This is a genomic window from Streptomyces sp. NPDC001220 (assembly GCF_053597895.1).
The window spans coordinates 1-115343 of the sequence record NZ_JBSFJE010000023.1; the positions used below are offsets into that span (position 1 = coordinate 1).

The 115343-nt window shown below is 68.1% G+C and carries 89 protein-coding genes and 9 pseudogenes (1 of these 98 running past the window's edge); 43 read left to right on the forward strand and 55 right to left on the reverse strand.

The features are described 5' to 3' along the window. Positions 1-228: 228 nt before the first annotated feature. Positions 229-396, reverse strand: coding sequence for a hypothetical protein (locus ACWDGI_RS38855; RefSeq protein WP_165939570.1), 168 nt, complete (start codon positions 394-396; stop codon positions 229-231). A 111-nt stretch (positions 397-507) separates the two neighbouring features. Beyond that, positions 508-801 carry a hypothetical protein gene (locus ACWDGI_RS38860; protein ID WP_450767426.1) on the reverse strand — a complete coding sequence of 98 codons (294 nt, stop codon included), beginning with the start codon at positions 799-801 and terminating at the stop codon, positions 508-510. Positions 802-951: 150 nt separating this feature from the next. On the opposite strand from ACWDGI_RS38860, the gene ACWDGI_RS38865 reads away from it, so the two are divergent. After that, positions 952-1518, forward strand: coding sequence for a hypothetical protein (locus ACWDGI_RS38865; protein ID WP_450767428.1), 567 nt, complete (start codon positions 952-954; stop codon positions 1516-1518). After that, a complete protein-coding gene (locus ACWDGI_RS38870; protein WP_450767430.1) occupies positions 1515-4175 on the forward strand; it encodes a Helicase associated domain protein in 2661 nt (886 codons plus the stop codon). The genes ACWDGI_RS38865 and ACWDGI_RS38870 overlap by 4 nt, the downstream gene beginning before the upstream one ends. Positions 4176-4193: 18 nt before the next feature. Here the strand turns inward: ACWDGI_RS38870 and ACWDGI_RS38875 are convergent, their stop codons facing one another. Genes ACWDGI_RS38875 through ACWDGI_RS38885 form a run of 3 tightly spaced genes read right to left on the reverse strand, consistent with a single transcriptional unit; the run spans position 4194 to position 8394 of the window. After that, entirely contained in the window at positions 4194-4757 is a 564-nt protein-coding gene (locus ACWDGI_RS38875; RefSeq protein ID WP_450767432.1) for a hypothetical protein, read from the reverse strand. Continuing rightward, positions 4754-7237 carry a tyrosine-type recombinase/integrase gene (locus ACWDGI_RS38880; protein ID WP_450767434.1) on the reverse strand — a complete coding sequence of 828 codons (2484 nt, stop codon included), beginning with the start codon at positions 7235-7237 and terminating at the stop codon, positions 4754-4756. The genes ACWDGI_RS38875 and ACWDGI_RS38880 overlap by 4 nt, the downstream gene beginning before the upstream one ends. Then, a complete protein-coding gene (locus ACWDGI_RS38885; RefSeq protein ID WP_450767436.1) occupies positions 7234-8394 on the reverse strand; it encodes a tyrosine-type recombinase/integrase in 1161 nt (386 codons plus the stop codon). Before ACWDGI_RS38885 ends, ACWDGI_RS38880 begins: the two co-directional genes overlap by 4 nt. A gap of 168 nt (positions 8395-8562) precedes the next feature. Between ACWDGI_RS38885 and ACWDGI_RS38890 the strand changes: the two genes are divergently transcribed. From ACWDGI_RS38890 to ACWDGI_RS38900, 3 genes are all read left to right on the forward strand, one after another. After that, complete coding sequence (locus ACWDGI_RS38890; protein ID WP_450767438.1) at positions 8563-13251, forward strand: hypothetical protein; 4689 nt, start codon at positions 8563-8565, stop codon at positions 13249-13251. Positions 13252-13402: 151 nt separating this feature from the next. Beyond that, positions 13403-14728: a helicase associated domain-containing protein gene (locus ACWDGI_RS38895; protein WP_450767609.1), complete on the forward strand. Its 1326-nt coding sequence runs from the start codon at positions 13403-13405 to the stop codon at positions 14726-14728. A gap of 43 nt (positions 14729-14771) precedes the next feature. Further along, entirely contained in the window at positions 14772-14954 is a 183-nt protein-coding gene (locus tag ACWDGI_RS38900) for a hypothetical protein (protein ID WP_450767440.1), read from the forward strand. 228 nt (positions 14955-15182) lie between these two features. Here the strand turns inward: ACWDGI_RS38900 and ACWDGI_RS38905 are convergent, their stop codons facing one another. From ACWDGI_RS38905 to ACWDGI_RS38915, 3 genes are all read right to left on the reverse strand, one after another. Continuing rightward, complete coding sequence (locus tag ACWDGI_RS38905) at positions 15183-15689, reverse strand: hypothetical protein (RefSeq protein ID WP_450767442.1); 507 nt, start codon at positions 15687-15689, stop codon at positions 15183-15185. 75 nt (positions 15690-15764) lie between these two features. Further along, a complete protein-coding gene (locus ACWDGI_RS38910; protein ID WP_450767444.1) occupies positions 15765-22280 on the reverse strand; it encodes an RHS repeat-associated core domain-containing protein in 6516 nt (2171 codons plus the stop codon). A 162-nt stretch (positions 22281-22442) separates the two neighbouring features. Beyond that, positions 22443-26081 (reverse strand): LamG-like jellyroll fold domain-containing protein, encoded by a 3639-nt coding sequence (locus ACWDGI_RS38915; RefSeq protein ID WP_450767611.1) that lies wholly within the window; start codon positions 26079-26081, stop codon positions 22443-22445. A 369-nt stretch (positions 26082-26450) separates the two neighbouring features. Here ACWDGI_RS38915 and ACWDGI_RS38920 point away from each other — a divergent pair, with 369 nt between their 5' ends. Beyond that, positions 26451-27272, forward strand: coding sequence for a NucA/NucB deoxyribonuclease domain-containing protein (locus ACWDGI_RS38920; RefSeq protein WP_450767446.1), 822 nt, complete (start codon positions 26451-26453; stop codon positions 27270-27272). 85 nt (positions 27273-27357) lie between these two features. Further along, on the forward strand, positions 27358-27939 hold the full coding sequence (locus ACWDGI_RS38925) for a hypothetical protein (protein ID WP_450767448.1): 582 nt from the start codon (positions 27358-27360) through the stop codon (positions 27937-27939). A gap of 497 nt (positions 27940-28436) precedes the next feature. Here ACWDGI_RS38925 and ACWDGI_RS38930 read toward each other — a convergent pair whose 3' ends face one another. The 9 genes from ACWDGI_RS38930 to ACWDGI_RS38970 all read right to left on the reverse strand — a co-directional run bounded on the left by ACWDGI_RS38930 (position 28437) and on the right by ACWDGI_RS38970 (position 38928). Then, positions 28437-28589 carry a hypothetical protein gene (locus tag ACWDGI_RS38930; protein ID WP_450767450.1) on the reverse strand — a complete coding sequence of 51 codons (153 nt, stop codon included), beginning with the start codon at positions 28587-28589 and terminating at the stop codon, positions 28437-28439. 305 nt (positions 28590-28894) lie between these two features. Further along, a complete protein-coding gene (locus tag ACWDGI_RS38935; protein ID WP_450767452.1) occupies positions 28895-30124 on the reverse strand; it encodes an IS256 family transposase in 1230 nt (409 codons plus the stop codon). A 715-nt stretch (positions 30125-30839) separates the two neighbouring features. After that, positions 30840-32273, reverse strand: coding sequence for an aminobutyraldehyde dehydrogenase (locus tag ACWDGI_RS38940; RefSeq protein WP_450767454.1), 1434 nt, complete (start codon positions 32271-32273; stop codon positions 30840-30842). Continuing rightward, positions 32266-33585: a flavin monoamine oxidase family protein gene (locus ACWDGI_RS38945; protein ID WP_450767456.1), complete on the reverse strand. Its 1320-nt coding sequence runs from the start codon at positions 33583-33585 to the stop codon at positions 32266-32268. The genes ACWDGI_RS38940 and ACWDGI_RS38945 overlap by 8 nt, the downstream gene beginning before the upstream one ends. Before the next feature lie 30 nt (positions 33586-33615). Then, a complete protein-coding gene (locus ACWDGI_RS38950; RefSeq protein ID WP_450767458.1) occupies positions 33616-34686 on the reverse strand; it encodes an ABC transporter ATP-binding protein in 1071 nt (356 codons plus the stop codon). Between the two features lie 2 nt (positions 34687-34688). Then, entirely contained in the window at positions 34689-35579 is an 891-nt protein-coding gene (locus tag ACWDGI_RS38955; protein WP_450767460.1) for an ABC transporter permease, read from the reverse strand. Continuing rightward, positions 35576-36472, reverse strand: a complete 897-nt coding sequence (locus tag ACWDGI_RS38960) for an ABC transporter permease (protein WP_450767462.1) — start codon at positions 36470-36472, stop codon at positions 35576-35578. Before ACWDGI_RS38960 ends, ACWDGI_RS38955 begins: the two co-directional genes overlap by 4 nt. A gap of 3 nt (positions 36473-36475) precedes the next feature. Further along, positions 36476-37600 (reverse strand): polyamine ABC transporter substrate-binding protein, encoded by a 1125-nt coding sequence (locus ACWDGI_RS38965; RefSeq protein ID WP_450767464.1) that lies wholly within the window; start codon positions 37598-37600, stop codon positions 36476-36478. Between the two features lie 152 nt (positions 37601-37752). Next, positions 37753-38928 (reverse strand): aromatic ring-hydroxylating oxygenase subunit alpha, encoded by a 1176-nt coding sequence (locus tag ACWDGI_RS38970; protein WP_450767466.1) that lies wholly within the window; start codon positions 38926-38928, stop codon positions 37753-37755. A 414-nt stretch (positions 38929-39342) separates the two neighbouring features. On the opposite strand from ACWDGI_RS38970, the gene ACWDGI_RS38975 reads away from it, so the two are divergent. The 8 genes from ACWDGI_RS38975 to ACWDGI_RS39010 all read left to right on the forward strand — a co-directional run bounded on the left by ACWDGI_RS38975 (position 39343) and on the right by ACWDGI_RS39010 (position 47442). Continuing rightward, complete coding sequence (locus ACWDGI_RS38975) at positions 39343-39750, forward strand: hypothetical protein (RefSeq protein WP_450767468.1); 408 nt, start codon at positions 39343-39345, stop codon at positions 39748-39750. Beyond that, on the forward strand, positions 39747-40997 hold the full coding sequence (locus ACWDGI_RS38980; protein ID WP_450767470.1) for an NADH-ubiquinone oxidoreductase-F iron-sulfur binding region domain-containing protein: 1251 nt from the start codon (positions 39747-39749) through the stop codon (positions 40995-40997). The genes ACWDGI_RS38975 and ACWDGI_RS38980 overlap by 4 nt, the downstream gene beginning before the upstream one ends. A gap of 51 nt (positions 40998-41048) precedes the next feature. After that, positions 41049-41240: a ferredoxin gene (locus tag ACWDGI_RS38985; protein ID WP_450767472.1), complete on the forward strand. Its 192-nt coding sequence runs from the start codon at positions 41049-41051 to the stop codon at positions 41238-41240. Between the two features lies 1 nt (position 41241). Then, the gene (locus tag ACWDGI_RS38990; protein ID WP_450767474.1) at positions 41242-43296 is read left to right on the forward strand and encodes an acetate--CoA ligase family protein; all 2055 of its coding nucleotides are present in this window, start codon (positions 41242-41244) and stop codon (positions 43294-43296) included. Positions 43297-43387: 91 nt separating this feature from the next. Further along, positions 43388-44560 (forward strand): acyl-CoA dehydrogenase family protein, encoded by a 1173-nt coding sequence (locus tag ACWDGI_RS38995; protein ID WP_450767476.1) that lies wholly within the window; start codon positions 43388-43390, stop codon positions 44558-44560. Between the two features lie 38 nt (positions 44561-44598). Beyond that, the gene (locus ACWDGI_RS39000) at positions 44599-45774 is read left to right on the forward strand and encodes an acyl-CoA dehydrogenase family protein (RefSeq protein WP_450767478.1); all 1176 of its coding nucleotides are present in this window, start codon (positions 44599-44601) and stop codon (positions 45772-45774) included. Between the two features lie 106 nt (positions 45775-45880). Continuing rightward, positions 45881-46783, forward strand: a complete 903-nt coding sequence (locus tag ACWDGI_RS39005; protein ID WP_450767480.1) for a 3-hydroxybutyryl-CoA dehydrogenase — start codon at positions 45881-45883, stop codon at positions 46781-46783. 47 nt (positions 46784-46830) lie between these two features. Further along, positions 46831-47442: a TetR/AcrR family transcriptional regulator gene (locus ACWDGI_RS39010; protein WP_450767482.1), complete on the forward strand. Its 612-nt coding sequence runs from the start codon at positions 46831-46833 to the stop codon at positions 47440-47442. Between the two features lie 915 nt (positions 47443-48357). On the opposite strand, the gene ACWDGI_RS39015 is transcribed toward ACWDGI_RS39010, so the two are convergent. Continuing rightward, on the reverse strand, positions 48358-48696 hold the full coding sequence (locus ACWDGI_RS39015; protein ID WP_450767484.1) for a hypothetical protein: 339 nt from the start codon (positions 48694-48696) through the stop codon (positions 48358-48360). Continuing rightward, complete coding sequence (locus ACWDGI_RS39020) at positions 48693-49301, reverse strand: DUF6232 family protein (RefSeq protein WP_450767486.1); 609 nt, start codon at positions 49299-49301, stop codon at positions 48693-48695. The genes ACWDGI_RS39015 and ACWDGI_RS39020 overlap by 4 nt, the downstream gene beginning before the upstream one ends. A 270-nt stretch (positions 49302-49571) precedes the next feature. Here ACWDGI_RS39020 and ACWDGI_RS39025 point away from each other — a divergent pair, with 270 nt between their 5' ends. Beyond that, positions 49572-50741: a hypothetical protein gene (locus ACWDGI_RS39025; protein ID WP_450767488.1), complete on the forward strand. Its 1170-nt coding sequence runs from the start codon at positions 49572-49574 to the stop codon at positions 50739-50741. A 217-nt stretch (positions 50742-50958) separates the two neighbouring features. Here the strand turns inward: ACWDGI_RS39025 and ACWDGI_RS39030 are convergent, their stop codons facing one another. From ACWDGI_RS39030 to tap, 3 genes are all read right to left on the reverse strand, one after another. Further along, positions 50959-52209, reverse strand: coding sequence for a hypothetical protein (locus ACWDGI_RS39030; RefSeq protein WP_450767490.1), 1251 nt, complete (start codon positions 52207-52209; stop codon positions 50959-50961). Between the two features lie 345 nt (positions 52210-52554). Beyond that, entirely contained in the window at positions 52555-53112 is a 558-nt protein-coding gene (gene tpg / locus ACWDGI_RS39035; RefSeq protein ID WP_450767492.1) for a telomere-protecting terminal protein Tpg, read from the reverse strand. 15 nt (positions 53113-53127) lie between these two features. Next, complete coding sequence (gene tap, locus ACWDGI_RS39040; protein WP_450767494.1) at positions 53128-55377, reverse strand: telomere-associated protein Tap; 2250 nt, start codon at positions 55375-55377, stop codon at positions 53128-53130. A gap of 1753 nt (positions 55378-57130) precedes the next feature. Between tap and ACWDGI_RS39045 the strand changes: the two genes are divergently transcribed. Together ACWDGI_RS39045 and ACWDGI_RS39050 are read left to right on the forward strand one after the other, a co-directional pair. Further along, positions 57131-57991: an alpha/beta fold hydrolase gene (locus ACWDGI_RS39045; protein ID WP_450767496.1), complete on the forward strand. Its 861-nt coding sequence runs from the start codon at positions 57131-57133 to the stop codon at positions 57989-57991. A 509-nt stretch (positions 57992-58500) separates the two neighbouring features. After that, the gene (locus tag ACWDGI_RS39050) at positions 58501-59964 is read left to right on the forward strand and encodes a CoA transferase (RefSeq protein ID WP_450767498.1); all 1464 of its coding nucleotides are present in this window, start codon (positions 58501-58503) and stop codon (positions 59962-59964) included. 1130 nt (positions 59965-61094) lie between these two features. On the opposite strand, the gene ACWDGI_RS39055 is transcribed toward ACWDGI_RS39050, so the two are convergent. From ACWDGI_RS39055 to ACWDGI_RS39080, 6 genes and pseudogenes are all read right to left on the reverse strand, one after another. Beyond that, positions 61095-61583, reverse strand: a complete 489-nt coding sequence (locus tag ACWDGI_RS39055; protein WP_450767500.1) for a hypothetical protein — start codon at positions 61581-61583, stop codon at positions 61095-61097. A 146-nt stretch (positions 61584-61729) separates the two neighbouring features. Next, positions 61730-64966 carry a choice-of-anchor D domain-containing protein gene (locus ACWDGI_RS39060; protein WP_450767502.1) on the reverse strand — a complete coding sequence of 1079 codons (3237 nt, stop codon included), beginning with the start codon at positions 64964-64966 and terminating at the stop codon, positions 61730-61732. Positions 64967-65226: 260 nt separating this feature from the next. Next, positions 65227-65874, reverse strand: a complete 648-nt coding sequence (locus ACWDGI_RS39065) for a DinB family protein (protein ID WP_450767613.1) — start codon at positions 65872-65874, stop codon at positions 65227-65229. Next, positions 65814-66149 (reverse strand): hypothetical protein, encoded by a 336-nt coding sequence (locus ACWDGI_RS39070; protein WP_450767504.1) that lies wholly within the window; start codon positions 66147-66149, stop codon positions 65814-65816. The genes ACWDGI_RS39065 and ACWDGI_RS39070 overlap by 61 nt, the downstream gene beginning before the upstream one ends. 364 nt (positions 66150-66513) lie before the next feature. Continuing rightward, positions 66514-66804, reverse strand: coding sequence for a hypothetical protein (locus ACWDGI_RS39075; RefSeq protein ID WP_450767623.1), 291 nt, complete (start codon positions 66802-66804; stop codon positions 66514-66516). Positions 66805-67190: 386 nt separating this feature from the next. Next, positions 67191-67607, reverse strand: a pseudogene (locus ACWDGI_RS39080) (winged helix-turn-helix domain-containing protein); the annotation flags it as partial. A 205-nt stretch (positions 67608-67812) separates the two neighbouring features. Between ACWDGI_RS39080 and ACWDGI_RS39085 the strand changes: the two are divergent. After that, positions 67813-68376, forward strand: a complete 564-nt coding sequence (locus ACWDGI_RS39085; protein WP_450767506.1) for a hypothetical protein — start codon at positions 67813-67815, stop codon at positions 68374-68376. A 45-nt stretch (positions 68377-68421) separates the two neighbouring features. Beyond that, positions 68422-69192, forward strand: a complete 771-nt coding sequence (locus ACWDGI_RS39090; RefSeq protein ID WP_450767508.1) for a transposase — start codon at positions 68422-68424, stop codon at positions 69190-69192. Positions 69193-69470: 278 nt separating this feature from the next. Here the strand turns inward: ACWDGI_RS39090 and ACWDGI_RS39095 are convergent, their stop codons facing one another. Both ACWDGI_RS39095 and ACWDGI_RS39100 read right to left on the reverse strand, forming a co-directional pair. Then, on the reverse strand, positions 69471-69743 hold the full coding sequence (locus tag ACWDGI_RS39095) for a hypothetical protein (RefSeq protein WP_450767510.1): 273 nt from the start codon (positions 69741-69743) through the stop codon (positions 69471-69473). Then, positions 69743-69979 (reverse strand): hypothetical protein, encoded by a 237-nt coding sequence (locus tag ACWDGI_RS39100; protein ID WP_450767512.1) that lies wholly within the window; start codon positions 69977-69979, stop codon positions 69743-69745. The genes ACWDGI_RS39095 and ACWDGI_RS39100 overlap by 1 nt, the downstream gene beginning before the upstream one ends. 331 nt (positions 69980-70310) lie before the next feature. On the opposite strand from ACWDGI_RS39100, the gene ACWDGI_RS39105 reads away from it, so the two are divergent. Further along, complete coding sequence (locus ACWDGI_RS39105; protein ID WP_450767514.1) at positions 70311-71204, forward strand: hypothetical protein; 894 nt, start codon at positions 70311-70313, stop codon at positions 71202-71204. Here the strand turns inward: ACWDGI_RS39105 and otsB are convergent. Continuing rightward, positions 71186-72007, reverse strand: coding sequence for a trehalose-phosphatase (gene otsB / locus ACWDGI_RS39110; RefSeq protein WP_450767516.1), 822 nt, complete (start codon positions 72005-72007; stop codon positions 71186-71188). The genes ACWDGI_RS39105 and otsB overlap by 19 nt on opposite strands. Positions 72008-72203: 196 nt before the next feature. After that, positions 72204-72704 carry a transcriptional regulator gene (locus tag ACWDGI_RS39115; protein ID WP_450767518.1) on the reverse strand — a complete coding sequence of 167 codons (501 nt, stop codon included), beginning with the start codon at positions 72702-72704 and terminating at the stop codon, positions 72204-72206. Positions 72705-72732: 28 nt separating this feature from the next. Between ACWDGI_RS39115 and ACWDGI_RS39120 the strand changes: the two are divergent. Continuing rightward, positions 72733-73934, forward strand: a pseudogene (locus tag ACWDGI_RS39120) (IS256 family transposase). Positions 73935-73955: 21 nt separating this feature from the next. Continuing rightward, positions 73956-74462: a hypothetical protein gene (locus ACWDGI_RS39125; RefSeq protein WP_450767520.1), complete on the forward strand. Its 507-nt coding sequence runs from the start codon at positions 73956-73958 to the stop codon at positions 74460-74462. A 213-nt stretch (positions 74463-74675) separates the two neighbouring features. Here ACWDGI_RS39125 and ACWDGI_RS39130 read toward each other — a convergent pair whose 3' ends face one another. Beyond that, entirely contained in the window at positions 74676-75740 is a 1065-nt protein-coding gene (locus ACWDGI_RS39130) for an LLM class flavin-dependent oxidoreductase (RefSeq protein WP_450767522.1), read from the reverse strand. 114 nt (positions 75741-75854) lie between these two features. Beyond that, the gene (locus ACWDGI_RS39135) at positions 75855-76415 is read right to left on the reverse strand and encodes an NADPH-dependent FMN reductase (protein WP_450767524.1); all 561 of its coding nucleotides are present in this window, start codon (positions 76413-76415) and stop codon (positions 75855-75857) included. A 117-nt stretch (positions 76416-76532) separates the two neighbouring features. On the opposite strand from ACWDGI_RS39135, the gene ACWDGI_RS39140 reads away from it, so the two are divergent. Beyond that, positions 76533-77000, forward strand: coding sequence for a MarR family winged helix-turn-helix transcriptional regulator (locus ACWDGI_RS39140; protein WP_450767526.1), 468 nt, complete (start codon positions 76533-76535; stop codon positions 76998-77000). A gap of 86 nt (positions 77001-77086) precedes the next feature. Here ACWDGI_RS39140 and ACWDGI_RS39145 read toward each other — a convergent pair whose 3' ends face one another. Then, positions 77087-77569, reverse strand: a complete 483-nt coding sequence (locus tag ACWDGI_RS39145; RefSeq protein ID WP_450767528.1) for a winged helix-turn-helix transcriptional regulator — start codon at positions 77567-77569, stop codon at positions 77087-77089. Between the two features lie 148 nt (positions 77570-77717). Continuing rightward, on the reverse strand, positions 77718-78620 hold the full coding sequence (locus ACWDGI_RS39150; protein ID WP_450767530.1) for an alpha/beta hydrolase: 903 nt from the start codon (positions 78618-78620) through the stop codon (positions 77718-77720). 309 nt (positions 78621-78929) lie between these two features. Between ACWDGI_RS39150 and ACWDGI_RS39155 the strand changes: the two genes are divergently transcribed. Further along, on the forward strand, positions 78930-79757 hold the full coding sequence (locus ACWDGI_RS39155; protein WP_450767532.1) for an enoyl-CoA hydratase/isomerase family protein: 828 nt from the start codon (positions 78930-78932) through the stop codon (positions 79755-79757). Between the two features lie 288 nt (positions 79758-80045). After that, the gene (locus ACWDGI_RS39160; RefSeq protein WP_450767534.1) at positions 80046-80849 is read left to right on the forward strand and encodes an SDR family NAD(P)-dependent oxidoreductase; all 804 of its coding nucleotides are present in this window, start codon (positions 80046-80048) and stop codon (positions 80847-80849) included. A 464-nt stretch (positions 80850-81313) separates the two neighbouring features. Here ACWDGI_RS39160 and ACWDGI_RS39165 read toward each other — a convergent pair whose 3' ends face one another. After that, the gene (locus tag ACWDGI_RS39165) at positions 81314-82261 is read right to left on the reverse strand and encodes a LysR family transcriptional regulator (RefSeq protein WP_450767536.1); all 948 of its coding nucleotides are present in this window, start codon (positions 82259-82261) and stop codon (positions 81314-81316) included. A 629-nt stretch (positions 82262-82890) separates the two neighbouring features. On the opposite strand from ACWDGI_RS39165, the gene ACWDGI_RS39170 reads away from it, so the two are divergent. Both ACWDGI_RS39170 and ACWDGI_RS39175 read left to right on the forward strand, forming a co-directional pair. After that, on the forward strand, positions 82891-83520 hold the full coding sequence (locus ACWDGI_RS39170; RefSeq protein ID WP_450767538.1) for an isochorismatase family cysteine hydrolase: 630 nt from the start codon (positions 82891-82893) through the stop codon (positions 83518-83520). A gap of 196 nt (positions 83521-83716) precedes the next feature. Next, positions 83717-84988, forward strand: coding sequence for an MFS transporter (locus ACWDGI_RS39175; RefSeq protein WP_450767540.1), 1272 nt, complete (start codon positions 83717-83719; stop codon positions 84986-84988). Between the two features lie 227 nt (positions 84989-85215). On the opposite strand, the gene ACWDGI_RS39180 is transcribed toward ACWDGI_RS39175, so the two are convergent. Both ACWDGI_RS39180 and ACWDGI_RS39185 read right to left on the reverse strand, forming a co-directional pair. Then, positions 85216-87654 carry a SpoIIE family protein phosphatase gene (locus tag ACWDGI_RS39180; RefSeq protein ID WP_450767542.1) on the reverse strand — a complete coding sequence of 813 codons (2439 nt, stop codon included), beginning with the start codon at positions 87652-87654 and terminating at the stop codon, positions 85216-85218. Between the two features lie 83 nt (positions 87655-87737). Then, complete coding sequence (locus ACWDGI_RS39185) at positions 87738-88154, reverse strand: ATP-binding protein (RefSeq protein WP_450767544.1); 417 nt, start codon at positions 88152-88154, stop codon at positions 87738-87740. A 423-nt stretch (positions 88155-88577) separates the two neighbouring features. On the opposite strand from ACWDGI_RS39185, the gene ACWDGI_RS39190 reads away from it, so the two are divergent. The 3 genes from ACWDGI_RS39190 (at position 88578) to ACWDGI_RS39200 (ending at position 91384) form a co-directional block, all read left to right on the forward strand. Then, a complete protein-coding gene (locus tag ACWDGI_RS39190) occupies positions 88578-89096 on the forward strand; it encodes a twin-arginine translocase subunit TatC (protein ID WP_450767615.1) in 519 nt (172 codons plus the stop codon). A gap of 142 nt (positions 89097-89238) precedes the next feature. Further along, positions 89239-90213, forward strand: coding sequence for a DMT family transporter (locus tag ACWDGI_RS39195; protein ID WP_450767546.1), 975 nt, complete (start codon positions 89239-89241; stop codon positions 90211-90213). A gap of 127 nt (positions 90214-90340) precedes the next feature. Next, on the forward strand, positions 90341-91384 hold the full coding sequence (locus tag ACWDGI_RS39200) for a threonine aldolase family protein (RefSeq protein ID WP_450767548.1): 1044 nt from the start codon (positions 90341-90343) through the stop codon (positions 91382-91384). Here ACWDGI_RS39200 and ACWDGI_RS39205 read toward each other — a convergent pair. The 5 genes and pseudogenes from ACWDGI_RS39205 to ACWDGI_RS39225 all read right to left on the reverse strand — a co-directional run bounded on the left by ACWDGI_RS39205 (position 91309) and on the right by ACWDGI_RS39225 (position 95018). Then, positions 91309-92109 carry an IS30 family transposase gene (locus ACWDGI_RS39205; RefSeq protein WP_450767550.1) on the reverse strand — a complete coding sequence of 267 codons (801 nt, stop codon included), beginning with the start codon at positions 92107-92109 and terminating at the stop codon, positions 91309-91311. The genes ACWDGI_RS39200 and ACWDGI_RS39205 overlap by 76 nt on opposite strands. After that, positions 91995-92855: pseudogene (locus ACWDGI_RS39210) on the reverse strand (IS5 family transposase). Before ACWDGI_RS39210 ends, ACWDGI_RS39205 begins: the two are co-directional and overlap by 115 nt. A gap of 37 nt (positions 92856-92892) precedes the next feature. Beyond that, positions 92893-93432: a phosphoribosyltransferase family protein gene (locus ACWDGI_RS39215; protein WP_450767552.1), complete on the reverse strand. Its 540-nt coding sequence runs from the start codon at positions 93430-93432 to the stop codon at positions 92893-92895. Then, positions 93429-94073 (reverse strand): transposase, encoded by a 645-nt coding sequence (locus tag ACWDGI_RS39220; RefSeq protein WP_450767617.1) that lies wholly within the window; start codon positions 94071-94073, stop codon positions 93429-93431. The genes ACWDGI_RS39215 and ACWDGI_RS39220 overlap by 4 nt, the downstream gene beginning before the upstream one ends. Before the next feature lie 321 nt (positions 94074-94394). Then, positions 94395-95018, reverse strand: a complete 624-nt coding sequence (locus tag ACWDGI_RS39225; protein ID WP_450767553.1) for a TetR/AcrR family transcriptional regulator — start codon at positions 95016-95018, stop codon at positions 94395-94397. 174 nt (positions 95019-95192) lie between these two features. Here ACWDGI_RS39225 and ACWDGI_RS39230 point away from each other — a divergent pair, with 174 nt between their 5' ends. The 6 genes from ACWDGI_RS39230 to ACWDGI_RS39255 all read left to right on the forward strand — a co-directional run bounded on the left by ACWDGI_RS39230 (position 95193) and on the right by ACWDGI_RS39255 (position 101806). Continuing rightward, entirely contained in the window at positions 95193-96182 is a 990-nt protein-coding gene (locus ACWDGI_RS39230; RefSeq protein WP_450767555.1) for a quinone oxidoreductase family protein, read from the forward strand. 274 nt (positions 96183-96456) lie between these two features. Further along, a complete protein-coding gene (locus ACWDGI_RS39235) occupies positions 96457-97308 on the forward strand; it encodes an MBL fold metallo-hydrolase (RefSeq protein WP_450767557.1) in 852 nt (283 codons plus the stop codon). A gap of 262 nt (positions 97309-97570) precedes the next feature. After that, positions 97571-98353, forward strand: coding sequence for an MBL fold metallo-hydrolase (locus tag ACWDGI_RS39240; protein ID WP_450767559.1), 783 nt, complete (start codon positions 97571-97573; stop codon positions 98351-98353). A gap of 971 nt (positions 98354-99324) precedes the next feature. Next, on the forward strand, positions 99325-99753 hold the full coding sequence (locus ACWDGI_RS39245) for an enoyl-CoA hydratase/isomerase family protein (RefSeq protein ID WP_450767561.1): 429 nt from the start codon (positions 99325-99327) through the stop codon (positions 99751-99753). A 247-nt stretch (positions 99754-100000) separates the two neighbouring features. Beyond that, the gene (locus ACWDGI_RS39250; protein WP_450767563.1) at positions 100001-100849 is read left to right on the forward strand and encodes an SDR family NAD(P)-dependent oxidoreductase; all 849 of its coding nucleotides are present in this window, start codon (positions 100001-100003) and stop codon (positions 100847-100849) included. Positions 100850-101206: 357 nt separating this feature from the next. Beyond that, positions 101207-101806 (forward strand): flavodoxin family protein, encoded by a 600-nt coding sequence (locus ACWDGI_RS39255; RefSeq protein ID WP_450767619.1) that lies wholly within the window; start codon positions 101207-101209, stop codon positions 101804-101806. Between the two features lie 175 nt (positions 101807-101981). Here the strand turns inward: ACWDGI_RS39255 and ACWDGI_RS39260 are convergent, their stop codons facing one another. Both ACWDGI_RS39260 and ACWDGI_RS39265 read right to left on the reverse strand, forming a co-directional pair. Further along, entirely contained in the window at positions 101982-102440 is a 459-nt protein-coding gene (locus ACWDGI_RS39260; RefSeq protein WP_450767565.1) for a DUF4279 domain-containing protein, read from the reverse strand. A 57-nt stretch (positions 102441-102497) separates the two neighbouring features. Further along, a complete protein-coding gene (locus ACWDGI_RS39265; protein ID WP_450767567.1) occupies positions 102498-103694 on the reverse strand; it encodes an IS110 family transposase in 1197 nt (398 codons plus the stop codon). An 879-nt stretch (positions 103695-104573) separates the two neighbouring features. Here ACWDGI_RS39265 and ACWDGI_RS39270 point away from each other — a divergent pair. Further along, a pseudogene (locus ACWDGI_RS39270) lies at positions 104574-104804 on the forward strand (transposase); the annotation flags it as partial. Here ACWDGI_RS39270 and ACWDGI_RS39275 read toward each other — a convergent pair. The 4 genes and pseudogenes from ACWDGI_RS39275 to ACWDGI_RS39290 form a co-directional block, all read right to left on the reverse strand. Further along, positions 104791-104892 (reverse strand): annotated as a pseudogene (locus tag ACWDGI_RS39275) (succinyl-CoA--3-ketoacid-CoA transferase); the annotation flags it as partial. The pseudogenes ACWDGI_RS39270 and ACWDGI_RS39275 sit on opposite strands and share 14 nt — an antisense overlap. After that, positions 104852-105139: pseudogene (locus ACWDGI_RS39280) on the reverse strand (CoA-transferase); the annotation flags it as partial. The pseudogenes ACWDGI_RS39275 and ACWDGI_RS39280, both read right to left, overlap by 41 nt. Before the next feature lie 65 nt (positions 105140-105204). Further along, complete coding sequence (locus ACWDGI_RS39285) at positions 105205-105930, reverse strand: flavin reductase family protein (RefSeq protein ID WP_450767569.1); 726 nt, start codon at positions 105928-105930, stop codon at positions 105205-105207. A 222-nt stretch (positions 105931-106152) separates the two neighbouring features. Further along, the gene (locus ACWDGI_RS39290) at positions 106153-106884 is read right to left on the reverse strand and encodes a hypothetical protein (protein ID WP_450767571.1); all 732 of its coding nucleotides are present in this window, start codon (positions 106882-106884) and stop codon (positions 106153-106155) included. Between the two features lie 365 nt (positions 106885-107249). On the opposite strand from ACWDGI_RS39290, the gene ACWDGI_RS39295 reads away from it, so the two are divergent. Together ACWDGI_RS39295 and ACWDGI_RS39300 are read left to right on the forward strand one after the other, a co-directional pair. After that, positions 107250-108158, forward strand: a complete 909-nt coding sequence (locus ACWDGI_RS39295) for a helix-turn-helix domain-containing protein (protein WP_450767573.1) — start codon at positions 107250-107252, stop codon at positions 108156-108158. Between the two features lie 154 nt (positions 108159-108312). Beyond that, the gene (locus ACWDGI_RS39300) at positions 108313-108615 is read left to right on the forward strand and encodes a hypothetical protein (protein WP_450767575.1); all 303 of its coding nucleotides are present in this window, start codon (positions 108313-108315) and stop codon (positions 108613-108615) included. Positions 108616-108782: 167 nt separating this feature from the next. Here ACWDGI_RS39300 and ACWDGI_RS39305 read toward each other — a convergent pair. Continuing rightward, positions 108783-108902 (reverse strand): annotated as a pseudogene (locus ACWDGI_RS39305) (Ku protein); the annotation flags it as partial. 194 nt (positions 108903-109096) lie between these two features. Here ACWDGI_RS39305 and ACWDGI_RS39310 point away from each other — a divergent pair. The 3 genes and pseudogenes from ACWDGI_RS39310 to ACWDGI_RS39320 form a co-directional block, all read left to right on the forward strand. After that, a pseudogene (locus tag ACWDGI_RS39310) lies at positions 109097-109783 on the forward strand (MMPL family transporter); the annotation flags it as partial. Between the two features lie 329 nt (positions 109784-110112). Next, positions 110113-111149 (forward strand): annotated as a pseudogene (locus ACWDGI_RS39315) (IS256 family transposase); the annotation flags it as partial. After that, entirely contained in the window at positions 111146-111451 is a 306-nt protein-coding gene (locus ACWDGI_RS39320) for a hypothetical protein (protein ID WP_450767577.1), read from the forward strand. The pseudogene ACWDGI_RS39315 and the gene ACWDGI_RS39320, both read left to right, overlap by 4 nt. 421 nt (positions 111452-111872) lie before the next feature. On the opposite strand, the gene ACWDGI_RS39325 is transcribed toward ACWDGI_RS39320, so the two are convergent. The 4 genes from ACWDGI_RS39325 to ACWDGI_RS39340 form a co-directional block, all read right to left on the reverse strand. After that, complete coding sequence (locus tag ACWDGI_RS39325; protein ID WP_450767579.1) at positions 111873-112223, reverse strand: STAS domain-containing protein; 351 nt, start codon at positions 112221-112223, stop codon at positions 111873-111875. A gap of 1030 nt (positions 112224-113253) precedes the next feature. Beyond that, positions 113254-113679, reverse strand: coding sequence for an organic hydroperoxide resistance protein (locus ACWDGI_RS39330; protein WP_450767581.1), 426 nt, complete (start codon positions 113677-113679; stop codon positions 113254-113256). 191 nt (positions 113680-113870) lie between these two features. Beyond that, the gene (locus ACWDGI_RS39335; RefSeq protein ID WP_450767583.1) at positions 113871-114716 is read right to left on the reverse strand and encodes an alpha/beta fold hydrolase; all 846 of its coding nucleotides are present in this window, start codon (positions 114714-114716) and stop codon (positions 113871-113873) included. A 298-nt stretch (positions 114717-115014) separates the two neighbouring features. Continuing rightward, positions 115015-115343 carry the 3' end of a hypothetical protein gene (locus tag ACWDGI_RS39340; RefSeq protein ID WP_450767585.1) on the reverse strand. The gene runs 649 nt beyond the window's last position, so the window shows 329 of its 978 coding nt (coding positions 650-978); the start codon falls outside the window, past its right edge; the stop codon is at positions 115015-115017.

Sequence of the window (115343 nt, forward strand, 5' to 3'; positions counted from 1 at the left end):
GAGCTGACCGCTGCGCGGTCAGCGCGCCCCCCTGCGCAGGGGGGCGGGTGACGCTCCGTCCGCTGCGCTCCCGGAGCGGTGGGGGCTACGCCCCCACCCGGTGCCTTCGCTGCGCTCCGGTCACCGTGTGGCGCTTCGCGCCACAAAGGCCGACCCAACGGGCCTACGGCCCGAGCAGCAGCACGGGGTGCGGCTGTCCTCTGCAGGTTCTGGGGGCTTGGCGCCGGGTCAGCGTCTACGGGACCAAGTACTACCGATTCCCGCAACGTGCAGGGCCAGTGCGGTCAGCCCCAGGAGCATCACGTTGACTGACGAGAAGGTGTGATTGGTGCTGATCTCGGCCGCGTTGATGAGGAACGCGATGAAGAACAGCACTGCCGCGACTATGCCGAGCATGACTAGCCCCTCTCATAGGAAGTGAAGCCCGTATGCCCGGCCCCCGCCCCCACAGACGTGGGCGGCACCTCCGAAAGTGGTCAGCCCATGCGGGCATGGGCTGACGGCTTCTCAGGCATGGGCGCGGCGGGGGCTTGCTGCCTTGTGCGAGGCGGCGTGATGCGTGGGCCGGCCTGTCGGGGGGACTGCGAGACGCCGCACAGACAGGCCCGCGGTGGCAAGGAGACCGGTGAAGACGGCCAGGAGGAGGACGGACACCCACATCTGCCGGCTGCCGGGCGCCTGCCAGCCGGTCCAGGCAGAGGATGCCGCCCACAGCAGGACGCCTGCTGCGTAGAAGGAGCGGACGCGGTGCAGCTGTCGCACGGCCCGCAGGAACTGGATGCGTTCGGTCTTCGGTGCCATGCGGGGCCGTGTACCCCGATGCACCACGACCATCAGGGCCGACGGAATCTCGTGCAGGAGGCTTTCGGGGAGTCTTGCACGTCTGCACCTCGATTGATGCAGCATGTAGCATTGGCGTAATTCAGGGACACCCGGTAGGAAGCTGGGCGTGTGTTGATCTACGAGTACCTTCCGCATGAGCTTGCCCGACTCGGTGTTGTTTCGAGAGCAACTGGACTCGATGACCGTCGGGTGGCGACGCAGGTACGCCTTGCGCAGGAGCGTGCCGGGCGGGCGCGGATGCTCCCGGTGGAAGTGCATCACTTGAGTGAGCTGTTCATCGCGGAGCTGCGGCAGCTGCAGTGGGAACGGATCGCCCAGCTCATGGAGAAGGAGCGGATGGCCTCGTATGTGCCGTCCCGTGACTCGCGTGCCATCCGCTACGAAGAGCAGCGTCTGCAGCGGTTGATGACAGACGTGGACGAGGCCGAGCGGTCAGGTGGCGCGGCTGTGGAAATCCGGCGGCACCGCGTCTACCGGATCGATGCCCGGCCCACCGCCGGCAGCTCCGGCCCGGACATGCCTGCCCTCGTCGTCCATCTGATGGCGGCATCACCGGGTGAAGCGGCCGCGAGAGCCTGGGCCATCCACGGAAGAGACGGTGGCCTCTACCAACGCGGCGGATACCGCATCGCTTCCGTCACACAAATCCTTCCCGAGCAGGGAGAACTCTTTTGATCCAGCTCCGAGAACACCAGGTGGAACAGAAATCACGGTTCCGAAAATGGGTCGGATTCCCTGCAAGATCATCTGTGCCGCCGGAGGGGGCGCGTGGCACGATCGTGTCCGCGACCGGATCGGGCAAGACCATCACCGCCGCCGCGTGTGCGCTGGAGTGCTTCCCCAGCGGCCGGATCCTCGTCACCGTGCCGACCCTGGACCTGCTCGTGCAAACCGCCCAGGCGTGGCGGGCTGTGGGGCACCGCTCCCCCATGGTGGCGGTGTGCTCGCTCGAGAACGACGCGGTACTGAACGAGCTGGGGGTGCGCACCACCACCAACCCGATCCAGCTGGCCCTGTGGGCCGGGAAGGGGCCGGTGGTCGTGTTCGCCACGTACGCCTCCCTCGTGGACCGCGAGGACCCGGAAGACCCTTCGGGCCAGCGAACGGTGCGCGGGCCGCTGGAGGCCGCTCTGGCGGGCGGGGAGCGGCTGTACGGCCAGCGGATGGCCCCGTTCGACCTGGCGATTGTGGATGAGGCGCATATGACGGCCGGGGACATGGGCCGGCCATGGGCGGCGATCCACGACAACGTCCGCATTCCCATCGACTTCCGGCTCTACCTGACCGCCACCCCGCGCATCCTCGCCGCGCCCAGCCCGCAGCGCGGCCGGGACGGACGGGAGCTGGTGATCGCATCGATGCAGGACGACAGCGCCACCTACGGCACCAGGCTTTTCGACCTCGGGCTGGCGGAGGCGGTGGAACGCTCGATCCTCGCCGGGTTCGAGATCGATGTACTGGAGATCCGGGACCCCGACCCGGTCCTGGGGCTGTCGGAGGATGCGCTGCGCGGCCGGCGCCTGGCGCTGCTCCAGGCCGCGCTGCTGGAGCACGCGGCGCAGATGAACCTGCACACCGTCATGACCTTCCACCAGCGGGTCGAGGAAGCCCGCGCGTTCGCCGAGCAGATGCCGGCAACCGCTGCGGAGCTGTACGCCACCGAAGCCTCAGACGTCGCCCTGGCCGACGCTGAGGAGCTACCCGCCTCCTCCATCGAGGCCGAGCTGTACGAGCTGGAGGACGGCCGGCACGTGCCCCCGGACCGGGTGTGGGCCGACTGGCTGTGCGGCGACCACCCCATCGCCCACCGGCGCGAGGTGATCCAACGGTTCGCCAACGGCATCAACGCCGCCAACCGGCGCGTACACCGGGCGTTCCTCGCCTCGGTACGGGCCCTCGGGGTCGGCGTCGACATCACCGGACTGCGCGGCGTGGAAGCGGTGTGCATCGTCGGCTCACGCAGTTCCCAGGTCGACATCGTCCAGAACATCGGGCGGGCACTGCGCCCGAATCCGGACGGCACGGTGAAGACGGCGCGGATCATCATCCCGATCTTCCTGCAGCCCGGGGAGGACCCCAAGGACATGGTCGCCTCCGCCAGCTACCAGCCCTTGGTCGACATCCTCCAGGCGCTGCGCAGTCACTCGGAGCGCATGGTCGACCAGCTCGCTTCCCGAGCCCTGACCCGCGGCACCGAGCACCGACGCCTCCACGTTCGCCCCGCCCCCGCAGCGGGAACCGACGGCGGTGACGGTGAGGAGACGAGCGAGGCGCAGCCGGAGGCCGACCGGGTCACCTCGATCGTGGTCAACTTCGCCCAGCCCCGCGACGCGGCCGACATCGCCGCCCTGACCCGCTGCCGCGTCATCCGCCCTCAGTCCCTGGTCTGGCTGGAGGGCTACCAGGCCCTCATCCGGTGGCGGAAGGAGAACGAGATCACCGGCCTGCACGCCATCCCCTACGACACCGAGACCGAGGTCGGGACGACGAAGGACTTTCCCCTGGGGAGGTGGGTGCACCAACAGCGCAAGGCGCTGCGCGCCGGAGAACTCGACCCCCACCGCAAGGAACTCCTCGACGAGGCCGGGATGGTCTGGGAGCCCGGCGAGGAAGCCTGGGAGAACAAGCTCGCCGCGCTGCGGTCCTTCCGGCGGGCCACCGGGCACCTCGCGCCTCGCCAGGACGCCGTCTGGGACGAACCCGCTGGCGGCGGAACCGTGGCCGTCGGCCAGCTGGTCGCAAACCTGCGCCGCAAGGGCGGCCTGGGCAAGGACCCGGAACGGGCCGCCGCGCGCGCAGGGCAGCTGGCCGCGATCGACCCGGACTGGAACTGCCCATGGCCACTGGACTGGCAACGCCACTACCGCGTCCTCGCCGACCTCGCCGCCGATGAACCCGATGGCGTCCTGCCCGACATCGCACCCGGCGTACTCATGGACGGCGATGACATCGGACGATGGCTCCAACAACAGCGCAAGCCAGGCATCTGGAAGCTGCTGTCAACCGAGCAGCAGGAACGGCTGACCACGCTGGGCATCAAGCCGCTCGAGGCGCCGCCCGCGGCTCCGGTGACTAGGCGTGCGACGAAAGGCCCGAACAAGGCTCAGCAGGCGTTCCAGCGGGGCCTCACGGCCCTCGCGCAGTGGGCCGAACGGGAAGGCGCCCACCGGCCTGTACCGCGTGGCCACAGCGAACAGATCACGGTCGACGGCGAGACGGACCCGGTGACCGTCAAGCTGGGCGTGTGGGTATCGAACACCAAATCGAGGCGCGACAAACTCGCCCCCGAGCAGCTCGACGCCCTCCGGGAGCTCGGCATGGAGTGGGCATAACCGCCGTGGGTATGTCGTTCAGCGGGCCGTGTTCTCGGTGCGGATCATCCGGCGCAGGCTGGTGCGGGCAGCAATCAGGTCTTCTTCGAGGGCGGTCATGCGGGCGCGGAACGTGGCGTTCTCCGAGGCGGCTTCCTCCAGCCGGCGGGTGAGGTCCTGGTTCAGGGCGTACAGCTGGTCTGCTCTGGTTGCTGCGTCGGGAGCGTGGATGGAATCGAGTTGCTGGCCGAGTTGGTGGCGCAGGGCTGCCTGGAGCCGGTCGCGTTCGTCGCGGAGTTCTTTGATTTCTTGCCGGGTGATTTCGAGTTCGGTGCGCAGGCTGAGTGGGGAGGGTGTGCTTGCCGTGGCGGATGGTGGGGTGCTGTGGGCTTGGCGTAGTTGGGCTGCCTCGATGTGCTCGCGTACGCCGGGGGCATAGGTGAGCCAGGTGGAGACGCGGGCGGCGCGGGCGACTGCGGCGAAGGTGAGCGGCTTTCCCTGTTTCTCGAGTGTGGCCAGGACTGTGAGGACACGGGCTCGTTTATCGAGGCTGTGACGGCGTCTGGCTTCGGCGAGGGGGGCGGGGTTGCCGCGGGGATTCATCGCGGGTCTTTCGGTCGGGCAGTGGTGAGGGGCAGGAGGGTGTGGTTGTGGCCTGCTCGTGCTTTGCGCAGCACGGTGCTGGCTTCTTCGATCTGGGCGCGTTCGGAGGCGGGGAGGGATGCCAGGTGTGTGTTCATGCGGTCGATGACGCGCTGGTAGGCGGTGATTTGTGCGGTGAGGGCGGTGGTGACGAACTCGGCTGCACCCATGGCGAGTGCGGTTTCGCGGTCTGCTCGTAGTTCGTTGATGTGGTGCTCGATGGCGGGCAGGTAGGAGGGGTCGGGGCGGTAGAAGCCGCAGCCGGCACATTGAAAGCGGATGGGGCAGGCCTGGCCGCCGGCTTTGACGTTTGACGGCTCGGTGCAGCCGCCGTAGGGAACAGCGACAGAGCGCATCTCGTAGGCCGTGCTCGAGCTGGGGCTGAGGTGGCCGTGCTGGTCGAGGACATGTGCGCTGAGCTTGGCCACAGCTTCGCTCTTCCGCTTGAGGGAGACGGTGTAGTAGCGCTGGGTCATGGCGATGGATTTGTGGTCCATCAGCTCGCGCAGCACGTCGACGGGGGTGCCGGCGTCTGCGTGGCGCTGGGCGTAAGAGTGGCGGAAGGCGTAGGGGTAGATCAGGGTCCGGTCGAAGAGCAGGCGTTGTCCTTGGGAGTCGGTGCCCTCGGCGTGGAGCGGGGGCAGGGCGTCTGCCCAGAGCCTGAGGGCGTCGCTGAGGTAGGTGCTGGAGATGTAGGGGGCGTCGCTCAGGGCGGTGAGAGAGGGAAAGAGGTATCGGTCTCTCTTGGCGGGAAGGTGCAGCTGGTCGCGGCAGGCTTGCCAGGTTCGGATGGCGTCGGCGGTGGATGTTGTGATCGGCAGACGTCTGCGGTGGCGTTTGTCCCAGATCAGGGTGGGCTGGCCGTTGTGGGTTTCCAGGCAGTCACGGGCCAGGGAGACGATCTCGAGCGGGCGGCGTCCGGTGTCGCGCAGGACGATGTACATCGTGCGGTACAGCAACTGCCGGGCGTCGGGAGCGATATCGCGGCAGCCGTAGGTGTTTCCGGTGCCCAGGGTGTCGAGGTGAGCGTCCAGTTGCCGGATGACGGACTCGGGGATGGCCTTGCCGATGAAGTCCTCATTGGGTTCCTCCACGGAGATGACGTGCTCGACGGGCACGCGGGTGAAGGTGCCGGCCAAGTCATCGAGGGTGCCGCAGCGGCGGCCGTAGGCGATGAGCTGGAAGAACGTCCCCAACAGGCTGCGTCGGAAGGAAGAGGAGTAGAGGGTGCCGTCTCGTCTGCGTGCGGCCCGGAAAGCGTCAACGGCCGAGGTGGCATCGGCGAACGTCAGGACGGCGGGGTCGTCGCCGGCGTGGGCGCGCTGGGCGAGAGCCGTGGAGGCGATGGTCGTCGCGTGGAACGTGCGCTTGAAGTCTTCCGTGGTGGGTCGGGCGGTGGTCACCCAGTGACGCAGCGCCTGGCGCAGCCAGGGCTGGCGGACTGTGCGGAGATCGACGCGGCCGGGGAGATGCCGGCGCTTGCCGGAGGCGCTGTGGCGCAGCCCGAGGACGCGCAGATCGATGACGTCCTGGTCGATGAGGGTGATCCCGGAGAACTCGCTGTATCCGGCGCGGGCGGCAGACTGCAGGTTCTCCAATGTGCGGACGGCAGCTTGGTGCGGCTTGGTGAGTCGGGCCGCGTTGGTGGCGTCCAGAAGGGTCTCGGCCGTGGTGAGGTGGCTGATCACGCCGCGGATCCAGTGAGGTTCCAGGGCACGTACCCACTGGTCCATCTGCTGCACGGCGTACAACACTTCCCAGCGCAGCAGCTCGGGCAATGGGGCGAGATGGAACTGGTGCGCCAGCAGGTACAGGGGCTGGTGCGGTGCCCACTGGGCGGCAGGCACGGGGTCGGTGCTGGAGCGGCATTCCACTCTCCAGGCGCGCCAGTGGTAGTTGCACAACCCACTGGAGTTCATCGCCCAGCCGGAGCAGTGGGCCACCATGCAGTCTGGGTTTTCGGTGAACGGTGTTGCCCGGCTGCGAAGCCACCGCTCGAGCGTGCCTCTGGACTTGTGGTACTTCCATGATCCGTGGTGAGCGGCGCACAGGCCTCCCGATACCTGAGGGCGTACGCACCGCACGCCGTCCCGGGTGAGCGTGCACGGCCCGACGACCGTCAACGGCAGGGATCTGGAACGGGCGGGGGTGAAAGTGGCGGCGAACTCTTCCCGCGGCAGGCCACTCTTTCTGCGCTGATCCGAGCAGTAGGTACAGAACGTCTCCTGAGCGCGCACGATCATGTCGCAGCGGCGGGTGCGGCACCGCGAGGACGAGGTGCGCGGGTTGTCGAGGTCTCCCGTGAACAGCCATCTGGCGCTGTCCCACTCCCCCGGCCGCCACGCGGGATCGATGTGGGCACGCAGCCACGTCTCCCACGACTTCTTCGTGGCCTTCGTCGCTGAGGGACGTGCGACGGCAGGCGCACCAGCCGTGCTCACTGGTCCTCCCGCCATGCCTGGGCCCGGTCGACAGCCGCCCGGGTCTCGGACTCATCGACGTGGCGGTAGCGGTCCATGGACAGCGGCGAGGCGTGACCCAGCAGCTTTTGCACCACGTCCCGGTCCACTCCCTCACGTAGCCAGTGGGTGGCCGCGGAGTGGCGCAGCATGTGCGGGCGAGCCGGGTGCTCGGCACGGCGGGCCAGACGGTCGAAGACGTTCTTGGCGTTCGGGTAGGTCATGGCCCGCCCCAGCGGCGGGCGGAAGAGGTTCACGAACACCATGCCTGTCTCGGCCGCGGCGGCCACCGGGGTCCGTTCGTGCTGGTAGTCGGTATAGAAGGCGACGATGCCGGGGGTGACGGGGAGGCAGCGGGAGTGTCTGGACTTGGCCAGGGCCCGGTTCGGGTTGTCGGTGCGGCGCCGCACATGAAGATGCGGGCCTTCCACCGGGCAGCCCAGGGAGCGTGAAGAGGCCAGGAAATGCAGATCCTCCTGGCGCAAGCCCAGAGCCTCCCCGATCCGCAGGCCGGTCGCGGCGAGCAGCGCAATGAGAAAACGGTCCCGTGCTCTGGGCGTATCCGCGATCATGCGGCGGATCTGCTGCGGGGAGAGGTCCTCGTATCCGGGTTCGCTGATCTGGAAACGAAAAGCCGACACCTGGACCTGGCGCCACTGGCCGCGCTCGCCGGCGTCGTAACCGGCCGGCAAGAACCGCAGGAACCTCGGCTCCGACAACAGGCCGGCCGTCTGGGCAGGGACCCAGCCGCGGAGCGCCCCGAAGCGCAGGAAGTCCGTGACCGCCGTCATCACCGCGTTCGCCGTACCCTGCGAACGGTAGCGGGGCGCAGCCCTGGTCGGGGAGCGGCGGCTGCGGGCCGGCAGCGGCGTGGTGACCAGCCACTGCTGCAACCCGGACAGCGCCATGAAACTCGGACACGACCACTCGATACGGCGCTGGGTGCAGTAGTTCAGATAGAGGGCGAGACGGCCCGCGTAGACCCGTTCCGTGTTCGGCGAGCGGCCCTTGCTACGCAACCCCGCCAAAAACGCACACGCCTCCACATGCAGGTCATAGGCGCGTGTATCAGCCACCACCCACCGCTCCACACCCGTCGACGGAGAGATCGAACGCTCAGCTACGTAGGTCTGCTCCACCCACCAAACACAACCAAGCCCCGTCGGCAACCGAGGCACGGACCGTCAGACGGCCACACGACCAGGTGGGAACCACACCGAACATGCCACACCAACCACCCCACAGAGAGATAATCCGCGCCTGAGTTGAACAAGCACTGCAGGTCGGCGTGAGCGAGGAGAGCCGCGGTGAGTGAGGCAGCACGGGCAGACGCCGGGGGCAGTGCGGGCGCGGGCGGTTTCGACTACCAGCATCGCGTGGCCGCCTGGCTGGCTGTCGCCGCTGTAGCGGGCTCCGCATCTCCGGGCGTCCAGGGGCTGTGGACCGGAACTGTGGAGCGGATCGCCTGCGAAACCGGCGAACCCGTCGACGACTGCCGAGTGCACACCTCCGACGGGCGGACACTGGCGCTCCAAGCTAAGCGATCAATTACGCTGTCTCAGTCGGAGGAGAGTGAACTCAGTAAGACCGTCGCGCAGTTCGTTCAGCAGCACCTCATGCCAGGCCATGAACAGGACCGGCTGGTCCTCGTCACCTCCCGCGACGCCTCAAAACCGGTGCGGAACGACCTCGAGCAAGTTCTTGACCGTCTCCGTAACGCTCCCGCCGAGCGGGACGTGACGTCGCTCGCCTTCAACAGCGACCAGACTGACGCCTACAACAAGTTCGTCGCTCACACGACCCGGGAGTGGGCAAAACAGCGCGGCGGCACTCCCTCGGCTGCGGAACTGAGGGGGTTCCTCGTCCATTGCCACGTATGGGTCCTCGACGTCGAACAGGGCGGCCTGGAAGAACGGGAGGCCCTCCAGACACTGCGCACGTCCGTGATCACTGATCCTGCCCAAGCGGACGCGGCGTGGCACGTACTGCTCGGCGCCTGCGCTCAGTTGGCCATCCAGCATTCCGGTGCCGATATGAGGCAACTGCAGCAGTCGCTGTCATCGGCTGGCATCGCGCTGGCCACCGTCCGAGACTTCACCTCAGATGTCCAGCGCCTGGCCAGGAGCACGCACGACACCCTCGACCAGTTGGGCCATGGCCTCACTACCGTCCCCACACCGCAGGGGCCCGTAGCCATTGCGCGCACGGTCACCGGCATCGGAGCGAGGACCCAGGAGGGCTCGATCCTCGTGGCCGGCGGGCCGGGTGCAGGGAAGACCGTGGTCGTGCACGAGTTGGCCCGGCAAGCCAGTGCAGAAGGCCGGCCTGTACTTCTCCTGTCGGTAGCCGGCGTGGATGCCCGGAGTGCTGGCATGCTCCAAGCAGAACTCGGGCTGCAGCATCCGCTTGTCGACGTTCTCGAGCAGTGGCAGCCCGGTAGCACCGGGCTCTTGGCGATCGATGCCCTGGATGCCGCACGAGTCGATGCCTCCACCGAGCTGTGGCGGTCAATCATCGCGGATGTGAGCCGTCGGCTGCCGAACTGGCAGGTGGTCGCCTCCATCCGCACCTGGGATCTACAGCACTCCCCCCAGCTGCGTGCCCTCTTTCCAGGCGAGGCAGTACAAGTGGGTGATCTGACGGACGAAGAGGTCGCCCAGGTCACCGACGTCTTCCCCGCCTTGCGTGACTTTCTGAGCCAGGCTTCCGACCAGCAGCGACAGCTGATGCGCAACCCGTTCAACCTGCGCCTGGCTGCCGAACTCCTGCTGGACGGCGCACCAACAACGCAGCTACGCACTGTCGGCAGCAGGTTGGGCCTGCTGGAGCGCTACTGGGAGGCACGCGTCACCCGGGGAACCGAAGGCATCGCGAAAGCGGCCTTCCTCGGCCGCCTGTGCGCAGCCGCAGTACAGGAGAGACGACTTGCCGTGCCCTCGCAGAAGATTTTGGCGGGTGACACCGCAGCGTCAGACGTCCTGCGGGCCCTCCTTTCCAGCTCCGTCCTCACACAAGCCCCGACGATCATGGGCCCCACGGCCAACGGCCCACTGCAATTCGCGCACCACGTGCTGTTCGACTACGCCGTTGCCGTCACCTACCTCTCCCACTCCCCCGACGGGCTGCAGGAGAGACTGGACGCCGACCCCGACCTGTTGCTCTTCGCCCGCCCCAGCATCGACATGTACCTCCGGACGGCCTGGGCGCAAGGTCCCGGCGTGTTCTGGGCGCTGGCTCTGGCCTTGATGGCACTGCCCTCCCCCGGGATGGCAGCCACAGCAATCGCAGACGTCGTCACGGATGACTGCGATCAGGCGACTGACCTGGAGCCGCTGCTCGCACCGGATCCGGGCGCCGAGGAGGGAGCGAAGCGGATACTCGCAGCGATCGCCGTCGCTGTCTCCCTCAAGCTGAAGGAAAGCCGCCTCCAGCATCCAGGTGTCTGGACCGAGGTCGCTGAGTGTCTCGGCCGGACACCTGCCCGATTCCTCACGGGGCTGGGTGTCCTGGTGACCGACCTGGCCTCCCATCGGGCGATGCTGGACGAACAGCAGTTGCGGCTCTGCGCGTTGGCGGCGCGGCGCCTGCTGGAGTACCTGTGGACCCAGCCTCCAGCCCCCGCTTCACGGCTGGCCATCACCGCTGTGATCCAAACGGCAGCAGGTGACCTGACCGCGACCGAGACACTACTCAGGCGCGCTGTGGAGCCGCCCCAGCTCGAAGAGCGCGGCTACAACGACCTTCTCTCCATGACCAGCAAGGTCTCAGAGCTGCTGGATCTCCTGCCGGGCCTCATAGAAGACCTCTACGTGGCCGTGCTGAGCCACACCGAGACGTCCTCGGCCGACACCCAGATGGGCAGCGGCTTCGTGTTGACCCTCGTGTCCAATCGCCGACAGGACTTCGATTCTGCCAAGTACCCCCTGGTCGAATACTTCCCCACCGTCCTGCGCTCGGACCTCCCTCGTGCCCTGGCGATCCTCACCCGCTTGACAAGCACTGGCCAAGATCTACCCAAGCATTCGGCTGTCCTGGGGGACCGCACGTTCGTGGTCATCAAAGACGACTCACGCGCATGGGACTTCGGCTCCAGCTACGCCCATAATGACCCGGCGGCCCTACTCGGCACCTATCAGGACTTCGCCTCCGCTGCCACCGCAACCGAGGCGCAGGCGCTGAGCGAGGCGCTCACCTCGGCACCCCAAGCGGGTGTTGTTTGGCGACGCACCCTACGCGCAGCTGCCGCCAACCCGGCCCTGGCAGCTTCCCTGGTCAGCGAGCCGGCCGACGTCGTGACGCAGTTGCTCATCCCGGATCTGCTCGGTCCCGCCTGCGAGCTGATCAGCAAGCTGCACCCCACCCTCGCACCTGCCGAAGCTGCCAGCCTGGAGGCAGCGATTCTCTCGCTCAAGCCAGACGCCTCCCAGGAGGAGGGGAGCCAGGAGCAGGCCCGCCGGTACCAGATGCTCGTCGACGCGCTCTCCGTGGAACACGTCACCGATCCATCACTGGCAGCGGACAAGAACGCACGGGACACCGAAGCCGCCGCAGGGCACCTGCCGTGGCCTGCTGCGGAGCCAACCGAGACCAAGGAGGAAGACCCTGCGGAAGCCGAACTACGCAAGCTCATCGCAGCCCTGAGCAGCTTCGCGAGCACCTATCTCAACGGCACCGCCACACCGGAAGACACCGCATCCGCCGAGCACACTGCCACCAATCTGGAAGCAGCCCTGAAGCAGACGCAGTCCTCCCCCATGCGCGCGCAGGCGGAGGACGCTCTCGCCCGGGCTGCGGAGATCTGGACCCGCAGCACACAGACGCCGCCGGCATCCTTGACCCACGCGCGTACCCTCCTTCTTGTATCGACAACGAGCCCTCGGCCCGAACCCACCCCGGAGAACGCCAACTACGACCTGCTCCTCCCCCAGGGCCCCCGAGCCGATGCGGCTCGCGGCCTCGGCCAACTCGCCAGCGTGCCGGAGCAGTACAGCCCCGAAGTCGCGCGAGCACTGCTCGCACTGGCGGCAGACCCCGTGGGAGCCATCAGGCACACAGTGGCCCGACTCACCCCGCGCATAGCAGTCAGCGACACCGACACGGCGTGGGAGATCCTCGAGCGCCTCGCCACGCAGGACTCCGACGACGCCGTGCTCGCCGCCGCGGTCACCACGGCCTGTTTCTGCATGAGCGACCGTCAACGCGGCGCTTCCATCCTGACCACGGTCATGGGACGCGCGACACCGCACCCTGGCCGCGAGACCGCCGCCTCCGCCTGCGCCACCGCCGCCGGACTCCTGTGGGTCCACCACGCAACACCCGAAGCAGGCGCCGCCCTCACCAGCATGATCACCCGCTGGCTGGACGACAGCACCTGGGCCGGCTGCCTCCACCAACTACGCATCTCCGGAGCACTCACCCACGGCAACGAGGCTGTCCGCCAACGTGCTCTCCAGCTCATGCAGCAACTCGCCGAACCAGCCCTCACCGAAACCCGCCACGCTCTGAGCCAGCATCAGACCTCAACCGACGCCGAGCGTGAGCAACTCAAAAACACCCTCAGGCTCCTCGACAACATCGCGTCACAGATCTACTTCGCCAGCGGCGGCACCGACAGCAAGCCCCCGATCGAGCCGGAAGTCAGACTCGTCGACGCAGCCGAGCCACTGATCAAGCTCCTTGCGGCGACCCCAGTCGCGGGCGTCGCCCACCACCTCGTCGAGATGTGTGAGCGCATGATCGACCAGCGCCCGCAGCAGACGCTCCTGACCGTCCGCGACATCGTGACCCAGGTAGGAGCACAAAGCGGCTACACCGCGGACGCCCTCGGTGTGGGAACCTGCGTCACCTTCGTGGAACGCATCCTCGCCGACCACCGCAGCCTCCTCCACAACCCGGACAACCTCACCGCCCTACGGCAGATCTGCGACGCCTTCATCGACGCCGGATGGCCCCAAGCCCACAGCCTCGTCTTCGGCATCGAGCAGATCTTCCGGTAACAGCTCCAAAGCACCCCGCACCCTCGCGAAAGCCGCTTCTGAACCACGCCAAACATGCCCATCACTTCACCAGCACTAGATAATCGACACGGCCGAATGTGACGCGGTTCTTTTCGCGGATGCGCGCGGCTCTATGGTGGATATCGTGCAGATGGTCGGGCGTGCCCTGCGGATGCGTCCCGGGGTCGGGAAACTCGCCACTCTGATCGTTCCGGTATTTCTCGGGGAAGACGAGGACGCGGACGAATTGCTCACCTCGGATGCGTACGGGACCCTCGCAAAGATCCTCGGAGCACTCCGCGCACACGACACAGAGACGATCGAAGCGCTCGCCGACCCCCGGGTCCGCAACGCCCGACCGGCAGCCGGGGACGGTGAGTTGGACCAAGACCTCGACGGCGCGGACGGAGCGGACGGCGGCCAGGAGGAGGACGTCGTCGACCGGGTCGGTGCGGCGGCGGCCGGTGTGCTCAGGTTCAGCGAGGAACGCGACCCCGCCGCACTCGCCCAGTTCGTCCGGCTGCGGGTCATCGACCCGGAGCGGGCGTACTGGCTGCGCGGGATCGAGGTGGCCACGCGGTGGCTGCGGGAGACCGGCAACAGCGAGCTGCGGGTGCCGTACACGTACGTCACGCCGGAGGACTGGCCGGCGATCGGCGGGCATCCGCTCGGGGTGTGGGTGGCCGACCAGCGCCGCTACTACGCAGCCGGGACCCTGGAGGCCTCCCGCGTCGCCGAGTTGGAGGCGCTGGGGATGGTGTGGTCGGTGCAGGCGTCCGCGTGGGAGGCCGGCCTCGCCGTCGCCCGGTCGTACGCCACGGTGCACGGGCATCTGCTCCCGCCGACCACGGCGGTGTGGGGCGGCGACAACTTCCCCATCGGTGTCTGGCTGAAGAACCAGCGCGCAGCGGCCCGCAAGGCAGCCGAGAACACCGAACGACGCGTCAACGGAGAAACGGGCGTCTCCTACGCCGGGGAGCTGTCACAAGCCCGTATGGAGGCTCTAGCCGACCTGGACCCAGGATGGTGCCCGGCGTGGGAAATCGGATGGCAGCGCAGCTACCGGCTCGTCCTCGCTCACGTGAAAGCCTGCGGTGCACTCCCGGCCGGGCCCGGCGAACTCATCGTCCAAGGCGAAGACCTGGGCGTGTGGGTGGCCGGACAGCGGGCCGGATGGAAACGGCTCATGCCTGCCCAGCAGTGGCTCCTGGAGACCGTCGGCATCGAGCCCCCGGCAGAGGGTGAACTGGTGGCGGGTGCGCCCCGGTCGCAGGACGCCCGGTGGGCCGCCAACCTCACCGCCGCCCGGCAGCACCACGCACGCGAAGGCCACCTGACCGTGCCCCGGCAGCACGTGGAGGATGTCGACGGCGAGCCGGTCAAGCTCGGGGCGTTCCTCGACAACACCCGCCGCAGAGCCACGAAGCTCAGCCCCCAGCGCCGCGCCGACCTCGACCAGCTCGGCATGCGCTGGTAGCCCGGGCGCAAGTGGGTACACCAAGGCCACCGCGGTGCCCGGCATGCGCGTCGTCACCCCGGACCTGTTCGAGAAACTGAAGGAGGCCGTCACGAGCTACGCGGCCGCACTCGCTAGCAGCCCGGACTGCTGGGCTGACGAACAGGCCGTGCAGGAACAGCTCGCGCACCACAAGCTCACCGGCGAACGGTTCCTCACCACCTACTCCGAAACCATACGCACCTGATCAACGCCCCGGGAGGCCCGCGGGGTTCTGGGCCGGTGTGGGCCTGCCGGTGTACACCGGCAGGCCAGCGTCCCCCGGCGAGCGACGGCGGCCGGTCGGCATCGCCCCCGGCAGATCCTGGTCGTCGTGCTCGCCGGATTCCCGGGCTCCGGCATCACAGGTAGTCGAAGAAGCAGACCCGCCGCGTCGGGGCCCTCGGTCGGGCGTAAAAAGGTTAGGCCAGGGCGCCTACTCGCTGCGTTCTGCAACATCCTTTAGCTCGGCAATTACTCCACCCAGTTTCACGCGAGCGGGATTCTCTTGGAATTCCGGATAGCTTCGCACAATATACTCCAAGGCGTCGCTACAGAATTTAATAACACAGGAAATAAACTCGCCGATTTCGCATTTTCCAGGCACCTCGTCCCACGATCGCATCACCGTGACGACTCGATCTGCTGGCTGGAATTGAATGATTACATCGCTTTCAGTGAAGGTAACACGCCCCGTGCCCCCATTTCGGACATCCTGAGCCGCAGAGAGCAAGGAGAAAGCGAAATCCAGAAGCGGAGTACCCGGGAATTCCTCGGTTCCAAACTCTTTAACAGTCAGACTCACATCTGTCTCGAAGTATTCATAGCGCAAGTCCATCTCGCTGGCCACCGCAAGCCTGTCAAGCTGCTTCGACTTCGGTTCCCTCACCGAGCGTGGCTCGAAACTAATATTCAACATGATTCTCCAGTACTCCAGCGTCATAATTTTGACTAAATTCACCAGCCGCCCACCCCTGGACTGGTTCGGGCGGCTGATCACAGCGAAGGAGACGGGTAGCTAAGGGATCGGATGGGCCGTTCTCAGGCTGCCGTCATTATTGAGCACTACCTTAATACCGTAGGCCCTGTTGGTCGCCAGCCCGCGACTTTGCATTTCACTGAGAATACCGACGCCGTCCGGACCCGCGTTCACTCTACCTTCGTAGACATAACCGTCACGATCCCCATTCGACTGCGCCGGGTTATTTTTCACGACCTGTTGTATCCATTGCTGCACCTTCCGACCCTTCCCGATAAATGCACCCTTGGTTCTCGGGTCGTACAGTTCACCGCCAATGCGATGCCGGTCTAGAACGTGCTGCCAGCCATCATAGTCATCCGTCTTCCAGGTGATGTCCGGATTCTGCGAACCGGGATCTGGTGCCTTACTTCCTCCGGTCGCGCTTTCCTCACTAGCCTTATTGAGGGCCTTACCCAATCCGTCGTCAATGCGCCCGATGCCGTCCTTCACACCGTAGGCGCTCGCGCCTATCCCGGCCACACCGGCGGCAGCGATTGGGGCGCCAGCAAAGCAGCCAACTCCGCTGAGGCAAAGACCGGCACCATACTCCGCAGCTTGAGTGCTAATGCCCATCACGGCCAGGCTTCCGCCGGTTTCAGCCGCACCCCACCAGATTTCAGGCTGAGTGAAGATGGAGCTGCCGTAGTTGACGAACGTGTCTACTGCGCCCGAGAGCCAGCCGGTGAAGCCGCCGTCTCCATTGTCGTTCGAGGTTGTCGAATCACCGATGGGCTGGCCGGTTGTGTCGTCGATCCCGTCGTACTGCTCCGGGTACTTGGCCTTCTGCTTTTTGGCGATTTCCTCGATCGACTTGATTCCGCCACAAGGGCCGTCCTGGAGGCAGGCACCCTTTCCGTCGGGGTCGCTGGCGGTGACGGGGTTGTTGTTCGCGTAGCTGTAGCCGTTGAGGGATTGGTGCTGGTCCAGGCTGAGTAGGGGGTCGACGCTGATGAATTGGCCGATGGCCGGGTCGTATTCGCGGGCGCCGAGGTGAGTGAGGCCTGTCGAGGTGTCGGTGGGTTTGCCGAGGAAGCCCTTGTCGTCGGGCCAGGTGACCGTGGTGGTGTCGCGGGAGGCGCCGAAGGGGGTGGTGTAGCGCTTGGTAACGGCCCAGGTGGTGGAGTCGAGGGCGACGGATGCGGTGCCGTGCGGGTCGTGGGCCAGGAAGGTGAGTTGGGTGGTGCTCGATCCGGAGGTCGCCGCGCGGACGGCGATGGTCTGGGCGCCGGCAGTGTAGTAGCGCAGGCCGGTCAGGGTCTTGGTGGTGCCCTTGACGGTGAGGTGGACTTCGGTGTCGCCGAGGTAGAGGACGCTTTCACCGTCTCCGGTGGCGCTGCGGATGAGGAGGTTGCCGTCGGCGTCGTAAAGGTAGTTGGTCTTCTTGGCGCCCTCGGTGGTACTGGCGAGCTGGTCTTCGCTGTTCCAGGCGAGGGTCTGGGTGCCGGTGGCGCCGGGGCGGTGGATGGTGTTGCCGGTCTTGTCGTACGTGTAGGTGGCGCTCTTGGCGCCGGTGGTGTTGTTGAGGGGGTGCGGCTGGCCGATGGCGGTGCCGTAGGTGTAATCGGTGCTCTGGTTGCCGGTGGTGAGGTGCTGGATTTCGGTGTCGCGCTGGCCGGCCGGGGTGTAGGTGTAGGAGGTCCAGTAGGGGGCGGCACCGCCGAGGCTGGCGGTGGTGAGGCCGGTGGTTGTGCAGTCGGTGGTCTGCGGGGTCCAGGCTTCGGTCAGGCGGCGGTTCCCGTCGTAGGTGAAGCACTGGTTGTCGGTCTTGCCGGTGCCGCCGAGGGTGGCTGCGTCGCTGATGGAGGTGACGTTGCCGGCGTCGTCCTGGGTGTAGGTGAGGTCCTGCGGCATGTAGCCGTGGGTGTCGTCTGTGATGTAAGCCCTCTTGGGGCGGCGAGTGCCGGTCTCGTAGGCGTAGTTGAGGTATGCCTTGGGGGCTGAGCTGGTGGAGTCGGTGCCCAGCGTGAGCGTCGTCAGATCACCGAGCTCGGAGTAGGCCGTGCCCAGGAGGTAGCCGGTTTTGCCCGTGAGGGTCTTGATGTTGCCGAGGGTGTCGTAGGCCGGGGTGATGCCCTCCGACGGGAGCCCGGCAACGGCCGGCTCACCGATGGATGAGGGGAGGTTGGCAGCGTTGTAGGTCGTGTCGAACGTCAGCGTCCGGCTTATGCCGCCTACGCCGGCCTGGGCGAAGGCGTCCGTTGCCGGGAGGGTCAGCGAGGTGGTCGTCGGGTTGTAGAGTCCGTCGAACTTCGTGGTCTTCTGGACGTAGGCGTCGCCGGTGGCTCCGTTGGTGTAGCGGGTGGCGGTGTCCGGCTGGCCCTTGGCGATCTGGTCGTAGTCCCAGTGGGCGAGCTTGTTGGCGTCGGTGGTGTCGGTCTGCCACTGGTCGGTCTTGCGGCCCAGGATGTCGTACTTGTACAGGAGCTTTCGGTTCTCGGCGTCCTGGGTCCAGTCGGTCTGGTCGAGGGTGTTGTAGTGGGTGGTCGTGGTGCCCTTGTCGGGGTCGGTGAGGGTGAGCTGCCGTCCGAACAGGTCGTAGGTGTAGGACCAGGCGCTGGTGTCGTGTGCGGTGATGGTTTCCTGTTGCCCGGCCGGCGTGTAGGTGTAGCGGGTGTGGTTGTAGGAGCCGGTGGCCTGCGGGGCGGCGTACTCTCGGGTCTCGGTGGTCTGGCCCAGTGCGTTGGTCAGTGTCGAGGTGGCCTGGCCGCCCGTGGGGGCGGTCTGGATGACGCGGTCACCCTGGTAGACCGTGGTGGTCGTCCATTTGTGGGCGCCCTTGACCTTGGTCTCGGCCGAGATGGAGCGGCCGGCGCCGTCGTAGGTGGTGTCCACCTGCATGGGTGCCTGGCCGCCCTCGACGGTGGCCGGCGAGTTGGAGGGGGCGTTGTTCGCGTCCCAGATGTCCGAGAGCGTGGTTTTCACCAGGCCGCGGGTGTCGTACTGGGTCAGGGCGACGATGCGCCCGCCGGAGGTGGACGGGGACTGCGTCTCTCTGGCGCGCAGCAGCGAGTCGTAGAGGGTGTAGGAGGTGGTGTAGCCGGAGGCGGTCGGGGTGAGGGTGCTGGTGGAGACCCAGGACGCCGAGGCCTTGGACAGGTTGTAGGCGTAGGTGTAGTTGGGGGTGGCGCCGAGCAGGCGGAGCCGGTTGGGGAGCCAGACCTGGGTCAGGCGGCCGAGGCTGTCGTAGGTGGTCTCGGTGATTTTGGAGTTGGGGTCGGTGACCTTGGTGGCGGCGCCGGTCGTGAAGTCGATGATGCTGTTGGTGGTGTAGTTCTTTGCGTCGGCGACCGCGGTGGCGGTGAGGGGTCCGGTTGCGATCGGGGTGTAGGTGGTCTTGCTCTTCTGGTCGCCGTTGGTGTCGCTGACGATCAGCGGCCGGCCCAGGGTGTCGTAGGTGGTTGTGCTGGTCTTCTGCCAAGTCGGCTGGTCGCTGCTGTCGTATCCGGCGGCCCGTCCGGTCCACTGCGGTTCGCCCTTGGTGGGGCTTTGGGTGGCGGTCCAGGCGGTGGTGGCGTCGTAGGTGGTGGCAGTGTCGCTGATGACGTCGCCTGCCTTGGTGGAGTCGGCAGGCAGGTTGAGCTGGCTGTCCGCGGTCGCGCAGGGCTTGGCCGTGATGCGGATCCGTGAGATCAGTTTGGTCAGGCCTGCGGTGGTGTTGCGGGCGTACCAGGTCCGGGTGCAGGTCTCGTCGCCGGAGACGGCGTCGTTGCCGTCGTCCTCCAGCGTTTGCGGCATGCCGTAGTCGTCGAAGGTCGTGACGGTCGTCCGGGTGCGGTCGACGGGTGTGCCGGAGCTGGTGACGTTGGTGCGGGTGTGGGTAGCGGCGGTGCGGACGAAGTACGCCTCGGTGTCGGCGTAGGACTTGTGCTGGGTGGCGGTCCGCTTCGACCAGGGGTCGTTGATGGTGCCGGAGACTTCGGATGCGCCGTCGTAGGTGACGGTCTCGCGGGTGAAGCCGGCGTACTGGTCGGCGTCGGTGAGGGCGCTTGCCTTGATGCCGGTGCTCTGGGCGCTGCGGCGGGCGTCGGGGTCTAGGGTCTTGCCGTCGGACTCCAGGAGGCGGTCGCCGTTCATGCCGCGCATGTAGACGGTGACGGTCTTGGTCTGGGTGCTGTCGCTGGGGCCGGTGAGGTGGGTGACCTTCGCGAAGCCGCGCCAGATGGACCAGGTGCGCTGGTTTTCGGGCGTTAGGGGGTCGTCGTCGTAGTGCCAGGCACCGCCGCCGGAGTACTGGTAGGTATCGGCGATGACCCCGGAGGCGCCGGTCGGGTCGCTGGTACTGACGGTGGTGACCGGGTACTTCTGGAACCAGTCCAGGGTCGGCTCGACGTCCCCGCCGTTGGGTCGCCACAGCACCGGGTAGCAGGTGCGGGTGTTCTGGTCCGGGCGGGGCATGTTCTCGCCGGCGACGCAGTCGGGTTCGGCGTAGTTCACGGAAATGACGGCGCCGGTCTCAGTGGTGATGCCGGTCAGCCGGGGCTTGGCCAGTGGCAGGATGTTGTCGTCGCTCGCGTCGACCCGGTTGTTGAGGAATTCGTTGACAAACGTGATCGCCGGGGTGGAGAGCGCAGTGCCATGTTCGCCGGTGTGCTGGATGGACTGAAGCCACAGCGACTGGTCGGCGGAGTCACCGCTCTCGCCGGCCTCCTGATACGCCTGGGTCAGCTTCCATGAGTCCACGGCCTGGAAGTCGGCACTCGGGGTGAGGGCCGCGTTCCACGCGTAGGTGGTGATGCCGGTGAGCCGCTTGCGGGTGAAGAACGTAGGTCCAACGTTGCCCGTGCACTTGTCGCCGTCGGCGCAGATCGCGTCGAAGGGCACGTCCGGCCAGTGAGGGCTGGTGGATGCGGTCAGAGAGTCGCATCCGTCGTCGTCACGGATGCACCGCTCGGAATACGTGAACGAGATCTTGTCTGACGCGGCCGGGCTGCCGGAGAACAGGGCGCCGGCGCGCTGACCGTAGAGGATCTTGTTGAGGTAGCCGCCGCGGGTGTACTGGGTGCCGGTGCTGTCGTCGCCGAGGGTGTCGTAGTTGTTGGTCTCGGCGGTGTACCAGTAGGACATGGCGTTGTGGTGGGTGTCCTCGACGTAGTCCAGGTTCCACCGCCAGGCCTGGGTCTTGGCGCGCCCGCTGAGAGAGGCGCCGCTGCTGAAGCCGGGCTCTCCCTTGTTGTTGCCGAAGACGGGAGTGGTCCAGACGCTGTTGGTGCGTTCGGTGTCAGCGCCGGTGAGCTTGTTGAGACCGAAGACGTACTTGGTGCCGTCGCTGGTGATGACGGTCCAGTACTCTCCCTTGCCGTCGATGTCGCTGTCGCCGTCGTCGCCGTTGTCGGCGCCGGTGGAGTGCGTGACGATGGAGGCGTCGTCGTCCTTCAGGTGCCACGTTCCGTCGCTGTCGTTCTTGACGAGTTCGGTGGCCTTGCCGTTGAGGACGAGCGAGGCGTTGTCGTACTTCCAGCACTGGTCGTACTTGCCGGTTTCACCGTCGTCGTCGCAGGAGGCGTACTTGCGCTCGACGTAGGAGGAGGTCAGATCGAAGCCCTCGCCGATCTGGCTGCCCTGATTGTTGGTGTTGGCGGTGCGGCCGTCCACGCTGCCGGAGTCGTAGGAGATGGCGAGGTCGGGGGCCGGCCCTGCCGCGGCGGGCGGGGCCTTGAGCGGATAGTTCCAGGTGAACGTGCCGGAAGAGCCACCAGCGTCCCACGTGGAGGAGGCGGACAGCGGAGTGGCCTTGAAGTCGCCGCCGCCCGACTTGGCCCCCGCAGCGAGGGCCACCAGCATGGTCTGCCCGGCGGCCTGGGCAGACGTGGCGGTGAAGGTGAGACGGGTCCGGAGAGTCTGTCCGTCGCGGTCGTTGGTGTAGGGAAGGGTCTTCGCGCTGCGGCATGCGGTCTTGCCGGGGTGGGTGAGGGCGCAGTCCGGCAGACGCAGCGCCTGCAGGCGTCCGGCCCAGTCTCCGCCGTAGGCCGCAGCGAATGAGGAGTAGTCGATGCCGAGGTCAGCCGTCCCACCGGTACGGGGTGCGGTGACGGCCAGGGCGACGCCCTTGATGCCGAGGGCCTGCGTCTGTGCGCGGCTGAGCACCCGCACCTTCGCCGTCCGCACTGCTTTCTTCGCGGTGGAGGCGGTCAGGGATATAGGCAGGGAACCGGCCCTCGCGTGCGCTGCCGCCGTGGTTGAGCTGCTGAGGGTGGCGGTGGCTGCCCTCGGCCACACCACCTTGGTGTCCTGCTCTCGCCGGGCTCGCGCCGCGGCCTTCGCGTTGTCTGCAGCCTGCCGGGCGACAGCGCGGGTGGCGGCGGTCTGCTTCGGCTTCAGCGGAACCGTCTTGACCGACACCTTCTTAGGGGCATCGGGACGGCCTAGCGGCTGTACACCCTGTGCCAGGGCATTGAGGGGGCTGAGCAGTCCCGGCAGCAGGACGAAGGCAGCGGTGACGGCGGTCCGGGCAAGCCAGGGCCCGCTGCTCCTACGTCTGGGGGTGCGGGGGCGGAACGGCAGCATGGGTCTCATGTCCAAAGCTCCATACGAACGCCCCTTGTTGAGGGGCGGGAGTCGGGGAACCGTGCTCGGGCACGGCCGGCGAGTGCAGGCATGCAGCCGATCGGCTGCCGGTTCGTTCGCGTCAGCCCCTGGTGGGCGGGACGGCGGTCGCTCCCGCCCACCGGGGTGGGGTCAGTCGCTGGGGATCACACGGTCACGCACCTCGTCGGCGGTCATCGCACCGACCCAGATCCGGAGCCGGCTCAAGTGGCCGGCGAAGTAGCCGGTGGATGTGGTGCCGCCCATGGAGAGGCTGCCGGTGCCCTGCTGCGGGCTGGTGACAGCGTTCTCGGGGCCGTCGTCGACCGGCGTCGTTCCCACATACAGGTGCATGCGGCCGCCCTGGTCCTGGGCGTCGAACACGCCGGTGAGGATCACCGACGAGGTGGGATCGGCAAGTTCGGTCACGTCGGTCACGTCGGCCGTGGTCACCGTGGTTCCGGACGGCGTGGTGCGCAGGAACTTCCAGACATAGACGTCCTGGTCGATCTTCTGCACGGCCAAAGCCCAGGACACTCCCCCGGTTCCTGCCTGTCCGGCGAGATAGGCCTCGTAACCGTTGGGCTTGGTATTGAGCACCGCCGGATCGAACTGGGCCTGCGCGGAGACCGTGAACGAGCCGGCCTCGTCGATGGCCGGGCCGGCGACCGAGGCGTAGGCCCCAGTGCCGTTCAGGACCAGAGTGCTCGACTCGTCGTCGATCCTGGCTCCGCCGGACAGTGCCATGGCGCCGATGGGGTACGGCGAGGATTCACCGACCGTGGTGCCGGAGGAGTTCTCAGCGTTCCAGTCGGCCACCAGTTCCGTCGCCGGCAGGTCCTGCTCGGTCGCCTGTGCCTCTTGGGCGATCCTCTCCGGGCTCAGGGCGTCCTGCCAGGCGGCGACTTCGTCGATGCGGCCCCGGAAGTACTGGCCTGCTGCGCCCCGTACGATCGACCGGCCCACCTGCAGACCCTGCGAGGCCTCCCAGCGCTTGTAACTGGGCGCGGCCTGGGACAGGTTGACCGGATCCCCCTGCGGGCGGCCGTTGACGAACAGCTGGATGGTGTCGCCGTTGGCGTCGGCACCGATCTTGTATACGCCGGCCAGGTGGGTCCATACCCGCAGGGGCGGGTCGGTGGTCGTTGCCACGGACTTGACGAGGACCGGGGTGGCCGAGTCTGTGGCCGTGTAGTGGAAGACATACGACTTGGTGGATGAGGAGTAGTAGAGCGCGAAGGCCTGCGCCTGTGCACCGGGCTCCGTGAGGATCATCCGGCTGGTCGACGCGTCCGTGAGATACACCCAGGCCGAGACCGTGAACGAGTGCGCCGTATTCACGACCGGTTCAGCGGAAGCCGCATAGGCCTGCTGCAGACCAGGGTCGCTGCTGTCCAGCCACAGCGACGTGTCTTCCTCGCCACGCCGTGCCATGGTCGAGAAGCCGGCCCCGTCGTGCATCGTCAGATCGTGTGTGGCCGCCGACGGGTCATGAGTCGGATCATCTGCCGAGCTGTCCTTAGCCGTGGTCACACCAGAGCCGGGGGCGCCGTCGTCGAAGTGCCAGCGGCCTACCGGTCCGGGCGGCAGGCTCACCTGGAAGTCGAAGGTCTTGGGTGAACCCGTTCGGTTACGGACGTCGATGGCCCATACCGTCAGGTGGTATGTGCCGCCGAGGGACGGGGTGACGTCGTCCGCCTCCGCGCTGTGGTCGGTGGAGTTCGCCGTGACGGTGTGCGCCTTGCCTTCCTGACCGCTCGGTCCGGACAGCGTCCACTGGTACTTGCTGATGTCTGTGTCCGCGCTGTTTTGCCCGAAGATGAACGAGCCGGCCGTGCCCGGGCCTCCCTTGGGGGTGCACGGGTCCGTCACGCACTCCACGTAGGGAGACCCGTTCTTGGGATCCTTCGGTGCGATCGTCGGTTCCTTCGGCGCGGTGGAGTCGATCGTGAAGTAGCACCATGAGGAGAACGAGGAGTAGAGGTCGCCGCTGTCACCGTTGTAGGACCAGTGCGACTGGGTACGGGCCCGGTATCGGTAGGTGGTGCCGTCCGTGCGTTTCGTGGTCTGCTTGTCGAGCAGTTTGCCGTCCGTGAAATAGCCGCCGTCGTTGTCCTCGGCCCAGATCTCTTCCCAGCTTCCGTCCGCCAGAAGGCGGGCAATGCGGTAGTTGGCCTTCAGCTGGCCCTTGCTGTCATTGGTGCCGGGCTGCACCTGGGTCTCCACCCGTGCCCGCACCGTCGGCTGGTCGACCGTGACAGCCAGCGGGGAGCCCACCGGGTTGCAGTAGCCGTGCGCGTTCGCCCCGGCCACACCGGGAATGACACCGACGTTGATCGGCACACCGGGGTTCGGCACGTAGTCCACCGAGATCTCGGCATTGTCGTCGAACCGCTTCCACGCGCGCGTGTCACCCTCATCTCCCGCGCGCAGCATCAAAGTGAGCCGGCCGAACTTTCCGTCGGCGAAATCCTGCACCTGCTTCGTCAGACTGCCGTTGAACTCCACCCAGGCATCCGGCTGAGGAGGACTGCAGTTGTCGCCCCGCCCCGCCGACACCGTCTTGGAGTCGATCAACGCGATGTTTTTCGGGTCAGACCATCCCGTTCCCTCAGTGATGTTGCTGGTGCGCTCCAGGTCCACGGCCTTGGCGTCGCAGTTGAACGACCAGGTCTCATGCGCACGGAACGTGGCGTGCAGAACGTGCTTGCCAGCCAGGGCGCTGGGGCTGAACTCGAAGTACATGCGGTTCACGTAGTCGTCACCGCACGGGTAGCCGTCCGCGCTGGCACAGCGCCCGACCCCGTAGTCGCCGGAGAACCCGTAGAACGTGTCGCCGTCGGAGGACAGGACCGTCCGCTCCGCCCGCGAAAGCCCCACCGCCGGGTCGATCCGCACGGGGTACACGGTCTGATCGCCCCGCAGCAGGTTCAGGTCGGGGGTGACCGTGATGCTGCCGTCATCGACCTGCACGGGCAGGGCTGCAGTCGTGTCGCCGTCCCCCGGCTCGAACGGCTCCTGGGTATCGGTATCCGGATCGGCCGTGGCGGAGGCCGCGCCGGCCGTCCGTGCCGCTGTGTTGAGTGTCTGTGTCTGAGTTCCGCCGCCGCTGCCGGCGGAGTCCCACATCTGTCCCGCCGGCCCGGTGAAGACAGCGTTGTCGTCAGCGTCGACCGCACGCAGCCCGCCCCCGGCCCCGGGGATGACAGACACCCCGTCGCCCTCGACGCCGAAGCGCAACTGCTCCAGAGACTGCTGCTGCGCGGCCTCGGCCGACTTGACCACCAGTACCTCGCGGTATCCGTCAGACACCGCGGTCAGCTGCAGGTCGACCCCGGGAAAAACCTCGGAGTAGGTGGCGGTCGCACCGTCCAGCGACGGCGCGGGAAGTTCGCCCGGCCAGCGCACCGACAGCGACCGCTGATCCTTCCCCAGGCGAACCATGGCCTGCGTTCCCCCGGCGGAGAACGACTCATCGGCCGCCGCGTACCGGGGGCCGATCGAACCGTCGGCCCTGTGCACGAGTGTGGTGTCGATGTCGTGCCAGGTGCCGGCATCGTCCTTCGCCCGCTGCGGCGCGGTCGCCTGCTTCAGGGTGTAGGTGCCATCAGGATTCGCGAAAGTCTGCGTGTACTCCGTACGCTGGTCCACAATCTCGACCGGGTCCCCCGACGCCTTCGCCTGCTCCAACGGCGCCGGCTCAACGCCCCCGTCAGCGTGCGCCGCCACCGCGGTGGTCACGTTCGCCACCGCGGCCCCGCCGAACAGCAATGGCCACGCGGCCAGGGACACGGCCAACCGCCGCACCCACAGCCCTCCCGTAAGAGATCTCCACTTACCCGCCTGTGATTTCACAGCCCCGCCCCACGCCCCCGCAGAAGATCCACAGATACGTCGCGGATAGTAGCCACGCACACCCGCAAAGTATCAAGAGTGATCCACATCACAGGCGAAGTTTTTAATTGGACAAGAATTAGAAAAAGAGCATTTAAAGGCTCCGTAAAAAGCGGACCATGAGAAACTTCCCACAAACTGCAGGCCAATTAGAGATGAATGAAGGTTGGCCGTACGGAGGCGAAGCCTGCACGGCCCGACGCCTCGACCTGGGGAAATCTCGCCGCCCACGCACCCTCGCGGCCTTCACATCGGAAGTGTGAGTGGGTGACCACCCACGTCGACGTGGTCAAGGTCATCGACGGGGCGCCGGTCATCGAGGGCACGGCCGACTTCAACGTCAAGCACCAGATGACGCTGAAGCCCAGCTCCGCGAACTGGAGCGAGAAGTTCACCGTCTCCAAGGCGACCACCACCGGCCAGGGCAAATGCGTCGCCGTCGGCGTGGCCGCCAAGTCCGGGAGCGGCACCGGGGCGTCCGTGTCCTTCCCACAGGGCCACACCCTGGACAGCGCCGCCGGCGGCAGCGTCGCCTACAAGACGACCGTCGCCCCGAAGAAGATCCTCGCCAAGGCGAAGACCACCTACACCTACACGTTCACCAAGCCCGGCTACAGCCCCGGCGGGGTCTCCTACGGCTCGGCCGTCTACCGCTGCGACAACTACTACGGCAGCAGCCGCACCAACCGCTCCGGGTGCGCGATCCCCGAAGTCCCCACCGGGGTGAGCATGGTCGGCCTGGCCCGCATCGACGAGGGCATACGCAAACTGCGCTCCCGCGGCGGGCACTACGGTGACCCGAACGGCGGGAAGCCCCTGCACTGGATGATCAACAAGACGCAGGAGAACATCAACAGGACCGCGGTGTGCCCGCGCACCGCTCCGGCGGACATGCGGCGCGCCGGCCGCACCTCGTGCGACGAGTACCCCTTCGCCTCCGCGAAGGAAGGCGGCACGCACCTTCCGGCCAGCCAGCGGGAGATCACCTGGGTCAAGGTCCAGGAGAACAAGTCCCAGAGCGGACGTATCACCGCGTGGCGCGGCCAGACGCACGTCATGGAGGGCGACCCGTTCTACGTGATCGCCTAGCCTCGTTACCCTCCCGCCAAGCCAGACAGGGTGCCTCTTCCCGCTTCACCAGGGGGCACCGTGCCTGTCCCAGGAGGCCCCTCTCATGCTGGTTCGTGCGTCCTCGTTCACCGTCGAGCTCGGTGAAAACGGCTACCTCATCGGTTTCACCGACGACTACGAGTACCCCGCCGAGATGCCCTTCGGCTGGCGCTGCGGCCCGGCCACCGACGCCAATGCCGTCGTACTGACCACCACCGACACCGGCCCCCTCCAGATCACCATCCAGATCCACGACGCCCCACCGGCCCCGGAGACCGGCGGCGAGTGGGAGCCGGCCGAAGAACTCAGCCTGCACGCCTACCTCTCCGACCTCCACCTCGCGACCCTGGAGTCCGGCGACATCACGGACGCGTGGCCCGACGAGAAACCGCCCCTTCAGCTACCGCCCGCCCCGGACGGCGGCGACTGGGTGCGCATGCGCCTGTATTGCCACACCGACGACCCCGAACCCGGCATCGGCGACCACGGGGAACACCACCTGGTCCAGCTCTGGCCCGCACCCCCCACACCCCCGGTCCACCCGGACATCACCAAGCAAGACCGGCAGGCACGCGCCGACTACGCCGCAGACCAGGCCCTGGCCCAGGACGACTACACCCTCACCTGCCCGACGCACACGGAGTAAGACCAAGGCTGGAGCCAGGGGGCGTGCCGTCCCGGGCCGGCCCGCGCGAGGACGGCCCCGAGACGTATGGGCCCAGCGCCTTCCTGGCGGCGGCCCCAGCCCTCTGTGTTCAGTGGGCGCCGTGACGTGATGGGCTGGTCGGGACAGGCGGCAAGGCGCTCGGCGAGCGCCCTTTTGCTGCGCCGGGTCAGTCTTCGGAAGTAGCGTCCACGTTCCGCCACCTCCCGACAGGCTCGTCAAAAGCCCACTCGACGGCGCTGCCGACCTTCCTGAAGGTTCCGCCGCCTGAGCGCTGCCGGCCTGTGAACAGGTGCCCGGCGTCCTGAGACGCCGCAGCTAGACCTCGAGGTAGGCGACGACCACCACCGTGCGCAGGACGGTGACGAGAGGTCGACCGGAGACTCCACCGAATGTTGACCGATCCTGTCTGGGCTGTCCTACCAGCGCATGCCGAGGGCGCTGAGTGCGTTGCGTCGCTCTTCGCTCAGCGTGGCGGCTCAACGGCGGGTGTTGTCGAGCCAGGCCCCGAGCTTCACGGCCGTCTGCTCGCCGTCACCGTTGTTGCCTGCGGTGATCACAGCGTGCTGGCGGGGTGCCTGGAGGTGGCCCTCGCGGGCGTGGAGCTGGCGGGCGGCGGCGAGGGTGGCCATCCATCCGGCATCCTGCGGCCGGGGCGCGCCGGGTGTCAGTGCGTTGTCGTCTGCGGCTGGGCGATGACTGCACCGACTACACAGGGGCCGTCCGCAGTGTGCGGACGGCGGCCCCTGTGATCGAGCGCCGGGCAGGCCTTGCACCTGCATTTCCCCGCAGGAAGCGGGGCGTCTTTCCTTGGACCACCAACGCGCAGATGATCGACCGGAGTTCGGTGACCAGCTCAAGATCAACTATAGCCCATGGGGGCGTGGCGTTCCGGTGCGAGTGTGTCAATTTAACGGCTGATCTTGTTTGTTGATGGTCAGTTGTTGCTCGGGCTCAGGCGGCCTTCGAAGGCGATCTGGAACGCGTTCAGGGGTGCTTTCCAGCGCATGGTCCACCGCTTGCGGCCCTTCCCGGTCGGGTCCAGGCTCATCAGCGCCATGTAGATGCACTTGAGGGCGGCGGCCTCGTTGGGGAAGTGCCCGCGGGCACGGACGGCCCTGCGGATAAGGGCGTTGACGCTCTCGATCGCGTTGGTGCTGCAGATGACCTTGCGGATCTCGACGTCGAAGGAGAGGAAGGGCACGAACTCGGCCCAGGCGTCCGACCACAGCTTCACGATCGCCGGATACTTCTTCCCCCACGCCTCCTGGAACTGCAGGAACCGCTCCGTGGCGTCGTCCTCGCCGGGTGCGGTGTAGACGGGCTTGAGAGCCTTGGCGACCTTGTCCCAGTCCTGGCGGGCGGCGTATCGGAACGAATTCCGCAGCAGGTGGACCACACACGTCTGGACAATCGTGCGAGGCCAGACGACCTCCACGGCCTCGGGCAGACCCTTGAGTCCGTCGCAGACCAGCATCAGCACGTCGTCCAGGCCGCGGTTCTTCAGCTCGGTGAACACGTGCAGCCAGTACTTCGCGCCCTCGCCGCCGTCGCCGGCCCAGATGCCGAGGATGTCCCGGGTGCCGTCCACGGTCACCGCCATCACCACGTAGATCGGACGGTTCGCGACCTGCCCGTCCCTGATCTTGACGTTGATGGCATCAACGAACAAAACGGGGTAAACGCGGTCGAGAGGACGACTCTGCCATTCGGCCATGCCGTCCATGACCTTGTCGGTGATGGTGGAGATGGTCTGCTTGGACACCTCCGCCCCGTAGACCTCGGCCAGGTGAGCCGCGATCTCCCCATGGGTGAGGCACTTCGCCGAGAGCGACAGCACCATCTCGTCGACTCCGGTCAGCCTCCGCTGCCGCTTCCTGACGATCTGCGGCTCGAACGTGCCCGAGGTGTCCCGCGGGACCTTGACCTCGACCGGCCCGACGTCGGTCAGCACGGTCTTGGCCCGGCTCCCGTTGCGGGAGTTGCCGCTGCCCCGGCCGCCGGCATCGTGCTTCTCATAGCCGAGGTGATCAGTGATCTCACCTTCCAGGGCAGATTCCAAGACCCGCTTGGTCAGCTGCTGCAGCAACCCACCCTGCCCGGTCAGCTGCAGTCCCTCCGACCGGGCCCGCTCCACCAGCATCGCGACCAGCTGCTCATCGGACATGGGCGCAGGCTGCCCAGGCTGGGCACTCTCGACAGGCTCCACGGTCTCCAACTCCACGGCGGTGTCAGTCACTTGACGTCTCTCCCATGATCGTCGGATCCGCCGTTAGATTTACACTCCCACGGCCTGCTCGACATCGGCAGTGCGGTGAGGCTCGGCGCGCCATCCTCGGTGTACCGGTAGGCGGTTCAGAACAACGGCGAACCGACGGCACCGCGGAAGCCGTTTCCAGGTACGCCGGAGAAAGAGAACTGGTGGTCACACCGCCGCGGTGGTCCTGTTCGGTGCGCCAGCATATCTTCGCCCAGCGCACTACGCCGCGTGGTGCCCGGCGCCAGGTCACGATGTCAAAGCGAGTGCTTGCATCGGCCAGCGGATCAGTGGGGGAGGCCTCGGCCGCCAAAAGCCGATCATGGCCTCTTGCGCGCCGACCGGGGCCGGCACCGCGCGGAACTCATCTTGATCGCGAACCCGGGACGATCAGCGGGACCACACGAGCGCAGAGGTGAGGGAAATGGTCGTTGTACTGCTGCTCGGTGTGCTGGCACTCGTCGTGGGCGGATGTATCTGTGTCTTCTGGGCTGCGCGCGGCGGACCGCGCTGGGCCCGCGTCGTGGCAAGCGTGACGCTCACCCTAGGCGAGCTGCTGGACACCGCCGGCAAAAGCAGGCGGCGCCACGCGAACCGGTCGGTGACGACGGGCGAGGGCGGCCCGTCACAGCATGACGTGCTTGACCTGCGTGTAGTCGAGCAGTCCGGAGAGCGACAGATCGCTGCCGTGACCGGAGTGCCGTACGCCTCCGTGCGGCATCTCCGACACCGTGGTGCCGTGGGTGTTGACCCAGACGATCCCGGTGCGCAGGGCGCGGCTCGCGCGCATGGCCCGGTCGTGATCGCGTGTCCAGACGCTGGCGGCGAGTCCCTGCGGTACGGCGTTGGCCAGTTCGAAGGCCTCGGACTCGTCGGTGAACGGCTGGACCGTCACGACCGGACCGAACACCTCGCTCTGCACGATCTCGTCGTCCTGGCGCACCCCCGCGACCACCGTGGCCTGGTGGAAGTACCCGGGCCGGTCCAGCTGCACGCCTCCCGTGACGACCTCGGCATGGTCGGGCAGGGTCTCCAGCAGACGGCGTACGGAGGCGAGCTGGGCCGCGTTGTTGAGCGGGCCGAAGTCGGCGTCCGGGTCGTCGGGGCCGCCGGGGACCTGCTGGGCGGCCCGTTCGGCGAAGGCATCCAGGAAGGCGTCGTGGATCCGGTGGTGGACCAGGACCCTGGTGGCGGCGGTGCAGTCCTGGCCCGCGTTGTAGAAAGCCAGCGACGACAGCTGTCCTACGGCGTCGTCCAGGTCGGCGTCCTCGTGGATCAGCACGGGCGCGTTGCCGCCGAGCTCCAGGTGGAGCCGTTTGAGGTCGGCGGCCGCGGCCGCGGCGATCTGCTGTCCGGCGCGGACACTCCCGGTGAGGGCGACGAGCCGCACGGCGGGATGGGCGACCAGCAGGCGGCCGGTGTCACGGTCGCCGCAGACGACGTTGAGCACACCGGGCGGCAGGTGCTCGGCGGCCAGCCGGGCCAGGAGCGTGGCGGAGGAGGGCGTGCTGTCGGACGGTTTGAGGACGACGGTGTTGCCGGCGGCAAGCGCGGGGGCGATCTTCCACACGGCCATCATCAGCGGGTAGTTCCATGGGGTGATCTGCGCGCAGACGCCGATGGGTTCCCGGCGCAGCACGGAGGTGCGGCCGGGGGTGTACTCGGCGGCCGCGGCGCCCGGCAGGTTGCGCGCGGCGCCAGCGAAGTAGCGCAGCACGTCGGCGATCGCGGGCAGTTCGTCGGCGAGGAAGAGGGCACGGGGTTTGCCGGTGTCGGCGACCTCGGCGCTCGCCACTGCGTCGGCGTGCCGCTCCAGCGCGTCGGCGATGCGCAGCAGCGCGCCCTGGCGCTGCTGCGGGGTGGTGGCCGACCACACGTGCTGGGCGTTCTCGGCCGCGCGGCAGGCGTCGTCGACGTCGTCGGTGCCGGAGAGCGGAGCAGTGCCGTGGAGGCGTCCGGTGGTCGGGTCGATCAGGCGCAGGGTGGCGCCCGATGCGGCGGGGGTCTCCTTGCCGCCGATGTGGTTGAGGACGGTTGCCGGGCGGGCGTTGTCAGCCACGGAGCAGTGCCTCCTTCGCTGCGGCGCGGCCGGTGCGGACGGCGCCTTCCATGTATCCGGCGACCCACTGGTCGGATCCGCAGACGTAGAACGGGGGTTCGTGGGTGCCGTGCGAAGGCCCCACGGCCATCACCTCGCCCGGCGGCCACTGGGTGACGTAGCCCTGTGTCCAGGGGTCGCTGCCCCACAGCCGCAGGTAGCAGGCGAGCGGTCGGCGGGCCTCGTCGCCGTACAGGCCGGCGATCTCGGCGAGCAGTTCGGGGGTGCGCAGCTGGGGCGGGGTGCCCAGCAGGACGCCGTAGCGCTCCGGCGGGACCAGTGCGGACAGGACGCCTTCGTTCTGGGGCCAGGTGCTGCCGAGGACGCCCTCGGACTCGGAGAGGCCGTTCAGATCGTCCGCGCGCCAGAAGGGACGGTCGTAGACGGCGGCGAACTTGGCCGCCGGCGCCTGCCGTTGCCGGTGCAGGGAGGCGAGGCGCGCCTCGCTCACGCCGCTGACGGCGACGGACCGCAGCGGTCCCACGGGCAGGGCGCTCACGACGGCCCCGGCGGTGAGGACCTCGCCGGTGACGAGGCGGACGGTGCAGCGGCCGGGGCATATGTCGAGGGCGGCGACCGGTGAGCCGAGGCGGACGCGCGGGCCGAGATCGCGGCCCATCACCTCGGCCAGGGTCGCCGAGCCCTCGGCGAGCCGCAGCCCTTCCCAGTCGTCGTAGTCGTAGTCGCCCGGGCCGGACGCGGGGACGACGGCGCTCTTGCGCAGTGCGGCCAGCAGGGAGATCCGCTCGTAGGAGCCTCCGGCGAGGGCCAGCTGGCCGATCTCCCACAGGCGGACGACGGCGGGGGTGGCGTGCCGGGAGCGCAGCCAGGCGCCCACGGACAGCCGGTCCAGGGCGGCCGCGTCCGGGTGGGACCAGGGGTCGCCGGGGTCGACGGTGGCGGCCAGGGCGGTGAACTCGGCGCCGAGCCGGGCGTGGAGGGCCGCGTCGCCGTCGCCGAACCAGTGCGGCGGTGCACCGGCGGAGCTGCCCTCCGGCGTGGCGCGGACCATCCGGCCGGGCTCGGCCACGTAGCTGGGCACCAGCTTCAGTCCCAGTTCCGCGGCGAGGTCGAGGTAGGAGGTGTGGGCGCGGCCGACGACCTCCCCGCCGAGCTGGACGGTACGGCCGTCGGGGAGGCGGGCCTGTTCGACCCGGCCGCCGACCCGGTCCCTGGCCTCCAGGACGAGTACGTCGGTGCCGGCGGCGGCCAGGTCCCGGGCGGCGGCGAGCCCGGCCAGCCCGGCACCGAGAACGATCACGTCGTGATGCATCGGTTTCGCTTTCAGATCGGGTGGGGGCGGTCAGGCGAGGACGAGGCAGTGCTCGGGCCGCCAGCCGAACTCGACCGTCTCGCCGCCGCTCCAGCGGTCCTCCATGCGGGCGCGCGCTGTGTTCTGCTCCAGCACGGACAGGGTGACGCCAGGCGCGAGTTCGATCAGATAGGTGGTGGTGGGGCCGCTGTAGACGGTGTCGCGGATGACTCCGCGCAGCACCGACATGCCCGGTTCGAAGTCGGACAGCCAGACCTTCTCGGGGCGTAGGGAGACACTGACCGAGGTGCCGTCGGCGATGGCGGCTCGGGGGCCGACGGGCAGGGCGGGTCCCTGGTCGAGGGTGACCTCGCCGCCGCGGTAGGTGCCGGTCATCAGGTTGGAGGTGCCCATGAAGGAGGCGACGAAGCGGCTGGCGGGATGCTCGTACACGTCCTCGGGGGTGCCGCACTGCTCGACGCGGCCCTCGTTCATGACACAGATCCGGTCCGACATGGTCAGTGCCTCGTCCTGGTCGTGGGTGACGAAGACGAAGGTGATGCCGACCTCGCGCTGGATCTGCTTGAGCTCCACCTGCATCTGGCGGCGCAGCTTCAGGTCGAGGGCCGCGAGCGGTTCGTCGAGCAGGAGGACGGCCGGCCGGTTGACCAGGGCGCGGGCGAGGGCGACGCGCTGGCGCTGGCCGCCGGAGAGGGTGCGGGGCTTGCGCCCGGCGAAGCCGTCGAGCTGGACCAGTTCCAGCATCTCGCCGACGCGGCGCCAGATTTCCCCCTTCTCGACGCCCTTGCGCTTGAGGCCGAAGGCGACGTTGTCGGCGATGCTGAGGTGGTCGAACAGGGCGTAGCTCTGGAAGACGGTGTTGACGTTGCGCTTGTTCGGCGGCAGCGCGGTCACGTCTTCGCCCGCGAGCAGCACCGATCCTTCCGTGGGATCGGTGAAGCCGCCGATCATGCGCAGTGAGGTGGTCTTGCCGCAGCCGGAGGGGCCGAGCAGGGAGAAGAAGAGGCCGGCCTCGATGTCGAGGTTCAGGTCGCGGACGGCGTAGGTGTCCGCGAACCGCTTGGAGACGCCGGTGAGGCGGACGGCGTGGGTCTCGTCCATGGTCAGCTCCCGGAGAGGATGTCGAGGCCGCCGCGGCGGCCGAACAGGCGCGGAATGAAGAGGGCCAGGGCGATCAGGCCGATGGATCCGGCGAGCATCAGCGTGCCGACGGCGTTGATGGTGGGCTGCACCCCGAAGCGGATCGCCGAGTAGATCCGCACCGACAGCGGCTGGGGGTTGACGCCGGTGGTGAAGTAGGCGAGGACGAAGTCGTCGAAGACGAGCGCGAAGATCAGTACGGCGCTGGCGAGCACCGCGGGCAGCAGGGCGGGCAGGGTGACCAGGCGGACCGCCTGCCAGCGGGTGGCCCCGAGGTCCATCGCGGCCTCCTCCACCTCGGGGTTCAGGGCCGCGACCCGGGAGCGGAGGATCACGGTGACGTAGGAGATGGAGAAGGTGATCTCCGAGACCATCACCGTGCCGGTGGACAGGGTCACGCCCAGGCCCTTGAACAGGAGCATCGACGCGACGCCGGTGACGATCTCGGGGGTGATCAGCGGTACGAGCATGATCAGGCCGGCCAATGAGCCGAGCCGGGTGCGGCTTCGGACCAGTCCGAGGGCCAGGGCGACGCCGAGGACGATCGAGCCGGCCGTCGCCACCAGGGAGATGCGCAGGCTCGTGCCCAGCGAGGAGATCAGGACGTCGTCGTGGGCGAAGGCGCGGTACCAGCGCAGGCTGAACCCGCTGAAGACGGTGAGGGACTTCTGGGAGTTGAAGGAGAACAGCGTCACCACGGCGATGGGCAGGTAGAGCAGCGCGAAGAAGAGCGCGGTGACGGCGACGAGGACGCGGGGCTTGCGGCCGGCGCGGCCGCGCCGGGTGCGGGTGCGTGCGGCGGGCCGGTCGGGTGCGGGGGACGCGGTGGTGGCGGGCGGGCTGAGCTGGGTCATCGGCGGGCCTCCGCCTCGTCCTTGCGGGTGCGCCTGAGGTAGCCGAGCATCCCGACCAGCAGGACGAGCATGAGCAGCATGGTGAGCGCGGATCCGAGCGGCCAGTTCTGGCCCTGGAAGAACTTGTCCTGGATGAGGTTGCCGATCATGATCTGGTCGGGTCCGCCCATCAGTTGCGCGCTGACGAAGTCGCCCATGGCGGGCAGGAAGACGAGGACCAGTCCGGCCGCCGCGCCCTGCCGGGTGGCGGGCAGGGTGACGTGGAGGAAGGTCCGCACGGGGCCACCGTAGAGGTCGCGGCCGGCCTCGACGAGGGAGACGTCGAGCCGCTCCAGGGCCGCGTACAGCGGGATGATCATGAAGACGACGAATCCGTAGACGAGTCCCGCGATCACGCCGACGCCGGTGTTGAGGATCTTCGTGTCGCCGTCGGCCAGTCCCACGGCGCGCAGGGCCCGCAGCAGCGGTCCGTCGTCGGACAGGACCACCGACCAGCCGTACATGCGGACGAGATAGTTGGCGAAGAACGGCACGACGATCGCGGCGATGAGCGCGTGTTTCCAGCGGCCGCCGTGCAGGGCGATGGTGTACGCCACCGGGTAGGCGATCAGTAGGCAGATCACGCAGGTCAGCAGGGCGTACCCGAGGGAGCGTGCCAGTACCTCGGTGTAGGCGGGGTCGGCCAGGGCGCGGATGCTGGAGAGGTCGAACCCGAAGCGGGGGTTGCCGAGTTCGTCGGTGGTGCCGACGGTGAGGACGGCGACCAGCACCAGGGAGGCGATCAGGAACCCGGTCATCCAGAGGGTGCCGGGGAGCATGAACCAGGTCCACATGCGGGTGCCGGTGGCGTCCGGGCCGCGGCGGGGGCGCGAGGGGTGACGCATCGGTGTCATGTCTCAGCCCGCCTTCACATGGGTCCAGGCGGTGTCGCGCGCGTCCTCGGCCGCGTGGCTCCCGTTGCGGAAGAACAGGTCGGCCTCGAGGTCGGCCTCGGTGACGAGGCACTCGGGGAAGGGTTTGACGAGTTCGGCGTAGACCTTCTCGGAGCCGGCCACCGGCATGGGGTAGCCGATGTACTCGATGTTCTTCTTCACGTTCTCCGGCCGGAGCATGTAGTCGATGAACAGCATCGCGGTGCCGGGGTGCGGGGCGTTCCAGGGGATGGCGTAGCAGTCGGAGTTGATCGGTGTCCCCTCCTTGGGCGCCTGGAAGCCGAACACGGAGGGGTCCTTGGCCTGGTTGAGCATGGCGGCCATGTCGCCGCTCCAGGCCTGGGTCATGACGGCGTTCCCGTTGAGCAGGTTGTTGTAGCTGTCGCTGGAGAAGCCGCGCAGCCGTGGGCGCAGGGTGCCCAGCAGCCCGGTGATGCGGTCGAGGTCGCCCAGGTCGCCGGTGCTGACGTCGAGGCCGAGTTCCAGGGCTCCCATGCCGAGGACCTCGTCACGGTCGTCCAGCAGGAAGACCTTGCCCCTGGCCCGGTCGCTCCACAGGTCCTTCCAGGATCCGGTCAGCTCGCCGATCCGGTCGCGCCGCCAGCCGATGCCGGTCTTGTAGGCGGTGAAGGGGACGGTGTGCGCGGAGCCGGGGTCGTACCAGGGGTCGGCGAAGTAGGTGTGGGCGCCGAACACGTCCTTGGCGCGGGTGAGCTGCGTGTGGTCGATCCGCCGCAGCCGGCCCCCGCGGGCGAGGCGCTGGGCCCATTTGGCGCTGGGGAAGATGATGTCGTAGAGGTTGCCCGCGTTGAGTTTGGCGACCATGCCTTCCATCGAGTCGAAGTTCGACTGGACGACCTTGACGCCGTACTCCTTCTCGAAGCCCTTGAACACGGACGGGTCGACGTAGTCGGCCCAGTTGAAGTAGACGAGATCGCCGTCGACGCGGGCGCGGGGCGGGGCCAGGTCCTTGGCGTCGGGGGTCTTCGCGGGCATGAACCCGCAGCCCGCGACCGCGGCGCCGAGCAGGCCGCCTGCGCCCGCCCTGAGCAGGGCGCGTCGGGTCGAGGGTGGTACCTCGGGGGACATGGAGCGTCCTCTCCGTCGAGGAACGGCACGGCAGTCCAGGGCGGGACCGGCTGGTCGGCTCACGGAGGCCCTGTGACTCCGTAGTGAAGACCGGTCTGGAAAAGGTACGGACGTGCGTCAGCGGGAGCGGCGTAAGCCCTGGCGGCGGGCCGTCACTCGGCGTCCCCGTCCAGGTCACGGCGGATGCGGCGGGCGAACCAGCCGACGGCGGCCTCGCGCTGCGAGAGCGGGCCGGGCTCGAAGCCGGGCGTGGACAGGCCCGCCTGCACACGCTCGACCAGTTCGGCGTCCTCGTCGTTCGTCACCCAGCCGATGTGGATGTTCAGCCGCCGCGCGATCCTGGTGCGCAGGCTTTCCCCGCGCCTGGTGTAGAACGCGCCGGGGATCGCCGCCCGGTCCTGGGCGGTCGGCAGGGCGGTCCACGCGAGCACGTGGTCAGGGTAGAAGTCGATGAGCGTGTTCGGATAGATCACTGCGTAACGCCAGACCCGCCGGTCGGCCTCGGTCAGCCCCGGCATCGGGGTGGCCAGCCGCTGGTAGAGGCGTTCCGTCCAGTTGGAGGAGGGCTTGTCCCGCAGCGGTGACTCGAACAGGACGTAGTTCTCCTGTACGTCCACGGTGTACCCCTGGTAGTCCAGGAGCCGCATCAGCGCGGGGTGCGCGACGGGGACGTGGTAGCCCTCCAGATAGTTGTCGACGATCACCTTCCAGTTGGCGTTCTGGTGCTCGCCGCCGCCGGAGTCGTGGATGCGGTGCTTGCCGACGGGGGTGAGGCCGGGGCCGGCGTAGTGGCCGACGGCCTCGGCGAGCCCGGCGCAGGACTCGGCGAGCGGGGTCGCCTCCAGGTCGAGGTTGACGAAGACGAAGCCGAGGAAGGACTCCACGTTGACCGGGTGCAGTCCGAGCCGCGGCTTGTCCAGGCAGGGGATCCGGCGCGCCTCGGGGGCGCCGACGAGGCGTCCGTCGAGTTTGTAGGTCCAGCCGTGGTACGGGCAGCGGATCGCCTTGCCCTCCGGCTCCGGGGCGGTGACCAGGCGGGTTCCGCGGTGGCGGCAGACGTTGAGGTGGGCGGCGAGGCCGCCGTCCTCGGTGCGCACGACCAGGACCTCCCGGCCGGCGGCGGTGGCCGTCAGCCGGGCGCCCGGGCCGGGGAGGTCGGACTCGTGGCAGACGAGCTGCCAGGACTTGGCGAAGACGCGTTCGGTCTCCGCGGCCGCGACGGCCGGATCCGTGTAGTAGCGGGCGGGCAGGGCCTCGCCGGGGTGATCGGGGGTCTCGCTCGGCGGACCGGGCGGCGCGGTGGCCGTCCGGGTGGTCGAGGGGTTCATGAAGTCCTCCTCCGCGCCGCGCGGGGCGGCGATGGGCGGTGAGGCTGTGACCGGGTGGGCCGCGGGTTCCCCATGGGGGTCCGCGGGATCCGGCTGACTAATTGGTTAGTCAGACTGGGACCGGCGCGGTGGCAAGTCAAGGCTTGTGGACTGACTAATTAGTTAGTTAGTCTCGCTGCAGGCGGACGAGCCGACCCCGCAAGGTGGGTCGTCCCGGCCGCCCGCGGACCACCGATCCGCGCAGCCCGGCCCTCCCGGTCAGGACAGCCGCACGTCACGCGGTACACGGCCCCGGCCGGTACTCCGCACGGCTCCCCGCCACGCACAGCGAGCGGCGGAGCATCCCCCGTCACGCCGTCGCCGCGCCTCCCCACTCCCCCGCCGGGAGCGAGGAGCGCCCCCGGAGGCACGCACATGAGCGCTCGCCGACATCTGGCATGGCTCGGTCTCACACCGGAGCCCGAACAGGAACTGCCCTTGGCCGTGGCCGCCCTGCGGGCCCCGGCGGCCGGCCGGCCGCCGTCGGTCCTCGCGGCCGAGGAGAGACGGCACGTCGAGCGGCTGGTGCTACGCGGCACGCAGCGAAGCTGGCTGCGCTACCTGGGCGAGGTGACCGACCTGGTGGTGGCCGCCGCCGAGGAGCCGGGGCCGGCCGGTCCCGGACCGGCGCTGCTGGCCGGTGAGGTGGTCCTCGACCACCACCGGATGCTGATCGGCCTGCCCGGCTCCGGCTACGACCGGACCAGGGCCCAGCGGCAGGCCCTGGAACGCGCGGTGGACCGCCTGAGATCCCGCTGCGGCGAGCACTGGAGCACCGTATGACCGGCGTATTCTCCCTGCTCACCGAAGGGCGGCACGGGCTGCTCGCCCGGCCGCCCGGCAGCGCCGGGGGCCCTTCCTCGTACGAGGACTCCTCCCGCTACCTCGCCGCCGGCGGGTACGCGCCGGTGTCCGCTCCCGGCACGCTGCTCGACCGGATCGGCGCGGCGGGGCTGCGCGGCCGGGGCGGCGCCGGATTCCCCGCGGCCGTCAAGCTGCGCGCCGTCCGCGACGCTCCCGGCACGCCCGTCGTCGTGGCCAACGGCGAGGAGGGCGAGCCGGGCTCCGTTAAGGACCGCTGGCTGCTGCGACACCGGCCGCACCTGGTGCTGGACGGCCTGCGCCTGGCGGCCGCCGTGACCGGTGCCGGGCGCGGCTGCGTCTACCTCTCCGACGCCCGGGCCGAGCAGGCCGTGCTGCGGGCCCTCGCCGAGCGGCCCGCCGGCCTGCGGGTGGACGTCGTACGCACGCCCCACTCCTACGTCGCCGGGGAGGAGAGCGCGGTCGTACGGCGGATCGACGGCGGTCCGGCGCTGCCTACGGCCAAGCCCCCGCGCCCCTTCGAACGCGGCGTCGGCGGGGCGCCGACCCTGGTCGCCAACGTGGAGACACTGGCCCGCATCGCCCTGCTGCACTCCCGGCCCGAGGCCGCCGCCGAGGTCGCCGGCGCCCATCTGGTCACCCTGTCCGGGTCCGACGGCCGATCGGCCCTGGCCGAGGTCCCCGCCGGTACCCGCCTGGACGCCCTCGCCGACGCCTGGGGGCACGGCAAGGCCGAGGCCGTTCTGCTGGGGGGACTGTTCGGCGGACTGCACGGCGCGGGCTGGGCGGACCTGCCGCTCGACCTGGAGGGGCTGCGCGCGGCCGGTGGCGCGCTCGGCTGCGGGGCCCTGTACTTCCTGCACCCCGGGAGCTGTCCGGTCGGCGTCGCGAGCGAGGCGACCGCCTATCTCGCCGCCCAGAGCGCCCGGCAGTGCGGGGTGTGCGTCTCCGGCACCGGGGCGCTCGCCGGGGCCCTGTCCGCCGTCGCCCGCGGCACGGCCGACCCGGGCACTGTGGACAGGCTGCGGCGCTGGTCCGGACAGCTGCCCGGACGCGGGGCCTGCGGGCTCCTGGACGCCGCCGCGCGGATCGCCGCCAGCCTCCTCACCCATTTCCCCGACCGTCTCGACGAACACCAGGACTGTCCCGGCTGCGCCGGCGCGGCGGCCTCCGAGGACGGACGCCGATTCCTGGTGGCCGTGCCCTGACACGCCCTCCCCGCCCCCTCGCTCCGCTCCCCTCCCAGAAAGGGCCGCACCATGAAACTGCTGCTGGACGCCACTCTCTGCCAGGGCTACGGCCTGTGCCGCGAACCCGCGCCCGATCTGATCGACCTCGACGACTTCGGTTACGCGCAACTGATCGAGACGTCTGTTCCGCCGGGCGGCGAGGACGCCGCCGTGGCCGCCGTCGCCGCCTGCCCCAATTCCGCGCTGCGGCTGGTGAAGTGACATGGGACGTGACCTCTCGGCCCTCTTCGACCCGGTCTCCGTCGCCGTGGTCGGCGCCAGCGACGACCCCGCCAAGTACGGCCACGCCATAGCCGCCCAGGCCGTCCGCGCGAACGGTCGCCGTCCCGTCCATCTGGTCAACCGGCGGGGCGGTACGGTGCTCGGCCGCACCGCCGCACCGAGCCTGAGCGCGATCGGCGAACCGGTCGACCTTGCCGTGGTCTGCGTGCCCGCCGCCGGGTTCGAGGCGGCCGTCGACGAGGCCCTGGAGTGCGGGGCACGCGCGATCGTCGCGATCACCGCCGGCTTCGCGGAGACCGGCGCCGCCGGCCGGGCACGTCAGCAGGCCGTCGCCGAACGGGTGCGGGCGGCGGGAGCCGTCATGGTCGGCCCCAACTGCCTGGGGATCGCCGACAATACGACGGACCTCTTCCTGGCCTCCGACACCTTCACGCCCGGCGGCGTGGCGCTCCTGAGCCAGAGCGGCAACCTCGCCCTCGAACTCCAGCTGCGCTTCGCCCCGCACGGCCTCGGCTTCTCCCGGTTCGTGTCGCTGGGCAACCAGGCCGACGTCACCCTCGTTGACCTGCTCGCGGACTGCGCCCGGCACGAGGACACCCGGGCGATCGCGGTCTATGCCGAGGACTTCGCGGACGGACGTGCCTTCGCCGAGGCGGCGGCCGTGGCCGGCAAGCCGGTGGTGCTGCTCACCGCCGGGCGCGGCGACGCCTCGGCGCGCAGCGCGCAGTCGCACACCGGGGCGCTGACCACCTCGGCCGACGTGGTGACGGCGGCCTGCCGGGACGCCGGGGTGGAACTGGTCGCCACCCCGCGCGAACTCACCGTCGTGCTCGCCGCGTCGGCCGGACCGCGCCGCGGTGCCGGCCGCCGGGTCGCCGTCCTCACCGACGGCGGGGGCCACGGCGTGATCGCCGCCGACGCCGTGGAGGCCGCGGGACTCTCGGTGCCGGAGATCGGCGCGCCGGCCCAAGAGCGGCTGCGCGAGGTGCTGTGGGAGCAGTCGGCCGTCGCCAACCCCGTGGACCTGGCGGGCATGGGCGAGCAGGACCCCGGTTCGTACGCGGCGACCGTCGAGGCGCTGCTCGCGGCCGAGGAGGTCGACGCCGTGCTGATGACCGGCTACTTCGGCGGCTACGCGGCCTCCGAGGGCGGTCTCGGCGGCGGCGGTACGGAGCTGGCGGACGGGGAGCGGGAGGCGGCGCGGCTCATCGCCGCCCGGCACAGCGCCACCGCCAAACCGCTGGTGGTGCAGTCGATGTATCCCGGCTCCCCCAGCTGCCGCACCCTCGCGGCCGCCGGCATCCCCGTCTTCGACGCCACCGAGGACGCCGCGCGTGCCCTCGCCGCCACGGTGGCCTGCCGTCCCGCGCCCGGCATCGTCCCCCTCCCCCTGCCCGCCGCGCCGATGGAGGAGACCGGGTACACGCGGATCCGCGCGGCCCTCGAAGCGGCCGGCCTCGCCTTCCCCACCGCCCGGGAGGTCCACGACGAGTCCGAACTGCTCGCCGCCGTCGCCGGGTTCCCCGGCCCGTACGTGCTCAAGGCCCTGCACCTGCTGCACAAGTCGGACGCGGGCGGTGTGGCCCTCGGTCTGGCCGGGACCGTCGAGGTGCTGGCCGCCTTCCGCGAGATGCACGCCCGGCTCGGCGCGCCCGCCTACTCCGTGGAGGCCATGGCGGACCTGTCCGACGGCATCGAGCTGATCGTCGGCGTCAACCGCGATCCGCGGTTCGGCCCGGTCGCCATGGTCGGCCTGGGCGGGGTGCTCGCCGAGTCGCTGCGCGACGTCGCCTTCACCCTGGCGCCGGTGACCGCCGGCCGCGCGCTGGACCTGCTGCGCGGACTGCGCACCGCCGCGCTGCTCGACGGGGTGCGCGGCCGGCCTCCCGTCGACGTCGCGGCGGCCGCCGCGGCCATCGAGACGATCACCGCGTTCGCCGCCGCCCACCCGGAGATCGCCGAGCTGGAGGTGAACCCGCTCCTCGTCGGCCCCCGCGGTGCGCTCGCCCTGGACTCGCGCGCCGTCCTCGCCTGAGCAACACCCCCGTACCCGCCCGAGCGACACCCCGTACCCGCCCAGGCGCCCCGCCCGCCCCCGCCCTCCCCCGACCGAAGAGGTGGTCATCATGGACATGCGCTACACCCCCGAACAGTCCGACCTGAAGCGGCGCGCGGCCGACTACGCCCGGCTGCTGATGCGCTACGAGGACCAGTCCGAGCAGGCCGGCGGTCCCCTGCCGCAGGAGCTGGTCACCGAACTGACCCGGGCCGCGATGGACGCCGGCGTCTACGCCATCAACATGCCCGCCGAATGGGGCGGCGCCGGGCTCAGCCTGCTCGACCAGGTCATCGTCGAGGAGGAGTTCGGCAAGGCCACCAACTGCCTGTGGGACATTCCCTGGCGGCCCGCGAACGTCCTGGCCCAGGGCGACGGACGGCAGCGCGAGAAGTACCTGCTGCCCGTGATCCGCGGGGAGAGGTTCGACGCGTTCGCCGTCACCGAGCCGGGCGCCGGATCCGACCCGTCCTCCGGCACCTCCACGGCCACGCGCACCGAGGGCGGCTGGCTGCTGAACGGCGAGAAGTGGTTCGTCACCTGCGGCGACATCGCCGACTTCCTGCTGGTGCAGGCGGACGCGGGCCCCGAGCGGCTGCCCACGCTGTTCTTCGTGGACAAGGCCGCTCCCGGCGTCGAGATGACCCGCGTGCCGCGTTTCATGCACTCCGCCGTCAACGGGCATCCCGAGTTCACCTTCACCGACGTCTTCGTGGCCGACGAGGACGTGCTCGGCGGAGTCGGCAACGGCTACGAACTGACCAAGGAGTGGTTCACCGACGAGCGCCTGATGATCGCGGCACGCACCGTCGGCGCCGCGGAGCGGGCCCTCCAGCTGGCCCGTGACTGGGCCGTGGAGCGCGAGCAGTTCGGCGCCCCCATCGCCGGTTACCAGCTGATCCAGGGCATGCTCGCGGACTGCGCCGTGGACATCGCCGTCAACCGCGCCTACACCCACCAGGTCGCTTGGGAGGCCGACCAGCCGCACACCGACCGCAAGACCCTGCACGCCAAGGCCTCCACCGCCAAGCTCGCCGCCAGCGAGGCGGCCGGCCGGGTCGCCGACCGGTGCCTGCAGATCTTCGGCGGCCGCGGCTACGACCGCTCCTACCCCGTCGAGCGCATCTACCGGGAGCTGCGCGTCGACCGGATCTGGGAGGGCACCTCCGAGATCCAGCGGCTGATCATCGCCAACGAGCTCATCAAGCGCGGCACCGGCGCGCTGGCTCTCCCCACGCACTGACCCCGCCCACGCCCGACCACCACACAGCGAGGACTTCCATGGACTTCCGCCTCACCCCGCGCCAGGCACAGCTCAAGGCCGACGCGCGTGCCCTCACCGACTTCATCGCCGCCTACGAGAACCGGTGCGAGGAGGACAACGGGCTGCCCGCGAGCGCGCACGCCGAGATCCGCGACGCGGTCCTGGACGCGGGCCTCCAGGCCGTCAACATGCCTGCCGAATGGGGCGGCGCGGGCCTCACCATCGCCGAACAGGTCACCGTCCAGGAGGAGTTGGGCCGACTGACGGGCGCCCTGTGGGACATGGTGTGGCGGCCCGCGAACGCGCTGCGGTTCTGCACGCCCGAGCAGCGCGAGCGTTTCCTGGTCCCGGTCATCAGGGGTGAGCGCCGGGACTGCTACGCGGTCACCGAGCGCGGCGCCGGGTCGGACCCGCAGAACATCGCCACCACGGCGACGAAGAACGACCGGGGGTGGGTGCTCAACGGGGAGAAGTGGTTCGTGACGGTCGGCGACCACGCCGACTTCATGATCGTCCTCGCGGCGGCGGGTCCAGAGCGCGCACCGACGCTGTTCCTGGTCGACAAGGACACCCCGGGCATCGAGATGACGCGCGTGCCGCGCTTCATGCACACCTTCGTCTACGAGCACCCCGAGTTCACCTTCACCGACGTCCAGGTCGACGAGGACGCCGTGCTCGGCGGCATCAGCGAGGGATACGACATCACCCGCTCCTGGTTCACCGAGGAGCGCCTGATGATCGCGGCCCGTACCACCGGCGCGGCAGAGCGGGCCCTGGAACTGTCCCGTGACTGGGCCGTGGAGCGCGAGCAGTTCGGCGCGCCGATCGCCACGTACCAGCTGGTCCAGGGCATGCTCGCGGACTGCGCCGTGGACATCGCCGTCAACCGCGCCTACACCCACCAGGTGGCCTGGGAGGTGGACCAGGCTGGTACGGAGGACCGCAAGACCCTGCACGCCAAGGCCTCCATCGCCAAGCTCGCCGCCAGCGAGGCCTCGGGCCGGGTGATCGACCGGTGCCTGCAGATACACGGCGGGCGGGGCTACGACCGTGCGTACGCCGTGGAGCGGCTCTACCGGGAGCTGCGCGTGGACCGGATCTGGGAGGGCACCTCCGAGATCCAGCGGCTGATCATCGCCAACGAGCTCATCAAGCGCGGCCCGGGGGTGCTGGACCTGCCCGTCGCCCGATGACACCGGCAGGGGCGGCCGCCCGCCCCTGCCCCCACGGACCGTGATGCGTCCCCGGCTTCCCCGATACCGGGGACGCCGGGGACCTTCGACGCAGAGAGGACAACGGATGACCGACATCGAACGCGTGGGGGTCGTCGGCTGCGGCCTGATGGGGGCCGGCATCGCCGAGGTCTGCGCCCGCGCCGGCCTGCCGGTAACGGTCGTGGAACGCGACGCCGAAGCGGCCCGCGCGGGCCGGCGGCGCATCGGCCACTCCCTCGACAAGGCCGTCGCGCACGGCAGGCTCACGGCCGAACGGCGCGAGGCCGCCGCCGTGCTGATCACCGTGGCCGACCAGTTCGAGGCCCTGCACGACCGGGATCTGGTGATCGAGGCGGTGGCAGAGGACGAGCGGCTCAAGCTCGACGTGTTCACCCGGCTCGATACGGTCGTCACCGGCGAACGCGCCGTCCTCGCGACCAACACCTCGTCGATCCCGGTCGTGCAGCTCGCCGCGGCGACGGGCCGGCCCGAGCGGGTCCTCGGCGTCCACTTCTTCAACCCGGTGCCGGTGCTGCGGCTGGTCGAACTCGTCCCGTCGCTGCTCACCTCGGCCGACACCGCGGACCGGGCCGAGGCCTTCGTGACGGGCACGCTCGGCAAGGAGGTCATCCGCACCCGGGACCGGGCGGGCTTCGTGGTGAACGCGCTGCTCGTCCCGTACCTGCTGGCCTCGATCCGCATGGTCGAGTCGGGCGTCGCGAGCGTCGAGGACGTCGACCGCGGCATGGTCCTCGGCTGTGCGCACCCCCTCGGGCCGCTGGCGCTGACAGACCTCATCGGTCTGGACACCACCCGGGCCATCGCCGAGTCGCTCTACGCCGAGTTCCGGGACCCCACGTACTCCCCGCCCCCGCTGCTGTCCCGGATGGTGGAGGCCGGTCTATTGGGCCGCAAGTCGGGCCGCGGCTTCCACACGTACGAGGCGCGATCCGCGCACGAGGCGGCGGCGCGGGCCGAGCGGACGTGAGGGACAATGGCGGCGGTGTACGACCGCCGGACGAGGGGAGTCGCAGAGTGTCCAGCAAGGTGCGCACGGCGGACACGCGCGAGCGGATCCTGACCGCGGCGTGCGAGGCCATCGCCGAGATCGGCTTCGAGAAGATCCGCATGCGCATGGTCGCGGAGCAGGCCGGCGTGTCGACCGCGCTGCTGCACTACCACTTCGACACGCGCGAGAAGCTGTTCACGGAAGCGATGGCCCACTCCTTCGCCAGCACGGCCGTGGACGTGGAACGCGACGCGCAGACGGCACCGGCCGCGGTCGTCCTGGCGCGCATCCTGCGCAGCCTGCTGCCGACCGACCCCGTGTTGCACCAGGACTGGCGGCTGTGGCAGGAGCTGTGGGTCCGGGCGCTGCGCGACGAGTCGACCCGGGTGTTCGCCGTGGACCTGTACGCCGAGCTGCACGCGTGGGTGAGCGGCGCGGTGCGGCGGGGCATCGAGTCGGGTGAGTTCACGCCAACCGACGTGGACGAACTCGCCACACTCGTACTGTCCCTGAGCGACGGTTACGGCATCCGCCTGATGCTGCGCGATCCCATGGTCACCCTGGAGGGGGCGCTCGCGTCCGTGTGGCGTCACGCCGCCACCTCGCTCGGTCTGCCAGAGGCGGTCCCGGCCGGGTGAGCCGCCCGGCCGGGACCGCCCCCCGTCCGCGCCAGGGCCGGACGTAAGGCCGGGTCATGATCTCCATGTACGACTGGATCGGCTTGTCCCGCTTCTCGTAGTAGCCGGCCGGCACCAGCCCTCCCGGCACGATCCGCCACACAGTCCCGCCCCCGCACTCCCGGTAGCGGGAGGCGTCCTGGCCGACACCGACCACGCACGACGTCACCCGCTCCCCCTTGCGCAGGTACCGGACGACCGGCGAGGACGTCGTCGCGACCGGACCCTCGTTCCACGCGGGCCTGCGCACCCCGACCTTCTGCACGGCCGGCCACGCAGACGCGCACGGCGCGGATCCGGGCGAGGCCGCGGGGGCCGGCGGGGCAGTGGACAGAGCGGTCGCGAGGACAGCGGCGACGGCGGCCGCCATGGTGAGCAGACGTCGGATCGAGTGCATACGCGATCAACCCCCGCCCCGGCCCGGACAGTCACGGCCCACCGTCCAAGATCACTCGCTGGGGGAACGCCGGGCAGCTTGTCTGCCCAGCCCGGCGCGCGCGGCCCCGCCGTCGCGCGCAACACAAACACCCCGCCGCCCGGTCCCCCGCAGCGCTCCCCGCACCCCGCCCGGTCCTTCTCTCTTGGGTGCGGCTCTTCTGAAGTGAAGATCGTGGATCAGGCGGTCAGTCTGAATGTGGCCTGGTCAAGGTTGGGGTAGAGCCGTTCGTGTTCGCGGGCGGTGTGATGGCCGAAGTAGGCGTCGAGGTCGCCGTTGCTGGTGACGGCGCGGGGCCCAGTCGCCGGGAGGGTGCCCGCCCCTCCACGAGCACGGAATGCGCAGCGTCTGGTCCACGGCCGGAGGCCGCTCCAGCGCTTCCCGCACGGATACTCGTCAGCGCTTCGCCGGCTCCGGTGGTCCTCGCCGTGTCCGGCTGCTCAGCCCAGCAGAGCGAGCAGCCGTCCCACGGCCTCAGCGACGGGCTGGCCCACCGCGCCGACGGCCGACGCGATCTGAGCAACAGAGGCCAGGACGAGACCCCGACTGCGCAACGCTTCGCGGTCTGGGGTGAGTTCGGGCAGGGCCTCCTCGACGGTGCGGTCCTGTTCCCGTGTGAGGTGTGGACGCAACTCGCCCAGGAGGCCCGTGAGTTCGTTTACGGCGGCACGGACCTCGACGTCCGAGGCACCGCCGATGGTGCCGTAGTTGAAGGCGACGTTCTCGCGGCCGCCGTTCATGTTGACCACTGGCCCGTAGTAGTTCGACGCATCGCTCATAGTCTGAACCCCGTGTTTCCGCGGCCGCCGTTCATATGGACGACGGGGCCGTAGTTGTTCGTGTTGTTGCTGTTGAGCTGCTGCACGAGTGTCTTGAACTCGGCTTCCGGGTTGTCGATGGCCTGTGCTATCCGTTCGGCAATCTGTTGCAACTCGTCCATGCTCGGCAGGGTCAGGGTCACCCTGGAACCGCTGGCCGTCTCGACGGTCAGCACCGGCCTCGGCCTGAACACGTTCTTGAAGGCGATCCCGGCCGCGGCGATCACTACGACGATGAGCAGGTTCCCGAGGTGATCCCCGCCGTCCCCCGCGCGGTTCAGCCATGCGAAGAGCAGAAGGGCACCGAACAGCCCCGTGAGGAAACGCATCCACGCTTTGCCCCAGTCAGTCCTGGCCTTGAAGGCGTCGACACTGGTGATGTTGTGCAGCGGGAGTGCCGCTGTCCCCACCCACAGCATGCGGCGGCTGACCTTGAGAACCAGGGTTCGCTTGTCCTCGGAGCGTGCGGGTGTCGTGAGTAGTTCCGGCGGTTCCAGGGGTCGCGGCGGTGCGGGCGTTCTCGGAGGGTCGGGCGGCGATACACCGAGGTTCCCTGTGTCGTTCATGCGCCCCCGTGTCCTTGGCAGCTCACTGTGCGTACCGGGTGCACCATTAAGCACCTCCGGGTGCCTCCATGGAAGACAAGAAGCTGCCATTCGGAGCGCCGTGCGCCGGTCCTCGGCCGCGTTGTGCGAACCGATGCCGCATCTGTGGAGCATTGCCTCGCAGTGTGCTTGCCCCGCCCGCGTGAGCTGGGCTTTTCGTTCCCTGAGTGAGAGAGCACGTGTGACCGAACCGCCGCCCTGGATGTCAGTGCCGGCTGCTTGCATGAGCCCATGGACACCGTGCACACGACCGCCGCCCTCCTCCCGGACGCCGCCGAGCTCCGCGCGCACCTGCGCGCGCTGGCCGTGCTGGACCAGGCGATCTGCCGCGACCCGCGGTTCTCCCGCTACTCCTTCTCCACCACCTGGGGGCCTGGGACGGAGGCGGCCCTGATGGACAACGGCTCGGGTGACGACTTCTCCGTCCTCTTCACCCCGGCCGGTGTGCTCGTCCGCGGCTTCGACCACGAGTCGGAGATGAGCCCGTACGCCACGGCCGACGAACAGGTCTGGCCCGGTGTCATCGACGAGGTGCCCGCCGCGCTACGCCCGCTCCTGGACGACCCGGCCTTCGTCGACGAGGGCCTCGGCACCCCACGGGTCACCGCCTGCCTGTGGTGGGAGACCGGCGGCAGCGCCTGGCGCACCGGCTCGGGCATCGAGTTCCCCTCGGGCAGCCCGGACCCGGACGGCTCCGGGCACCTCTTCCGCCTCCTCACCGACCGCTCCCCCGAGGCCGTCCAGGCGCACTTCGAGGAGGACTACGGGCGGCCCGTCCCCCTCGACACCGTCCGCCTCGTCCTCGCGGGCCACCCCCTGACCCCCGCAGCCGCCCACGGCCTCAACCCGGCCGCCCTCTCCGACGAGGCCCTGCTCCGCCGGATCGCCGCCGACCCCGAGGTCGAGGCGTACCTCGCCCGCGACGGCGAGTTCGACCTCACCCGGACCGACCCCATCGAGTCGATCGCCCTGCCGGCCGGTCTCCCGGTGGAGCCCGTGGCCGGCTGCAACGCGGGAGGCACCCACTACCTCTGCGGCCCGGCCGGCTCCGACCGTGTCCGCCCCGTCCTCTACACCGATTCCGAAGGCCAGGCTTCCCTCATCGCGGAGTCCCTCGCCGAGGCCCTGACCCTGGCCATCGTCCTCCCCTCCTGGCACGACGCCCTGGCCGGCATCCGTCCCCCCGCGCTCAACACCGACTACCTTGAGGACAACCCGGACCACCCCGAGGTCCGCGACCGCCTCCTCGCCGCCCTCCGCCTCCCCCCGGCCACCGAGCTCGAGGTCCTGGCTCGCCTCCTCACTACGGCCGCCCGCACCGTCCCGGACGGCTACCTCCCTTCGGTCGAGGACGAGGAGGACGCGGCCTTCGAACCGATGCTCCGTCTGCCGGCCGAGTAGGACAGCCCCGCCGCGCGCGGCCTTCCGGATCCGACGCACCGCTACGGCGAAGCCATGACCGCAGCTCGGCGCCTTGGGCCTGCCGGTCAGCGGTCGGGCCGGCTCTCTGGTGACCGAGGAGCCGATCGCCGGGTTCCGCGCTGTGGTCTCGGTGGCAGCGCGGAACGCAGGGCTTCGGCGTAGTTGTGTGACGCCCATTCTATGCTGGTGCACACATTCACTCGTTGGGGGACTCCGTTGCCAGCGGGATATCGCACCGCCAGCAGTCGTTCGCGTGGTCGTCCTGGCAGACGTAGCCGATGGCGCCATCCACGCACCATTCGGCGGCCTCCGCGGACAGCAAGTCGGGCCCGGCAAGGAGCAGCCGACGAAATTCCGTGGTGCCCGCAATGTCTGCCGGCCGGTTGGTGAACCACTCGTCGAACCAAGGCTTGTCCCGGTGTATGCGCCAGTGCGCATTCTCCCGGTCGTCGACAGCCGTAAGGAACCGATCGACGATGCGCCCCCAACTCGGTGCTCCGAACCAGCCGTTGTCGGACGCGCAGAAGGATTCGATCAGGGTTCGCAGGCCGAACTCCTTCTCGTGAAGGCAGTACCTTCGCCCCCATGAGATCGCGACCTGTGCCATCCCCGCGAGTTCTTCTCGCGGATCAACCTCGTGCGCCGGGTCGTCAGGGTTGTGACAGGACAGCCCAAGCTCGAGCACAGACTGCGCGGTCGGTAGAACCCGAGACGGGTTGACGATCGCGAGACCGAGACCGATCCAGTCGACATGGTCGAACGACAGCATCGAGCGCACGAGTCGGGTGGTTGCCGTGTTGATCCGCATCATTGTGCCGTCGTGCAGCGGACTCTTCCCGGCATGCCAGTTCTCGACGGGTGTGTTGCGCCACACCGCGAGCGTGATGCGGGTGGCAGCGAGCCACAGAAGGGCGTCGTCGTCGAGGTGCCCGAACCGCTTGGCACACTCCTGGGCGCCGTAGGTGATCAACTCTTCCGGTTTCGGCCACCTGTGGCTGTCGGGCCCTTCAGGCCCTTCAGGCGCGTACTCGTAGTCGTCGGCGTACTCGTCGAGGATCGCGCTCAACTCGGCTGCGCTGTAAGCCTCGCTGAACTCGGAGCTCTCCGGCTCCTCGACGGTGTACATGTCGTGGTCCCAGGAGACATATACGTCGCCCCAGAGCACGACGCCTTCGCACTCACTGGCGTTGTCCGTCACAACCGGCCTGATGGTGATCGGCGCAGTACGTCCGTCGGTTCGCTCGCCATCCTTCTCGGCGGCCCATGCAGTGATGACCCCGAGCGGCTTCGGAAGGAGAGGACCGACCTCGGTGATGACGAACGGCTCGTCGTCGTCATCGGTGTCGAACCGGCTGTTGACGAACGCGACCGCCTCGGAGGGCGTGCTGACGATGGACTGGCTACCACTCTCGTTGTCAACCACTCGCCACAACGCGCTGTTCTTCACGATGCTCTCCGATCGCGGTGAGCGCACCCGGGACGGGTGCGATGTGCCGGGTCGCTCGGCACTGACTCCGATTATGGGCTGATCAACTGTCCGTAGTCCCGCAGGCGCTTGTCGGCGACGACGCTCGGGACGTTCGTCTGCAACCTGCATCCCCGATCTCTACACGCGCCCCCGGAACGCGTTTTGTCATGCATGGATCAGGATTAGGTACTCACCTCGGGTGGTGGCTGGTGGAGGCCGCGGTCGTTGGACACGGCACGTGTGCATGAACATCCGAGCCCCCACGGATACGCAAGCGAGCCCGGACCAACTGGGACGGGCTCGCGGCCTGTTCGGGGCGGGCTGCTACAGGTCGAACTCGAGGTGTTCGACGTCGGTGAACCGGACCTCTTCCAGGCTGCCGGCGCGGCGGCCGCCGTCCTGGAAGTAGACCTCCTTGAGGGCTTCGGCCGCGATCTCCTGGAGTTCGGTGTCGCTTGCGCCGGCCGCTTGGGCGTCGAAGAGGCGGGCAGCGTAGCGGGGCGGCAGGGCGACGGTCAGGTGCCGGATGCGGTCCTGGTCGGTCGAGCCGATCGGCGCGGTGTAGCCCATGCGGGCGCGGGCGTCGATGACGATGCCGCCGGTCGTCGTGGCCTTCTTGCGGGCCTTAGCCCGGATCTGCGGCTGCCAGCGCTTGATTACCTCGCGCTCCAGGCGGGCGGCGAGGTCGGGGCGCGGCTTCTTGGCTGTGCCCGCTACGTACCGCTCCACCTGCCGCTGGGACACGCCGAGCAGTTCGGCGACCGCTTTCGTGCCGCCGAGCTGCTTGACCATGTACCGCATCTGCGGGCCCGCGGACTTGGGTGCGGGGCGGGTGAACGCCTTTTGCACCGCCTTGTCCAGGCCGTCCCCGAACATGCTCATCGCCTGCCCACTCCCCTATTCGCCACTGTCGGCGTCGGTGACGGTGCCGTCCTTGATGTACCGGGCGAGGTTGAGCTCCGGGGCGTTGAACCGCTCGCGAACCTCCTCGCCCCACAGCACAGACTGAGTACCTTCGTGCTTGACCAGGCCGGGGTTGACGCCGAGCTTGAAGCCGCCCGGCAGCGGCTTGCCGTCGCGGTAGGGCAGGAAGTCCAGCGGGGAGGGCCCGTCGGCGGCGTAGACGACGCAGTCGGACAGGACCGCGACCGGGTACTCGCCGGTGAACGCGGCGTGCTTGACGATCTTGCGGTGCATGTTGATCCGGGTGCGGGAGATGACTGCCGCGCGGATGTCCGGGCGCCACGTCGGACGCGACAGCGCCCGCCACGGCTCGCCCGGCTTCCAGCCCTCCCCGCGCGGGCGCTCGCGCAGCTTGCCCAGGCCGCCCTTGACCGTGGCCTTGATGGCCGAGACGACGATCGCCAGTTCCGGGTCGCGGTCCTTGTAGCCGTCCATCGCGGTGAGGAAGTCGGCCGGGGAGAGGTCGGCGTGGACGCCGAGGTCGGCCATCGTGGCGAGGTACGCGTCGCGCAGCCGCTGGTACCAGCCATCCAGATAGCGGCCGTTGTCATACCGCAACCAGGCCTCGACCGGCGTGACGTCGTAGCCGAGCTCCTGCGCGTAGGCGACAGTCGGTGTCGCGTACCAGGCCGGGCCCTCGGGCCGGTCTCCCTTCGGCGTGAACGGGCTGGGCAGCAGACTCGCGTCCAGGTCTGCCCACTTGTCCTTGCCGACCTTCACCCGGGACAGGGCGACGTGCGAGAGGTCCACCAGCCACGATCCGGGCAGCTTCGCATCGAACTCCGGCGCCGTCACGTGCGTCGGTGCGCCCAGGCCGACGATCAGGCCATTGGCGCCGGCGGCGAAGGCCATGTTGACGTCGATGCCGACCAGGTGCCGCTGCATGCATTCGGCGTCGGTCATCGGGCGTGCCCAGTCGTACGCCTCCTCCACCAGGACCTCGGCCGGGGTGCGGTGGTGGAAGCGTGGCAGGTCGGCAAGGAGCGGGTGTCCGTCGGGGGCTTCGCACGGTGCGCAGTCGACCGGGTCCTTGCCCAGGCTGCCGGGGTTGTGCTCAGAGTGCCGCTTGCCGTCGGCGTCCGGTGCGGAGGCGCGGGTCGGCGGGTGCAGCGCGGTCATCAGCTCCAGGCCGGTCACGGCGGTCGATCCGCGTGGTGTCATCACGCGGGCCGCATATGTGCTCAGCAGCCGGGCGAGGTCCGCCGGCGGGAGCTGGGCGGCATCGGCCCAGTGGCGGGTGTCGAGCGCGTCCCAGGACGGGATGCACAGCTGCACGCAGGCCCGCTCCGAACCCTGCGCCGGGCGGTAGACCCGCGCCCACGGCCCGAACCCACGTTTCGTCAGCTGCCAGTTGGCGCGCGTCAACTGCTTGATGACTTTGTGGCTCTCCGGGATCCGGCCGGCCAGGCGTTCCTCTTTGGTGAGCGTGACGGGCAGGCCGTAGTGCTCGCACGCGGTCTTGGTGAGCACGATCAGCGGGTCGGCGTCCTTGCCTGGCCCGGACAGCTTCGGCTGGCCGAGCCGCCCCTCGCTCAGCGTCCACTCCACCAGGGCCGGAATGGGTTTCGCCGGGACGTCCAGGACCAGGCCGCCGACGCAGTACGCCAGCACGTGGCCGTCGGTGACGTCGACGACCGCGAGCGGCCCGTTCTCGAACCGCGGGTCAGCGCCGCCTGCCGGAACGGGTTTTCTCTCGCTCTGGCGGCGCGATGTCGGCGTGGTCGTGGCGGCCGGATGCGGTGCAGCGGCAGGGGTCGCGGGGCGGTGTGCGGTGTGCTCAGGCTCCGCGGTCGGGCCTGCCGATGGTGCAGGAGCGGCCTCAACGGCGGGCGTCTCGGGGACCGCCGTGTCCTCGGGGACCGCCGTGTCCTCGGGGACCGCCGTGTCCTCGGGGACCGCCGTGTCCTCGGGGACCGCCGTGTCCTCGGGGGGCACCGGAGCATTGGCGGGGTAGAGCTGGGCGAGTTGCTTGAGCATGCGGGCGTAGGCGTCGCGCTCCGGCGGCCGTGGCTCGGTCTTGCCGGCCTCCCAGCCGCTGACCGTCGCGCGCCGCACCTGCAGTGCGGCGGCCACCTCGTCCAGCGTCAGGCCGTGCGCCTGGCGCAGCCGCCTGCGCTCCGCCGGGGGCGGCAGCGGGGAGCGGGACGCGATGAGCGCGTCGACCGCGTCGAACAGCTCGGACATGCAGCACCTCCTGTCCCGCAACCCTAGCGTGAAGCGCACGTTTCGCGTACCAAGCGCGTACGGATGGCGTAAATGGCGGTTGAAGGTTCACGGTTGCTCCCGGAGGGCGCCCCCGGGCTTGGGCTGTTGCAGGCTCTCTAGCCGAGGATCCGCGGCGGTGTCTTGGCTGTGTGCGAACTGGCCGGGGAACCGCCTGGTGTGAGAGATCTGGGACAGCAGACGGCCCCGGTGCACCAGCCATCGCGGTGGCAGAACGCTCGGGGCGGGCACGGGCGAGATCGTCAGGGGACTTGAGCGGGCGTTGCTGACCCGTCCCGTGCCCGCGGGTGACGCCGCTGTCCGTTTCCTGCTCAGGGCGGAGAAGGGCTCCACGGAGAACGTGGCTGTCCTCCTGGGGATCTCCCAGTGCACGTACAGAGGTGGGTCACCACCCGGCCGGGAATGCGCCGCCGTCCCAGTGCCGTGCACGCAGGGCTGATCGATGAGGCCGTCAGGGCACGGTGGCAGCCCCGGTGCGCTCCCGCCGGCGGGCCCGGGCCGAGGCCGACGGCTTTGTCCTCCACACCAAAGCGCGGTTCGGATTCGCCGCTCCGGCAGGCTCGTCGGACGATCCGCGAGTACGGCTGATCACCCAGTACCTGCCGGGAGAAGTGGCCCGCGAGCTGTTCGCCGCCCGGGACGCCGGCGGAGGGCGGAAGCCTCACCAGCCGCCCGTCTTCGCACCCGAACGCGGACAGAGCCACGGAGGTAAGCGCTCGCGCAGACGTCGGTGGCGACCGCCGCGACAGCAGCGTGTCGCCTTCGGCGTCCAGGATCAGCGTGCGGTGGTGGGTCTTCCCGCAGTCGATGCCGACGGCGACGGGAGGCCACCGAGGTCCACGACCAGATGGATTTTCGATCCGCTCTTGCCCCGATCGGTCGGATTCGGTCCGGTCAGCAGCCCCCTGTGGGGGCTCGGACGCTGACGGAGTCGACGGCGAAGCGTGACCAGTCCAGGCGCCCTGGGCTCCGAGCTCGTCGGGATGACGCGCTGCAGACGGGCCCAGACCCGGGCCTGGCTCCAGCGGGAGAAGCGCCGGTAGGCCCTGGGCCAGGCAGGCCCGAAAACCGGTGGCCACTGCCGCACGAGCAGCCTGACGTGGCCACGAACACGATCACAGCCAGACATTTGCGGTCGCCGGCCCGCCGCCGGCCACCACCTCGGGCACGTACGCCCACCGTCTCCGGCACCACCGGCCGGAACAATTCCCACAGCTCATCCGGCACCAGGCGCTCACCAAGACTCGTCACACCAACACAATGACCCCGGCTACCAAAGGAAGCGACGCGTCTTATCTCTCCGTGAGATAAGTGCAGTCTCTGACTTTCGTTGGACAGCGACGGTTGCGGTCAACGATTCTTTTCACTGGAGGAACTACTCGAAGCAGGAATGCTTGCTGGCGGGCGCGACAGGGCATCGGTCATGCGTGATCAGCGCGGTGATTTCCGTCGCCGTCGGTTTGTTCCACAGATCCACTCCCTACCTCGGTGACGCTGATCAATGGGCTGGGGCATACACAAGGCCTTCGATGTTCTGTCTTGAACCTGCGTTTCGTCACTTGTTTGCGCGGTGAAATCAAGGGCGTGGAACCAAGCGGTCAGCGACCGTTTCAGATCGCAACGTGTCCTGAATCAGCATGCGCGATCGGCTTTCAGCCGGGCGGACGCGAAACGCGCGCCCGCGCCTTACAAATTTCTCAGACAGGAAGTTGCCATGACACTCTCCTCTCTCGATATTTCCGACTCTTTCGTGGAAGTTGATGGGATCCGCTTCGCCTACCGCGAGTTCGGCGCGGCCACCGGAACTCCGCTCGTCTTCCTGAACCGGTTCCGGGGCACGATGGACGACTGGGACCCGCTGCTTGTTGATGCCCTCGCCCAAGAGCGGCCTGTGATCCTGTTCGACAATGCCGGCATCGGGCGGTCCGGTGGCAGGACCCAGGGCACCGTCACCGAGATGGCACAGGCTGCTGCAGCCTTCGTCACCACCGTCGCCCAGGGGCCGGTGGACGTGATCGGGTTCTCGCTGGGCGGCTACATCGCTCAGCACCTGGCCCTGGGCTTCCCCAAGATGGTGCGCCGGGTGGTTCTCGCGGGCACGGGACCAGGTGCGGGAGACGGCATTTTGCCTTCAAAGCCCCAGGTCGGGCCACTGCGATCGGCACCGGAGATGGATCTGGCGGCGCTGCGTGTCCTGTTCTTCACCGAGTCCAGCGCGGGGATACGAGCCGGGGACGGCCTGTGGGAGCGGACGCACCGCCGCGTGGACCGGGCGCCTGAAGTCAGCCCGGACTCGTATGAGCAGCAGATCGCGGCCATCAAGAACTTCTCCATGGGCGGCGGCGATGCCGCCTATCCTGAGCTGGGCCGGCTGTACCATCCCGTTCTGGTTGCCAACGGCCACGACGATGTGATGATTCCGACGATCAACTCGTTCATCATGTCGCAGCGTCTGCCCAACGCCGAGCTGGTTGTCTACCCGGATTCCGGGCACGGCTTCCTCTTCCAGTACGCGGAAGTCTTCGCCGCACGTGTCAACGAATTCCTCGACCGGGTCGAGAAATCGGTGGCTTAAGGGCCTACTTCGACGTGACCGGGCAGACCCCTCTGGTCACCGGTTCGATGGCTTCCATGGGCCTGGAGATCGTGCTCGGACTCGCGGAACAGGGTGCGAACGGTGATCTCCAGGGTGCGCCCAGGGCATGGGCGTCGGCTGAGTGTGGCTTCAGCACTTGGCAGGCTCGACATTTCTGACGGTGACGGTGCATGCGGGCGGACTCACCCCGAACGGCGAGCCGTCAGGCACCGGCCGAACCTTCTCCGCCATGGTCTTCCGTGACCTGGAACTCACCTGGACTTCCTGCCCCGTGGCGCCCCGTATGCGCCTCACCGATTCTGAGCGTCTTTTTCGGTGAGGCCGAGGCGGCATCGAACTCACTCACCCGTCAGAAATATCGAGAAAAAGCAGAAATTCGACTACTTTTCAGAGCCTCTTCGCCATGAAATTTGCGGCTCGACCACCTATTGCGTGCCGCTCGAGTAGTCGATTCATCTTCAAGATCCGAAAGTAAGGGTGTTGATCTGATGCGTTCAAACACAGAAAACGCGACGGACTTCGTCGGCGAAACTTCGGTCGGCGGACCGAGCGATATCCTTGACGGCCTGTACCGGGAACTCGGAATAAATGAAGCCGAAATTGGCGGAAAGGTGTCGGTCCAAGGTGCCGATCCGGTGGCTCCTTCGGTGCACCGCATTGGTGACGCGGCCGCGGCCGCCCTTGCGGCGCTCGGGACGGAGGCTGCTGCCGTGTGGCGAGAGCGCGGGGGCCAGGGACAGGATGTGGCGGTGTCAGTGGACTCCGCTCTGTATCAACTCATGGCGATTCACCTGACCCGAGTCAGAGATGTCGGCGTATTCGAGATCTGGGAAGACCCAAATCTGTACGGGTACAGCGACTTCTACCGATCCGGGGATGGACGGTATATCCATGTGATGATGCCTTACCCCAAATTGCGGGACATCGTCTGCGCCGTGCTCGACTGCCCGCCGGATCGCCGGCGCATGGCCGATGCCATCGCACGCTGGGACGCCTTCGATCTCGAAGAGGCGATCTGTGCTCGCGGTGGCACTGCGACCGCGGTGCGGACCCAAGCAGAGTGGCGCTCCCACCCACAAGGCCGACAACTCCAGGACAGTCCGCTGATCCGGATCGAGAAGATCGCCGACTCCGCACCTGAGCCGTTCCCGCCCTTGGACGTGACGCGCAGCGACGCATTGCCGCTCAGCGGGTTGCGTGTGCTGGACAACACGCATGTCATCTCCGGCCCCATGGCGACACGGATGACCGGGGAACTTGGCGCCGAGGTACTGCACATGTCCCACCCGGCACATGCCGACCCAAACTGCATGATCGTCGAGACCGGGATCGGGAAGCGTGCGGCCTTCTGTGATCTGACCAGATCCGCGCACGCGAAAAAGTTCTGGCAAGTACTCGCCGGGGCCGACGTGTACGCGAGCAACTACCTCGGCCTCAACGAGAAGGGCTTCGGTCCCCTCGCACTTGTCGAGCGTCGGCCCGGCCTGGTCCTGCTCGAGGTCCACGGCTGGGGCGCGACCGGTCCGTGGTCACACCGCGGCGGCTTTGACCAACTCGCCTGCGCGGCGACCGGTTTCGCCGCCGAGGAAGGCTCCTTCGATGGACCCCGCATGCCACCGACCCGTCTACTCAATGACTACATAGCGGCCATTCTCGGCGCTGCCGGAACGCTCGAAGCACTGCGTCGTCGGGCCAGGGAGGGCGGAAGCTATCGGGTTCATGTAGACCTGGCCAGAATCTCCATGTGGATTCAGGATCTCGGTCTTTTCCCGCGCCGCCTCGTAGCGGACCTGCCGGTTCCCGACCCGGCCGCGGCAGAAGCCGAACTGGTCACCGTTGACGGCCCGTTTGGCGAAGTGACCTACTTGCCGACAAGGATCACCTACTCGACGCTTCACCCCCGTCTGACGCGTTCCGCCGAGCCATTGGGCGCCTCCCCGCTCACCTGGTAGCCGCCGACCGTCGGCAAGCTGCACTGTTCACCCCTGGCACACAAACAACTGCAAGTGGGTGCTGTTCAGAGCAGGACTGCGCCCACGGACGGCATCCTGCCCGCGGATTCGTTCCTGCCGGCACGGTTGTCTCCATGAGGTCGAAGACAACCCGGTGCCCGAGCTGTCAACGTGAGCGTTTCACCTGCCGAGCTGTTCAGATCCGACCGGAATCGCGAAAGCGCCCTCTGAATTGGATGACGAGCCCTGCCGAAAGCCTCTGCCATCCGGGCTGATGGGCACTTCCGCCTGCAGACTGCCATCATGCCCAAGCCGGAGGTTCTCAGCCGACGGCCACGGGCTGATAGGCAATGCATCCGGGGACCTCTGCCGGAGGACACGGATGCACGCCGGCAGCGTGACCTGACCACACCGCTGTCAACAGCCATCTCATTCATACACCCACGGCCGACTCGACCAAAAGTTGTCACCCCAGCACACCCGAAGACGCTCGACGATCCACGGACGGCGAGCGACATCCTCCGCCCACTCGGCGAGCCGGAGGGGGAGCAACCGGCCCCAGAACTCAACGCCCGGCTCCGCCACCTGCGCACGGCGAACTCCTCCAGGAGTTGGGTCAGATTCTCCTGGTCGACAAGGACAGTGTTGAACAGGCCGAAGGTATCGCGTCCGGTGGCGATGCCCTCTGTGTCGATCTCTGCGTGGACGAGCAGCCATGGCCCTTCGCCCGCGTCGAGCCGGGCCGGTGCAAGGAGGTCGTCCGGCACGTTGACGATTCCGTGGCGCAGCCACTCGAGGTCGTCTTCCGGTGTCCGCGGCGTCCACGTGTCGAGCGGGACCGGGACAGGCGGCGGGGCTGCGGGAAGGTTGGGTCGATGTCTACTTCGAGTTCCTCGGGTGGCTGGCCGCGGTCGGCCAGCATGCCCGCCATGGTGTGTAAGCCGATCCAGCCGTACTTCTTGCCATAACGGTCGATCCGGCTGCTGGAAGTGTGGCCTTGTCGGGACGTTGCTGAGGTGATGCGGCGTTCTACCTCGTCGAACGGGTCGGGGCGCCAGCCCAGCGCGTGGACGACGCCGAGGACGAGGGCGGTGGCTTCTTGGTGTCCGGGGTGGGAGTCGTCGTAGTTCCTACGGCCCTGGAACAGACGCCCGAGGGTTGCCGAAGTCCATGCCCATCGTGCTATGGACGTCCTCACGGCGTGGATCGCCCTCGGGCAGCGGTGTGATCGTCGGTGCTGGCGTGAAGGCCAAGGGCAGTTCGGCAGCGTTGGGGACCGTGGCGGGGTAGTAGCGGTGGGCGAGGTCGAGCGTTGAGGAGACGTAGTACCGGGTCAGTGCGTGGAAGGTGGGGTGGGTGGCCTGGTGCCCGGTGAAGGTGTTCAGCAGCCCTGTCAGGTAGGCAGGCACGGCAGCTTCAAGGTACGGGGTGTGCGGTTGGTGGGCCGTCGCGGCGCCGTAGCAGGCGGCGACCATGCGTTCGCCGACGTAGGCGTCGTTGACGGTGATCGCTTCCAGGGTCAGGGTGAACAGTCCGCTGATGTCGTGCCATCCGTACCAGTACAGGGCGGCCGTGGCCGCGTCGCGAAGGTCGCGGTGGGCGCTCGTCAGCGTCCACATCAGCCACCGGGCTCGCAGCCGGCCGGATTCCGCACGGTGCGAATGCTCTCGCCAGCGTGGCCCGCGGAATCCACCCCAGTTGCCGGACCTCCTCGGACTTCGAAGCGACACAGCCACGCCGCCCGTCGTTCCCTGGGGCCGTGGGCTCAGACCAGGGAGTTGTAGATCTTCCAGCCGGGCCCGACGTTGACGCGCGCCGCGTACGGCGCCGCGGCGTTGCCGGTGCCGCGGTAGAGCCACAGCTCTCCCGCCGTGTCGCGCGCCAGCAGGTCGGCCCTGCCGTCGCCGGTGACGTCACGCGGTCCGGCGAACGCGTTGTAGGTCTTCCAGCCACCGCCGATCAGGGTGCGGGCGGCAAAGGGAGCGGTGGCCTTGCCGGTGCCGCGGTACAGCCACAGGCGGCTCTGGGTGTCACGGGCCACCAGGTCGGCCCTGCCGTCCCCCGTCACATCGCTCGCGCCGGTCAGCGCGTTGTAGGTGTTCCAGCCTGTGCCGATCAGGATGCGGGCGGCGAAGGGGGTGGTGGCGTTGCCGGTGCCGCGGTAGAGCCAGAGATTGCCCCTGGTGTCGCGGGCGACCAGGTCGGCCCTGCCGTCGGCGGTGAGGTCGCCCGTGCCGGTCAGCGAGGTGTAGGCGCCCCAGCCCGGCCCGACCTTCCTTCGGGCCGCGAACGGAGCCGCCGCCTTTCCGGTCCCCTGGTACAGCCACAGCGTGCCCGTGGCGTCGCGGGCGACCACCGAGCCGCTGCCGTCCGACATCACCCGCGAGACGCTGGTGATCAGGTTGTACGTGTTCCAGCCGGGGCCCACGCCGAGGCGCCGCGCGAGGGGTGACGCCGTCACGCCCGTGCCGTGGTACTGCCACAGCGTGCCGGAGGTGTCCCGCGCCAGCAGGGTGCCGAGCTGCGCCGGCGGCGGGGTGCCCGTACCGCTGACCGTCTCCAGCATCGCGCCCTGTCCGGCGTCGCCGGTGATCTCGTAGGACGCCGACCGGGCCCCGACGGCGGTCGGCGAGAAGGTCACGGTCTGCCGCACGCTCTGCTCGGGACCGATGACCAGGCCCTCGGGCAGCGGGTCCGCGCTGGTGAACACGCCGGCCGGCGCCTTCGCCTTGGTGATCGTGACCGGAACGTTCCCGGAGTTCGTGATGGTGAACGACTTGGTGACCGACGTGCCGCGGGTGACCCCGCCGAACGCCAGCGACGGGGGAGTGAGCAGCAGGTGGCCCTTGCCGCTGATCGCGTTGCCCTCCACCGGGATGGTCAGCGTGCCGCTGGTGCTCGTCAGCGTGATCGACGAGGAGTGCCGGCCGGTGGCCGTGGGCGCGTAGCCGACGCGGAGCACGACCGAACCCTGGGCCGGGACGACCGTCGGATCCGCCGGGTCGGCGCTCGGCAGGTTGTCCGCGCTGAACGGCCCGGTGGGCGAGGCGACGGAGGTGATGGTCTCCGGCTCGGTGCCGGTGTTGGTCACCTGTACGTTCGCGGTGGCCGCGGTTCCCGTCGGCTGGTTGTCGAAGGACACCGTGCCGGGGAACGCGGCCAGCCCGGCCTTGGTCCCGACGCCGTGCAGGCTCAGCGCGAACGTACCCGCGCCCGTGGCGACGGTGAGCGTGCCGCTCGCGCCCAGGACCGAGGTCGGCCTGAACGTGACCGGCACGGTGAGCTGCCCACCGGCCGGGATCGAGGCCGGCAGCGACGAGGTGTCCGCGGTGAACGGGCCCTCGACGCTCACCGACCTGATCGCAAGCGCCCTGGACGGGTTCTGATTCTCCGTCAGGACGACGTCGGTACGCACCGTGCCGCCGACCCGCGCCGTCCCGAAGTCGACCGGTCCGCCCCTGAGCGGGCTGCCCACCGGGTTGCCGTACGCGTAGACCCTGCCGTCCCGTGTCCCGACGAAGACCTGGTTGCCGTCGGTCGCGGGGACGGCGAACTTCGGCGCGGTGCCGATCGGCGCGGACCACACCAGCTTCAGGACGCCGTCCGCGTCCGGCACCGGGTCGTAGGCGCGCAACTGGGCGCCCACGCCCGTCGGGCCGCCCGACCACACGACCCACACCAGGGCGCTGCCCGAGCGCGTCCCGTCGGAGGTGACCACCGGCGAGCCGCTGGTGTAGGGGAAGGAGTCCTGACTCGCGCCCGCGACGCTCAGCGCCGGGTCGCCCTTGGCGGTCACGCCGCGGTGCAGCGCCGTCAGCGAGCCGCCGTTGCCGACGACGTACACGTAGCCGCCGTCACCGCCCCAGACCGCGGGGTGGCCCCACTGGCCCTTCAGCGGCCCGGTGACGCCCACGACCGCGTCCGTTCCGCCAGGGCCCTGCGAGCGCCCGCCGAGGTGGTCACGGTCCAGCAGGAACACCCGGCCGTCCTTGCCCTGCTGCACCAGCAGATGCGGGTGGGAGGCGGTGCCGAAGCTGTCCGGCAGGCCCACCGGGCCGCCGGAGGCGAGGTCGGTGTCGAGCTGGTCGAGCGTCGGCGCGTTGGACGGGCTGAAGAAGTCCGTGGCCTTCAGGCTCTGGTCGGGCTGCACCTGGAGCCGGACCACGGACTCCGCGAGCGTGCCGGGCGGCGAGGTGCCCGCACCGGGCGCCGGGCTGACGCCGTTTCCGGTGGCCACGAAGATCCGGCCGGGACCGTCCGAGACCAGCCCGCCGCCGGAATGCCAGATACCGGCGCCGCTGTTGCTGGCGCCGGTCTCCGCCGCCCACATCGACGTCACCGAAGGCGACGTCGTGCTGACGCCGACCACGTAGCCGCGGTACGGCTTGGCGTCGCAGTGCCCGCCGAAGCCCGCGTACACGACCCCGTCGAGCAGCAGCAGTCCCGGCCGCTGCATCTCGTACGCGGGCAGGAACGACTGGCTCGGGTCGTTGGACGCCGAGCCCTGGATCGTCACGGGGAAGCCCTGCTTCTCCGCGCCGGTGACCGGGTCGAGCGCGTGCATGTACCAGTGCGGGTTGAGGGCGTTCGGGCCGTCGTCGACCTTGGTCGTCAGGTAGACCGCGCCGCTCGCCGGGTCGTACACCGGCGTGCCGGTGCTGCCGACGTTCGGCGCGAGGTCGCCACAACTGAGCGTCGCGGCCGGCCACGCGGGCCCGAAGTTCCGCTGCCACAGCACGGCGCCGGTGGTCCGGTCCAGGCCGTAGGCCACGTTGTTCTCCGTGACCGCCACCACCGTGGCGCCGACCACGAGCGGCTGCGCGTAGATCTGCCCGTCCAGCTGCGTCGGGGCCTTCCACAACTGCCCGAACGACGACGACCGCACGTCCGCCCCGCTCAGGCCGGACTCCCCCTGGTCCCAGCCGGTCCGCAGCGAGTCAACCGACCCGGTGCTCTCGCTGGCCTGCGCCTGCGGGACGCCCACGCCGATCAGCCCCGCCATCAGCGCACCCCCCACCGCGAGCGCCGCCCCGCGCCAACCGCACCTTCCCCTCCGTATGCCGCCGCCTCTGCCAGCACCCACGACGAAAACCCCCTCCGATGCCCGGTACATGACGCCCCCACGATCGCGCTCCCCACGCGACCGCCCTCCCCCGAGCCGCCCGGCGCCTCAGGCAGCCCCCTCATACGGAAGAACTCGGCGCACGGTCACAGCCCGCGCATCAAACCACACCGTCCACCCCACCCCAGTGGTGCTGACTTCTAGCTAAGCCGCTCCGCTGGAAGTGCCACGACCTGCCGTCTGCCGCCTGCGGCGCCATCGTGGCTGGTCACGCAGTTCCCCGCGCCCCTTCGGGGCGCTGCCGAACCGCAGCGGACCTCACCGGACCCGCTTACTGTTCCTACGAAGGCCGTTGGACGTGGCGGTGGGTGATCAGGCAGACGGCGAGTGCGAGGAACGCTTCGTGGATGTCCCGGACGGTGGCCTGGCCGGGAGGGAGGAGATAGCTGCTGGCCCCGGCCGTTGTTCGGCAGCACACGGCCGCCGGACAAGGTCACCCGCCTCCGAAATGAGACGCCCTCGCGCAGGTACAGGTCGCGCAGCAGGCCGATCTCGCCGCCGTGATGCGCGACCTCGTCCAGAGCGTGCAGCGCGAGCTTCAGATAGGTCTCATCGGCCCAACCGCCGGGGCCCAAGCCCATCGGCGCCAGGAGGCGCTTGTCGCCGAGGGCTGCGATACGGGAGATGAAATGCTCCCAGTCCTCGGCGAGCGCCTGGACGCCCTCTTTCGCGGTGCCCGGCCACACGTGGCGGTCGCCGAGCTCGGGGACGTCCTCGAAGAAGTGGATCACATAGCCGCGCAGGCAGAGGTTGCCGATGTGCCAGATGCGCCAGGCGATCGTCGTGATGGGGTCTGGTGCATCCGGACTCGATTCCCGACGCGGAAGACACCGTCGTCGCCGGGGCGGATGCTGATGCAGTCGCTGACCGGCTCCCAGTGGTACTCGGTGTCGGTCAGGTTCTCCAGGCGCTCGAACAGCCGGGACCGCACGTCTTCGAAGATCGCGAGAATGTCGCGCGTGACGGGGTCGGGCAAGATCATGTCAGCCACGTCAGCTCCAGGGCACGGTGGTTCCAGGTCGGTCGGGATGATCAGGATCGACAGGGCGGCCTGCTCCGCCATATGCCGCCGCCTCGTAGTGTGTCACCGGGTGCGAGCAGGCTGGTGACTCCGAAGCCCGTAACCGCCACCGACACCGCCCTTGCGATGTCGGTGAAGCAACCTCCTGCTGCGGCCGACTGGGCGGAAGCCTCGGCGGCCCGACCACCGCCGGGGTTTCACCTGAACTGGCGGTACCACCACACCTGTTGCGCCTGCTAGCGTCAAAGAAACCGGCGATGAGCTGCATGAAGCCCCACCGGCTAGCCTCACGCCATGGTCTCTCCTGCAGAAAACCCGCTGTGTCAGTGGTGCACGGCAGAGGTGGAGCCGGGATGGGGTCCGGCCGTTCGGTACATCCGTACCCACCCTTGACCACCGCCCGCGGCTACGCACTGCGGCCGGACCTGCGGGTGGCCGTCTTCTTGACCGTCGTCTCCTTCGCGGCCGTCTTCTTCGCCGTCGTGGTCTTCTGCGCGGAGGTCCTGGTCTTGCCCGTGGTCTTCTTCTTGGGCATCTCGTGGACCTCGGCGTCGGTGCCGGTGCCCTCACCACGCGAGACCTTCGCCTTGTCCACGGACTTCCGCAAGGCAGCCATCAAGTCGAGCACCTTGCCCGCCGGCTTCTCCGGCTCCGGCACCTGGGGCAGCTCGCGGTCCTCCCGCTTCGCGTCGATCACCTTCGACCTGCCCCACCCCTTTGACCAGGACCTGCTCCTCCAGCTCTGGCCGGTGCTGCGCACTCTGGTCGGATGCAGCGTGCGCACAGTGTGGGAAGACGCCTTCCCTGCCCTCGCTTCCCGTGCCCGGGCAGCCGCGTGACGGACATGCCCAAACTGCACACGCGGCTCCTGGCGGACGTGATCGCGCTCGGCCCCCGTACCCGCTGGTCCTCGCCGGCGGATGCGCCGTGCGAGCGCACCGCCTCGCAAACCAGGGTTCGTTCTTGATCCCGACGTCTTTGTCAGGCTTGCGTGACAGCGCCGTCTTCCATCAGCAATGCTGGAAGCGTGGATGCGACGACCGCTCCCCTCCGCGCCGAGCTGCTGAGGAACCACTACCGCAGCCGGCTGCCCGGCTGCTGCCAACTCCAGCCGTGCCGCTTCAGCAGCTGCCAGGTGCCCTCCACCGTATAGGAGACGTGGAACAACCGGCCGATCAGCGTTTTGATCCTTGCCAGTGTCCACCGCTGGTCCGCCCAGCCGTGTACCAGCGGGCCGCGCTCCAACTCCCGTGCCAGTCTCGAGATCTGGACTTCACTGAGCCGAAGTCTTCCCGGCGAGCCTTTCGACAGCACCCCAGCCTCGCCGCCCTCCCGCCAGGCCCGGCGCCACCGCTCGACCGACCGCACGCTGATCCGCAGGTCAGCAGCAATCTCCGCGTTCTTCTGCCCGCCCTCACAGCGCTCCACAGCCTGGAGTCGCAACCGCTCCCGCGCTGTTCTCTCCGCGTCTGTCAGCCCGCCGCCCTGCGCGTACCTCACACCCCCAGGGCTACCGGCACCGCGCGCTCGCTGTCAGACGAACGCCACCGACATCACCCCATCAAGTTCAGTACCTACCAGGGTGGGGTTGCCGGCGGTTGACCTTGGCGCTTGCGTTCGCCGGCCCGCCCCGGGAAGAGTCTCATCCGACGGACGCGCCCTTCGGAGAGATGTCGTATGAGCTGGGGGCAGAGGGATGTGCGTAGTGGATGCGGCGGCCAAGGAGGCTGCGGTCGCTCGGATCCTCCGCGAGTATCCGCAGATGGAGCAAGCTGAATGCGATCACCACGCGCTGCTGGGCTGTGCCGATGTCGCCTGGTCGCAGATTCCCGGGTGTCCTGCCGGGATCCCGCCCTTGCTCCGTGGTCTCCTCGATCAGGTAGCCGGCCCCGAGGCCCTGCGCGTGCTGGGCAACGTGTCGATGAACAGCGTTTTTCACGTGAGCACTGCGATGCCACCCGCCCTGCCCTTCCTGATCAGCTTGGCAGCCGTCCCTGACATCGCGGTGCGCCCCGGCCTGGTCGACCTTTTGGTCGTTGCCGCGGAGCTGTCTCAGCCTGTCGACGCGGACAACGAACGCCAGGTCCTGCTGCTCGGCAACGACTGCGATCACCCGGAACGCGAATGGTGCAGGGCCGCCTTTGCCGCACACGCTTCTGCGCTGCGCGCGTTGTCGGAAGACAAGGCCCTTACGGACGGACTGATCAGCGCAGACGACCGCGAGTGCCTGCTCAAGGCTGTTGAACCACAGTGGCACCCCTCCTCCTGACTATCCGCAGGCCAGCACTGGTCCGGCCCATGAACAGATCTTGCGGTGTCTGGTGTGATCACAGCGTCGAAGCCTTCCTGGACAGCCCCGTTCACCGGGCTGAGTCCACGTAAGTTCGGCAAGCTGCTCACCGCGCTGCGCCGCGAAGGAGCGGATGCGGTCCGTAGAGGACGACCATGGAGCCTGCCGCTGGAGGACCGGGTTTTGCTGGTCGCCGCATACTGGCGGACGAACCTGACCATGCGGCAGATCGCCCCGCTGTTCGGGGCCTCGAAGTCGGCCGCAGACCGCGTCATCGACCACCTTGGGCCGCGACTCGCGCTCCAGCAGCGCAAGCGGTTCCGCAAGGACACCGTGCTGATCGTGGACGGCACCCTGGTTTCCACCCGCGACCGCACCATCGCCGAGCAGTCGAAGAACTACAGGTACTCCACCAACCACCAGGTCGTCATCGACGCCGACACCAGGTTCGTCGTCGCCGTCGGCCGACCCTTGCCGGGCAACCGCAACGACTGCAAGGCGTGGGAGCTGTCCGGAGCGAAGGAAGCCGTCGGCCGGACCACCGTGATCGCGGACGGCGGATACCGGGGCACCGGCCTGGTCATTCCGCACCGCCGCGAACGCGGCCAGGCCGAACTCTCAGCCTGGAAAGAGGAACACAACGCCTCCCACCGCAAGGTCCGCGCCCGCGTCGAGCACACCTTCGCCCGCATGAAGGGGTGGAAGATCCTCCGCGACTGCCGCCTCAAGGGCGACGGCGTCCACCACGCCATGCTCGGCATCGCCCGCCTGCACAACCTCACGCTGGCGGGATGACGGAGAAACAAGCAGGTCATCCAACACACCGAAGATCATTTACGGGACAGCCCTTAGGACGTCGAAGGCGGCCCCGGGGCACCGTGGGGCCGCGCCAGGACCCTCACCCCGCAACACGCGCGCCGCTCTCAGCGGCGACCTCACCCAGCCCTATCCCGGCCTGCCCTCCTCCCGCTGACCTCAAAGTGCGCGGGGCGCCGAAGGGATGGACCGACGCTCGCAGGACGGCCGACCCGGAAAGTTGTGGTGCCGCGCCAGGACCGCTGACTGGGTGCGGATCAGACATCGATGTAGGCGACGACGACCACGGTGCTCAGCACCGTGACGTAGTAAAGGATGCGGACGGCTTCGACGTCGTCGGTGTACTGGCGCAGTTGGGGGCCGGTGGTGTCGCCGGGGATCGGTGCGCCGGCCTCTGGGTCGACGGAGATGACGACCAGGGCGCGGTCGAGGGCGTGGATGTCCGTCTCGCTGGTGATGTTCTCCAGCTGCTTGGCGGCGGAGTCGGAGAACGCGATCCGGGCGCGGCGGGGCCCGTGTCCCTGAGGCATCAGGCTACGGCCGGCCGCTGCGCGGTGAGGCGGGCGAGGTGCGCCTCCCGCAGGTCTTCCCAGGGGGTGCAGTCCTCGGGCGAGGGCAGGCCGTTTTCGGCGATGTCCTCCAGGACGGCGGCGAACTGATCCGCGCGCTCGCGGGTCTGGGCTGCGTAGGCGCGGACGGCGTCGGCGACCGCGGGCTCCAGCTGCTGCCGGACGGCTCCGTCAGCGGGGGCCGGCTGGTCGGTCATCGTGGCCTCCAGGCGGGACGGTGCGGATGTCACCACGGTATCGCTGTGCGACCGTGCGGGGACCGGCTTGCAGCGGTTCCCGTCACCGGGAACTACGCGGCCTCCTGCGATGTCCGGAGGGGTACGACCCATGATCTCGTGACGGCGGCGCGGTCCACGGTCACGTCCGCAGGTTCTGGCACGGACCGCGAGCCGCGCCGAGCGGGGTTATCCGCTATGTCGGAGAGGCTCAGCACGCTGACTTACCTTCTCGGACTACGTTTCAGCCTGATGCGCACCTAGGATGACGCCCCGCAGCGCGCTGAGGATCGCCGGCGATGGGGGTGGCCCGATGGGGTTCGTGCGGGATGTTCTGACCAATGCCGCTAGTGCTGCTGTGCTGGCCGTCTTGGCGAGCGCTGTGGCGTTGGTGGCTGCCTGGCTGTCACGGCGTAGCCGCGTGTGGAAGCTGTTCCGGGTCGGTACATCCTCGAAGAACTCCGTCCTGGTGGTCGTGCCCAGCTTTGACATCGCGCCTGCGAGCGCCTCTGGGACGGTGCCAGTGCAGTTGGGGTTCGCAGGGACGGCGATCAGCGAGCTGGAGTACCGTGAGGCGCTCGATCTCGCCGACGCGCTTCACGCGAATCCTCTGGCCCGGCTACTTCAGGGCGTCGGTCTTCCCGAGCGGATCGTTTACCGGCCGTTACGCTGTCGGGTCACAGCCAGCATGCCGGTGTCGAGGTATGTCGCGGACTGGCAGGCGTCCTCCGAGGAGATCAGGAACACGGTGCGCAGGAGCGACTGTGTGGTGCTGGTCGGCGGCCCGGTGTACAACAGCACGACAGATGTCTTGCTCAGGCAGGCGCCGTTCGCGTGCGAGTTCTCTCTAAGTGAGGAGAACGGTGTACCTGTACGCGGTGTCCACGTCCGCCCTCTGCACGGAAACACGGAGCGCACCTTTCGCCGTCGGGTGGAACCCGGAGCCGGCGTCTGCTTCGAGTACGCGGTGCTGGAGGCCGTGGACTGGGAGGGGACGCGGGTGTTCCTCTGTGCGGGCACCTGTGCGGCGACCACGGTGGCGGCGGTGCGCAAGCTGAGGGAGGACTGGCGGCAACTCTCCGAGCGGTTCGGGACAGGAGGATTCGGTCTCGTATTCGAGCTGGAGCTGGACGGCGAGGCCATGCGCGACCGCGCCCCGGACATGGGGCGGTTGCAGCAGTGCCACGTCTACCCTCTGGGCCGGTGATCCAGCGCCGTGCTCACGGTGTCGAGAAAGGCCGGAACCGCGTCGGGCCCCTCCAGGATTACATCGGCCTCCTGGAGCAGGGCAGCGTCAGTGTCCGGGTGACTAACGGCGATGCGCGCTGCCGTTCTGTCCGGAGAGTCGGCGGACCAACTGTCCAAGGCTCGGAAGGCGGCCAGGTCAGGTACGCCGTCACCGAAGTACCACACGCACCGCAGTCCCGAGGCCTCCTGCGCGAGCACGGTGCCCTTGTCTCGATCGATCGGCGGCTTCAACTCCACTGTCATCGGACCGATCTCGAGCACCAGGCCGTGACGGTGCGCCTGGTCGCGACCCCACTGGATTGCGCGCTCCCCGAATCGAGGTGCCCGCCGGTAGTGCAGGGCCATGGACAGGCGCTTGTCCTCGATGAGGATCTCGCCTGGCAGTTCTCCTCGGGCCCGAGCAAGCAGTCCCGAGACCACCGGTTCCCATCCCTCGGCACCAGGGGCATAGGTCGTCGTCCCCGACTGCCAGCGCTCCAGCCCGTACAGACCGTGCAGCACCACACCCGGCACCTCCCCGAACCGTGGTCGCAGAAAGTCCACCGGACGCGCTGAGACGATGCCGACGGCGCGGACCAAACGCGCGAGCCTGGTCAGTGCCTGCACCGCACCCGGTACCGGCAAGACCGTCGCCGGGTCGACCTGAATTCGGGAGAGGGTGCCGTCGAAGTCGAAGTAAAACCCGCTCCCGCCCGGCGAAGCGCGTGTCTGTTCCAGAATGGACGCCTGCAGTCCCGCGGCGCCAGCACGATCGGCCGTCACAGCACGGAGACTATCCAACGCGACAAGGGGACGACGATCCTGCGGCGAGACCTCACGGTGACACCCGGCACCACTCAGCCACCTGTCCCCCTCCGGTAGAACTCTGTCGTCGGCCCGGTGACAACATCCTTGCTTTTGTGACGTCTGTCGCTCTTCGGCCTAGACACCCAAGCAGTCCTAGGGGTATCCGGCCGACTCAGGCGGCGAATCCGATGTTGGTGACGTATTCGTACTGCCCCCACGGGGAGCCGAGGTCGACCACGGCGTCATCGACCCATGCATGGTCGAGGGCGTCGTCATCGTCGGCGACCCATGCGGCAACGATCCGGTCCCAGCGCCGTACGTTCAGCGTGCGAAACTCGACCGCCCGCTGGTGGGGCCGGGAGACCTGACTCTGGTTGAGCGGGTGGAACTCCACCCGGGTCCCGCGCCCGTCGCGGTTGAGCCGGGCGAGCAGATACCGGGCGACGTTCTCCCGCCGCACCGCGCGGTAGGCCTGCTCGATCGCGGCCAGGTTCGCACGGGACGGGGAGCAGGTGCCGGCCAGCCAGGCCCTGATGGTGCGGGGCGTGGCGGTCAGGCCGGCCTCGCGGGCGGCGGCGCGGGCGCGGTCGGAGCGGGTGAGGTAGTGCAGGCGGGCGAGCAGGCCGCGCCGGGCGGTGATCGGGGTGGCGACGTACCCGGCGAGGACGTCCAACTGGCGGGCGACGGCTTCGTGGCCCCTGATGCCGATCGTGCGGGAAGGGGCCCGAAGAATGCTCGCCGCTGCTCTTGAGGCAGAAGTCGACCAATATTTAGCCGAGTTGGCCGCCGAGCGGGACGAACGCGGCCGCCGCCTGGTGGTGCGCAATGGTCATCACCGTCCCCGCACCGTGACCACGGCCGCCGGCTCTGTTGAGGTACGGGTGTCTCGGGTCAACGATCGTCGCGTCGACGAGGAGACCGGCGAGCGTCACCGGTTCTCCTCCAAGATCCTGCCGCCCTGGTGCCGCAAGTCCCCAAAGATCAGCGAAGTCCTCCCGCTCCTCCACCTGCACGGATTGTCCAGCGGCGACTTCGTGCCCGCACTCGAGCAGTTCCTCGGAAGCTCGGCCGGCCTGTCTGCAGCGGCGGTCACCCGGCTCACCAGGCAGTGGCAGGACGACCACGCCGCCTTCCAGAACCGCGACCTGTCCGCCACCGATTACGTCTATGTGTGGGCCGACGGCGTCCACCCCAAGGTCCGCCTCGGCCAGGCCCACTCCTGCGTCCTGGTCCTGATGGGCGTCCGACTCGATGGCACCAAGGAACTGATCGCGCTCGCGGAGGGTCTGCGGAAGTCCACCGAATCATGGGCCGACCTGCTGCGCGACTGCCGGCGGCGGGGAATGAAGGACCCGGCCCTGGTGGTCGGGGACGGGGCGATGGGCCTGTGGGGGGCTCTGGCGGAGGTGTTTCCGCAGGCCCGGCATCAAAGGTGCTGGGTTCACAAAACCTGGAATGTGATCAACTCCCTGCCGAAGTCCGTGCACACCGGGGCCCGCAGAGCCTTGCAGGAGATCTACAACGCCGAGGATCGGGCCCATGCAGAGCAGGCGGCCCGCGCGTTCGCGAAGGGCTACGGAATAGAGTGGCCCAAAGCCGTCGCGAAGATCACCGACGACCTGGACGAGCTGCTGGCGTTCTACGCTTCCCAGCCGAGCACTGGGTCCATTTGCGAACCACGAACCCGATTGAGTCGACGTTCTCCACCGTCAAGCTCCGGACCAAGGTCACCCGCGGCGCCGGAAGCCCGGCTGCAGCCCTTGCGATGGTGTTCAAACTCATCGAGTCCGCCCAAGCCCGGTGGCGGGCGATCACCGGATCCCACCTGGTGCCCTTGGTCCGCGCGGGCGCAAGGTTCGAGAATGGCATCCTCGTCGAACGTACTGAAACTCGGGCTGCGTGAGGCTGGGGAGGCAGAAGAACCGTGGCGATCTGTTTCGAGCTCGTGGTGAACTTCGGCGATGACGCCGAGGCAGCACAGATTGCCGCCCGCATCGACCCCAAGCCGCGGGTGCTTCGCGCGGGCGCCCACCGCATCCCCCTCCACCGGCCGATGTTGGCGAAGGTGGGCTCATACATCGAGCTCTCGATCCTGCCCGTGGCCGTCAGCCGGGGTTGCGGCCTGGACGGCAGCCTCCCCAGATTCGAGCTCACCGCAGCAGAGCTGAGCGAACTGGGAAACCAACTCCACGAACTGCTCGCGCAGTTCCATGGATATGTCGCCGCGAAGGTCGGCTGGGATCCGGAATCACTCGTGGACCCTGCTGAGCTCGGGTGCGAGTGGTCAGATGAACTGAACGATGGCAGCATCCACGGGCTCGTGCTCTGCGAAGAGCTGCATGCGGAACTTGACCTGAGCTCCGACTACGAAGTGTTCCAGCCTGGATACCGGTGGATACCGTATCGCGGGGAGGATCTGACGGGCGACTAACAAAACAAGCCCGACCCAGGCCGGCTCATCCACACATATTGACAATTACTCCGCGTCGGCGGCCTCGGGACGCCGCTCCCATTGCTCAGCACGCTCCGGCTCTGCCGTGCACAGGCCATTGAGGTGCCACTGCGGTGGGATGAGGTGAGAGTGGGATGGCGGGGCGGCGGTATCGACGGGCCGCCTGCCCCTCAGGTCAGTGCTTGATTCACATCACGACTTCATCAGCTCACGGACCCGCGGGGCCACTTCGGTGCCGAAGAGTCCGATGTTGGTCATGAGTGCCTCGTGGGGGAGGCCGTTCATCCCGTATTTGAGGTCGAAGCGGCTCGCATCGAGCTCCCGTAGCGTGGTGACGATCTTCCCTGCCACTGTTTCGGGTGATCCGACGAAGAGTGCGCCTGCGGGACCGACGTCGTGCATGAACTGCTCGAAGGTGGGAGTACGGAATCCGCGCTGTCGGGCGACTTTGCGGATGGCCGTCTCGTAGTGCGGCCAGAATTCGTCCACCGCCTGCTCGTCGGTGGCAGCCACATGCCCGGGGCTGTGCACGCCGATGGGCTGGCCGGGGTGGCCGTACTGCTTGAGTGCCTGCCGGAAGAGCTGTCCGAACGGAGCGAACCGTGCCGTGGGACCGCCGATGATGGCGAGCATGAGCGGGAACCCGTAGCGTGCGGCACGGACAACGGACTGGGGACTCCCGCCGACACCGATCCACGTCGGAATCGCTCCGGACTCGCTGTGCGGATACACAGGCTGACCCTTGAGGGCCGGCCGGGTGCTTCCCGACCAGGAGACGGGCTTTTCCTTGCGCAGTTCGGCGAAGAGGTTGACCTTCTCCTCGAAGAGGAGGTCGTAGTCGGCGAGGTCATAGCCGAAGAGGGGAAAGGACTCGGTGCTGGAGCCCCTGCCGAGGATCAGCTCCGCGCGGCCGCCCGAGACGGCGTCAAGTGTGGCGTAGCGCTGGTAGACCCGGACGGGATCGTCGGAGCTGATGACGGTCACGCCGGACCCCAGCCGTATGTGTGAGGTGCGCGACGCGATCGCCGCGAGGACCACGTCCGCTGCGGAGAGGGGCATCCAGTCGGTGTGATGTTCCCCGATGGCGAAGTGGTCGAGCCCGACCTGGTCGGCGAGGACACCCTCGGCCACGAGATTGCGGATGGATGGGCCGTGCGGTAGCGGGCGGCCTTCGGCGTCGTGGGACACGTCGCCGAATGTGTCCAGGCCGAGAGTGATCGGGTGCCCGCCCGAGGAGGAGGGAGCTTTAGTGGTCATGGCCAGACTTCTTGTGTGCGACAAGGGCAGAGGGCGGGAGTGCGAGCCGCCCTCCCGAACCGTCGTCGCGCGGGGGCGGGGGCGCGGTACGGGAGGGCGGTGCCGAGTGGACGGTCAGCTCGCGCGGAGCGGTGCCAGGGCCTTGCTCCAGGCAACCACCTGGTCCAGCGTGCCGGTGAGGGCGTCGGCCTGGGCGTCGGCGGGCTTGAAGACGCTGAAGTTCTCGAAGTCGGTGAAGAGGGAGAGCGCCACCTGGGAGCGGACGTCCGCCATCTGCAGCTCGCCGGCGATCAGGCGCAGGTGCTCCACGGCCCGGGTGCCACCGGTGGAGCCGTAGCCGACGAAGCCGACGGACTTGTTGGCCCACTCGGCCGCCAGGAAGTCGATGGCGTTCTTCAGTGCGCCGGGCACCGAGTGGTTGTACTCGGGTGTGACGATCACGAAGCCGTCCAGGGAGGCGATCTTCGCGGCCCACTCGTGGGTGTGCGGCTGGCTGTACTGGCCCATCGCCGGCGGGTAGGGCTCATCCAGCAGCGGCAGCTTGTAGTCCGCCAGGTCGACGAGCTCGTACTCGGCGTCGGTGCGGCGCCGGGCCCGCTCAAGTACCCAGTGGGCCACGGCCTCGCCGTTTCGGCCGGGCCGTGTGCTGCCGAGGATGATGCCGATTTTCGTCATGTGCTCACCTTGCAGAGAGAAGATGCTTGTCGCGTCAAGTAAATGCGCGAACAGGTGCTTGTCGCGTCAAGTAGATGGCAGATTTGATTGACGTGTCAAGGAGATAGGGTGTGAGGCATGCCCCCTCCAGAGCAGGCCCTCCCCCTCCCCCCGTTGGGCGCCGCCGAAGAAGCCTTCGTGCGCGCGCTGGGCGATGTCATGACGGCGCTGCCGCGCGCGGTCGACGCGGACATGCTCCGCGACGGCGGTCTGCGGCTGTCCGAGTACACCCCCCTGATGTTCCTGTCCGAGGCCCCGGACCGCCGGATGCGGATGAGTGAACTCGCTGACGTCTGCAACCTCACGCTCAGCGGCATGACCCGTGTCGTCATCCGCCTCGAGAAGCAGGGGTTCGTCCAGCGGGTCCGGTGCGCGGAGGACCTGCGCGGCTGGAACGCGGTCCTCACCGATGCGGGTCTCGCCCGCCTGCAGGCGGCGTGGCCCGCCCATCTGGCCAGCGTCCGGCGACGCATGCTCGACAACCTCGCCGGTTACGACCTCGCCCAACTCGCAACCGCACTGAGGCACATCGCGAAGGCCTGCTGAAACCTGGGCGCGGGGTCACGGCACGGGGCGGCGCCCTGCCGTCCGCGGCCTGGGACCACGGCCGGAAGGCGGCGTGAACCGCTCTGTCACGCCTGGTGGCGCCGCGGTGTGTCGATCGGCGTCGCCTTCTCGATGGGGTCCGCCGCCCGCGACCGGACCAGGAGCAGGTCGTCGGGCGACAGAACCCTGCCGTCTTCGGCGGTGAGGGACAGCGGACGGGGCGGTTGTCCTGTCCGGGCGTCGATGACACGGTTCATCGGCTCGTCGTCCTCGAAGAGGTACTTCTGTCCCCACTGCCGCAGAGCTGAGAGGACGGTGTGAAAGTCCCGGCCCTTCTCTGTGAGGACGTACTCGTGGGAGTTGCCGAGTCGAGACTCGTGGATCTCGAGGATCCCGGCGGCCACGAGCTTTTGCAGTCGTGCGGACAGGATGTTGGAAGCGACACCGATCTGCTTGTTGAAGTCCGTGAACCGAGTGACGCCATGCATGGCGTCACGGAGGATCTGGAGCGTCCAGGTGTCGCCGACCTCGGACAGAGAGCGGTCGATCGGACATGCCGAATCGCCCATTTCTCGACGCTTCACCGGTGCCTCCCAACGCAGGTTACTTGCGATTCTAAAGCATGGGTGACCGGAGGGACCGTGATCCGGACTGGAGGCTGCAGTCTGGGAGAGGGGGGTGTCCTGTCATGCCTGCTGACGGGACACCCCCGTCGTCTCATCCGGCTCGCAGGTGCGTCCTGAAGAACCGCACCGCGGCATCGGTGCTCACCTCGAATCCGCCGAGATAGGGATCGAAGTGGCCGCCCTGCATGAGGACGAGTTCCTTGGGCTGGAGTGCGCGCTCGTAGGCGGCGAGGGCCAGGTCGGTGGGGGCGACGGTGTCGTGGGTGCCGACCACCATCATCAGGGGCGTCGGGGAGATCTGGTCGATCCAGGTGCCGGGATCGTAGGACCTCGAACGCCGGTTGGACTGAACGGTGACGCTGTTCTCCCACAGGCCCTCGGGCACATCATGCTGCAGGTAGAAGGCGATCGCGTCGCTGGCGCGGTAGGAAGCCGGTGCATCGGGATCGGCGTTGACGAACGCCTGCATGGCCGGCGCCTCCCCTCGGGCCTGGGCAAGTTCGTCCGCGGCGAAGGATTCCTCCAGCTCGCGCGTCAGGTGTGGGGGGACACGCCGCCGGCTGCTCTGGGAACCGCTGATGGTGGGCACCTGTGAGTAGACCGCCTTGATGCGACGGTCTGTCGCGCCGAGTACAAGGACGTGGCCACCCGCATAGCTGGTGCCCCACACTCCGATTCGGTCGGCATCGACCACGTCGAGAGTCTGCAGGTGGGAGATGACCCGCCGCCAGTCCTCGAGCTGCCGATAGGGGTCGATGTCATGGCGGGGCTCACCGCCGCTCTCGCCGAAGCCGCGGTGATCGTGGAGGGACACGGCGAATCCGGCTTCCGCCAGTTTGCGCGCAACCGGCTCGATGCCGTGGTACTTGGTACCCCCGAAGCCGTGGGCCATCGAGATGGTCGCGTGGGGTCCCGTGCCGTCCGGCAGGAACAGCCATGCGCTGAGCACGGTTCCGTCCGGAAGGTGGATCAGTTCTTCTGTGCGCTGGACCATGGTGGTCGCTCCTTGCGTGATAGCTGCAATGCGGCGGCAGCCGCAGCCCGGGCGTCCCCTGGCTCTGTGAACGGCGTGATGGCGGTAGTGGGGGCCGTGGCCCATGCACGGGCGCGCCACTGAACATGCGTCGCAAATCAGACTTACTGTGGCCGAGTTGTCGTCACAGACGCCGGCCGGGTGATAGATGGGCGTCTCGATCGGATGCCCATGCGACTCCCTGAAGGTTGCTTGCAAATCGCAAGCCGTGATGCCACGCTAGCCGTGTCGCTTGCAAATCGCAAGTGGGTGTGGGAGGAGTTGGGGACGATGGCCTGGAGTTACGAGACGATCCGTGGAGAGCTGCGGGGCGGGGTGTTGTGGGCCACGATCGACAATCCGCCGATCAATCTGATCGATGAGCGGCTGGTCGCGGATCTGGTGGCGTTGCTGGACGAGACCGATGCGGACGGCGGGGTGCGGGTGGTGGTGTTCCGCAGCGCGGATCGTGACTTTTTCGTCCCGCATGTGGATGTGCAGCGGGTCGCGCAGTACACGGCTGCCGCGGCGGTCTCGGGAGGGCCGGACGACGTCGGGTTGGGGGCGTTGTTCCGGCGTCTGAGTGAGGCGCGTCCGGTCACGGTCGCAGTGGTGGAGGGGCGGGCGCGGGGTGCGGGCGCGGAGTTTTTGTACGCGTGTGACATGCGGTTCGCGTCGCTTCAGCGGGCGGTGATCGGGCAGCCGGAGGTGGCGGTGGGCACGTTCCCGGGCGCGGGTGCGGTCCAGCAGCTGGTGCGGCTGGCCGGGCGGGGTCAGGCGATGCAGGTGATTCTGGGCGGCGAGGACGTTGATGCGCGGGAGGCCGAGCGGATCGGTGTGGTCAACAAGGCTCTGCCCGATGACGAACTGATCGCCTACGTCGGGCGTCTGGCGGAGCGTATCGCCGGTTTCCCTGAGGCCGCGGTGCGGCTGGCGAAGCGGCGGATCAACGCGGCCGGCCTTCCGCCGAGGGAGGATGTCCATGTCGATGCGGGCTTTTTCCAGGTCCTGGCGCGTGATCCGTCCAGCGCTGCCCGGATCGGCGCGCTGATGCAGCGCGGGATGCAGGAACGCTCCCGCACCGAGCTGGACTTCGGCACAGCAGTCGGGGAGCTGTGACACCATGCCCCCGGCAGCCTTCCTCATCGCCGCACTGCACGACGGCGTCGGCTACGAGATCTGGACACGCGCAGGCGGAGCATGCCCCAGACAGCGTCGCTGCAGCCCTCACCGGACGAACTGCAACGGACTCCAGTGCCCCATGGCGTCTTGAGGACGCCCCTGCGAGGCCGCGACCGCGCGACGCCCTTCATCCCAAAGCGCGGCGACGCAGCCCCTTACCCAGTCCGCTGCACAGGGCTCGCCTCGTGAGCCCATGTACCGCCCGCTGATCAAAGGTGTGAAGTGATGACAAAGGACACCAGCGCCGCGACAGCACCGACGCACCGCTTCGCTCGGTACCCGGATCTCCCCGGCAGTGCCTTCGTCGTGATCGGCACCGGCGACGGCGTCGGGAAGCAGGTCGTCCGTGCTCTCGCGGCCAACGAGGTCCGCGTGGCATGTGTCGACCTCAGCCAGGCGGCGGCCGAGCGTGCGGCATCACTGGCGGCCAACAGCCTCGCCCTCCAAGCGGACGTACGGGAACCTGGAGCGATCGCAGGGCTACTGGACCAAGCGGAAGAGGCACTCGGGCCGCTCCGCGGCATCATCGACGTGGTCGGCATGCTGAAGTCCGGCTCGATTGCCGAGACCGACGATGAGACTTGGCAGTGGCACTTCGATGTCGTCTTCGAGCACTCACGACAACTGGCCAGGGAAGCGATCCACCGACTCGCCCGCGGGTCGAGTGTCACTTACGTGACCTCGGCCGCCGGCATGGCGGGGGTGCGGAACAACGCCGCCTACGCGGCTGCCAAGGCAGCCCAGATCTCGCTGATCCGCAGCGCCGCCGCGGAATTCGCTCCCTCTGGCGTCAGGGTCAACGGCGTCGCCCCTGGGATGATCGCCAATCCGCGCATGAAGCAGTTCCTCACCGAGACAGCTGCGCTTGAAATGGCCCAGCACATCATCCCCATGGGCAGGCTCGTGGAACCAGAGGAGGTTGCCGACACCCTTCTGTTCCTCAGCAGTGCATCGGCATCGATCATCACCGGGCAGGTCGTCGTCCTCGACGGCGGAGTGCAATACACCTGGCCCTACCCCGAAATCTGAACTCGGCTGCAAGCCCACACAGTCAGCCGCCGTCGACCGTCTCCGAGGTCATCCGTGCGCCGGCGTCGCACCAAGGTGCATCGCGGAGCAGACCAGAGGGTGGGGCGGCAACGGCAGCGTTCCGCCGCCGCGTTCCTCCCCCCATGGCGCTCATTGCTTTGCCCGCCCACTCGAAGAGCTCATCGCCGGGGACTGTAGTAGACGCGTCACAACTCGCCGCCAACGTGATGCTTGGACCAGTAGATGCTGCGAGTTCACGGCAGGCGCTCTGGAAGGGGCGGTGGGCAGGAGGAACAGACGCGCCGGCAGTGAAGCGGCGGCTGCCACACCGGTGGTCGCTCTCCCCCGTGAAGCTGTCCACCAAGACGGATGCCGATGCGCACAGGCCAGAATCACTGCAGGCACCATGGAGGCAGGCACAGCTCCAACTGGCCAGTGCGGTGTTTGTGTCGCCGGCACTGCCCTCAACTGTGCTGGTCCTGCAGGAACACCGAGCCGGCGGTCTGCTGAAGAAGCTCTTGCAGAAAGCGGATGTCGGGTCGCCTGGACGTGCCGCTCTGGCTGACGGCGTACACGGTGCGGACTACGGGGTGCAGAAGGGGGTGGAGGCTGATCGGCCCGGGCGGCGAGTCCGGGAGGGTCATGCGGGGCAGGAGAGCTGCTCCGGCCCCTGCGGCAACCAGTGCCGCCAGTACGGAAAAGTCGTTGCTGCGGGACCGGATGACAGGAACGAAACCGGACGCACCGCAGGCGCGTTGGATCATCTCGTAACAAGACGTCTCCGGGCCGGGCGTGAGCCAGGCGCTGTCCGACAGGCGCGCCAGGTCCACGGTTTCACCTGGCTCGATCTCCATGAGCGCGGCGTGTTCGGGGTGCAGTGCGAGCAGGACGGGTTCCTCAAGGAGCTTGGTCTGCTCGCATCCCGGGGGGAAGTCGCGCGGCAACACCGTGTATCCGTGCACAACGGCCAGATCCACGTCCCGCCGGTGCAGTGCCTCAAGGGCGCCCTCGGGTTCCTGCTCAACGAGTTCCAGCTCCAACGAGACGGCAGCGCCTTCCCCCGCATCCAAGATGCGTTTCCACACCGGAGCGATCAGCGAGCGGGCTGCGGAGGAGAAAGCGGCGATGCGGACGATGCCGTGGCCGCCACCGCGTATCGCCTCCAGGTCTGATTCCGCGGCAGCCAGGTCGTTCAGGACGATTTCGGCATGGGACACCAGCAGTTCCCCGACGGGTGTCAGGTGCAGAGTGCGCCCTCGCTTTTCCACGACAGGCAACCCCACTTCCCGCTCCAGAGCTGCCAGCTGCTGGGAAATGGCGGGAGCGGTCAGGTACAGCGCCTGCGCTGCGGCCGCGACGGTGCCGTGAGTGGCCAAGTACTGCAGAACCCGCAGTCGTCTGACATCAAGCATGAGCGTTCCTTACGTATCCCGCATGAATAATTCAATCATAGTCATCGTTGCGCGCTCCAGTCCGCCGCGGATGGCAGATCGTTCAGAGTTGCTTCCCGAACCGACAAGAATGACTAACTGGACGTTCATGCTTCATTCATGCACCGTAAGAAATGCGGGAACCTACATTCATGCACAGTACGTGACGCCTGCATCAGAGGGCCCCGTGCCGCACCTGTATTAGCCCGGCAGAGGCGATCGGCATGTCTCGGCGACACCATCCTCCGCTACCGAAGCCGGGCGGCCGACATTGTCCACCGCTCTAGCGGCAGGCCGCAGGCCGGGGCCGCAGGAGATTGTCATGTCGCAGATCCTCCCCTCGCCCTTTCTGGGGGTGCTTCTTCCACGGACAGTCACCGTGATTATCTGCTCCACCAGCAGTGGCTGCAAGGAGTGGCGCGACCAGCGTGAGCCTCGATCGCCCGAGCGAGTACGAGCCGGGCCTCCACGGCGTCTGGGCGCTCACGGCATTTACCTCGCGGCGTCGAATATCCGGCCGGCCTGTATTAATCACCTACCTTCCTCAAACCACATGACCCGCTTTTACCGGCCAACTCCATATCTTGGCCGTTGCGTGAAAGGAAACTTCCATGTCTGATGCCTTCAACCACCGTCGCGCGGCGATTCTACTGGTGGATCCGTTCAACGACTTCATCTCTGATGGCGGCAAGGTCTGGCCGCGACTGGAGCCCATAGCAAAGGAAGTCGGCCTGCTGGACAATCTGCGTTACGTGGTTGGTTCCGCCCGCGAGTTCGGTCTGCCCGTGGTGTTTGTCCCGCACCGCCGCTGGGAGCCGGGGGACTATGAGACCTGGGACCATCCCAATCCTTCGCAGCGCAAGATCCAGAATGGGCACCACTTCGCCCGGGGCTCCTGGGGTGGGGAGTTCCACCCCGACTTCCAGCCGCAGGCGGGTGAGGTCGTGGCCGGAGAGCACTGGGGCTCGAGCGGATTCGCCAACACCGACCTGGACTTCCAACTCAAGCAGCACGGCATCACGCACGTCGCCGTCGTCGGCCTGCTGGCGGACACCTGCATCGAGGCCACCGCCCGCTTCGCCATGGAACTCGGCTATCACGTGACATTGGTCCGTGACGCCACCGCGGCTCTCTCCCCCGAGCGGATGCGCTCGGCGCACGAGATCAACGGCCCTACATACGCCCATGCCATCACCGCTACGGAAGAGCTTGTCGCCGCGATGAAGGGGACACGGGCGTGAATCCGATCGGGCGTCACCCCAGGGTCCGGCGTGCACGACCGCCCGCACACGGCCGAAAGGGCGCTGGCCTGTCTCCCCGTGCCAGGCGCACAGCGTTCGCGGCACGGCAAGGCGGTTCCGGCCACCCTGCTGTGGCCGCCTTCCCCTGGTGCCGATGCGCTACTGGCACTGATTTTCTGCTCGCAAAGGCCTGTACATGACTGCACCCATCGCCGAATCGGGCGTGAAGCGCGGCACCATCCCCGTCTTCGCGACCGCCACCGCCGTCACTGTCTCCAACATCTACTTCGCCCAGCCTTTGCTCGAGCGGATCGCGCAGTATTTTGGCGTGTCCTCCGCGGCGGCGGGCATCGTCGCCACGGCGGGTCAGATCGGGTACGCGCTGGGCATCATCGCGCTCGTACCTCTCGCCGACCACACCAGGCTGCGCAGGCTCTCCACGGTGTTGCTCACCGTGACGGCAGTAGCGCTCGTCGCAGGAGCAGTAGCCCCCTCACTCGCCCTGCTTGGCCTTGCCACCTTCGTCTTGTCGATCACCACCGTGCTGCCGCAGGTGATCATGCCGACTGTCTCCCTGATGGCTGCCCCCGGCCAGGCGGGCCGGGTCCTGGGAGCCGTTGGCACCGGACTGACTCTTGGGGCGCTGCTCTCCCGCACCGTCTCCGGAACCCTCGCTGAAGTGACCGGGACCTGGCGCGCCGGCTATTTCGCCGCCGCGGCCGCCACCGCTGCCCTGTTGTTCGTGCTGCCGCGGTACATGCCGGACCACCGGCCCGCCAGCAGTCACGATCATGCCGGCTATCTGAAGGTGCTGGCGGCCACACCGCCGCTCATCCTGCGGTTTGCCTCACTGCGTCTGTCCGCAGTCCTTGGTGCGGCAGGCTTCGCTGCCTTCTCGTCGTTCTGGGCGACACTGGCCTTCCACCTGTCCCAAAAGCCTCTCGGGCTCGGGCCGGTAGCGGCCGGCCTTTTCGGTCTCAGCAGTGTGCCCGGTGCTCTGGCAGCTCGTTACTCCGGCCGACTCACCGACCGCTGGGGCTCGGACACCGTCAACTTCATCGCTCTGGCCTCCCAAGGAGCCGCCTTTGTCGTTTTCCTGTTCGGTGGCAACTGTCTGGCGGCCCTCGTGATCGGGTGCAACCTGCTCGGCTACGGCACCACAAGCGCTCAAGTAGCCAACCAGGTCCGCGTCTTCACCGGGCCCACCGCCATACGTGCGAGACTCAACACCGTCTATATCTTCTCCCTGTTCGCCGGTGGGGCGATCGGTTCCGCCATCGCCGTCGCACTGTTCGAACAACACGGCTGGACAGCCATGGTCGGCGAGGGAGTGGTGTTCGTGGCCGTCGGAGCGCTGACCCTGACGGTCCATACCGTCAGAAAACGACGGGCACCCGAGATCGGGATGTCCCAAGGCACTGTCAGCCTGATCCCTCTGGAGCCCGCACCGGCTCCTGAACAAAGGTGAGGCCCTCCATGTGAGCGTCATCGGCAGAATACGACGACCGTCGTATCAACACCGACCGGCTTGCAAGGCCGCCCAAGCGGGTTTGCAAGCCGGTTGATTGCGCCACCGCCACGGCGCGACGAAGCGGACGACGCGTCCTTTGGCTGCCGCCGTAGAACCGGACTGCGCGATCAAAGTCCCGTCCTCCAGTCGCGCGCTCCGGCCGGCGTTGACCACGACATCGATGGTCATTGGTCTCTGGCGCTGGGCGGCAGGTGCTGTTCGGCCCAGATGAGTTTGCCGGTCGGTGTGTGGCGGGTGCCCCATCTGCGGCTCAGTTCGTCGACGAGAAGCAGGCCGCGGCCGTTCTCGTCGGTGCCCTGGGGGTGGCGTAGGCGCGGCAGATTGCTGCTGGTGTCGTACACCTCGCAGGTGAGGAACTGCTCGCGGATCAGGCGCAGGTGGACCGGGCCCTCGGCGTGATGGATGGCGTTGGTGACAAGCTCGCTGATGATCAGTTCTGTCGGCTCCTTCAGTTGCTCCAGTCCCCAGCGGTCCAGTTGGCGGGTCACCAACGTGCGGGCGCGGCTGACGCTGGCCGGGTCACGGACAAGCTGCCAGGTGGCGACCTCGCTGGGGCCCAGTGAACGGGCGCGGGCCAGGAGCAGGGTGGCGTCGTCGCTGGGTACCGGAAGGGCCAGCGTGTTCATCACCGCCGAACAGAGTTCCTCCAGCTGGAGGTCGGTTTGTGTCAGGGCCGTGCCCAGGCGGTGCATTCCGGCATCGAGGTCGTGGTCGCGGCTCTCGATCAGGCCGTCGGTGTAGAGGGCGAGCACGCTTCCCTCGGACAGTTCGAGGGTCACGGACTCGAAAGGAACCATCCCCACGCCGAGCGGGGCTCCGGTAGGCAGGTCAGGAAACCTAATTGCGCCGTTCGGCTCGATGATCGCGGGCGGGGGGTGGCCGGCCCGCGCCATCGTGCACTGGCGGGTGACCGGGTCGTAGACGGCGTACAGACACGTAGCGGCCATGGTTGCGGCCCCCTGGTGCTGGGGGTCGGCATCCGTCTCGGCGAGACGGATAACCTGCTCGTCGAGGCGACTGAGTACTTCCTCGCACGGCAGGTCCAGGTTCGCGAGTGTGCGTACGGCGGTCCGGAGCTGGCCCATGGTGGCGGCGGCGGTAATGCCGTGCCCCACCACGTCGCCGACGACCAGGGCGACCCGGGCACCGGACAGGGGGATCACGTCGAACCAGTCCCCTCCGACGCCGCGTTGGCTGTCAGCGGGCAGGTATCGCCAGGCCACGTCGGCGGCGGACCCGCCGGTTGCGCGATGGGGAAGCAGGTGGCGCTGCAGGGCCAATGCTGCGGAGCGTTCGCGGGCGTACTGGCGTGCGTTCTCCAGGGCGAGCGCCGCCCAGCTGACGAGTTCTTCGGCCAGGAACAGGTCGTCCTGGTCGAAGGGCACACGGTCTCCTGTGCGTGTGAACACTGCCATGCCGAGCACAGCACCCCGGGCCTGGATCGGGATGACCATCACCGAATGCCCCGTGCCGATCTCACGGTTCTCCGCCGTGCCGTGGCGCGACAGCCACCTGTCAGGGTGGGAGCCCAGCATCGGCTCGACATGGGACCGTCCTGAGCGCAGGACGGTGTCGAAGGGCGACGCCGGTGTGACGACGAGGGCTTCTCCCGGGGCATACAACGGCGCCGGTGCCCTCGAGTGGGCCCAGGCCCGGCCTGCGCGGCGGAAGGTGGGGACGTCCTGGCTCTGCGGGCGGGTGCGGGTCAGGGGTTCTTGGCCGAGCCGGACCGAGTCCGCCAGGTCGACGGTGGCGTAGTCCGCGAGGAGCGGCACTGCGAGGTCGGCCAGTTCCTGACCTGTCCGCATGACGTCCAGGGTGGTTCCGATGCGTTGACTGGCTGCTCCCAGAAGCGCCAGACGTTCTCGGGCTCGCCGGCTGTGTGTGCCATCGGCACTCACTACGCAGACGCCCAGGGCACGTCCGGCTGCGTCGTCGAGTCGGAAGAAGGAGGCCGTCAGGGTACGGTCCTCACGCACGTCCGTCGGTATGAATGCCTTGAATTCCACATTGATCGCCGGAATGCCGCTTTCCAGGACCTGGCGCATGAGCGCCTCGAGGGTTGCGGCCTCCGTGGTGGGCACCGCCTCCGTCAATCTGTGCCCCAGCCGCTGCTCGGCCGGGATGCCGTCCCTGGACCGCTGGGCGTCGTTCACCCAGAGACAGCGCAGTCCGGTGTCACGAATCACGACGCCGACCGGCAGATTCGGCGGTCTGTCGGACGGTGCCGACGCAGGCAGGGCAGTGTCGGTCGCCGAGACGATCCACCGGGATTGGCCGTTGTGCCCGGACAGAGACTGCGCCCACAGGTGCACCCCGACCCTGTGCCCGTCACGGTGACGAATATCGGCGGCACCGGACCAGCGAGCCGGAACACTGCGGGCGTCCGCCAACACGGACGCCTTGACCTGCTTCTCAGGAACAGCCAGCAGAGCGGCAGCGTGACGGCCCACGACTTCCGCAGCGGAGTAACCCACGAGCCGCTGGGCGGCCTGCGTCCACCCGGCCACCTTTCCCTGTGCGTCGAGCAGGGCTATCGCTGTCCCGGCCGTCTGCAAGGCAGCCTGAGCAGCATCGACTGCCGTTTGAGTATCGTCGGTCATTCCTTCGAGTCCCCAAAGAGGTGTACGGGTACTGGTCGTTGGCAGCGCGCCGCTCACCGCGCGGAGCGTCCGGTGGTGGTGTTTCACGGACAGGGGGCTTCCACTGCGAGGAACACCCAGGTGGACTTCGTGCCATCGCAGTTGACGCTGGTTCCCCATTCCCTGGCGAAGTGCTCGATCAGGACCATCCCTCGTCCGTGCTCTGCGGCAACGGAAGGCTGCTGCGTGGCAGGGAAGTCGTCAGGAGAACCGTCGCTGACCGTGATCCGCAGCTCCTGGTCGCCGTACTCCAACGAGAAGCTGATGAAGGCGCCGGCTGCATGCACCACCGAGTTGGTGACCAACTCGGACAGGAGCAGTTCAGCAGCCTCCACCACGCAATGGAGCCTCCAGACAGTCAGGGATTCGACCGCTACGCGCCGGGCATGCGCGACCTCTCGTTCGTCAGCGGCGATAACCGCTTTCACCAGTGTCCGGCTGGCCACCGTTTCCGTAGTCATCGGAACTCCTCGTGCCCCAGGCCGTAGGCCGGCGCAGCAACGTCCAGGAGGCACTGGTGGCATCGGCCTTCAAGGCAGGGCGCCTGAACGGTCGTTCTCGGTGCACACCTACTCCGGCGCAGGCCGAACTCCGCACACCCAGTCAGCGACGCGCGCCGGCTGGGCGGCATCACCGAGTTCCGGTCGCTGATCCGACGTGAACATACGAGTGTATTCATGGTTTTACGGTGCGCCCACGAAAGCGAAAGATCCAGTTAGTTGTTCTTGCGTCACTGTGAAAAATGCCTGAAGCGTGCATGCGGCGGGGCAGCTCCCCCATCACGTCTTCTACGGTCGCCTCACGGTCACCAAGGCGTTTAGATGCGCTTTGCGATCCCGCAACAATAACTAACTGGACCTTTTGCGTGAGCTGGCTGCAGCGCGATCTGGCTCTACCAGCTCTGGGACTTTGTCGCCCCCGGCCTGAACCGAGTTCAGAAGAAGCGCACCCTCGCCTTCCCCTCCACTGGCGTTCCGCTCTTCCTGGCCGGAGCCGCGTTCGCCTACACCGTCCTTCCCGCAACGGCACGGGTACTGATCTCCTTCACGCCCGAGGAAGCCACCAACATCCCGCCGATCGACGATCTCCTCGGCCTGGCGACCCGGATGGTCGTGGTCTTCGGTCTGTCCTTCGAGCTTCCCCTGCTGCTCGTACTGCTCAATCCGGCAGGCGCCCGGTGCCGGCCGCATCGCGGGCTGGTGGCGGCAATGGCTGTCGGCATCACCGTATTCGCCGCCATCGCCACGCCCAGTACTGATCCGCTGACCATGCTTGCGCCCGCCGGCCCCGTCATCATGCTGCATCTGGCCGCCTGGCGGAGACCGACTCCGCTCACGGCGCTGGACGGGTGTTCCGCTGCGCCTACTGCCGGCCCAGGGTGGCACGAGAAAGAACGCGGCTGACTATCGCACCGGCGGCGCGCGTCCGGGTCCCTCGGCCGACTGGCCGGCTGCAGCCTCCCATTTCATTTATAAAGCGCTCCTTATTCATTTGCCAAGAATAAGTTACTGGACCTTTCGATTTGCTCGGCGCATCGTTGGTCGTATGAACGCAAGCACCGGCACCCGCAGTTTCCTCGCCCTGGCAGGTGTCGTCGTCCTTTGGGCCTCGGCGTTCCCGGCCATCCGTGTCGGGGTCGACGGCCTGGGGGTGGCGGGCCTGTCCTTCCTGAGGCTGGCCATCGCGGCAGTCGCCCTGACAGCGGTAGCGCCCTTCCTCGGCGTCCGGCTCCCGCATCGCCGGGACCTGCCGCTGATCGTCCTGGCCGGCGCAACCGGCATGACCGCCTATCAGGCGCTGCTGAACTGGGGCGAGGTTCACGTTTCCGCCGGCACCGCCAGCATGCTGATCGCCATCGCTCCCGTCTTCAGCCTTCTGCTGGGCAGGGCGTTCCTGGCCGAGGCACTGACACGCCGCGTGATCATCGGCAGCGGTGTCGCCATCGCAGGTTGTGCGGTCGTCGCGCTCGGTGGCGGCTCCACGGGGTTTTCTCCCAGCGCGCTCGTTGTCCTGGCGGCCGCCGCCGTGCAGGGTGTCTACCACTTCGTCTCCAAGCCTCTCCTGCGCCGCTACAGCGGGGTGGAGGTCGCGACGTACGCGATGGTGGCAGGAGCTGTCTTCGCACTGCCGCTGCTTCCGGCGACACTGCGGGCCGTCGCCAGTGCCCCGCCGGGAGCGCTCGTATCAGTGGTGTATCTCGGCGTGCTGCCCTCCGCCGTGGGATTCGTCATCTGGGGCTACGCCGTGGCCCGGCTTCCGCTCTCCGTATCCACTGCCGCCCTCTACCTGGTGCCGCCGGTCGCGCTGGTCGTCTCGTTCGTATGGCTGTCCGAGGTGCCCCGCCTGCTCGAGGTGGTGGGCGGCATCGTCATCATCAGCGGCGTGGTGCTGATCAACCGCCGCTCCCGCACGGCAGTCACTTCTGAAGACTCCACCCCGGCGCCACAACACCAGGTGCCTCCCGCCGAAAGGCCCGCTCCCCGGCCGCCCCAGCCCGTCGGCTCCCACAACGGTTCCTGACTCCGGCACCGTCCTGAGCCCGGTGAACTCGCCGACCATCCCTCCCCGAGCGCCTCAGCCGGCAGCCGCATGCCCCAGCGTGCGGCTACCGGCGTAACTGACGCCCGTCCGCCCAAGGAAAGAGATCATGATCGATCTTCGCAGCGACACCTGCAGCCGCCCCGACGCCGCAATGCGTCATGTCATGGCGAGGGCGGACGTGGGTGACGACGTCTACGGAGACGACCCCACGGTCAGAACGCTGGAGGAGAGGACGGCACACCTTCTCGGCAAGGAGGACGCCGTGTACATGCCCACCGGCACGATGACCAACCAGGTCGGCATCCGTGTACACACCGAGCCGGGTGACGCGGTGCTGTTCGAGCAGAGCGCCCACGTCTACATGCTGGAAGGCGGCGCCCCCTCGGCCTACTCCGGAGTCCTGCCCCTCCTGATCCCAGGGACACGCGGCATCTTCACTGCCGACGCCGTCCACACCGCCGTCGGTTCCCCCCACCCCTTCTTCCCCTCGACCGTTGCTGCGCCCGTGCGCTTGCTCTGCGTGGAGAACACGCACAACAACGGCGGTGGCACCGTCTGGCCGCTCAAGGACATCAGCGCCGTCGCTGCTGCCGGTCGTGAGCGGGCACTGGCCCTGCACCTGGACGGGGCACGGCTGTGGCATGCGAGCATTGCCTCCGGCGTCAGCGAAGCCGACTACGCCGCCCCCTTCGACACCGTCAGCGTCTGCTTCTCCAAGGCGCTCGGCGCCCCGATCGGATCCTGCCTTGCCGGGCCGGCCCACCTGATCACCCGCGCGAGGCGATTCAAGCAGCAACTCGGAGGCGGCTTCCGGCAGGCGGGCATCATCGCCGCAGGCGCCCTGCACGCCCTGCAGCACCACCGCGAGCGCCTTCACGAGACACACGCGCACGCCCGCCAGTTCGCCCAAGCAGTGTCATCCCTCGGCGGAATCGATCTGGACCCCTCGACGGTGCAAACCAACATCGTGCGATTCCGCCTGATCCACACCAAAGCCGCTGCCTTCGTCGAGGAGATGCACCGCCGAGGCGTCCACGTCCTACCCTCGGGCAAGGACGGCGTCAGGGCCGTCTTCTACCTGGACATCGGACCGGAAGAAACAAGCAAGGCGATCACAGCGGTCGAGGCCACGCTGACCGCACTGACATGACGTCGGTGCTCGATGCTGCGGAGATCGTCCACGGTGTAGAGAGACAGGTTCGTTCGCTTGGGCAGGTACTGGCGGAGAAGGCCGTTGGTGTTCTCGTTCGTCCCCGCTGCCACGGGCTGCCCGGGCGGGCGAAGAAGATGCCGTCGGCGAAGTAGGGCGCGAGTTCGTGATGGCGGGCCATCTCGGAGCCCTGGTCCCAGGTGAGACTCCGTCGGGCGTGCTCCGGCAGCTGGCTGAGGACGGTGATCAGGGCATCGCGTAGGTGGCCGGCCGAGTGTCCCTCGGGCAGCGGGGACCAGCTGGAGATAGCGGGTGCATCGGTCGACGAGGGTGGCGACGGCCGACTGGCTGCGGACGCCCACGACGAGGTCTCTCTCCCAGTCGCCGAGACGCTCGCGCAGCTCGATAACTGGTGGCCTGTGGTCGATGAGGACGGCGGGCGCGACAAATCTCGGCATGCGCTGGTCAGCGCGGCGACGCTTCTTCCTCAGAGGCCGGCCGGTGCGCAGCTTCCGCGTCAGAGTCCTGCTCAGGCCGCCCTTAGCGCCCTGGTAGAGGGCTCGGTAAATGGTCTCGCAGCAAAGGTGCCACTTAGGTTCTGTCTCTTTGGTCAGCATCGGGCCCAGATGAGGATGCCCGCGAGGTGCAGGGCTGCCCGGTAGGCAATCGCGAGCTTGTCGGTTCGTGTGGCCAGGCCGCGCCACTGCTTGAGGTGGTTGATGCATCGCTCGACGGTGTTCCGCTGCTTGTATGCCTCGCTGTCGAAGCCGGGCGGGCGGCCTCCGAGTCGGCCTCGCCTCAGGCGGTGGCCAACCTGGTCGGACGGCTGTGGAATGACAGCGCGGATCCCCCGACGCCGCAGGTGGGTACGGATGGCGCGTGAGGAATACGCACGGTCGGCCAGGACGGCGAGGGGCCGGGTTCGCGGCCTGCCCGGGCCGCTGCGGGGGACGCAGATACCGGACATCACCGTCTCGAAGGCGGGTGCGTCACCGGCCTGGCCTGCGGTGAGGGTGAAGGTCAGAGGTCGTTGCCCGGCCGTCGGCGGCCAAATGAACCTTCGTGCTCAGCCCGCCGCGGGAATGTCCGAGCGCGTGATCGGCGGGTTCGGCCCGGTCGGCTGCCCCTTTTTGAGTGCGCCGGCGGCGTGCTGATGGGCTCGGACGATGGTCGAGTCGACCGACACGGTCCAGTCGATGTCGTCCTCGGCATCGGCTGCGGCCAGGAGGGCGGCGAGGATGCGTTCCCAGGTGCCGTCGACGGCCCATCTGATTAGGCGCTTGTGCGCAGTCTGGAACGGGCCGAGCTCGTCCGGCAGGTCTCGCCACGGCGAGCTGGTGCGGTACTTCCACGCGATGGCCTCGATTGTGCGGCGGTGGTCGGCCCACCGCCGCCCGCGAACCGGATCGGCCGGCATCAGCGGCGCGATCCTGTCCCACATCGCATCAGTGATCACTAATCGGACAGACACATCCAGTCAACTGAGCAACCAGCCAGGCGGACACGTGTCAGGACTGCCCATCCCAAGCCGGAAGTTCAGCGGCGGTGACAATGCTGCGGACGCCCAGGTCCGCCCGCCGGGCCGGGGCCGTCTGGTCAACGACAACGGAGCAGCCGGCCCACTGCCCGCCGCACTCCTCGACCATCGACCGCACAGCCGACGCCTGACTGCCCGTCTCGATCCAGTCGTCGACCAGCAGCACCCGGTCCTCGGGGCCCACTGCCGCCTGCTGCAGACGCAGCTCCTGGCGAGTACGCCGGTAGTCGGGGTCGCTGCGCCGGGTGACCTTCTTCCCGGGGAAGATCCCCTCGCCCTTGCGTACCGCGACGAAGCCGACGCCGAGCTCGACGGCCGCTGCAGCGCCGAGCAGGAAACCACGAGACTCGATGCCGCAGACGGCAGTGACGTCGTCTTCCCGGAACGGCCCGGCCAGTCCGCGGACCACCGCAGCAAGTGCCTCGGGATCACGGAAGATCTGCCAGACGTCGGCATGGCCGCCGATCCAGCGGAAGCGTTCGAGGACCAGGCCGCGTGCGTGAGACATCATGATCGTGAGTCTGCGGACGGACTGGCAGTCCAGGCAACCGGATTCTCCGTTCGGGGAATACAGATTGGCGCGCGGCACTCCACCTTCACCGCGATCCTCATCTGGGCCCGAGGCGAACCAGAGAGACAGAACCTAGGCCGGTCAGGCCAGCGGGTCCGCAGGTGCGAAGCAATCTGTTCAGGGCTCCACTCCAGATCCAACTTGGACTGCACCTCGGCCTTCAGCTCAGGGTCTGTGGCCAGCTTGGCGCGTCTGGGGCGTCCGGCTCGCTCACGGCAGCGGTGATGAGCCAGGTCGGCGTCGTATCGGCCGTAGTCGTGCGGACGGCTGTTGCGCCGCAGCTCCCGGCTGACCGTCGATGGAGCCCGCCCGAGCAGGTCGGCTATCTCCTGGATCGGCAGGCCGCGTTCACGCAACGCGGCGATCCTGCGGCGCTCCAACAGCGACAGATACCGGCCCGACCGGGAGGACTCCGGGAGATGGTGCGGCTTCAGGCCGCCGTTCTCCGCCCGCCACCGGTAGCCCGTCTTACGCCCGATCCCGAGTCGTCTGCACGCCTCGACGCTGCCTACCCCGGCCGCCAGAAGCCGCCAGTACTCGGCCTCGAGCTCCAGCCTGCGCTTGCGTCCCCGCCTCTCCATCAACACTCCACAATGATCAAGGAATGTTGCGACAAGCGTTAGAACCCAAGCGTCCGCTACTGGTCCACTTTTCAGCCGTCGCCGACACAGCATGTCGGCGGACCGCAGGGTCAGTCGGCGGGCAGCACCTCCGGAAAGGGAATGCCCTGTCGGCACCCGGGCGGCACCGAGGGCGTCCTGGCGGAAGCAGGGGCTGTCGAGCGAGGTCACGGCCGCCTCCAGAATGCGCTCGCGCGCCCCTGAGCCGCCACGGCGCCAGGCACCCGACGTGCTCTCTTCTTCCGTCTTGTTCGGTGAGCAGCGACGTTGTCGACTTCGCGGTCAGGACTGCGCGTCAGGAAGAGCCTGGTCAATCAGTATGCGGGCGGCGTCGAGGGCGTCCTGCCGGGAGCAGGGGTTGTCGAGAGAGGTCGACATAGCGGTGGCACCCTCGAGCAGGACGGCCAGCTGACGACCCAGCCGTTCCGGGTCTGCAGCACCCACGCGGGTGGCGATGTCCGTGAGCTGCTGGACGACACCCTCCTTGTTGCGCTGGACCAGTTCCCGTACTTCGGGCATCTGTCCCGCGGCTTCGACAGCGGCGTTGTGAAGCGGACAGCCGCGGGTGCTCGCGCCTCCCGGACGCTCCGCGCCCGCCTCGGCGACCATGACGAACAGAGTTAGCAGTTGGTCTTTGGGAGTGAGTCCCTCCTGGGTCAGTCTCTCCTCGACCCGCTGCGCCAGTCCGGCCTCGTAGCCGCGCAGGTACTCCTGCACCAGCGCCGCCTTGGTGGGAAAATGCTGGTAGAAAGTCCGCGTGGACACCTCGGCTGTCTCCACCAAGCGTGCGACGCCTGTGGCGTGGATGCCCTCTTCGTAGAAGAGCGTCGCGGCCGCCTCCAGGATGCGCTCGCGCGCCCCTCGGCCACCCCGGCGCCGCATACCTGCCGTGCTCTCTTTTTTCATACCGCAAGTCTAGCGACCGCTTTACTTTGGCTGCGGACTCCCTTAGCGTCATGAAAAGTGGTCGCTTTACTTGAGCGGGAGCGTACCCCGAAGCGCGGTGGCATCCGTCCGAACCGGCGCTCGCTGAAGCGACTCGCCCCCACCCAGATCGTGTATGCGCGGAAGGCCATGACAATGCGAGCGAGCCAATACGACCAGTTCGGCGACTACGACGTGCTGCACCTGGTCGACATCCCCAAGCCCGTACCTGACAGCGGCCAGGTTCTGGTGCGGATGACGGTCGCTGGAACCCACCCGCTGGACAACACCGTGCGCTGGGGAAAGCTGCCCCCCGGCGCGGTCAAGCCCTTCCCCCTCACACCAGGAAGCGTCGGCGTGGGAACGGTCGAGGAGCCGGGTGAGTCAGAGCTGGCAGCGGGTAGCCGGGTCATGATCAGCGGCGGTCGCTATGGCATCGCAGCCGACGGCACCTGGGCCGACTACATCGTGGCCGACCCCTCCCACCTGCTGCCTGTGAGCGACGATGTCAACGACACGGCCGCCGCGGCGCTGTCCGCCGGCGCCGGTTACCTCACCGCCTACCTCGCACTCACCGAGCTGGCCGGGTTTCGGCCGGGCCAGACTGTACTGGCACCCGGAAGCGGCGGCGCCGTGGGCCAGGGCGGTGTGGAGATCGCCCGGCATCTAGGCGCCTCCCTCGCCATCACCACCGCCACCAGCACGGCCAAGGCCGAACTGAGCCGGGCGGCGGGCTACGACGTCATCGACCTCACCCGCGAATCGCTGCGTGACGGTGTCGCACGGCTCACCGGCGGAAAAGGCGTGGACGTCGTCCTGGATGGTGTGGCCGGACCCATCACCGGCCAGGCACTGGGCGCCCTCGCCAGGGCCGGAACCCTGATCAGCATCGGTTACTCGGCCGGCATGCAAGCCGACATCAACGTCACCGACCTGATCTGGAAGGCGGCCCACGTACGCGGTTTCCAGTTCGCCCTGTTCACTCAGGAGCAGATCAACATCGCCAACGCAAAGCTGCTAGACCTGGTCGTCCGCAAAGACATCAAGCCCCTCGTCGACCGTGTCTTCCCCCTCGAGCAGGCCGCAGAGGCACAGCGCCATCTCATCGAGGGCGGCCCCTTCGGCCGGGTACTCCTCAGCCTCTAGTGCATGGCGTCGGCACGCCTCGTGCGTGGCGCGCGTCACAGCCGCGACACCCTCACCAACGTCCGCCTGCCATGCCACTGAGCTAGCGGAACGGACCCGCCGCCGACCCGGTCAGATCGGCTGGCTCAAAGCTCATGCCCAGTCGGCGCATCCCAAGCCGCCACGTAGGTATGACCAAGACACGCCGGTATCCGCACCGCACCTTCCCGGGACCGCAGTCTCCCCTGGGGATGGCAGCAAATGTTCGCAAGTTCCTTTCTGCAGGAGACAGCCCATGAAAACCACGAAGCCGCTGGCCTACCAGACCTTTGTTGTGGCAGGCGCGCCTCGCGCCGGCGGCCTGCGCATGCCGGACGGCCAACCGATCATCTCCTCGCCCATCACCAGTACGATGATCCACAGTGAGACGGATGCCGTTCTGGTCGATCCCCCCTTCACCCGTGACCAGATCAAGCAGACCGGCGACTGGATCGAGACGTCCGGCAAGCGCCTGCGGTTCATCTACATCACCCACGGCCACGGCGATCACTGGTTCGGTACCGCTGAGCTTCTCAAACGGTTCCCCAGCGCCACGGTGTACGCAACCGAAGGCACCATCGAGGTCATGCACCAGCAGGCAACCGAAGGCCGTGAGCAAGTCTGGGACGTGTTGTGGCCCGGCCAGATCCCCGACAGTCCGGTCCTGGCGGAGGTGGTCCCGGCAGACGGGTTCGACCTGGAGGGCAGCGTGCTGCGGCCGGTGGAGGTCGGGCCCACCGACACCGACAAGACAACCGTCCTGCACGTACCTTCCATCGGCCTGGTGGTGGCTGGCGACGTCGCCTACAACGGCGTCCACCAGTACTTCCTCGAAAGCGGAGAGAGCGGCCTGCAGGAGTGGCTGAAGGCTCTCGACCAGGTCGAGGCCCTCCACCCCACCGCCGTCGTAGCAGGCCACAAGAACAAAGACCTGCCCGATTCCCCTTCCATCATCGGCCAGACGCGACAGTATCTGCGGGACGTCGCCGAGCTGTTGGAAATCTCCTCCAGCGCCCACGATTTCTACGCCGAAATGCTGCTCCGCTACCCGGACCGGATCAATCCCGGCCCGGTCTGGTACGGAGCCGTCGCCCTCTTGGGCAAGTGAACGCGGACGCATTCGGTTCTCGCCATTTGAGGGACGACCGCCTGTGGCCGAACACCGCCCGAAGGCCGAGCAAGACGGCGCTCGCCTCCGCCCCGGCCGAAGTCACACCCCCAGGCAAGGAGTCACCTTGACATGTCCGACGGCACCAGGAGAAACAACCGCGCGACGGAGCCGGTACGACGCAAAGGAGTACGGTGATGGCGCTTCGCTATGACGTCCTGGTCACGCTGCCGCCGCGGGCGTCCTGCCCGACGGGTCCTCTGTGCGGCCAGTACCCGCCTGGTCGCCCATCTCCTCGACCCTGATCCACGGCGAACGTGACGCCATCCTCATCGATGCCCCACACACAAAGCAGGCCGCCCGTGAAGTGGCCGACTGGGCAGCCGCCTCGGGCAAGAACCTGGTGGCCATGTACGCCACCCACGGTCACGGTGACCACTGGTTCGGGTTCACCGAAGTCGCCAAACGCTTCCCCCACGCAGCGATCTGGGGCACCGAAGGCACGGTAGCCCTGGCCCAGTACCAGGCCACGGCCAGGATGGATTTCTGGCACAGCCAGTTCCCGGAGCAGATCGTCGACGACATCATCGTGCCGAGCGTGATCGAGGACTACGTCCTCCCCCTCGAAGGCCACCAGATCCGCTTCGTGGAGGCCGGGGACAGCGATACCCAGGACACCACCTTCGTGCACGTGCCCGAACTCGGCCTCGTCGTCGCTGGCGACATCGTCTACAACGGCGTCCACCTGTTCCTGGCCGGCGGAGATGCCAAGCGGCGTCGCGACTGGATCGCCGCCATCGACCAGATAGCCTCACTAAACCCCAAAGCTGTCATCGCTGGGCACAAGGCCCCCGGCAGCGACGACACCCCCCGCCACCTGAACGAGACCCGTCAGTACCTCTTGGACGCCGAAGAGCTCGGCAACACCGCACGCAGCGCCAAGGAGTTCGCCGACCTGATGACACTGCGGCACCTGTCCCGGGTCAACCCCACCGTCTTGTTCCAGTCCGCGGAACACCTCTTCTCCGGCACTGCCGTCGCCTGACCGATACCCCGCGCAGGTAGAAATCGGATCAGAAATCGAATCGGACAGGGATCATGACCCATGTCCCAGATCAAGGTACAGAAGCGTACGCCGAGGTACTGGCCGGCGGCCTTCGACAACGGGCCAGCGAATCTGGTGGCCCGGACACCGTCTATGAACTCGACGAACTCTGACCAGCCTGGAGACCGATCTGGGCGTCCGCGTAATGGTATTCGACGGTGCCAGCTCCGACTTCTCCATCGCTGACTGGGACGCGACGACGCCCAGGGACGTGCTGGCCGGGATGAAGACGGAGCGCCCCCCTCCCGGCGCGGCATGCAACCTTACGTCGATATACAGACCAGGCTGGGTCATCTGCCTGTAGTCACGATCGCCCCGGGGCTGGGCGTGCACGCGGTGCCGGCAGTGAGTTCGGCATCCGGCTCGCCCGCCGGAGCGGGCAGTCTCGGGCAGTTCGAGTCGGGATCTGTCCCGTGGCAGGCGGTGATTCCACAACTCACCTGCCCCGCCTGATGGGCCCGGGGCGGGCGTTCGAGGCGCTGCTCAGCAGCGATGACTTCCCGGCCCAGCTGGCCGAACGCGCTCTGCACGACGCGGAACTCAACACGTTCGTTGACGCCTTCGCCCGCAGGGCTTTTATCGACGGAGCAGGCAGGAGCGAGGTGGTCTGCCAGGGACTGCGTCAGGCGCCGGTACGGGACCTGGGACCAGGTTCGGGTGTTTGTGCCGCCTCTTGGCCCGGCGCGTGTTCCGGCGTCTCCGAGCGGGAAAGAACGGCGGGAGCCAGACGCCCGGGGGCAAGCCGCGAAGCCGTGGGGTTGCGGACGTCGACTGCGGAGACAACGGCCAGCACGATCACCACGGCGCCGTAGTACGTGGTCGTGGCGCGCAGGCCGAGGGACGGTCCGGCCAGCCCTGCCAGTACGGCGGGAATGCCGAGGGCCAGGTAGCTGATGATGTAGGAACGCGCGGTGGTCGGCCAGCCCGAGGTGGGGATCGGTACGTTCCCCGGAGCGGGCGCGGTCCAGCAGCTCGTGCCGCTCACCGGCCGCGCCCAGGCCATGCAGGTGATCCTCGGCTCGGAGGATATCGGCGCCCGTGAGGCCGAGCGCACCGGAGTTGCCAACCAGGCCGTGCCGAACGAGGAGTTGATCTCCTACGTCGAGCGCCTCGCCGAACGCATCGCCACATTCCCGGAGGCCGCTGCACGGCTCGCCAAGCGGCGGATCAACGCAGCCGGCCTCCCACTCAAGGAAGATGTCCAGGGCAACGCGGGCTTCTTACAGATCCCGTTGTGTGGCCCATCGAGCGCCGCCTGGATCGGCACCCTGGTGCAGCGCGGCATGCAGGAGCGCTCCTGCACCGAGCTCGTCCTCGGCGAAGCAGTCAGCCAGCTGTGACCTGCGCGAGCCTCCGCCCACCAGGGCCGTCTTGTGAACCACTTTTTGTTCTGGTGCTGGCGTACCACCTGGCGGCACCGGGGCGTCGCGCTCAGCCACACCACACGGCCGGCCACGAACTGAAGACCAAGCCATACCAAGCTCAGCCGCCCCTGATGAGGTGCGAAGTGATGACACAGGACAGCAGCACGGCACCAAGAGGGCACCCCTTCGCTCACTACCCGGATCTCGCTGGGGAAGCGCCTTCGTGGTCATCGACACCGGCAACGGCGTAGGAGAGCAGATCGTCCGGGCGCTCGCGGCCAACAAAGTCCGCATCGCGTGCGTCGACCTCAGCGAAAACGCCGCCGAGCGCGCCGCATCGTTGGCGGGCGACAGCATCGCCCTCCAGGCGGACGTACGGCAATCCGACACCATCGAAAGGCTCCTGGACCGCTCTCAAAAGGCGCTGAGTCCGCTTCGGGGCATCATCGACGTCGTCGGCATGCTGAAACCCGGCTCGCTAGCCGAGACTGACGACGAGGCCTGGAGATGGCACTTCGACATGGTCTTCGAGCACTCACGGCGAGTGGCCAGGGAGGCCGTCCACCGACTCGCTCCCGGCTCAAGCGTCAGCTACGTGTCCTCGGCCGCCGGCATGGCAGGAGTCCGGAACAACGCCGCCTACGCCGCCGCCAAGGCAGCGCAGATCTCGCTGATCCGCAGCGCTGCCACAGAATTCGCCCCTTCCGGCATCCGGATCAACGGCGTCGCCCCCGGAATGATCACCAACCCCAGCATGAAACGGCTCCTCGCCGAAGTGGACCGCCTAGAACAAGCTCAGAGCATCATCCCCATGGGCAGGCTCGTCGAACCGGAGGAGGTCGCCGACGCCCTCCTGTTCCTGAGCAGCGCATCGGCATCCATCATCACCGGGCAGATCCTCGTCCTCGACGGCGGTGTGCAGTACGCCTGGCCCTACCCGGACCTCTGCCCCCGGGGAGCCCGGCCAACGAGCACTGCTGAACCGCAAGGCAGCCACCAGGCAGTACACCCTCCGGCTTCCCCTCCGCCGCCCTCGTCTTGCGGCGGTCCCCTCGTCGAGCGGACGGTCTAGCCGCTCCGGGTCTGCAGCCCCCGCCACAGGGCGGTGCCGGTGGTCTGCTGGAAGGCTCCGCACTGGACCAGTTCCCCATACTCCGGGCGCGTGCCCCACGCGTCAGAACGCCACGTAGCGCGCATGCCGCCTCTCCCCGCACGACACAAGTAGAATATTCACTTTACTTTGACGGGTGCGCGCACTACCGTGGAACCACAGCGACCGCTTTACTTCCGCGATCGGGTGTACCACCGTCAAAGTAAAGCAAGCACTCTACTGACTGTGCCCCGAGACTGCGGCGCGGTCGTTCCGAGCCGACTCGCCTCTCGAGTTGAAGTGCATCGCACCAACCACCAAACACTGCAAAGGTCTTTCATGCGTTCCACTACCAACAGCCCTGTTGTCTCCATCGCCTATCACTCGGGTTACGGCCACACTGTCGTGCTCGCCGAGGCCGTCCGCGCCGGCGCCGCCCAGGCCGGTGCCGTCGCCCACCTGATCAAGGTCGACGAGATCACCGAGGAACAGTGGTCGGTCCTGGATACGTCGGATGCCATCATCTTCGGCTCGCCCACGTACATGGGAACAGCGTCCGGCGCGTTCCACGCCTTCGCAGAGACCACCTCGAAGCGGTTCCTGTCCGGCGCATGGCGCGACAAGCTCGCCGCCGGGTTCACCAACTCCGGGTCGAAGAGTGGCGACAAGCTGCACACCCTCCAGTTCTTCACCGTGCTCGCCGCCCAGCTCGGCATGCTCTGGGTCGGCCTTGACCTGCCCCCGGGCTGGAACACCTCACAGGCCTCCGAGAACGACCTCAACCGGCTCGGCTTCAGCCTTGGCGCAGCCGCCCAATCCCCCGCCGACCTCGGGCCCGACGCCGTGCACAAGGCAGACATCGCCACCGCAGAGCACCTCGGCCGCCGAGTAGCCCACATCGCCGCGACATTCGCAGCCGGCCAGGCATCTGCCGCATAAGAAACCCAGACCCTACACACGACTCCGGCCCGCGCAGTCGTGACAGTGCCGCGGCGGGGCGGCCGGTGCCATCCATCCGCCGCCGCCGCGGCCACCCACCCCTACTTGCTTCCTAATGCTGTTGTCAAGCCGTCGGAGTGCGGCTCATCGCTCAAGTGAATACGAGGCCACGGGCTCAACTGGCCTTCTTGTCTCCGGTCATGTCGTACTCGTCGACGTCGAGTTCGGCGCCGGTCGCGATGAGGAAGTCCAGGACTTTGCGGTCCAGGTGCCAACCGAAGAGGTTGGTGGCGCCCGGGGCGTCTGCCTGAGGTTGGTCGACGTCGTTGAAGTAGCGCACGGCTTGAAGCACTGCGCCGCCACCGGTGTCGGCCAGATGCCTGGCGAGGTCACAGATGCGGTTCAGGTGAGGGTGAAGCCTGTCGAGAATGTGGGTGATCTGCTCGTCGACACGCAAGCCTGGTTCCCGGCAGACGACCATCCACGAGTGGTCGGCCGGAACCACCGCAGGCTCGGCGAACCGGCTGCCGCGAACGGATACCTCGTCAGGAGTGATACCCAGCCGGGAGGTCATGTCGTCTGCCGAGGTGTGCTGGCTGAACATCGCGAAGTATGCGTACTGATGAAGTGGCATCCCGTGGAGGATAGCCGCGCGGGAAGTGGCCGACCGAGAATATGCGTGTCCCAGGAGTCAGGCAGCCGCGGTAACCGGAGGCGTGACCTGGTAGCGCCGTCGGTCACGGATCAGGGCCCAGATGACGTTGACACGTCGGCGGCCGAGCGCCAGCACAGCCTGGACGTGCCTCTTGCCCTCGGCTCGTTTGCGGTCGTAGAACTTCCGCGAGTTCGGGTCGTAGCGGACGCTGACCAGGGCGGAGGTGTAGAAGACCCGCTGGAGCCTGCGGTGATAGGTGACCGGCCGGTGGAGGTTGCCGCTGACCTTGCCCGAGTCGCGTGGAGCGGGAGCGACGCCGGCGAAGGCCGCCAGGGCGTCCGGGGAATCGAACTCGTCCAGGCTGCCGCCGACTGCGGCCAGGAACTCAGCGCCGAGCACGGTCCCGATGCCCGGGACGCTCAGGACGATGTCGGCGAGTTCGTGCTCACGAAACCGGCCCTCGATGAGCTTGTCCATCTCGGAGATCTGCTCGTTGAGGGTCATCACCTCCTCAGCCAGAGTGTGGACCAGCTTGGCGATGGTCTTCTCCCCGGGAACGGCAGTGTGCTGGCGCTCGGCGGCCTCGACGGCTGCTTCGGCCAGGGCTCGGGCGCCTCGGACCTTGCGGTTGGCCAGCCACGTCGTCAGCCGCGTGACGCCGGCCCGTCGGATCGCGGCCGGGGTCTGGTAGCCCGTCAGCAGCCTGAGCGGGCCGGTGTTGGTCACCTCCAGCGCCCGCTCCAGGGCCGGGAACATGCTCAGCAGAGAGCCGCGCAGGCGGTTGACCACACGAGTGCGGTCCTCGACCAGGTCGGCCCGGCGGCCGGCCAGCAGCTTGAGTTCGATGGCGGCTTCGTCGCCGGGGCGGATGGGCCGCAGGTCGCGGCGCATCCTGGCCTGGTCGGCGATGACGTAGGCGTCGCAGGCGTCGGTCTTGCCCTCGCCGCGGTAGCCGTCAGAGGCCCGGTTGACCAGCCGGCCGAGGATGTAGAGGACTTCCTGGCCGTGGTTGAGCAGCAGAGCCAGCAGGAGCGCGGGCTCCCCGCCGGTCATGTCGATGGCCCAGGTGACCTCACGGCCGTCGGCCAGGTCGAGGACGTCTTTGATCAGCTTGAGCAGCTCGGGTTCGTCGTTGGCGACCCGCCGCGACAGCAGGGTCTTGCCGTCAGTGTCCAGGGCGAGGCCGTGATGGTGGCCCTTGCCGCTGTCGATCCCCGCCCATATCCGGCTCATCGTGCTCCTGACGTACGTGTTCGTTCTGTTCGTGCCACGGACGACCTCGCCAGCATTGCTCTACACAGCGACTTGTTCGCACTTCCTAATCGGCGGCCGAGTCGTCGTGGGGCGCCGGGCGGCGAAGCAAGGGAAGCCACGAGACGGCAGCCGCCTGATAGCCACACCCAGCACCCCTGGGCGACCCAACCCTACGAATGGCTCGATCAACCCGATCAAGACGGTAGAGCCGCCTGAAGAGACACAAGCAACCCCCAACTCGCCCATCCCTGCGCAACCATCGGGCAAGAGCGCACCGCGAGCAGAACAATCAAACCCCGAGTAGAGGCTGGCAGCCGGTTTCCTACTTTGGCCGACCGCCAAGCTGCGTTCTGCCACGGCGTTCAAGCAGGACGACGCCTTGGCCGACGCCGATACACAAGGTGGCCAGCAACTCGACGAGGACACGGAAATGTGCCGTCCAGCCGCGCCCTTAGTACCGCATTGGCATTGCCCCAGACCACGTTATCGATCCCAGCGCGGTCCGGCCCGGGCTGCGCGCAACCAGTGCCCTAATCACGGGCCAGGACATCACAGACACGTTCACCGGGCTAGGACTCCGTCAGGTCTCCTTGCCTACCGTGCTCAGCGGCATGGTGGGTGTGTGGACGCGCATGAAGTGAACCGTGTTCGCGCGAAGCTGACGTTATTCGCGGCTGACGCGGTCCCCTCGGTGCCGCGGAAGAAGCAGCAGGCCGAGAACGACCGCGATCTGCGTGGACTGTGGACTGATGACGGACGATCGCCGCAAGTCCATCCAGGCACGGCCTCTCGACTGCCGGACGGCAATGAAAAAACCTGCAGCAGTTCGTCAACCAGTCCACGCGGGATCCGGTGCCAGTGCGGGGGCGCATCACCAAGCGGATGGTGCCGCTGATCGGCCCAGATGCCTGGGCAATCGATGCCGTGTCGTTTCGCAAGGACAGCCAGATGCCGGTCGGTGTCACGCCACAGCACTGCGGGGCTCTGAGCAAGCAGGCAACGCGCTCAGCGTGCACGCAGTCGCCGATACCGCCTCCGTCCCACAGCAGTAGCGGCTGTACCTGCCCAGGGAGTCTTGCCCGGGGATGGCCAGGTCGCCGCGGTCGGAGACCTTCATCGCTTCGAGCACGGCGACGTCGATGTGGCCGCCGCGGATCATGCCGAAGGAGAGCGCCGACGGCGTGGTAGCGCCACGGCATTCCGCCCTCGGCGACCAGAGTGCCCACGCCGACGGGGGTGAAGAAGGCCGGGATACGCACGCCGCCGGCCCGCAGACGCTCGGCCAGGGTGCCTTGCGGGATGCGCTCCAGCTCACCGGACAGGTACTGGCAGGCGAACTCCTTGTTCTCGCCCACGTACGAGCCGATGTCCCGGACGATGTGGCCAGCCGCGAGCAGAACACCCAAGCCGCCGCCATCCACCCCATCCCTCAGTTGTTCGAGACCACGCCTGTCGGCGGCTCCTTTGCTGGGCCCTCATAGCCGTGCTCTCACCGTCGAGGGCCGGGTGTTGCGCCCGAAGGCGACCAGTTCGGACCGTCTACCGGCGACCAGTTCGCGGGCCGTGCGTCCAGGCGCTCCATCCTGCGGTCGTGCCGAGCCGCGATCAACGCTTCGTCGAGCGGTGCCGTGAAGACGTTGTCGACCAGGGTGTACTCGGCGGCGAGCCGGCCGATGACCGGCAGCGCGGCGGTGTCGACCCGCCCACGCTCCAGATAGACGTCGTCCCTGATGTGGAACCTGACGACCTCCCCCCACACCACGTGATCAACGCCGGCCTCCCCGACCGGAATGATCCGGTCGACGACGCACTCGAACGAGATGGGCGCCCCTTTGACGCGAGGTGCCTGTACGACCTCGGACGGTTCCTTCTCCAACCCGAGTGCCTCGAACTCGTCCACGGCCGAGTCGAACTCGAACGCCGAGCTGTGCAAGCTGTGGACCTGCGGCAGCGTGGCCAGGTTGCTGACGAACTCGCCGGTGTCGCGGATGTTGACGAGCGTGTCCTTTATCGTCACCCCGTCCGACCGCGGCCCCAGGGTCACCGAGACCATGGGGGGCTTCCGCCCGACCGCGGTGAAGAAGGAGATGGGCGCGAGGTTGGCGACACCGTCGTGGGAGGTCGTACTGACCCAGGCCACGGCGCGCGGAATGATGCTCCCGATCAGCAGCTTGTAGGCCGATGCGGCATCAAGATCTGCAGCGTCAATGATCATCTGAGAAGCTCCAAAATCGTGGACGTGGAGCCCGCGATGAGGTCGTTGAGGGGGAAGGGAAGGCGCCTGCGGCCTTTCGACGTCGACTTCACTGCCGTCGACGGTGACGGCACGAGGGTCGTTCCTCTAATCACTTCATGGTTCTTGTCGCATCGAGGGCGCGCAGGCATTGCCCTCAGGGCCTGGACGACAGCCGGCTGTGTGACGGCGTCGACTGCTCAGCTACCCGAGCGCCGTGTGCCTCGACCAGCCGCGCAGCGAGCCGTTGGCGTTCAGCCCTTCGCGTTCGCCGACCTGGTGCCGGACGAGCATGGTGACCTGGTTGGTCACCGCGCCGAGCCGACCCAGCGCGGTGTAATCGGCAGAGCCCAGCCAGGCGGTCAGCTCGCCCGGGTCGGCCCACTGCGAGATCAGCAGGTACCGGACCGGGGCGGTGTCCTCCGGGAACCCCTTGACCGGCCCTATGAACTGGAAGGGCTGCTGCTCGAACTGTCCGGGGAGTGTCTCGAAGGGCATGGCTTCGTACTGGGTCAGTGCCTCACTCAGCGAGGCGACGACCGTATCCAGCGTCGGGACGTCGAGAGCGGCCGGCGGAACGATCACGGTCTCGCACAACAGCGGCCCGGTGAGCTCCTCGCCGTCTGCCGGCAGCCGCCACTTGCGGAGGTAGTAGGCGTCGAACCAGGTGGTACGGGCCTTGCGCATGACAGGCTGGTGCTGGTGGTTGTGGTACCACCTGTCTGCGTCGTCGGGGGTGGCGAATTTCGCGGAGGCGTAAGACCAGGACGAGTTGGCGATCGGACCGGCGGTCACCGACAGGAAACCCGGCTGGCTCGCGACGATCGGGTACATGCTCTCCAGGACGTTCCAGAACTCGTCCTCGGCCCCGGCGGCAAGGATGTTACCTCCCTCCATGGTGGTCATGGTCTGCGGAATGGCTGCTGGAATCGTCATGGGATCCCCTGGTGGTCATGAATTACGTGGAAGTGGGCAACGAACGTAACCCGAACGTCGTCGGCAACTGTGATCGCGACCTCACACTTGGCCGTTTGAGTGAAGACCTGTCCCTTACGCGGAAGTCCTCGGCCAAGCCTCAGACGGGACAGGGCCGGCCAGACCCCACCACGACACCGCTGCCCGGCCAAAAAGCCTCAACATGCACTGCATGCTTGGCGGACACCGCACAACAGGCACGATCATCGAGATCCACGCCTTCCCGGTCCTCGGAGCAGCCGGGGCTTCGAGGCCCGAGAGGACGTGCCATTAAATCGGACAAATTGGATGATTCTTTCAGGCCGATGTTGCGTTAATCTGCCAGGATGAACTTCGAAGAGTCCCCGCTTCGGCGCTGTCATGTCGGGGGAGAACTCATCGGCAGAACCGTTGTCCACAGCCCATCGGCACGACTCGAGGTGCTGCAACGACGGACGATGGGAAGCTTGGCCTGGCAGTTCCGCCAAGCAGTCGCCGCCTTGCTCTGGTTCAAGAAGGGCTTTCACGCCGCTCGCCTCCGCGTCGACGGCCGCGGCGTGGAAACGAAGATCTCCCCCGTGGCCAACCTCGGACTCGTCGCAGCGCAGTCGCAGATCGAGGGCGAATTCGAGACAGCAGAATTCTGCGACTACACCCTGATCTTCCTTGATACCTCGAAGTTGCCCGCGAGCCTTCAGCCTCAACAGTCGATGATGGCTTTCGGAAACCCTCGAGTCGTGACCAGCCTGGAGGAACTGACCCGTTTCCCCTCTCCGGACCCGGATCTGTTCTCCCTAATGCTCGAGGGGTGGTTGCTGCAGACCGTTGCACGACTCATGACAGGCACGTCTGACCGACAGACATCGGGTTGGCTGCCCGCGGCAAGCATTGAACGCGTACAGCAATACGTAGAAGCCCACTACGCAGAACCGCTGGCGGTCGCCCGCCTGGCCTCAATCGCAGGATTCAGTGAACGCCACTTCGCGCGAGGCTTCAGGGCCGCGACGTCACGTACACCCATGCAGTTCGTGATGGAGGTCCGGATCCAAAACGCCAAGCGCCTGATCCGTGAGGGCCGCCACTCGATCACGGAAACCGCCTACCTCTGCGGGTTCGGACAAGCTCAGCACTTTTCAGCGGCATTCAAGAAAGCGACCGGGGTAACGCCCCGTGACTACATGCGATCGGTCTCCGGCTATGTACAAATCCCCCGCCCGGCGACGCACGGCCAATTCCGCGTATCACCTCGGAGTTGAGTGCACATGAAGCCATGGCCTCGGTGAACTGCTCGTCCTGCGGGCGCGCCCACCTAACGCTCGTGTCATCCGAATTTGAGTCCATCGACCCAAAAGGACGTGGCAACGTCCAGGCTGCACCTCATGAGAGTCCACACGCGAGGAGGAAATTTATGTGGGAGTTGATACGCCGCATCACAACTCGCGGCGTTTCCGTCGCAGTTGTTACAGGGGCCGCCTGACCACCGGCAGTTACGCCGCCGGCCACCAGGTCGTCGCGACCGCGCGGAAGCCCGACACCGTCCGCGAGCAGTTCCCCGACGCCGGCGACGCGACGCTCGGCGGACTGATCGTCCTGATCCTGGTACGACCGCAGCGCCGCACAGCCACGGCACACGGCGACGGCGCCCCGGCCGTACCCGCACCGGACCGTTCCCCGAGCCCGGCCGCCGCCGATCCTGGTGGGCACACGGCATAACGTGTTCGACCGAGGATCCTGCCGGGCCGCCCGCAGACACGGGCGGCCGGCAGGATCCTGGTGTCACCACTACATGTGTTGCACCTGCTAGCGTCCACGAAACAGACGCTGAGCTGCGCAAGACCGGACGAGTCTGCCTCGCGCTACGGGTGCTGCCCCAGAGAAGCCATGTCCTCCAGGTGGTACTGGTGGAAGCGCACGGAGTGGTCCTCGGTCGCGCTGGCCACGTGGACCGGCACCGTCACCAGGCCAAAACTGATCGCACCGGACCAGATCCTCCGCGGCACGACAGACCTCCCCACGGCAGGCCCCGAGCCCCCTCAGCCTACGGTCTGCCCCACCACCCGGCATGACCGTCATCCGGCGACTGCTGCGTTCGTAGTAGACGCGGTTGTCTGCGTTGGGGCAACGACGTGAGGCGGGTGCTCGGGGAGGGTCGAGGGGAACTGAATTCCTTAATGCCGACTGGAGACGTCTCCCCGTGGCTACTTTCCTCTATCGACTGGGCCGGCTGGCCTTCAGACGGCGGTGGCGTTTCGCCCTGCTATGGGCTGTCGTGCTGGCAGCCGGCGGTGCGGGTGCCGTGATGGCGCCTGCCGCGCCCGACGACTCCAGCGCCATGTCGGGCATCGAGGCCCAGCAGGCGTACGACCTGATCCAGCAGCGCTTCCCCGGCTCGGCGGCCGACGGGGCGAGCGCCCGCATCGTGTTCGTGGCCCCAGACGGGCAGAAGGTCACCGCCGGCGCGAACAAGAAGGCGATCACGGACTTCGTCCGCGAGGCGACTGGCAGCTCCCCGCAGGTTTCCGGCGCGGTGAGCCCCTTCACCGCGGACACCGTGAGCGATGACGGGTCGACGGCGTACGCGACCGTGAGCTACAAGGTGGCCTCCTCCGACCTCACCGACGCCAGCAAGACTTCTCTCGAACATGCGATCGACGATGCTCGGGACGCGGGTCTGACCGTCGAGGCCGGCGGTGATGTCCTGGCGGCCCAGACCGAGGCCGGCGGATCGTCCGAGGTGATCGGTATCGTCCTCGCCGCCGTCGTCCTGCTGATCACTTTCGGGTCGCTAGCCGCCGCGGGACTTCCGCTGCTGACCGCGATCCTTGGCGTCGGCCTGAGCATGACCGCGGTCACGGCGCTGGGCAGCGCCCTGGGCCTGTCCCCCGGGCTCCGGCCACCACCGCATCCGACAGCACGGGGGCCGAGTTCAGGTCGAAGGCGCCGACGACGGTGTCACCAGCCAGGCGTCGCCCTGCTCGTACTGCATGACATGCGGCAGCGCGCCCGCATGCGCCGTGGTCGGATCCGGCGTCCTGTCCTCGCCGCCACTCACGGAAGTCATGTGAGTATGGCGTGAAGATCGCGCCCACGCGAGAGACCTACGCAGGGCCGTGCCGCGTATACCGGGCGGGTAGATGAGCGCCCCGGTGCCGTCATGGGCCCCAGCCTCTAGAATCGAACACATGAACGAGTTGCTGATGGATCCCCCGCGCGGTCGAGGTCAGTGCGCCGCGGGTGAACGACAAGCGCGTTGATGACGCAACCGGTGAGCGTCGGCGGTTCTCCTCGGCGATCTTGCCGCCGTGGTGTCGCAGGTCGCCGAAGATCGGCGAGGTGTTGCCGCTGCTGTATCTGCACGGCTTGTCGTCCGGCGACTTCGTGCCCGCGTTGGAGCAGTTCCTGGGCAGCGCGGCGGGGCTGTCGCCGGCCACCATCACCCGGCTGACCGCCCAGTGGCAGGCCGACCACCAAGCGTTCCTGGACCGGGATCTGTCGGGCAGCGACTTCGTCTGCCTCTGGGCCGACGGCGTGCACCTGCGGGTGCGGCTCGACCAGGCGAAAGCCTGCGTGCTGGTGCTGATCGGGGTGCGTGCGGACGGCACCAAGGAGCTGATCGCCCTGGATGACGGCTATCGGGAATCGGCCGAAGCGTGGGCCGGGCTGTTGCGCGACTGCGCGCGGCGCGGCATGCGGGCCCCGGTGCTGGCCGTCGGCGACGCCGCCCTGGGGTTTTGGAAGGCGCTCGCGGAGGTTTTCCCGAGGCCCGGGAGCAGTGCTGCTGGGTACACAAGACCGCCAACGTCCTCGACGCGCTGCCGAAGTCGGCGCAGCCCGCGGCCAAGCGCGCCCTGCAGGACATCTACAACGCCGAGGACAAGGGACACGCCTGCACGGCGGTCAAGGCGTTCGCCGCCCAGTACGGTGCGAAGTACCCCAAGGTTGCCAAACATCTCCTCGACGACGAGGAGGAACTGCTGGTGTTCTTCGACTATCCCGCCGAGCACTGGATCCACCTGCGGCCCACCAACCCGATTGAGTCGACCTTCGCCACTGTGCGGCTGCGCACCAAGGTCACCAAGGGCGCCGGCAGCCGGGCCGCCGCACTGAGCATGGTCTTCAAACTGATCGAATCCGCCCAGGCCCGCTGGCGGGCGCTGAACGCACCCCACCTCGTTGCGCTGGTCCGGGCCGGCGCCCGCTTCGAGCGCGGCATCCTGGTGGAACAGCCGATCCAGGAGGCAGCGTGAGCCAGCCAGTCCCCCTCACCGACGACGAGCTCGACGCCATCGAACGACGCAGCGAGGCCGCCAGCCCCGGACCGTGGCAGTCCTTCATCGAGGGCCGCGACCACCTCGGCGGCGACAACTTCATCCGGGTCGGCGGACTCGATGACAACGAGGACGACATGTACGTCTCCCGAGCCACCCCGGGGCAGGGACTCACCCCCGTCGGCGATCACGACCTCGACTTCATCGCGCACGCCCGACAGGATTCGCACGCCTCATCGCGGAGGTCAAACGCCTACGCGCCACCCAGCCCCACTAGCTAGATCCACTTCCGCGCAACCACAGGTCTTGACGATAACTCGGCCCCGTGCTGCCGGGACTCGTAAAGCAATCCAATCCCGGCCCGGCGCCCGGGTGCCTCCGGTACTGCTGTCGAAGTGCTGCCCCTTCTAGCGGTCGCATCCGTGCTGTCCCGTGACAACGAAGTGAGTGTGAGCGTGTAGTGCGCTATCCGGGTGCACTACCTGAATATGGACTTGCCCTCCTGATGCGCGCAGTGGGGCAAGTCCAGGAGGTGCCGGACTCCAATCGGCGTTGACACAGGGCACGTGCGCACAGTGCCCGCGCTGGCTCTGGGTGCACCCTCCAGGATCGAACGTACGAGCGAGTTGCCGCCGGATCCCCCCCTCCCCCCCGCCAGCACGCGATCCTTGCCCTCCTTGAACTCGCTGTCGGTGGGGAGTCTCAGCCGCCGAAGACGGCTTCAGCATCGGCGACGGTGTCATAGACCCGCAGGAGCTGATCCGCCCCGGTCACCTGAAGGGTCCGCCGCAACGGCCCGGGCACACAGGCCAACACCAGCACGGCCCCGCTCGCATCCGCTTGCCTCCACGCGCCGATCAGCACGTTCAACCCAGCGGAGTCGCAGAACAGGACGCCGGACAGGTCCAGCACGATGAAGCGGCCACCCCGCGCGATCAGCTCCTTGAACTGCGGGCGAAACTCAGGGGCGGTCACGTAGTCCATCTCGCCACTGGCCCTCGCGACCAGGCAGCGGCCGGAGCCAATCATCTCGACCGAGGGATCAGCCACCATGCCCTCCCAACCGTCTCACCGGGAGACCGCGACAGGGAATCTCGACACGAACCTACCGACCCCCTGCCCCGCCATGGACGCCCTACTCAGCCCTTCACCCGATTGGGAAACGCTCGCGTCCACGATCAGCCCACGTGTCGGCCCTGACGGGCCGACACGTGGGCGGTAGCGCGGTGGCGGGATGTGTCGTTGTCCTGGCGTGAGCGCGGAGAGGCGTGACCGGGACGATGTTGTGCCCGCCCACCTGACCGGTGCCTACTGGTCGGGCGATGCCGGCGGGGACTGTCCCGGTTGCCGCGAGCTGTTCGGCGAGGCAGAAGGCAAGCGGCAGGGGTTGGCTGGTGGGGGGCTGACCTCGGTCACCGGATGGGCTGGCGGCCTGGGGTCATGTTGCTGCTCGCGGTACCTTCCGTACGGCCCGCCAGGTCGACACGCACGGCGCCGACGGGGGCGAGGCGGCAGGGGTCGGCGGGGCGGCGGACAGAGCGGTCGCAAGGACGGCGGCGACTGCGGCCGACGTGGTGAGCAGACGTCGGATCGGGTGCATACGCAATCAACCCACGTCCGGGCAGGGCCGGTCACGGCCCCTTCCTCAAGATCACTCGCCGAGGAACGCCGGGCAGCTTGTCTGCCCGGACCCTCGCGTGGGGCCTCGCCGTCGCGCGCAACGGAACACCCCGCCCGGCAGCCCCTCGCCCGCCGCCCGACCCGCACTCAGCCGGGCCACGGCTCAGGTGGGGTTCAGAGGCGTAATGCCGGTGCCCGCGTACCGTTCGGGTTCCAGTGACGGAACCGTGAGTGGATCCCCCGCCTTCACCGAACGCCTCGCCGCCTGCCCCGACCAGCCCATCACCGTCATCCTCGCCCACTGAGCAGAAGACGTCTGGCCCGTCACCACGGCGGAAGCGGGCGACGGGCTAGCCGACGGACGCCGGCAGGTGTCCCGGAGCGTCGATAGGGAGCGGGCGCTAGCGACACCGCCGGCAGGGCGGGTGTGTACTGGCCGGCTGTGTCCTTGGTAGGGGGTGGGTCAGACGGCGGTGGTGTTGATGGTGACGGGGATGTTGCCGTGGGTGGCCTTTGAGTAGGGGCAGGTCTGATGCGCGGCCTCGCCGAGTTCGGCGGCGGTCTCCTGGTCGACGCCGCCGAGCTCGACGTTGAGGGCGGCGGCGAGGCCGAACCCAGCCTCCGGGGCTTGGGTGAGGGTGACCTCGGTGGTGATGGCCGTGCTGGTCAGCTTGATCTTGCGCTGGGCCGCGACGAAGCGCAGGGCGCCGAGGAAGCACGCGCCCCAGCCAGCGGCGAAGAGCTGCTCGGGGTTGGTGGCGTCCCCGGCTCCGCCCAGTTCTTTCGGGTAGGCGAGGTTGGTCTGCAGGATGCCGTCGCTGGAGTGGACGGTGCCGCCGTTGCGGCCTTCGCCGGTCACGTTCACGACGGCGGTGTAAGTGGTGGACATGATGTGTCTCCTTGCCGTGTAAGGGGGTGCTGCGAACAGTGCAGCGCGGCGCGAGCTCGGGTGCGGGGATAAGGGTGGACGTCCCGGGACGGCCGAGCCCGGCGGATTCATGGCAGGGGGCGTCAGGCGGTTCGCCGTGTACGGCCCTCAGAGGTTGGTGGCGACGGCTTCGGCGTCAGGCGGCCCAGGCGTCAGTGTGTGGTGGTGTGGGCGGCCTGCTCGATGACTCGGGTGACGGCGCCGGGGTGGGAAAGGGTGACGGCGTGTGAGGAGTTGATCTCGGTGGTGTGGGCGTGGGCGCGGTGGGCCATGAAGCGCTGCTCGTCGGGGTTGATCGCGTGGTCGGCGGTGGTGATCAGGTCCCAGGAGGGGATGGTCTTCCAGGCAGCCTGGGTGGGCTTCTCGTCGAAGACGGACGCGGAGACGGGGCGCTGGGTGGCGGCGGCGAGGTCGGTCAGCGAGGTGGGGACGTCGGCGGCGAAGACGCTGTGGAACTTGTCGGTCTTGACGTAGAGGTCGGTGCCGGTGGTGCCGTCGGCCAGGGGGTAGGGCACCGGCTTGAGGGCGGTGCCGAGTTCGGTCGCGGGGAACTTGCTGTTGAGGTCGGTGACGGTTTCGCCCTTGTCCTGGGCGAAGGCGGCTATGTAGACGAGGGCCTTGACGTTCGGGTCGCCGGCGGCGGCCTGGCTGATCACGGAGCCGCCGTAGGAGTGGCCGGCCAGCACGACGGGGCCCTTGACGCTCTTCAGCACGCTGTTGATGTAGGCGGCGTCGCTGTTGAGGCCGCGCAGCGGATTGGCCGGGGCGATGACCGGATAGCCGTCGTGCTGCAGCCGCTTGATCACGCCGTTCCAGCTGGAGGCGTCGACGAACGCCCCGTGGACCAGCACGACCGTGGGCTTCTTCGCCGTCGTGTGGTGTGCGGCCGTGGCGTCGGCAGGCGCGGTGACCGCCAGGGCCAGGGCTGCCGCTCCCGCGACAGCGCCGAGGGCGGCGACACGCTTGCGGGTGGGACGGAAGACGGTCTTGACGTTCACGGGGGATTCTCCTTGCCAGGGTGAGGGGTGCCGTCTCGTCCGGGGTTCCGGCCGGGACGACACCTCGAAAGATAGTGCACAATTTAGTTGTGCACAACTAAATGACGCGCGCCTCTATGTCTGCTCGAGCAGGGCTTCCGGACACCGCGGAGGGATGCGCCCCGGCAAATCCCGGAGCACGGCCGGGTCCGCGGTTCCGCGTGTGCGGAGGCGTCCCGGTCCCGCGTAGGCGAACCGCGGGACGTGGCAGCTCGAAAGGATCTTGGAATGCGTGCCCGGTTTCCCGGGGCCGCGTTGCTCACTCCGCTGGGCCGCCGATGGCGAGGTGCTTGAGGCGGTCGGTCGTGCCGTTCCGTTGCGCCTGCCACAGCCCGTACTTGGCCAGCAGCCCGTTCGAGACGGTCAGCAGATTCTTGTACGGGGGTGCGCTCAACCCCTTTGATGTGTGGGGTGCGTAGACGGTGCCCTCTCCTGTGACGGTGAGCCAGCCGGTGAGTGTCCGCATGCCCAGGCCCACACATTGCGGTTGGAAGGCGTGGGCGAGGAAGCCGGCTCGGCGGCCGCCCGGCGGGAGCAGTCCGGGTGGTACGTCGAGGTGCAGTCCCGCCCCGTCGTGACCGGTGACTC

Bases quoted from the DNA above. Each gene is read 5' to 3' on its own strand.
- ACWDGI_RS39105 (WP_450767514.1), top strand. From the start codon at position 70,311: ATGGGGTTCGTGCGGGATGTTCTGACCAATGCCGCTAGTGCTGCTGTG.
- ACWDGI_RS39155 (WP_450767532.1), top strand. From the start codon at position 78,930: ATGGCCTGGAGTTACGAGACGATCCGTGGAGAGCTGCGGGGCGGGGTG.
- ACWDGI_RS39180 (WP_450767542.1), bottom strand. From the start codon at position 87,654: ATGACCGACGATACTCAAACGGCAGTCGATGCTGCTCAGGCTGCCTTG.
- ACWDGI_RS38855 (WP_165939570.1), bottom strand. From the start codon at position 396: ATGCTCGGCATAGTCGCGGCAGTGCTGTTCTTCATCGCGTTCCTCATC.
- ACWDGI_RS39100 (WP_450767512.1), bottom strand. From the start codon at position 69,979: ATGACCGACCAGCCGGCCCCCGCTGACGGAGCCGTCCGGCAGCAGCTG.
- ACWDGI_RS39220 (WP_450767617.1), bottom strand. From the start codon at position 94,073: ATGGAGAGGCGGGGACGCAAGCGCAGGCTGGAGCTCGAGGCCGAGTAC.
- ACWDGI_RS39005 (WP_450767480.1), top strand. From the start codon at position 45,881: ATGACCGACATCGAACGCGTGGGGGTCGTCGGCTGCGGCCTGATGGGG.
- ACWDGI_RS38860 (WP_450767426.1), bottom strand. From the start codon at position 801: ATGGCACCGAAGACCGAACGCATCCAGTTCCTGCGGGCCGTGCGACAG.
- ACWDGI_RS39130 (WP_450767522.1), bottom strand. From the start codon at position 75,740: ATGACCACTAAAGCTCCCTCCTCCTCGGGCGGGCACCCGATCACTCTC.
- ACWDGI_RS39170 (WP_450767538.1), top strand. From the start codon at position 82,891: ATGTCTGATGCCTTCAACCACCGTCGCGCGGCGATTCTACTGGTGGAT.
- ACWDGI_RS39230 (WP_450767555.1), top strand. From the start codon at position 95,193: ATGCGAGCGAGCCAATACGACCAGTTCGGCGACTACGACGTGCTGCAC.
- ACWDGI_RS39195 (WP_450767546.1), top strand. From the start codon at position 89,239: ATGAACGCAAGCACCGGCACCCGCAGTTTCCTCGCCCTGGCAGGTGTC.
- ACWDGI_RS38900 (WP_450767440.1), top strand. From the start codon at position 14,772: ATGCGCGTCGTCACCCCGGACCTGTTCGAGAAACTGAAGGAGGCCGTC.
- ACWDGI_RS39045 (WP_450767496.1), top strand. From the start codon at position 57,131: ATGACACTCTCCTCTCTCGATATTTCCGACTCTTTCGTGGAAGTTGAT.
- ACWDGI_RS38930 (WP_450767450.1), bottom strand. From the start codon at position 28,589: ATGGCCACCCTCGCCGCCGCCCGCCAGCTCCACGCCCGCGAGGGCCAC.
- ACWDGI_RS39060 (WP_450767502.1), bottom strand. From the start codon at position 64,966: ATGGCGGGGCTGATCGGCGTGGGCGTCCCGCAGGCGCAGGCCAGCGAG.
- ACWDGI_RS39235 (WP_450767557.1), top strand. From the start codon at position 96,457: ATGAAAACCACGAAGCCGCTGGCCTACCAGACCTTTGTTGTGGCAGGC.
- ACWDGI_RS39145 (WP_450767528.1), bottom strand. From the start codon at position 77,569: ATGGGCGATTCGGCATGTCCGATCGACCGCTCTCTGTCCGAGGTCGGC.
- ACWDGI_RS39140 (WP_450767526.1), top strand. From the start codon at position 76,533: ATGCCCCCTCCAGAGCAGGCCCTCCCCCTCCCCCCGTTGGGCGCCGCC.
- ACWDGI_RS39070 (WP_450767504.1), bottom strand. From the start codon at position 66,149: ATGGCGGAGCAGGCCGCCCTGTCGATCCTGATCATCCCGACCGACCTG.
- ACWDGI_RS38970 (WP_450767466.1), bottom strand. From the start codon at position 38,928: ATGAACCCCTCGACCACCCGGACGGCCACCGCGCCGCCCGGTCCGCCG.
- ACWDGI_RS39000 (WP_450767478.1), top strand. From the start codon at position 44,599: ATGGACTTCCGCCTCACCCCGCGCCAGGCACAGCTCAAGGCCGACGCG.
- ACWDGI_RS39020 (WP_450767486.1), bottom strand. From the start codon at position 49,301: ATGAACGACACAGGGAACCTCGGTGTATCGCCGCCCGACCCTCCGAGA.
- ACWDGI_RS39265 (WP_450767567.1), bottom strand. From the start codon at position 103,694: ATGAGCCGGATATGGGCGGGGATCGACAGCGGCAAGGGCCACCATCAC.
- ACWDGI_RS39160 (WP_450767534.1), top strand. From the start codon at position 80,046: ATGACAAAGGACACCAGCGCCGCGACAGCACCGACGCACCGCTTCGCT.
- ACWDGI_RS38925 (WP_450767448.1), top strand. From the start codon at position 27,358: ATGCTGGTTCGTGCGTCCTCGTTCACCGTCGAGCTCGGTGAAAACGGC.
- ACWDGI_RS39150 (WP_450767530.1), bottom strand. From the start codon at position 78,620: ATGGTCCAGCGCACAGAAGAACTGATCCACCTTCCGGACGGAACCGTG.
- ACWDGI_RS38960 (WP_450767462.1), bottom strand. From the start codon at position 36,472: ATGACACCGATGCGTCACCCCTCGCGCCCCCGCCGCGGCCCGGACGCC.
- ACWDGI_RS38875 (WP_450767432.1), bottom strand. From the start codon at position 4,757: ATGAATCCCCGCGGCAACCCCGCCCCCCTCGCCGAAGCCAGACGCCGT.
- tap (WP_450767494.1), bottom strand. From the start codon at position 55,377: ATGTCCGAGCTGTTCGACGCGGTCGACGCGCTCATCGCGTCCCGCTCC.
- ACWDGI_RS39055 (WP_450767500.1), bottom strand. From the start codon at position 61,583: ATGTGGACGCTGACGAGCGCCCACCGCGACCTTCGCGACGCGGCCACG.
- ACWDGI_RS39295 (WP_450767573.1), top strand. From the start codon at position 107,250: ATGAACTTCGAAGAGTCCCCGCTTCGGCGCTGTCATGTCGGGGGAGAA.
- ACWDGI_RS39255 (WP_450767619.1), top strand. From the start codon at position 101,207: ATGCGTTCCACTACCAACAGCCCTGTTGTCTCCATCGCCTATCACTCG.
- ACWDGI_RS38985 (WP_450767472.1), top strand. From the start codon at position 41,049: ATGAAACTGCTGCTGGACGCCACTCTCTGCCAGGGCTACGGCCTGTGC.
- ACWDGI_RS39095 (WP_450767510.1), bottom strand. From the start codon at position 69,743: ATGCCTCAGGGACACGGGCCCCGCCGCGCCCGGATCGCGTTCTCCGAC.
- ACWDGI_RS38955 (WP_450767460.1), bottom strand. From the start codon at position 35,579: ATGACCCAGCTCAGCCCGCCCGCCACCACCGCGTCCCCCGCACCCGAC.
- ACWDGI_RS38895 (WP_450767609.1), top strand. From the start codon at position 13,403: ATGGTCGGGCGTGCCCTGCGGATGCGTCCCGGGGTCGGGAAACTCGCC.
- ACWDGI_RS39225 (WP_450767553.1), bottom strand. From the start codon at position 95,018: ATGAAAAAAGAGAGCACGGCAGGTATGCGGCGCCGGGGTGGCCGAGGG.
- ACWDGI_RS38905 (WP_450767442.1), bottom strand. From the start codon at position 15,689: ATGACGCTGGAGTACTGGAGAATCATGTTGAATATTAGTTTCGAGCCA.
- ACWDGI_RS39175 (WP_450767540.1), top strand. From the start codon at position 83,717: ATGACTGCACCCATCGCCGAATCGGGCGTGAAGCGCGGCACCATCCCC.
- ACWDGI_RS39025 (WP_450767488.1), top strand. From the start codon at position 49,572: ATGGACACCGTGCACACGACCGCCGCCCTCCTCCCGGACGCCGCCGAG.
- ACWDGI_RS38975 (WP_450767468.1), top strand. From the start codon at position 39,343: ATGAGCGCTCGCCGACATCTGGCATGGCTCGGTCTCACACCGGAGCCC.
- ACWDGI_RS38950 (WP_450767458.1), bottom strand. From the start codon at position 34,686: ATGGACGAGACCCACGCCGTCCGCCTCACCGGCGTCTCCAAGCGGTTC.
- ACWDGI_RS38910 (WP_450767444.1), bottom strand. From the start codon at position 22,280: ATGAGACCCATGCTGCCGTTCCGCCCCCGCACCCCCAGACGTAGGAGC.
- ACWDGI_RS39015 (WP_450767484.1), bottom strand. From the start codon at position 48,696: ATGAGCGATGCGTCGAACTACTACGGGCCAGTGGTCAACATGAACGGC.
- ACWDGI_RS39200 (WP_450767548.1), top strand. From the start codon at position 90,341: ATGATCGATCTTCGCAGCGACACCTGCAGCCGCCCCGACGCCGCAATG.
- ACWDGI_RS38995 (WP_450767476.1), top strand. From the start codon at position 43,388: ATGGACATGCGCTACACCCCCGAACAGTCCGACCTGAAGCGGCGCGCG.
- ACWDGI_RS39205 (WP_450767550.1), bottom strand. From the start codon at position 92,109: ATGCATCAACCACCTCAAGCAGTGGCGCGGCCTGGCCACACGAACCGA.
- ACWDGI_RS38935 (WP_450767452.1), bottom strand. From the start codon at position 30,124: ATGTCCGATGAGCAGCTGGTCGCGATGCTGGTGGAGCGGGCCCGGTCG.
- ACWDGI_RS39215 (WP_450767552.1), bottom strand. From the start codon at position 93,432: ATGATGTCTCACGCACGCGGCCTGGTCCTCGAACGCTTCCGCTGGATC.
- ACWDGI_RS38965 (WP_450767464.1), bottom strand. From the start codon at position 37,600: ATGTCCCCCGAGGTACCACCCTCGACCCGACGCGCCCTGCTCAGGGCG.
- ACWDGI_RS38980 (WP_450767470.1), top strand. From the start codon at position 39,747: ATGACCGGCGTATTCTCCCTGCTCACCGAAGGGCGGCACGGGCTGCTC.
- ACWDGI_RS39165 (WP_450767536.1), bottom strand. From the start codon at position 82,261: ATGCTTGATGTCAGACGACTGCGGGTTCTGCAGTACTTGGCCACTCAC.
- ACWDGI_RS39135 (WP_450767524.1), bottom strand. From the start codon at position 76,415: ATGACGAAAATCGGCATCATCCTCGGCAGCACACGGCCCGGCCGAAAC.
- ACWDGI_RS38945 (WP_450767456.1), bottom strand. From the start codon at position 33,585: ATGCATCACGACGTGATCGTTCTCGGTGCCGGGCTGGCCGGGCTCGCC.
- ACWDGI_RS39290 (WP_450767571.1), bottom strand. From the start codon at position 106,884: ATGACGATTCCAGCAGCCATTCCGCAGACCATGACCACCATGGAGGGA.
- ACWDGI_RS39185 (WP_450767544.1), bottom strand. From the start codon at position 88,154: ATGACTACGGAAACGGTGGCCAGCCGGACACTGGTGAAAGCGGTTATC.
- ACWDGI_RS39050 (WP_450767498.1), top strand. From the start codon at position 58,501: ATGCGTTCAAACACAGAAAACGCGACGGACTTCGTCGGCGAAACTTCG.
- ACWDGI_RS38990 (WP_450767474.1), top strand. From the start codon at position 41,242: ATGGGACGTGACCTCTCGGCCCTCTTCGACCCGGTCTCCGTCGCCGTG.
- tpg (WP_450767492.1), bottom strand. From the start codon at position 53,112: ATGAGCATGTTCGGGGACGGCCTGGACAAGGCGGTGCAAAAGGCGTTC.
- ACWDGI_RS39260 (WP_450767565.1), bottom strand. From the start codon at position 102,440: ATGCCACTTCATCAGTACGCATACTTCGCGATGTTCAGCCAGCACACC.
- ACWDGI_RS39285 (WP_450767569.1), bottom strand. From the start codon at position 105,930: ATGATCATTGACGCTGCAGATCTTGATGCCGCATCGGCCTACAAGCTG.
- ACWDGI_RS39325 (WP_450767579.1), bottom strand. From the start codon at position 112,223: ATGGTGGCTGATCCCTCGGTCGAGATGATTGGCTCCGGCCGCTGCCTG.
- ACWDGI_RS39330 (WP_450767581.1), bottom strand. From the start codon at position 113,679: ATGTCCACCACTTACACCGCCGTCGTGAACGTGACCGGCGAAGGCCGC.